This is a genomic window from Kocuria tytonis, assembly GCF_003226895.2.
In the GTDB taxonomy this organism is placed as follows: Bacteria; Actinomycetota; Actinomycetes; order Actinomycetales; family Micrococcaceae; genus Kocuria; species Kocuria tytonis.
Map to the genome: position 1 here is coordinate 568,880 of NZ_PNJG02000002.1, position 113,731 is coordinate 682,610.

At 69.4% G+C, this 113,731-nt stretch carries 107 protein-coding genes and 3 pseudogenes (1 of these 110 only partly in view); 72 read left to right on the plus strand and 38 right to left on the minus strand.

Annotated elements, in window-relative coordinates; all coding sequences use genetic code 11:
- The first annotated feature begins 1,326 nt into the window (after positions 1–1,326).
- Entirely contained in the window at positions 1,327–2,571 is a 1,245-nt protein-coding gene (locus C1C97_RS08480) for a type II toxin-antitoxin system RelB/DinJ family antitoxin (RefSeq protein ID WP_121031200.1), read from the plus strand.
- The gene (locus tag C1C97_RS08485; RefSeq protein WP_121031201.1) at positions 2,572–3,414 is read left to right on the plus strand and encodes a DNA adenine methylase; all 843 of its coding nucleotides are present in this window, start codon (positions 2,572–2,574) and stop codon (positions 3,412–3,414) included.
- Here C1C97_RS08485 and C1C97_RS08490 read toward each other — a convergent pair.
- The gene (locus C1C97_RS08490) at positions 3,397–4,710 is read right to left on the minus strand and encodes a phospholipase D family protein (protein ID WP_121031203.1); all 1,314 of its coding nucleotides are present in this window, start codon (positions 4,708–4,710) and stop codon (positions 3,397–3,399) included. The genes C1C97_RS08485 and C1C97_RS08490 overlap by 18 nt on opposite strands.
- Before the next feature lie 315 nt (positions 4,711–5,025).
- On the opposite strand from C1C97_RS08490, the pseudogene C1C97_RS08495 reads away from it, so the two are divergent.
- Positions 5,026–5,750 (plus strand): annotated as a pseudogene (locus C1C97_RS08495) (IS5/IS1182 family transposase).
- 75 nt (positions 5,751–5,825) lie between these two features.
- Here the strand turns inward: C1C97_RS08495 and C1C97_RS08500 are convergent.
- Positions 5,826–6,740 (minus strand): sulfite exporter TauE/SafE family protein, encoded by a 915-nt coding sequence (locus tag C1C97_RS08500; protein WP_121031205.1) that lies wholly within the window; start codon positions 6,738–6,740, stop codon positions 5,826–5,828.
- Positions 6,741–6,980: 240 nt separating this feature from the next.
- On the opposite strand from C1C97_RS08500, the gene C1C97_RS12430 reads away from it, so the two are divergent.
- Positions 6,981–7,148 (plus strand): hypothetical protein, encoded by a 168-nt coding sequence (locus tag C1C97_RS12430; protein WP_164497786.1) that lies wholly within the window; start codon positions 6,981–6,983, stop codon positions 7,146–7,148.
- Positions 7,149–7,216: 68 nt separating this feature from the next.
- Here the strand turns inward: C1C97_RS12430 and C1C97_RS08505 are convergent, their stop codons facing one another.
- From C1C97_RS08505 to C1C97_RS08515, 3 genes are all read right to left on the minus strand, one after another.
- Positions 7,217–7,495 (minus strand): CDGSH iron-sulfur domain-containing protein, encoded by a 279-nt coding sequence (locus C1C97_RS08505; RefSeq protein ID WP_110920724.1) that lies wholly within the window; start codon positions 7,493–7,495, stop codon positions 7,217–7,219.
- The gene (locus tag C1C97_RS08510) at positions 7,492–8,550 is read right to left on the minus strand and encodes an iron-containing redox enzyme family protein (RefSeq protein ID WP_121031207.1); all 1,059 of its coding nucleotides are present in this window, start codon (positions 8,548–8,550) and stop codon (positions 7,492–7,494) included. The genes C1C97_RS08505 and C1C97_RS08510 overlap by 4 nt, the downstream gene beginning before the upstream one ends.
- Positions 8,551–8,774: 224 nt before the next feature.
- Complete coding sequence (locus C1C97_RS08515; protein WP_121031209.1) at positions 8,775–10,994, minus strand: catalase; 2,220 nt, start codon at positions 10,992–10,994, stop codon at positions 8,775–8,777.
- 169 nt (positions 10,995–11,163) lie between these two features.
- Here C1C97_RS08515 and C1C97_RS08520 point away from each other — a divergent pair, with 169 nt between their 5' ends.
- Positions 11,164–11,751 carry a GNAT family N-acetyltransferase gene (locus tag C1C97_RS08520; RefSeq protein WP_121031211.1) on the plus strand — a complete coding sequence of 196 codons (588 nt, stop codon included), beginning with the start codon at positions 11,164–11,166 and terminating at the stop codon, positions 11,749–11,751.
- A gap of 128 nt (positions 11,752–11,879) precedes the next feature.
- Here C1C97_RS08520 and C1C97_RS08525 read toward each other — a convergent pair whose 3' ends face one another.
- Genes C1C97_RS08525 through C1C97_RS08535 form a run of 3 tightly spaced genes read right to left on the minus strand, consistent with a single transcriptional unit; the run spans position 11,880 to position 15,072 of the window.
- On the minus strand, positions 11,880–12,551 hold the full coding sequence (locus C1C97_RS08525; RefSeq protein ID WP_121031213.1) for a hypothetical protein: 672 nt from the start codon (positions 12,549–12,551) through the stop codon (positions 11,880–11,882).
- Positions 12,548–14,134 carry a PTS ascorbate transporter subunit IIC gene (locus C1C97_RS08530; RefSeq protein ID WP_012399325.1) on the minus strand — a complete coding sequence of 529 codons (1,587 nt, stop codon included), beginning with the start codon at positions 14,132–14,134 and terminating at the stop codon, positions 12,548–12,550. The genes C1C97_RS08525 and C1C97_RS08530 overlap by 4 nt, the downstream gene beginning before the upstream one ends.
- Before the next feature lie 50 nt (positions 14,135–14,184).
- Entirely contained in the window at positions 14,185–15,072 is an 888-nt protein-coding gene (locus tag C1C97_RS08535; protein WP_319016447.1) for a PTS sugar transporter subunit IIA, read from the minus strand.
- Positions 15,073–15,332: 260 nt separating this feature from the next.
- On the opposite strand from C1C97_RS08535, the gene C1C97_RS08540 reads away from it, so the two are divergent.
- From C1C97_RS08540 to C1C97_RS08550, 3 genes are all read left to right on the plus strand, one after another.
- Entirely contained in the window at positions 15,333–16,409 is a 1,077-nt protein-coding gene (locus tag C1C97_RS08540; RefSeq protein ID WP_121031216.1) for a 2,3-butanediol dehydrogenase, read from the plus strand.
- 371 nt (positions 16,410–16,780) lie between these two features.
- Positions 16,781–17,203, plus strand: a complete 423-nt coding sequence (locus C1C97_RS08545) for an organic hydroperoxide resistance protein (RefSeq protein ID WP_110920538.1) — start codon at positions 16,781–16,783, stop codon at positions 17,201–17,203.
- Positions 17,200–17,640, plus strand: coding sequence for a DoxX family protein (locus C1C97_RS08550; RefSeq protein ID WP_407657264.1), 441 nt, complete (start codon positions 17,200–17,202; stop codon positions 17,638–17,640). Before C1C97_RS08545 ends, C1C97_RS08550 begins: the two co-directional genes overlap by 4 nt.
- 90 nt (positions 17,641–17,730) lie before the next feature.
- Here the strand turns inward: C1C97_RS08550 and C1C97_RS08555 are convergent, their stop codons facing one another.
- The 3 genes from C1C97_RS08555 to C1C97_RS12580 all read right to left on the minus strand — a co-directional run bounded on the left by C1C97_RS08555 (position 17,731) and on the right by C1C97_RS12580 (position 19,699).
- Positions 17,731–18,237 (minus strand): methylated-DNA--[protein]-cysteine S-methyltransferase, encoded by a 507-nt coding sequence (locus C1C97_RS08555; protein ID WP_121031218.1) that lies wholly within the window; start codon positions 18,235–18,237, stop codon positions 17,731–17,733.
- Positions 18,234–19,166, minus strand: a complete 933-nt coding sequence (locus C1C97_RS12575; protein WP_121031474.1) for a DNA-3-methyladenine glycosylase family protein — start codon at positions 19,164–19,166, stop codon at positions 18,234–18,236. The genes C1C97_RS08555 and C1C97_RS12575 overlap by 4 nt, the downstream gene beginning before the upstream one ends.
- Before the next feature lie 83 nt (positions 19,167–19,249).
- On the minus strand, positions 19,250–19,699 hold the full coding sequence (locus C1C97_RS12580; protein WP_110920536.1) for a pyrimidine dimer DNA glycosylase/endonuclease V: 450 nt from the start codon (positions 19,697–19,699) through the stop codon (positions 19,250–19,252).
- A gap of 105 nt (positions 19,700–19,804) precedes the next feature.
- On the opposite strand from C1C97_RS12580, the gene C1C97_RS08570 reads away from it, so the two are divergent.
- From C1C97_RS08570 to C1C97_RS08585, 4 genes are read left to right on the plus strand one after another with little or no spacing between them, the layout of a single operon-like run.
- Positions 19,805–20,473, plus strand: a complete 669-nt coding sequence (locus C1C97_RS08570; RefSeq protein ID WP_110920535.1) for a DedA family protein — start codon at positions 19,805–19,807, stop codon at positions 20,471–20,473.
- A gap of 36 nt (positions 20,474–20,509) precedes the next feature.
- Positions 20,510–21,136 (plus strand): TetR/AcrR family transcriptional regulator, encoded by a 627-nt coding sequence (locus C1C97_RS08575; protein WP_121031220.1) that lies wholly within the window; start codon positions 20,510–20,512, stop codon positions 21,134–21,136.
- A gap of 52 nt (positions 21,137–21,188) precedes the next feature.
- Positions 21,189–22,397, plus strand: a complete 1,209-nt coding sequence (locus C1C97_RS08580; RefSeq protein WP_110920533.1) for an aminotransferase-like domain-containing protein — start codon at positions 21,189–21,191, stop codon at positions 22,395–22,397.
- 56 nt (positions 22,398–22,453) lie between these two features.
- Positions 22,454–24,205, plus strand: coding sequence for a choline/carnitine O-acyltransferase (locus C1C97_RS08585; RefSeq protein WP_121031222.1), 1,752 nt, complete (start codon positions 22,454–22,456; stop codon positions 24,203–24,205).
- Positions 24,206–24,479: 274 nt separating this feature from the next.
- On the opposite strand, the gene C1C97_RS12340 is transcribed toward C1C97_RS08585, so the two are convergent.
- Entirely contained in the window at positions 24,480–24,656 is a 177-nt protein-coding gene (locus tag C1C97_RS12340; RefSeq protein WP_158591142.1) for a hypothetical protein, read from the minus strand.
- 3 nt (positions 24,657–24,659) lie between these two features.
- Entirely contained in the window at positions 24,660–24,851 is a 192-nt protein-coding gene (locus tag C1C97_RS08590; RefSeq protein WP_110920981.1) for a hypothetical protein, read from the minus strand.
- Between the two features lie 235 nt (positions 24,852–25,086).
- On the opposite strand from C1C97_RS08590, the gene C1C97_RS08595 reads away from it, so the two are divergent.
- The 3 genes from C1C97_RS08595 (at position 25,087) to C1C97_RS08605 (ending at position 29,025) form a co-directional block, all read left to right on the plus strand.
- Positions 25,087–26,469: an MFS transporter gene (locus tag C1C97_RS08595; protein WP_110920995.1), complete on the plus strand. Its 1,383-nt coding sequence runs from the start codon at positions 25,087–25,089 to the stop codon at positions 26,467–26,469.
- A gap of 25 nt (positions 26,470–26,494) precedes the next feature.
- Positions 26,495–28,156: an amidohydrolase gene (locus tag C1C97_RS08600; protein WP_121031224.1), complete on the plus strand. Its 1,662-nt coding sequence runs from the start codon at positions 26,495–26,497 to the stop codon at positions 28,154–28,156.
- Between the two features lie 68 nt (positions 28,157–28,224).
- The gene (locus C1C97_RS08605; protein WP_121031226.1) at positions 28,225–29,025 is read left to right on the plus strand and encodes an SDR family NAD(P)-dependent oxidoreductase; all 801 of its coding nucleotides are present in this window, start codon (positions 28,225–28,227) and stop codon (positions 29,023–29,025) included.
- 73 nt (positions 29,026–29,098) lie between these two features.
- On the opposite strand, the gene C1C97_RS08610 is transcribed toward C1C97_RS08605, so the two are convergent.
- Entirely contained in the window at positions 29,099–29,539 is a 441-nt protein-coding gene (locus tag C1C97_RS08610; RefSeq protein ID WP_121031228.1) for a PaaI family thioesterase, read from the minus strand.
- 266 nt (positions 29,540–29,805) lie between these two features.
- Here C1C97_RS08610 and C1C97_RS08615 point away from each other — a divergent pair, with 266 nt between their 5' ends.
- The 3 genes from C1C97_RS08615 (at position 29,806) to C1C97_RS08625 (ending at position 32,962) form a co-directional block, all read left to right on the plus strand.
- Positions 29,806–31,212, plus strand: coding sequence for an aldehyde dehydrogenase family protein (locus tag C1C97_RS08615; protein ID WP_121031230.1), 1,407 nt, complete (start codon positions 29,806–29,808; stop codon positions 31,210–31,212).
- A gap of 222 nt (positions 31,213–31,434) precedes the next feature.
- The gene (locus C1C97_RS08620; protein WP_121031232.1) at positions 31,435–32,517 is read left to right on the plus strand and encodes an alkene reductase; all 1,083 of its coding nucleotides are present in this window, start codon (positions 31,435–31,437) and stop codon (positions 32,515–32,517) included.
- Positions 32,518–32,755: 238 nt separating this feature from the next.
- Entirely contained in the window at positions 32,756–32,962 is a 207-nt protein-coding gene (locus tag C1C97_RS08625) for a cold-shock protein (RefSeq protein ID WP_110920121.1), read from the plus strand.
- Positions 32,963–33,174: 212 nt separating this feature from the next.
- On the opposite strand, the gene C1C97_RS08630 is transcribed toward C1C97_RS08625, so the two are convergent.
- The gene (locus tag C1C97_RS08630; protein WP_121031234.1) at positions 33,175–34,443 is read right to left on the minus strand and encodes a GMC family oxidoreductase; all 1,269 of its coding nucleotides are present in this window, start codon (positions 34,441–34,443) and stop codon (positions 33,175–33,177) included.
- 392 nt (positions 34,444–34,835) lie between these two features.
- Here C1C97_RS08630 and C1C97_RS08635 point away from each other — a divergent pair, with 392 nt between their 5' ends.
- From C1C97_RS08635 to C1C97_RS08650, 4 genes are all read left to right on the plus strand, one after another.
- The gene (locus C1C97_RS08635; RefSeq protein ID WP_233542840.1) at positions 34,836–36,089 is read left to right on the plus strand and encodes an MFS transporter; all 1,254 of its coding nucleotides are present in this window, start codon (positions 34,836–34,838) and stop codon (positions 36,087–36,089) included.
- A 65-nt stretch (positions 36,090–36,154) separates the two neighbouring features.
- Complete coding sequence (locus tag C1C97_RS08640; protein ID WP_121031238.1) at positions 36,155–37,627, plus strand: D-serine ammonia-lyase; 1,473 nt, start codon at positions 36,155–36,157, stop codon at positions 37,625–37,627.
- Between the two features lie 71 nt (positions 37,628–37,698).
- The gene (locus C1C97_RS08645) at positions 37,699–38,373 is read left to right on the plus strand and encodes a TetR/AcrR family transcriptional regulator (RefSeq protein ID WP_233542841.1); all 675 of its coding nucleotides are present in this window, start codon (positions 37,699–37,701) and stop codon (positions 38,371–38,373) included.
- Positions 38,374–38,474: 101 nt separating this feature from the next.
- Positions 38,475–42,146, plus strand: coding sequence for an MMPL family transporter (locus tag C1C97_RS08650; RefSeq protein WP_121031240.1), 3,672 nt, complete (start codon positions 38,475–38,477; stop codon positions 42,144–42,146).
- A 68-nt stretch (positions 42,147–42,214) separates the two neighbouring features.
- Here C1C97_RS08650 and C1C97_RS08655 read toward each other — a convergent pair whose 3' ends face one another.
- A complete protein-coding gene (locus C1C97_RS08655) occupies positions 42,215–42,703 on the minus strand; it encodes an Hsp20/alpha crystallin family protein (protein WP_199712220.1) in 489 nt (162 codons plus the stop codon).
- 384 nt (positions 42,704–43,087) lie between these two features.
- Between C1C97_RS08655 and C1C97_RS08660 the strand changes: the two genes are divergently transcribed.
- Positions 43,088–43,507: a ChaB family protein gene (locus tag C1C97_RS08660; RefSeq protein ID WP_110920444.1), complete on the plus strand. Its 420-nt coding sequence runs from the start codon at positions 43,088–43,090 to the stop codon at positions 43,505–43,507.
- Between the two features lie 4 nt (positions 43,508–43,511).
- Here the strand turns inward: C1C97_RS08660 and C1C97_RS08665 are convergent, their stop codons facing one another.
- Positions 43,512–43,991, minus strand: coding sequence for a GNAT family N-acetyltransferase (locus C1C97_RS08665; RefSeq protein WP_110920443.1), 480 nt, complete (start codon positions 43,989–43,991; stop codon positions 43,512–43,514).
- 62 nt (positions 43,992–44,053) lie between these two features.
- Here C1C97_RS08665 and C1C97_RS08670 point away from each other — a divergent pair, with 62 nt between their 5' ends.
- From C1C97_RS08670 to C1C97_RS08685, 4 genes are all read left to right on the plus strand, one after another.
- Complete coding sequence (locus C1C97_RS08670; protein ID WP_121031242.1) at positions 44,054–45,016, plus strand: 1-phosphofructokinase family hexose kinase; 963 nt, start codon at positions 44,054–44,056, stop codon at positions 45,014–45,016.
- 54 nt (positions 45,017–45,070) lie between these two features.
- On the plus strand, positions 45,071–45,937 hold the full coding sequence (gene surE / locus C1C97_RS08675; protein WP_233542842.1) for a 5'/3'-nucleotidase SurE: 867 nt from the start codon (positions 45,071–45,073) through the stop codon (positions 45,935–45,937).
- Positions 45,938–46,056: 119 nt separating this feature from the next.
- The gene (locus C1C97_RS08680) at positions 46,057–46,416 is read left to right on the plus strand and encodes a hypothetical protein (protein WP_121031246.1); all 360 of its coding nucleotides are present in this window, start codon (positions 46,057–46,059) and stop codon (positions 46,414–46,416) included.
- A 194-nt stretch (positions 46,417–46,610) separates the two neighbouring features.
- Complete coding sequence (locus C1C97_RS08685) at positions 46,611–46,997, plus strand: hypothetical protein (RefSeq protein WP_199712221.1); 387 nt, start codon at positions 46,611–46,613, stop codon at positions 46,995–46,997.
- Here C1C97_RS08685 and C1C97_RS08690 read toward each other — a convergent pair.
- Positions 46,994–47,488, minus strand: coding sequence for an NUDIX hydrolase (locus tag C1C97_RS08690; protein ID WP_121031248.1), 495 nt, complete (start codon positions 47,486–47,488; stop codon positions 46,994–46,996). The genes C1C97_RS08685 and C1C97_RS08690 overlap by 4 nt on opposite strands.
- Positions 47,489–47,511: 23 nt before the next feature.
- Between C1C97_RS08690 and C1C97_RS08695 the strand changes: the two genes are divergently transcribed.
- The 3 genes from C1C97_RS08695 to C1C97_RS08705 all read left to right on the plus strand — a co-directional run bounded on the left by C1C97_RS08695 (position 47,512) and on the right by C1C97_RS08705 (position 49,289).
- Positions 47,512–48,525, plus strand: coding sequence for an NAD(P)H-dependent flavin oxidoreductase (locus C1C97_RS08695; protein ID WP_121031250.1), 1,014 nt, complete (start codon positions 47,512–47,514; stop codon positions 48,523–48,525).
- Positions 48,526–48,600: 75 nt separating this feature from the next.
- A complete protein-coding gene (locus C1C97_RS08700; protein ID WP_121031252.1) occupies positions 48,601–48,969 on the plus strand; it encodes a DMT family transporter in 369 nt (122 codons plus the stop codon).
- Entirely contained in the window at positions 48,966–49,289 is a 324-nt protein-coding gene (locus C1C97_RS08705; protein ID WP_110920838.1) for a DMT family transporter, read from the plus strand. Before C1C97_RS08700 ends, C1C97_RS08705 begins: the two co-directional genes overlap by 4 nt.
- A 121-nt stretch (positions 49,290–49,410) precedes the next feature.
- Here C1C97_RS08705 and C1C97_RS08710 read toward each other — a convergent pair whose 3' ends face one another.
- Complete coding sequence (locus tag C1C97_RS08710; protein ID WP_121031254.1) at positions 49,411–51,297, minus strand: FAD-binding monooxygenase; 1,887 nt, start codon at positions 51,295–51,297, stop codon at positions 49,411–49,413.
- Positions 51,298–51,618: 321 nt separating this feature from the next.
- Between C1C97_RS08710 and C1C97_RS08715 the strand changes: the two genes are divergently transcribed.
- The 8 genes from C1C97_RS08715 (at position 51,619) to C1C97_RS08750 (ending at position 59,758) form a co-directional block, all read left to right on the plus strand.
- Positions 51,619–53,145, plus strand: coding sequence for a fumarylacetoacetate hydrolase family protein (locus C1C97_RS08715; protein ID WP_121031256.1), 1,527 nt, complete (start codon positions 51,619–51,621; stop codon positions 53,143–53,145).
- Positions 53,146–53,199: 54 nt separating this feature from the next.
- Positions 53,200–53,889 carry a GntR family transcriptional regulator gene (locus tag C1C97_RS08720; protein ID WP_121031258.1) on the plus strand — a complete coding sequence of 230 codons (690 nt, stop codon included), beginning with the start codon at positions 53,200–53,202 and terminating at the stop codon, positions 53,887–53,889.
- Between the two features lie 38 nt (positions 53,890–53,927).
- A complete protein-coding gene (gene hpaE, locus C1C97_RS08725; RefSeq protein ID WP_121031260.1) occupies positions 53,928–55,463 on the plus strand; it encodes a 5-carboxymethyl-2-hydroxymuconate semialdehyde dehydrogenase in 1,536 nt (511 codons plus the stop codon).
- Positions 55,464–55,606: 143 nt separating this feature from the next.
- Complete coding sequence (hpaD, locus tag C1C97_RS08730) at positions 55,607–56,773, plus strand: 3,4-dihydroxyphenylacetate 2,3-dioxygenase (RefSeq protein WP_012399270.1); 1,167 nt, start codon at positions 55,607–55,609, stop codon at positions 56,771–56,773.
- A gap of 84 nt (positions 56,774–56,857) precedes the next feature.
- Positions 56,858–57,643, plus strand: a complete 786-nt coding sequence (gene hpaH / locus C1C97_RS08735; protein ID WP_121031262.1) for a 2-oxo-hept-4-ene-1,7-dioate hydratase — start codon at positions 56,858–56,860, stop codon at positions 57,641–57,643.
- Positions 57,644–57,693: 50 nt separating this feature from the next.
- Positions 57,694–58,464, plus strand: coding sequence for an HpcH/HpaI aldolase family protein (locus C1C97_RS08740; protein WP_121031477.1), 771 nt, complete (start codon positions 57,694–57,696; stop codon positions 58,462–58,464).
- Between the two features lie 16 nt (positions 58,465–58,480).
- On the plus strand, positions 58,481–59,056 hold the full coding sequence (locus C1C97_RS08745; protein ID WP_121031264.1) for a dienelactone hydrolase family protein: 576 nt from the start codon (positions 58,481–58,483) through the stop codon (positions 59,054–59,056).
- A 270-nt stretch (positions 59,057–59,326) separates the two neighbouring features.
- Positions 59,327–59,758 (plus strand): cytidine deaminase, encoded by a 432-nt coding sequence (locus C1C97_RS08750; RefSeq protein WP_121031266.1) that lies wholly within the window; start codon positions 59,327–59,329, stop codon positions 59,756–59,758.
- Between the two features lie 830 nt (positions 59,759–60,588).
- Here the strand turns inward: C1C97_RS08750 and C1C97_RS08755 are convergent.
- A pseudogene (locus C1C97_RS08755) lies at positions 60,589–61,755 on the minus strand (IS3 family transposase).
- Between the two features lie 38 nt (positions 61,756–61,793).
- Here C1C97_RS08755 and C1C97_RS12775 point away from each other — a divergent pair.
- The gene (locus C1C97_RS12775) at positions 61,794–61,991 is read left to right on the plus strand and encodes a transposase (RefSeq protein WP_121031268.1); all 198 of its coding nucleotides are present in this window, start codon (positions 61,794–61,796) and stop codon (positions 61,989–61,991) included.
- Between the two features lie 7 nt (positions 61,992–61,998).
- Here the strand turns inward: C1C97_RS12775 and C1C97_RS12190 are convergent, their stop codons facing one another.
- A complete protein-coding gene (locus C1C97_RS12190; protein WP_145011631.1) occupies positions 61,999–62,214 on the minus strand; it encodes a hypothetical protein in 216 nt (71 codons plus the stop codon).
- A 283-nt stretch (positions 62,215–62,497) separates the two neighbouring features.
- Positions 62,498–63,628, minus strand: coding sequence for a DUF262 domain-containing protein (locus tag C1C97_RS08765; protein WP_121031270.1), 1,131 nt, complete (start codon positions 63,626–63,628; stop codon positions 62,498–62,500).
- Positions 63,629–63,696: 68 nt separating this feature from the next.
- Here C1C97_RS08765 and C1C97_RS08770 point away from each other — a divergent pair.
- The 6 genes and pseudogenes from C1C97_RS08770 to C1C97_RS08790 all read left to right on the plus strand — a co-directional run bounded on the left by C1C97_RS08770 (position 63,697) and on the right by C1C97_RS08790 (position 68,910).
- Positions 63,697–64,984 (plus strand): IS3 family transposase gene (locus C1C97_RS08770; protein ID WP_121031272.1). Its coding sequence is split into 2 segments (ribosomal slippage): positions 63,697–63,983 and positions 63,982–64,984, totalling 1,290 coding nucleotides; the frame shifts between segments, so codons are not numbered across the junction.
- Between the two features lie 476 nt (positions 64,985–65,460).
- Positions 65,461–66,681, plus strand: a complete 1,221-nt coding sequence (locus tag C1C97_RS08775) for an IS30 family transposase (protein ID WP_407657267.1) — start codon at positions 65,461–65,463, stop codon at positions 66,679–66,681.
- A 51-nt stretch (positions 66,682–66,732) separates the two neighbouring features.
- Positions 66,733–67,188, plus strand: a pseudogene (locus C1C97_RS08780) (transposase); the annotation flags it as partial.
- A gap of 16 nt (positions 67,189–67,204) precedes the next feature.
- Positions 67,205–67,495, plus strand: a complete 291-nt coding sequence (locus C1C97_RS12195; protein ID WP_145011640.1) for a nucleoside/nucleotide kinase family protein — start codon at positions 67,205–67,207, stop codon at positions 67,493–67,495.
- Between the two features lie 59 nt (positions 67,496–67,554).
- Positions 67,555–68,043, plus strand: a complete 489-nt coding sequence (locus tag C1C97_RS08785; protein ID WP_121031276.1) for a tetratricopeptide repeat protein — start codon at positions 67,555–67,557, stop codon at positions 68,041–68,043.
- Positions 68,044–68,325: 282 nt separating this feature from the next.
- The gene (locus C1C97_RS08790; protein ID WP_121031278.1) at positions 68,326–68,910 is read left to right on the plus strand and encodes a maleylpyruvate isomerase N-terminal domain-containing protein; all 585 of its coding nucleotides are present in this window, start codon (positions 68,326–68,328) and stop codon (positions 68,908–68,910) included.
- Positions 68,911–69,076: 166 nt separating this feature from the next.
- Here C1C97_RS08790 and C1C97_RS08795 read toward each other — a convergent pair whose 3' ends face one another.
- On the minus strand, positions 69,077–69,754 hold the full coding sequence (locus C1C97_RS08795; protein WP_121031280.1) for an enoyl-CoA hydratase/isomerase family protein: 678 nt from the start codon (positions 69,752–69,754) through the stop codon (positions 69,077–69,079).
- Between the two features lie 125 nt (positions 69,755–69,879).
- Between C1C97_RS08795 and C1C97_RS08800 the strand changes: the two genes are divergently transcribed.
- A complete protein-coding gene (locus C1C97_RS08800) occupies positions 69,880–71,304 on the plus strand; it encodes a dihydrolipoyl dehydrogenase family protein (RefSeq protein ID WP_121031282.1) in 1,425 nt (474 codons plus the stop codon).
- Between the two features lie 209 nt (positions 71,305–71,513).
- On the opposite strand, the gene C1C97_RS08810 is transcribed toward C1C97_RS08800, so the two are convergent.
- The 3 genes from C1C97_RS08810 to C1C97_RS08820 all read right to left on the minus strand — a co-directional run bounded on the left by C1C97_RS08810 (position 71,514) and on the right by C1C97_RS08820 (position 74,286).
- Complete coding sequence (locus tag C1C97_RS08810) at positions 71,514–72,245, minus strand: hypothetical protein (RefSeq protein ID WP_233542843.1); 732 nt, start codon at positions 72,243–72,245, stop codon at positions 71,514–71,516.
- Between the two features lie 296 nt (positions 72,246–72,541).
- On the minus strand, positions 72,542–73,375 hold the full coding sequence (locus C1C97_RS08815; protein WP_121031284.1) for a hypothetical protein: 834 nt from the start codon (positions 73,373–73,375) through the stop codon (positions 72,542–72,544).
- 95 nt (positions 73,376–73,470) lie between these two features.
- Entirely contained in the window at positions 73,471–74,286 is an 816-nt protein-coding gene (locus C1C97_RS08820) for a sulfurtransferase (RefSeq protein WP_121031286.1), read from the minus strand.
- A gap of 123 nt (positions 74,287–74,409) precedes the next feature.
- Here C1C97_RS08820 and C1C97_RS08825 point away from each other — a divergent pair, with 123 nt between their 5' ends.
- From C1C97_RS08825 to C1C97_RS08865, 9 genes are all read left to right on the plus strand, one after another.
- Positions 74,410–74,802 (plus strand): DoxX family protein, encoded by a 393-nt coding sequence (locus C1C97_RS08825; RefSeq protein WP_233542844.1) that lies wholly within the window; start codon positions 74,410–74,412, stop codon positions 74,800–74,802.
- 142 nt (positions 74,803–74,944) lie between these two features.
- A complete protein-coding gene (locus C1C97_RS08830; protein WP_121031290.1) occupies positions 74,945–75,742 on the plus strand; it encodes a carbon-nitrogen hydrolase family protein in 798 nt (265 codons plus the stop codon).
- A 61-nt stretch (positions 75,743–75,803) separates the two neighbouring features.
- Positions 75,804–76,118: a hypothetical protein gene (locus C1C97_RS08835; protein ID WP_147406068.1), complete on the plus strand. Its 315-nt coding sequence runs from the start codon at positions 75,804–75,806 to the stop codon at positions 76,116–76,118.
- Positions 76,119–76,311: 193 nt separating this feature from the next.
- On the plus strand, positions 76,312–76,530 hold the full coding sequence (locus tag C1C97_RS08840; RefSeq protein WP_121031294.1) for a hypothetical protein: 219 nt from the start codon (positions 76,312–76,314) through the stop codon (positions 76,528–76,530).
- A 225-nt stretch (positions 76,531–76,755) separates the two neighbouring features.
- On the plus strand, positions 76,756–77,883 hold the full coding sequence (locus C1C97_RS08845; protein ID WP_121031296.1) for a Gfo/Idh/MocA family protein: 1,128 nt from the start codon (positions 76,756–76,758) through the stop codon (positions 77,881–77,883).
- Positions 77,884–77,952: 69 nt separating this feature from the next.
- Positions 77,953–79,365 (plus strand): TIGR01777 family oxidoreductase, encoded by a 1,413-nt coding sequence (locus C1C97_RS08850; RefSeq protein ID WP_121031298.1) that lies wholly within the window; start codon positions 77,953–77,955, stop codon positions 79,363–79,365.
- 207 nt (positions 79,366–79,572) lie between these two features.
- The gene (locus C1C97_RS08855; protein WP_110919405.1) at positions 79,573–81,117 is read left to right on the plus strand and encodes a hemolysin family protein; all 1,545 of its coding nucleotides are present in this window, start codon (positions 79,573–79,575) and stop codon (positions 81,115–81,117) included.
- Positions 81,114–82,193 carry a hemolysin family protein gene (locus tag C1C97_RS08860; RefSeq protein WP_121031299.1) on the plus strand — a complete coding sequence of 360 codons (1,080 nt, stop codon included), beginning with the start codon at positions 81,114–81,116 and terminating at the stop codon, positions 82,191–82,193. Before C1C97_RS08855 ends, C1C97_RS08860 begins: the two co-directional genes overlap by 4 nt.
- Positions 82,190–82,801, plus strand: a complete 612-nt coding sequence (locus C1C97_RS08865) for a DUF3817 domain-containing protein (protein ID WP_121031301.1) — start codon at positions 82,190–82,192, stop codon at positions 82,799–82,801. The genes C1C97_RS08860 and C1C97_RS08865 overlap by 4 nt, the downstream gene beginning before the upstream one ends.
- 102 nt (positions 82,802–82,903) lie before the next feature.
- Here C1C97_RS08865 and C1C97_RS08870 read toward each other — a convergent pair whose 3' ends face one another.
- Positions 82,904–83,518, minus strand: a complete 615-nt coding sequence (locus C1C97_RS08870) for a TetR/AcrR family transcriptional regulator (RefSeq protein ID WP_110919402.1) — start codon at positions 83,516–83,518, stop codon at positions 82,904–82,906.
- A gap of 166 nt (positions 83,519–83,684) precedes the next feature.
- On the opposite strand from C1C97_RS08870, the gene C1C97_RS08875 reads away from it, so the two are divergent.
- Positions 83,685–85,211 (plus strand): MFS transporter, encoded by a 1,527-nt coding sequence (locus tag C1C97_RS08875; protein WP_121031303.1) that lies wholly within the window; start codon positions 83,685–83,687, stop codon positions 85,209–85,211.
- Between the two features lie 23 nt (positions 85,212–85,234).
- Here C1C97_RS08875 and C1C97_RS12350 read toward each other — a convergent pair whose 3' ends face one another.
- Entirely contained in the window at positions 85,235–85,411 is a 177-nt protein-coding gene (locus C1C97_RS12350) for a hypothetical protein (RefSeq protein ID WP_158591145.1), read from the minus strand.
- 313 nt (positions 85,412–85,724) lie between these two features.
- Here C1C97_RS12350 and C1C97_RS08880 point away from each other — a divergent pair, with 313 nt between their 5' ends.
- The 9 genes from C1C97_RS08880 (at position 85,725) to C1C97_RS08920 (ending at position 93,614) form a co-directional block, all read left to right on the plus strand.
- Positions 85,725–86,027 (plus strand): urease subunit gamma, encoded by a 303-nt coding sequence (locus C1C97_RS08880; RefSeq protein WP_121031305.1) that lies wholly within the window; start codon positions 85,725–85,727, stop codon positions 86,025–86,027.
- A gap of 19 nt (positions 86,028–86,046) precedes the next feature.
- The gene (locus tag C1C97_RS08885; protein ID WP_121031307.1) at positions 86,047–86,478 is read left to right on the plus strand and encodes an urease subunit beta; all 432 of its coding nucleotides are present in this window, start codon (positions 86,047–86,049) and stop codon (positions 86,476–86,478) included.
- A gap of 69 nt (positions 86,479–86,547) precedes the next feature.
- Entirely contained in the window at positions 86,548–88,263 is a 1,716-nt protein-coding gene (gene ureC, locus C1C97_RS08890; protein ID WP_121031309.1) for an urease subunit alpha, read from the plus strand.
- A 147-nt stretch (positions 88,264–88,410) separates the two neighbouring features.
- Positions 88,411–88,971 (plus strand): urease accessory protein UreE, encoded by a 561-nt coding sequence (ureE, locus tag C1C97_RS08895; protein ID WP_121031311.1) that lies wholly within the window; start codon positions 88,411–88,413, stop codon positions 88,969–88,971.
- Positions 88,972–88,975: 4 nt separating this feature from the next.
- Positions 88,976–89,680: an urease accessory protein UreF gene (locus C1C97_RS08900; RefSeq protein WP_121031313.1), complete on the plus strand. Its 705-nt coding sequence runs from the start codon at positions 88,976–88,978 to the stop codon at positions 89,678–89,680.
- Between the two features lie 152 nt (positions 89,681–89,832).
- The gene (ureG, locus tag C1C97_RS08905) at positions 89,833–90,444 is read left to right on the plus strand and encodes an urease accessory protein UreG (protein ID WP_121031315.1); all 612 of its coding nucleotides are present in this window, start codon (positions 89,833–89,835) and stop codon (positions 90,442–90,444) included.
- On the plus strand, positions 90,437–91,456 hold the full coding sequence (locus tag C1C97_RS08910) for an urease accessory protein UreD (protein ID WP_121031317.1): 1,020 nt from the start codon (positions 90,437–90,439) through the stop codon (positions 91,454–91,456). Before ureG ends, C1C97_RS08910 begins: the two co-directional genes overlap by 8 nt.
- An 83-nt stretch (positions 91,457–91,539) precedes the next feature.
- Positions 91,540–92,682, plus strand: a complete 1,143-nt coding sequence (locus tag C1C97_RS08915; protein WP_121031319.1) for a HoxN/HupN/NixA family nickel/cobalt transporter — start codon at positions 91,540–91,542, stop codon at positions 92,680–92,682.
- Complete coding sequence (locus C1C97_RS08920) at positions 92,682–93,614, plus strand: urea transporter (RefSeq protein ID WP_121031321.1); 933 nt, start codon at positions 92,682–92,684, stop codon at positions 93,612–93,614. The genes C1C97_RS08915 and C1C97_RS08920 overlap by 1 nt, the downstream gene beginning before the upstream one ends.
- Here the strand turns inward: C1C97_RS08920 and C1C97_RS08925 are convergent.
- The gene (locus C1C97_RS08925; protein WP_121031323.1) at positions 93,550–94,083 is read right to left on the minus strand and encodes a hypothetical protein; all 534 of its coding nucleotides are present in this window, start codon (positions 94,081–94,083) and stop codon (positions 93,550–93,552) included. The two genes, C1C97_RS08920 and C1C97_RS08925, sit on opposite strands and share 65 nt — an antisense overlap.
- A 145-nt stretch (positions 94,084–94,228) precedes the next feature.
- Between C1C97_RS08925 and C1C97_RS08930 the strand changes: the two genes are divergently transcribed.
- Together C1C97_RS08930 and C1C97_RS08935 are read left to right on the plus strand one after the other, a co-directional pair.
- Positions 94,229–95,599 carry an NAD-dependent succinate-semialdehyde dehydrogenase gene (locus C1C97_RS08930; RefSeq protein WP_121031325.1) on the plus strand — a complete coding sequence of 457 codons (1,371 nt, stop codon included), beginning with the start codon at positions 94,229–94,231 and terminating at the stop codon, positions 95,597–95,599.
- 161 nt (positions 95,600–95,760) lie between these two features.
- Positions 95,761–96,237 (plus strand): ester cyclase, encoded by a 477-nt coding sequence (locus C1C97_RS08935; RefSeq protein ID WP_121031327.1) that lies wholly within the window; start codon positions 95,761–95,763, stop codon positions 96,235–96,237.
- On the opposite strand, the gene C1C97_RS08940 is transcribed toward C1C97_RS08935, so the two are convergent.
- Positions 96,225–97,169 carry a DMT family transporter gene (locus C1C97_RS08940; protein WP_121031328.1) on the minus strand — a complete coding sequence of 315 codons (945 nt, stop codon included), beginning with the start codon at positions 97,167–97,169 and terminating at the stop codon, positions 96,225–96,227. The two genes, C1C97_RS08935 and C1C97_RS08940, sit on opposite strands and share 13 nt — an antisense overlap.
- 102 nt (positions 97,170–97,271) lie before the next feature.
- On the opposite strand from C1C97_RS08940, the gene C1C97_RS08945 reads away from it, so the two are divergent.
- The 4 genes from C1C97_RS08945 (at position 97,272) to C1C97_RS08960 (ending at position 101,979) form a co-directional block, all read left to right on the plus strand.
- The gene (locus C1C97_RS08945) at positions 97,272–98,120 is read left to right on the plus strand and encodes a LysR family transcriptional regulator (protein ID WP_121031330.1); all 849 of its coding nucleotides are present in this window, start codon (positions 97,272–97,274) and stop codon (positions 98,118–98,120) included.
- Between the two features lie 81 nt (positions 98,121–98,201).
- Complete coding sequence (locus C1C97_RS08950; RefSeq protein WP_121031332.1) at positions 98,202–98,726, plus strand: mycothiol transferase; 525 nt, start codon at positions 98,202–98,204, stop codon at positions 98,724–98,726.
- A 127-nt stretch (positions 98,727–98,853) separates the two neighbouring features.
- Positions 98,854–100,698 (plus strand): M23 family metallopeptidase, encoded by a 1,845-nt coding sequence (locus tag C1C97_RS08955; protein WP_121031334.1) that lies wholly within the window; start codon positions 98,854–98,856, stop codon positions 100,696–100,698.
- Between the two features lie 99 nt (positions 100,699–100,797).
- Positions 100,798–101,979 (plus strand): NAD(P)/FAD-dependent oxidoreductase, encoded by a 1,182-nt coding sequence (locus C1C97_RS08960; protein WP_121031336.1) that lies wholly within the window; start codon positions 100,798–100,800, stop codon positions 101,977–101,979.
- A gap of 43 nt (positions 101,980–102,022) precedes the next feature.
- Here the strand turns inward: C1C97_RS08960 and C1C97_RS08965 are convergent, their stop codons facing one another.
- From C1C97_RS08965 to C1C97_RS08985, 5 genes are all read right to left on the minus strand, one after another.
- Positions 102,023–103,309, minus strand: coding sequence for a cytochrome P450 (locus C1C97_RS08965; protein WP_058954974.1), 1,287 nt, complete (start codon positions 103,307–103,309; stop codon positions 102,023–102,025).
- 34 nt (positions 103,310–103,343) lie between these two features.
- Positions 103,344–104,567 carry an MFS transporter gene (locus C1C97_RS08970; RefSeq protein ID WP_199712222.1) on the minus strand — a complete coding sequence of 408 codons (1,224 nt, stop codon included), beginning with the start codon at positions 104,565–104,567 and terminating at the stop codon, positions 103,344–103,346.
- 107 nt (positions 104,568–104,674) lie between these two features.
- Complete coding sequence (locus tag C1C97_RS08975; protein ID WP_121031338.1) at positions 104,675–105,817, minus strand: DUF4097 family beta strand repeat-containing protein; 1,143 nt, start codon at positions 105,815–105,817, stop codon at positions 104,675–104,677.
- A gap of 8 nt (positions 105,818–105,825) precedes the next feature.
- Positions 105,826–106,482 (minus strand): response regulator transcription factor, encoded by a 657-nt coding sequence (locus C1C97_RS08980; RefSeq protein WP_121031340.1) that lies wholly within the window; start codon positions 106,480–106,482, stop codon positions 105,826–105,828.
- A 1-nt stretch (position 106,483) separates the two neighbouring features.
- The gene (locus C1C97_RS08985) at positions 106,484–108,286 is read right to left on the minus strand and encodes a sensor histidine kinase (protein WP_233542845.1); all 1,803 of its coding nucleotides are present in this window, start codon (positions 108,284–108,286) and stop codon (positions 106,484–106,486) included.
- A 214-nt stretch (positions 108,287–108,500) separates the two neighbouring features.
- Between C1C97_RS08985 and C1C97_RS08990 the strand changes: the two genes are divergently transcribed.
- Positions 108,501–109,877, plus strand: coding sequence for an acyltransferase family protein (locus tag C1C97_RS08990; protein WP_121031342.1), 1,377 nt, complete (start codon positions 108,501–108,503; stop codon positions 109,875–109,877).
- A gap of 75 nt (positions 109,878–109,952) precedes the next feature.
- On the opposite strand, the gene lysX is transcribed toward C1C97_RS08990, so the two are convergent.
- From lysX to C1C97_RS12590, 3 genes are all read right to left on the minus strand, one after another.
- A complete protein-coding gene (gene lysX, locus C1C97_RS08995; RefSeq protein WP_233542846.1) occupies positions 109,953–112,853 on the minus strand; it encodes a bifunctional lysylphosphatidylglycerol synthetase/lysine--tRNA ligase LysX in 2,901 nt (966 codons plus the stop codon).
- On the minus strand, positions 112,775–113,215 hold the full coding sequence (locus C1C97_RS12585) for a hypothetical protein (protein WP_233542847.1): 441 nt from the start codon (positions 113,213–113,215) through the stop codon (positions 112,775–112,777). The genes lysX and C1C97_RS12585 overlap by 79 nt, the downstream gene beginning before the upstream one ends.
- 124 nt (positions 113,216–113,339) lie before the next feature.
- A protein-coding gene (locus tag C1C97_RS12590; protein WP_233542848.1) for an alpha/beta fold hydrolase crosses the window boundary here: on the minus strand, positions 113,340–113,731 show its 3' portion. It continues 82 nt past the right edge of the window; only the last 392 of its 474 coding nucleotides appear in the window; its start codon lies off the right edge, out of view — the gene reads right to left on this strand; it ends in the stop codon at positions 113,340–113,342.

The following is a 113,731-nucleotide window of genomic DNA, read 5'->3' on the forward strand; positions in this document are numbered from 1 at the left end:
GCCCGTTGGCGGGGCTATCGGCACGACCAGGCGGATGCGACACGAGTGACCCTGAGGGGCCTGGAGTGCGCTCAGCAGGTCCTGGACCTTGACGGCGCGATGACCAGCATTGCTGAGCTGGGAATGCCGGATTTCATGTGGTCCACCACCCGGCAGTTCGGCTGGGGCGCGCCGCTGTATCCGGATTGGGGCGTTCTCACCGTGGCTGCGGATGAATTTGTCCGGCACCTAGCCCCCCGGGGCTTCGAGACCTTCTCCGTCCCTCGTGATGCTGTCCTCCCGGACAACCTGGGGGACTAATTGCCGAAGCGTTGCTTGTAGTCCATAGGAAGTTTGGCAGGGGTGCCCGGACGAGAAAAGTCCTTCCCTGGCCTCTAGCCAGTGCCCCAGGATGGTCTATATGTGTCCTTTGCCCCTAGAACGCGCCCCGCAGATCCGTGGCGCCCGTCCCCAGGACGCCGCCGCCCTGGCCACACGCGGTAGCACCCCTCGGACTGCGCACGGGCTGCGCAGCGGTTGCCGGAGCATGCACCGGCGCTGCTCGTCACCGAAGTCACCTGTTCCGACGCCTCTTGGGTCATGGGATGGACCGGCGTCAGCCGACGCCTGTTGCAGGCGATGGTCCACGCGGTCGAGATTAGACGACGACGGGCACCTGTACAGCATGGTGAACTCCCGCAATGCGCTGTCGCTCGAGCTGCACCGGCCCTTCGGCTTAGAAATTGTCAAATCCAGGCGGTGCTACGCCAGTATCAAGTTCCACGGCGGGACGGGCGTCCTATTCGTACCACCCGGGTATCTCTAAAGGGAGGGGCTTAGTGATTTGCGGACGGCATTCCCAGTAAAATTCTCGTGCCGCTGAGAGTATGACCGACGTGGAGAGGGTTCGTAGATGCGCGCAGTCGAAAGCTGCATAGTTAGTCAGAGGCCGTCACTCGCCCATTAGCCCTCCACAGGTCAAGAACCATGTAGCGCAGAATCCTTTGGACCCAACCCTGTGCCCTCGTTGCACGGGTATTCAAACTGGAACTCGCGCTGCGGGAAGAGCCTGCTCACTGCGCGCAGGTGAACCGCATGGAGATGCGGGCATGGCGAGCCCGCCGAAGGCTTGCCTAACCTGGATCACACATGGCCGCACCCGCCGGGGTCGGGACAGCTACACCCCAGGAACGCGCATCGACACCCTGCACACGCTTCACTACAGGCATCGAGGCTCCCGCGTCGCTTCGGGTCGAAGCACTTCCTCCCAACAGCTACCGGAAACGCTTAAGCCCCATTTGGTCCATGACATACAATGTGCTATATTGTATGTCATGAGGGCGACACATGGCTGATAGCGTTACAACCACAATTCGAATTGACACAGAAATCAAGCAGCAGGCGACTGACCTGTTTGATGAGCTTGGGATCACCATGTCCGCAGCCATCACGAGTTTCTTGAAAGCCGCCATTCGAGAACAAGGGATGCCCTTCGAGTTGAAAATTGCAACAGATAAAACTTCGGGCGATACCGCAAACTCGGCCCTGAATAGCGCCTTCATCGCCCGCAAAGACGAATTCTACACGGACTATGGAGACATCGAAGCAGAGGTCAGCAACTACCCTGATGCATTCGAGGGCAAAGTAGTTTTGTGCAACTGTGACGACCCATTCGAGTCTGCGTTCTTTCGATTTTTCGCCCAAAACTTTAATAACCTAGGCCTCGCAAAGCTAATTTCGACATCCTATGCTGAGTCAGCCATGGCCGGTACCGAGTACCCTCTTACGACGCCGCACCGCGCCTACAAAGCAATCGTAACCGCCGTTCCGGAGGAGCCGTTATTGTTGCCCGACGGATCGCTTGACGTGGAAAACCTCTTCACCGATAACGGTAACAGTCTAAACCAATTATTGGGTGACGGTGACTTTCGCTCTACTGAATGCGTTGAACTGCTCGAGCAAGCCGACATTGTGGTCACTAATCCACCGTTCAGTCTATTTCGAGACTATATGCGATGCCTGGTTGCCAAGAACAAGCAGTTCCTCGTCCTGGGAAATATGAACGCGGCAACAACCCGCGACATATTCCCGTTGTTCCGTGACGGGAAGGCATGGTACGGACCATCGATCCGTTCTGGTGACCGCAAATTTTACGTCCCCGACTCCTATCCCCTTCACGCTGCGGGTTGCGGCGTGGACCAAAACGGCAGAAAATTTATTCGCGTCAAGGGTGTCCGTTGGTTCACAAACTTAGATCATGAGGCGCTTCACGCAGGCCTGGAACTCACGCACACCTACAGCTCAGAAACAAATCCCGTGTACGACAATTATGACGCTATAGAAGTTCCCCGAACGAAGCACATTCCGATGGACTACGGTGGAATCATGGGAGTCCCCATCACCTTTCTAGATAGTTACAGCCCTGACCAATTCGACATCCTTATGTTGGCTAACGGCAACGCCAGGACCAACACGAGTGAGAGAGTGCTGGGCGAGGCCCGCTACTCACGCCACCCAGATGACCGTGGCGGTGTCGCAATGCTGAATGGACGGCGCTCCTATGCGCGCATCCTCATTAGGAAGCGAAAGTAAATGAGTGCGAGTAAGCTGCGAGTAGCATGCGCGTATCAGGGTGGAAAGCAGCGAGTCGCTGAACAGATTGCTCGGTCACTGATCGCGGCAAGCCCAAGCCGGGACGCGACGTTCTACGACCTATGTTGTGGGTCGGGCGCTATCTCCATTGAGCTAGTCAACCAGGGCGTTAGACCATCACAGATCGTCATGCTGGACCTCAGCCCCTGGGCTGCGTTTTGGCAAGCCATCGGGAACAGCACCTTTAATATGGATGTGTTCGTGAGCATACTCGACGCGATTCCCGACGATAAGCGCGCCGTCAAAGCGCACATGGCGCGCATTGCTGCCGAACCAGTTGGCCAATATGAAGCGGAAACCTACCCGGTGCTCCAATCATGCTCTTTCGGCGGGAAGCAAATTTGGCAGCACAACGGGATGTGGGAGAACGCGTTCTTTCGAGACTACTGGGTTCCCACCGCCACTAGCGTGCGCCGCAGTCCCGCTAACCCAATGCAGCCTTCCGTACAAGAACTCCGCAGGCGCATTGAAGCCCTGGCCTCCGGGATGCAAGGACTCACTTGTTTGCGGGCCGACATTGTTACGGTTCTTCAAATCGCGATTCCGAAGAACGCGGTGATCTATATCGATCCGCCTTATGCTCAGACAACAGGGTACGGCTACACATTCGAGGTCAAATCTGTCATTGAAGGAATTCGCGCGCGAAATTCGGTCCCGATCTTTGTGTCTGAGGGCCGCAAACTCGGTGAAAATGCGCGTCTACTAACCTTCGGTGGGGCAAAAGGCGGAATTAGCGGCGCGAAGACGGGCAAACATGAGGAGTGGCTAAATTATTTCCCTTGAGTTTTCCCCGCCCGCCGCTCGAGATTCTGGGGTCCAGATCACACCAACCGGCTTCGGGGGACGCAGCTGTCCAGTGTCAGCGTTTTTGCCATTCCACCCCAGCAGGTGCGATCGGTGTTGAATATTTAGCAATTCATGTGCAGGGTAAACGTCAATCTGGTAGTAGTGACTGTCCAATTTTGTAAATGCCATAATCTTCTCCTTCAAGCCACCATTGTTCTTAATGGCTTCCGTCAATTTACTCCCAGTTTCATCTTTGCCGTTCAGCTGTAGCCGCCACGAACCGTTTGGGCGCTTACCCTTGTTGGTGGCGTCTGGGAAAACAATGTTGCTCCCGTAGTAGTCCACTCCCTCATAATTAAGAATGGGATGTCGTACGAGGGACCTGGCAGATGGGTCCACCCCGAAGTACTCTACGAAGCCGATCATGTAGCCTTTCGACGTGCCTTCAAACGGTGTCCCCGATGCATCCATATTATTTTCCAGACGGCACTTCATGGATAGATCCACCTGGTTTCCCGATCCGCTCGTGATTGACCGCAGATAAATCCAAAAGACCGAGCCAATCGGAACACCAGCCTCAACATCTTCCTCTGTGCGCACGTCCACACATTGATCGCCAGATTCTTTCTGAATTTTCAGAGGTTTTTCGTAAGGTGAGGCAAGGGTTGGAATGCCCTTGCCGAATAGTGGTGCTCCTCGTTTTCGAGCGCCCGAACCTCTGTGGTGAGATTTCTGCTCCTCCCGAAGCGCCGTTTCGCTTTTAATGTACCCAGCCACCAAGAGCTCTTGTATGTCCTCTTCGCTTTCGAGGGCGCGGTACGAATCGTCCGCAGACCGAAGAGACGCTACGTACGAGTCGATATCCAGAGATATTGGCGCGGGCTCCTCCGAGCTGTGGGTAACAATAAGTGAGCTTTCTATGTTTGTCCAAAGACCGCCAGCGGTCAGGTTACTTGACCCCACGATTAGACTTGTGTCGCGCTGGCCGAGGAAACAATACATTTTTGGGTGAAATGTTTGATTACCCTCTGCATGAAAAACACTGAGTGAATCGCACTGCCGATATAGCTCTTTCAGGCCCTCATAAGAGGTCCCATCCAAGTCAATTCCACAGGTCACTTCGACTTGACCACCTCTAGCGCGGAAACTGTCGAGATAGGGCGCAAGGCGCTTAATCCCTGCCTCGCGAGCGAATGCCACCACAAATTTTGCTCTGTCGAAACGCTGGGAGTTTAGGAACGAAATGACCCGCTCCCCAACATGTCCGCTAATTGGCTGATGAATAAGTTCCATGAACACCACCTTATGCGCAAAGGGCAGGCAATATACCTGCTATTTACTCCAGAATTGGAAGCGTCGAACGTGTCGTACGGTCTTCACCACCTGACAAGCCTACTCAGCAACCCACCCGACGATCAGTAGTCTAGGGCGTGTCTGGCGAAATTTGGTCGCGGGGCCTGAAGCGGTCAGGGCGTGTCACGATTTTAGGCGCTATTGCCTGATCAGCGGTCGCTGATCGAGGAGTTGCTGCCCCGCCCGACAGGCAACCCGCGCCGTGAGTTCTCCGAGGCGTGCAGGATGGCCGGAGGCATTATGTGCCAATACCGCATGGGCATTGCCTAGCGCGACCTACCCAAGGTGTACGGGCTGCGGCCGATGGTTTGGACCTGTGATCGGCGCCCCGCCGTTGACTGCATCTGGGACCGCATTCACACCGAGCTGACTGCGGCTGACGTGGCCGGGTTGATCGACTGGTCGCTGCCGGGGGGCGCCAATTTGTACGCGCGTCAGCACGCGACGAACACCAGGCGTCTCGAAGGCGGCTGGAGCGAATTCTAAGAATTCTTGCATCGAGCCTTCCGAGCGTGCTGTTGCTCGCTCATGTGGCGGGTTGTCGTCGAAGACCCATCAGCTTGTCGAGACTTACGGAAGATCGCTTGTCACTTTGCTGACGCCCGGGCAGGCAGGCGATTCGCCGATGTTGATCCCATAGAGGAACGGATTACGGGTGTCCCGGCCCACTGGCCGCTCGCGCGCGTCCGGATGCCAGCAGGAGCGAAAGAGCCTACCCATCAAAAGCGATCCACGCGCACCTACGATCATGTGAAGTTGGGTCCGTTATCGCCGAACCCGACAACCAGAAATACCACCGCCGCCATTGCGGCTCACCCGTTGGCCGCCCGGTGAACGTTGACACCAATGACTGTAAGTGCCGCAACGTCATCGAGCGCAGCTACTGCCGCCTCAAGCGACGGCGCGCCATCGCATCCCGCTATGACAAGCATGCCCTGACCTGCGGCGCCGCCGTGGCCCCGCACTCCGCTATCACCTGAGCCAAGGCTTTGTCGGACATGCCCTAGCCGCACAGCGGTTCAGCGGGCTGTCCCAGCACAAGGCCGACGCCGCCCTCACACCTTTTCCGGCACCCGCACCTCCGTGCGCGCGGGTGCCGTGCGGCGGTCCGCGATCTCCCGGCGGATCACCCACACCAGCGCGCCGGCCCACAGAACGGCGAGAGCCGCGAGGAGCAGGATGGGAGCGGCGTCGGGAAGAGCGGAGCGGACGGCGTCGACGTTCAGCAGCGTGCGCGCATTGGTGATGATGATGAGCCCGCCGGCGCCGATCGCCAGGATGCGCGGGGCGAGCAGGCGCACGAGCCACGCGGCGAGCGGTGCGGCCGCGACGCCGCCGATGAGCAGGGCGACCACCATCCCGTAGTTGATGTTCTGGCTGCCGAGCGCCAGCAGGAATCCCGCGGAAGCACCCAGGCTCACTACGAACTCGGACGTGTCGATCGAACCGATGACCTTGCGGGGCGCGATTCTGCCGGACGCCAGCAGCGTGGGCGTGCCCACGGGCCCCCAGCCACCGCCTCCGATCGCGTCCATGAACCCGGCCACCGCGGCCAAGGGCACCAGGAACCCGGCGGGCACCCGGCCGCGGAATGAGGGGCGCCGCCCGCCGATGCTCAAAAACCGCCACACCACGTAGCACCCGAGCAGCAGGAGGATGGTGGACATGGCGGGCGCGGCGGCGTCGCCGGAGACGGTGAGCAGGTTGGCACCGAAGAACGCCGCGATCCCGCCGGGCACGGCCATGAAGCCGACCACGCGCCAGTCGATGTTGCCGAAACGCCAGTGCGAGAACCCGGACGCGAGCGTGGTGCCCACCTCCGCGAGGTGCACGGTCGCGGACACGGACGCCGGTGTCAGCCCGGCGGCCAGCAGCAGGGTGGAGGAGGTCACGCCGTAGGCCATGCCCAGCGAGCCGTCCACGAGCTGCGCTCCGAAGCCCACGAGGGCCAGCACGATGAGTGTGCGCACGATGTCTCTCCCGGGTGGCTGGACGGTGTAACCGGTGAATCGCCCCAGCGTAGGGACGGGGAACGAGCGCACCCAAGGAATGTGTCGCCGTGCGTCCTCCCATGTCGGCGCGTGTCACGTGCTTGACACGAACCCCCGGGATGTGGCCGGTGTCACCCCTTGTCAGCCGGCAGCACACTGACGAAAATGGGGCGTGTCGGTGACTCCACCGATCAAGCAGTCCACAGAGAGGGCAGGACCGTGGCACAGAAGAATCCCGCCAACGCCGGCGAAGAGTCCATCAAGATGGATCCCCAGGACGAGAGCGCGGCCATGGCCCGCGACACCCAGGTGGACGCCGAGCCCGCCGACGAGGGCGTGGGCGCCATGACCGACAACAAGGGCGACGAGCCCGCGACCGAGAACTGACGCACCGCACGCAGACGAACGGCGGCCCGTGGCACGAGCCACGGGCCGCCGTCGTGCGCGGGGGAGGATCAGTCGGACTCGTCCGCGTCCTCCCGCGGGCTGCCGATGTTGTACCGCGGCGGCCTGGTGCGGAAGTTCGCGAGCTTGTGCGACCCGTCGCAGAACGGCGCGATCGAGGACATGTTGCACCGGCACAGGGCGACGACGCGGCGCGGCGGCTTCTGCGGCTCGGCCCCCGGTTCCGGGGCGATCATCACGTCCCCGCGCACCAGCAGCGGCCCGTTGGGGCACGGGGTGATCACCACGGGGTCCTCGGGGGTGGGATCCTCGGGGCGCTCCTCCCTCACAGGGCGGCCGCCGGCTCGACCTCGCGCAGCGAGGAGCGCTCGTTGCTCCAGCACTCCAGCATGTGATCGCCCATGAGCCCGTCCACGTACAGGCACGCGGCAGCGCCGAACAGTACGTCCTGCAGCAACTCGGGCTCCTCCTGGGCGAGCGCCCCGGCGAGGTCACGGGCGGCGATCTGCTCGTGGACGGCGTCGGCCTCCACGTGCTCGTCGTAGTACCAGGTGACGTCCTCGCCGTAGCCGAGCTTGCGGAACGCGCGGCCGTAGTACTTGTTGGGGATCGAGGAGGTCATCTCGAACGCCGCGAGGTGACCGGCGATCGCGCCGCGCAGCCGGCGGTGCAGCCCGAAGAGACTCATCACGTTCATGGACGCGAGTGTGGGTGCGGGCACGAGGTCCAGGTAGTGGTCCAGGGTGTCGTCCAGCCCGAAGCCACGCATGCTCTGGGCGAAGATCGTGGCGTGCACCCGGTCCGGGCGGCCCCCGCCGTACTCGTCCGACTGGATCTCCACCAGGGCGGCCTTCGCGCGCCCGCGCAACCGGGCGATGCCCCACGAGTGCGGGTCCGCCTCGCGCAGCGTGTAGATGGAGCGGTGGATGAGGAACTCCCGCAGGATCTCCTCGCTGGGGTGCCGGGCGAGCCACGTGGCCAGGGTGGGCTTCTCGGCCCCGCCGGTGATGGCGAACATCGTGTCCACCAGCTCGGTGCCGTCCTGCGGCATGGGGTCCGGCATGGGCACCCGCTCCCGCAGCTCGGACTCGAACCGGGCCTCGAGCACCGCACGGATACGCAGCAGCTCGGGGTCCCACTCGCGGTTGCCGGTCACGAACTCGGCGGGGCCGTAGTGCAGCAGGTACAGCAGGAACAGGGACAGCTGGAGGTCCTCGTCGGCGAGCACGTCCTGCGTGGTCTCCACCGCGTTCTCGACGGCGCTCGCCAGCTCCCGGTACGCGGCTTCCGGGGTGTCCTCCGGTCCGGTCAGGACGCTCAGGAGGGCGGTGCTCACCGGTCCCCGAGCGACCGGGGCGGCAGTGCGGACGGGGGTTGTGGTCATGATGGTGGTCTCCCGTGAAGAAGTCGTCGAGTGCTCCGTCCACGGGTCGGGTGGCCCGCTGGCGGACGTGTCGCCGGCGATGCGCACCGGGTGGGGTGGCGTCGTCGGCACGGCGTGCACGGTGTCCTACCGCGCACGCGCTGGGTGGGGGAGCAGGCGGTTGCCCGCGGACCGTGACCGGGTCACGATCCGCGGGCAACCACGTGAACTGCTGCGGTTGTTCCCTATGCCAACATACCGGTGGTCGGGAAGCGTTCCCAGACCCGGTGGCTGCCGAGCAGCTCGGTCACGGTGCTCAGTGCGTCCTCGGCGGAGTCCGCCGCGACCACGCCGGGCGTCTGCGCGATCTGCAGGGTCTGTAGCGCCGTGGCGCCGGGTCCGACCGCGACGATCGCCTTGGCGTGGCGCCACATCTCGTTGACCAGCAGGCTCACGCGCGGATCCACGTCACCCGGGCTGGGGGCACCCGCCTTCGCGTCCATGCCCGCGGCCACCTGGTGGGCCGGCGCGCCCGCGGTGGCGACCACCACGGCGTCGAACTCGATGGAACGCGCCGTGAGCAGCGTGCGGTGGGCGACGACGCCCGGGGCCACCTCGCCGCCCTGCGGTGCGATCACCAGCGGGACCATGTCCGCGGCGTCGATCCGGGAGACGAGCGTGGTGAGCTGCTCGGCGTCCGTGTCCGGACCCACGAGGATGCCCACCTGGCGGCCGTCCACGGGCCACGTGCCACCCACCTGGGACAGCGCCGGCGAGGGCTGCACGTCCTGGGCCGGGGCCACGGTGGGCTCCTGGTCCGGCAGACCCAGCCCCTGCGCCACCGCGTGTCCCAGGGCGGGGTCGATGGCGAAGAGGTGCCGCAGCTGGCGCGTGCGGATGGTCTCGTCCCAGCACTTGCCGAGCTCGAACGCGTAGGCCTGCGCGGTGTGCTCGCGCTCCACCTCGCTCAGGCTGAGCCAGAACATGCGCACCTGGGAGAAGTGGTCGTCGAAGGACTGCGGCCGGGCGCGTTCCTTCACGGACTCCGCCACGGGGGCCGGGTAGTCGATGAAGGCGTGCTCGCTCTCGGGCGTCTCGAACGGGTTGCCGCCGTCCAGCGAGTTGGGGCGGTAGGGGGCCACTCCCGAGTGCACGGCGCTCTGGTGGTAGCCGTCCCGCAGCATGTCGTTGACCGCGGCGTGCGGACGGTTGATGGGCAGCTGGTTCCAGTTCGGTCCGCCCAGGCGGGTGATCTGGGTGTCCAGGTAGGAGAAGAGCCGGCCCTGCAGCAGGGGGTCGTTGGTCACGTCGATGCCCGGGACCAGGTTGTTGGGGTTGAACGCCACCTGCTCCGTCTCCGCGAAGTAGTTGGAGGGGTTCCTGTCCAGGGTCATGAGACCCACGGGCTGCACGGGAACCAGTTCCTCCGGCACGATCTTCGTGGGATCGAGCAGGTCGATGCCCTGGAAGCTCTGCTCCTCGTTGTCCTCGAAGACCTGCACGCCCAGCTCCCACTGCGGGAACGCCCCGGCCTCGATGGCGTCCGCCAGGTCACGGCGGTGGAAGTCCGGATCCGCGCCGTTGACCAACTGGGCCTCCTCCCAGACCACGGAGTGCACGCCCAGGCGCGGCTTCCAGTGGAACTTCACGAGCGCGGTGGAGCCGTCCTGCGCCACGAGCCGGAAGGTGTGGACCCCGAAGCCCTCCATGGTGCGGAAGGAGCGCGGGATGCCGCGGTCGGACATGTTCCAGATGGTGTGGTGCTGTGCTTCGGTGTGCAGGGACACGAAGTCCCAGAACGTGTCGTGCGCGGACTGCGCCTGGGGGATCTCGCGGTCCGGGTGGGGTTTCCCGGCGTGGATGACGTCCGGGAACTTGATGGCGTCCTGGATGAAGAACACGGGGATGTTGTTGCCCACCAGGTCCCAGGTGCCCTCGTCCGTGTAGAACTTGGTGGCGAAGCCGCGCGTGTCACGGGCCAGATCGCCCGAGCCGCGGGAGCCCAGCACGGTGGAGAAGCGCACGAACACCGAGGTTTCCTTGTCCTTGGCGAACAGGCCCGCGCGGCTGAGCTTGGTGGCCGAGCCGTAGCCGCGGAACGTGCCGTGGGCACCCGCGCCGCGGGCGTGCACCACGCGTTCCGGGATGCGCTCGTGGTCGAAGTGGGAGATCTTCTCCCGGAAGTGGTGGTCCTGCAGCAGCACGGGACCGCGGGCCCCGGCCTTGAGGGACTGGTCGGAGTTCGTCAGGCGCGCGCCGTGCGCGGTGGTGAGGTACTCACCCTGCTGTGCCATGCTGGACATGGGTGCGTCGGTCGGCGCTCCGGTGGGGGACACCCGCTCGGGCGCACCCTGGTCCGGCTTGGGCGGCAGGGGCTCACGCGGCGTCGTGGGCTCCTCGAGGGTCGGCTCCCCGGTGCCGGGGACGCCCGGAACCTGCGGGGTCTGGTTCTCGTGTGTGGACATGAAGATCCTCCTACGAAGAGACGGCACACCCACGGATGGGACGTTGGGTGTCATGTCACCACAATGACAGCACACTGACGGTCGTGGCTACACCTTTAGGTGTGCTCTCAGCCGAAGCGCCGAACGGTTCGGCGGATCGCCCCGGGGCGGCCCGTGAGACAGTGGGCCCATGACGTGGACACCCGTGACACTGGAGGGGCGGCTCGTGCGCCTGGAGCCCCTGAATCGTGAGCATCTGCGGGGGCTGGTCGAGGCCACCGAGGACGGGCGCATGTGGGAGCGCTGGTACACCAGCATCCCCTCCCCGGACGGCATGGCCGCCGCGATCGAGCAGCGGCTCACGTGGCAGCAGGACGGCTTCATGCTGCCCTTCACCACGGTGCGGCGCTCGGACGGCGCCGTGCTGGGGATGACCACCTTCTACGACCCCCACTGGGCCGTCCCCCGCGTGAGCGTGGGGCACACCTGGACCAGGGCGTCCGCCCACGGCACGGGAACCAACGCGGAGTCCAAGCTGCTGCTCATGACCCACGCGTTCGAGGAGCTCGGCTGCCAGTGCGTGCGCTACGAGACCAGCTGGGCCAACCAGCAGTCCCGCACGGCCATCGAGCACCTCGGCGCCCGCCTGGACGGCGTGCTGCGCGGGGACCGCCGGGAGTCCAACGGTGCCCTGCGGGACACCGTGGTCTACTCGGTCCTCGCCCACGAGTGGCCGTCCGTGAAGGCGGGGCTCGAGGCGCGGGTGGCGCGGCGCTGAGGCGAGCGGGCGGCGTCGCCCGCCGTGGGCGGGTGGCCGCTGATCCGCAGGGTGTAGCCGGGGCTCGACTCCAGCAGGTCATGAACCGCGGGGGCATCGGCAGCGGTGAGGCGGCGCAGCTCGTACACCTACGCCCCTGGCGGGGTGACGGGCACGGGGGAGATGATCGGGGCGGCGTCGGGAATCCGGACCGTGCTGGTCAGGGCGGTGAGGCTCGGCCGGCGGGGGGTGGAGCTGAAGCCGAAGTCCGGGGGCGGGACCATGTCCGTGAGGGTGCCCAGATCGTGGCCGTCCCATGCGGCGCGGGAAAACGTGATGGCGTGCAGGTCGTAGGCGGAGTACCACTCGGTGCGGTGGTTGCCCGCGGTGCCCAGGGTGCGCACGCCGGGCATCACCCGGCGGGCCACCGGGTCCGTGAGGTGCGCGAACGGCAGGGAAGTGCCCAGAGGTCGCGGCACGGACTGCAGCAGCCAGCCCAGCGGTGAGCGTGGACCCACGCTGAACTGCCACGTGAGGGGTCCTGCGGTGACGGTCCAGCGCGAGGCGCGGGAGAAGCCGGTGCGGTGCACGTTCACGGGGACGCGGGTGACGGTGTCGAAGGTGTAGGTGTCCGAGACGAACCCGGCCACCCAGTCGTTGGGAGCCAGCAGCTCGCGGCGGCCGTCCGGATGGGCGACCATGACGTCCGCGAACGGACCCTGCGGGGTGCGGTCCCAGCAGCCGAGCACCAGGCGGGTGCCCCCGGAGGTGCCGACGCCGGCGATGTGGCCGGTGAAGCGGTGGGTGGTGGAGGAGGTCATGGGGCAAGCGTAGGCGGCGGGACCGGCGCGCCTTCGGGTGGCGTAATTTTTGGGTAGGTCTTCCCGCTCGTGGCTCCTTCTGCACCGGAGGTGAGGCTACCCGTGGAGTTGTCAGCCGCAACTGCGGTGGCAGTTCCGGCTGGTGACGCGACGCGGGCGGGGGAGGGATCCCAACCGCCACGGACCACTCGCTTCTGCACGACAATGGCTCCGATCAGCAGGGCCAGGCCGATGAGCGCGAGGATGATCGAGCCCAGGACCACGCCGGGCTTGGCGCCGTAGCCGATGAGGATGCCGAACCACCCGAAGTCGGTGTCTCCGAACGTGGTGTTCTCGGATCCGAAACTGCCCAGGACCTTGAGCAGCAGCGCGGGCAGGAAAGTTACCAGAAGACCGTTGACGAATGCGCCGGCCACTGCGCCGCGGCGACCTCCCGTCGCGTTTCCGTAGACACCTGCAGCGCCGCCAGTGAAGAAGTGGGGCACCAGCCCCGGAAGGATCAGTGCGAGGCCGAACATCGGTCCAAAGACCGTCCCCAGCAGTAGCAGGCCCACGAGGCCGCCCACGAAACTCGAAATGAAGCCGATGAGCACGGCGTTCTGAGCGAACGGGAAGACAATCGGAGCGTCCAGTGCGGGTACGGCACCGGGAACCACTTTCGCGGCGATTCCCTGGAAGGCCGGCACCAGCTCGCCGAGGATGGTTCGTACACCGAACAGGATGACCGCAACGGCGATGCCGAACTGCAGGCCCTGCGTGACGGCCTGCATGATGTAGTTCCCCGCGTTCGTTGCCCCGCCCTCGAACGCCTGGAACGCGGTCTCCGACCCAGCGCGAAACAGGTAGACCACGGCCACGATGACGTACATGACCACCATGGACAGTGCCGTGGCGACCATGGAATCGCGCAGGAACCGCAGACCTTCCGGGACCTTGATCTCCTCCGTGGAACGGCTCTTCCCTCTCGGATCCACCCAGCGGCCCACGGCCCCCGAGGCGATGTACCCGAGCGTTCCGAAGTGCCCGATGGCTATGGAGTCGTCACCCGTGACCTTGCGGGTCCACGGTTGTGCCAGAGCTGGCAGGGCCACCATCAGGATCCCCAGCAGGACCGCACCGAGAATCACCACGACCGGGGTGGGCATCCCGGCGGAGGCCATCACGACCGTGATCAGCGTCGCCATGAACAGCAAGTGGTGTCCTGTGAGGAACACGTAGCGCAAGGGTGTGAAACGCGCGAGAAGAACGGCCACTACGAACCCGAGGATCATCAGCCAGGAGACCTGCGCCCCGTACTGCTGCTGGGCGATGCCAGCGATTGCCTCGTTGGTCGGCACCACTCCCTGGGCCCCGAGGGCGCCTTGAATCATGGTGCCCAGGGGCGTGAGCGAGGCCGCCACCAGCGTGGCGCCTGCCCCGATGAGCAGGAACCCGAGGATTGCCTTGATGGCCCCGCCAGCAACCTGCCCCGCGCTCTTGCGCAGCGCGATCAGGCCGATGGCCGTGATGATGCCGATGAGGTAGGCGGGCACGCTGAGGATCTCGTTGACGAGGAACTGCGAGGTTGCGACCAGAACATTCATGGGTGGTTCTTCCAATGGAGAGGACGAGAGGGCTCGAAGGGGGCAGGGGGTCAGACGGCGTACCGATGTCGCATGGCGGCATCGATCTCCTCCTGGGAGGTGAAGTTCTCAATGATCTCGACCGGCACACCGACGTCCCCCAGCGTTTGTGCAATGGCCTGGGAGGTCAGGAGGAAGTCTGCTTCCTTGGCACGCCCTTTCGCGGAGATGGTGTCTGTGGCCTCAATGGTCAAATAGGGGCTCCACCCCCACCTGTCCAGAACCTGTTCGGCCGTGTTCTTCAGGAACAGGCTGGTCCCCAGACCGTTGCCGCACACGGTCAGCACGAGCCCCTTGGAGGGGACTTGGTCGGAACTCCCGGACTCGGACGTGGGGGCCGTTTCGTTGGCGGCGCCAGAAACCGCGGGTGCTGGAACCGCTCTCGGGTTCTTCTTGGCCCCGGACCCGGTTTCCAGCGCGGCGAGCACGCCTTCCGGCGACGTCGCATTGTCCAGGGCGAGCCGACGTTCCGGGGTGCCCAGCACCCGGGCGAGCGAGGCGAGAGCCTTCTGGTGCGCCTTCGAGTCCACGGACGCCAGGGCCATCACCAGCTGCACGGGGTCGTTGGCCTTGTTGCCGAACTCCACGGGCTCACTCAGCCTGACGAACGACAGGCCGGTGCGGGCCACGGACCCGTCCGGGCGTGCATGGGCCAGAGCGAAACCCGGGGCGATCACGATGTACGGCCCGTGCTCCTCCACGACCTCGATCATCGCTTCTGTGTACGAGGGCCCCGCAGTACCCGCCGCCGTCAACAGGTCACCAGAGAGCCGTATGGCATCCCGCCAGTCTGTCGCGGAGGCGTCGAGCCGGATGGCCGAGGTGGGGACGAGGCCGCTGAGGTCTGACACTGGGGTTCCTCCTGGATCGATGGTCACGCCGGGAATCCGGGGCAGCACCCTGAATGCGGTGGCGCTCGGGAAACCAGAATGCTTTCAAGAGTGTCCTGCACCCACGCCGGCGTTCGGTGCTGCCCAGGCTGATGCTACTGGCACCCTGCTCCCCAGTTCGGGAGTTCGTGCACGCACTGCGCAGCGTCTCCCCGGACGTCTGCCCTCCATGGGCAGTCCCCTCGCCGCACCCTCGAATCTGTGCGCACAAGGCTTAAAATTAGTGTCAGGGCGCGGGGCGTCCGCGCTCGTCAAGGTGAGGAGATTCCATGAGAGCGGCGCGCTACTACGGACGCAATGACATTCGAATCGACGAACTGCCCGAGCCCGAGGTCGGTCCCGGCATGGTGGGAATCGATGTCGCGTGGTGCGGCATCTGCGGCACCGACCTCCACGAGTACCTCGAGGGCCCGATCTTCTGTCCCACCCCGGACACCCCTCATCCGATTTCCGGCGAGACCGCGCCTGTGACCATGGGACATGAATTCTCCGGGGTGATCTACGAGCTCGGCGACGGAGTGGGCGATCTGCGGGTGGGCCAGCACGTGGTTGTGGAGCCCTACATCATCGGCGAGGACGTGGACACCGGGCCCGAGAGCAAGGACTACCACCTCTCCCGCGACATGAACTTCATCGGCCTGGCCGGAGGCGGGGGTGGTCTCGGCGAGAAGATCGCTGTGCAGCGTCGATGGGTGCACCCCGTGTCCGATGTTGTGCCACTGGACCAGGCCGCCCTGATCGAACCGCTCTCGGTGGGATACCACGCGGCGGAGCGCTCCGGGGCCAAGGCCGGGGACGTTGCCGTTGTGGGCGGCGCCGGGCCCATCGGCCTCCTGACCGCTGCGGTGCTGAAGGCCCTGAGCGTCACCGTGGTCGTGTCCGAGCTCAGCCCGCTGCGGCGGCAGAAGGCCTTGGATACGGGCGTGGCTGACTACGCCCTGGATCCCCGGGAGGTAGATGTCGCCCAGGAGGTCCGAAGGCTCACGAACGGCAAGGGTGCGGACGTGGCCTTCGAGTGCACCAGTGTGCAAGTGGTGCTGGACACCCTCATGGATGTACTACGGCCCACCGGCGTGCTCGTGGTCGTATCCATCTGGGGCAAGCGCGCGGACTTTGACATGCACAAGCTCGTGATGAAGGAGATCGACCTACGGGGCACCATCGCCTATGTGAACTCGCACCCGGCTACCATCGAACTGGTGGAATCCGGGAAGATCGACCTGGCGCCGTTCATCACCGGCAAGATCGGGGTGGACGGTCTGGTGGAGGAGGGTTTCGAAACCCTGATCCATCGCAATGAGACCGCGGTCAAGATCCTGGTCTCACCCTCCGGGAAGGGGCTCTGATCCATCGAGCCTGATCGGTCTCCTCCGTCTCGGGTGTCTTTCCGGGGCGGGGGAAGCCGCCGGGCACGTCCCTCGCCCTGCCCCGGAACGCATCGGGTCACCGGCAACGGCGGCGCCGACCGCGGACCATTGCCGATATATTGGTTGTGGACAACCAAAAAGCACGCAACTATACTCGACCTCGGTCGCGTTGCCCGGCGTCCGGTCCCCCCCCGCCATCACGCCGAGCACCTGACGCGACCACGTGTCATGAGCGGGCGCCGCGGACCGTCGGTCCGGGAGGTGCCCACCCACGCGCGGTACCACCATGGCGGGTCTCGGTTCTTGGGGGGTCGAGACCTGCCAGTCCCGCCAGCGAAGGAGAAATCATCATGGACGCTCTCTACACCGCAGAAGCACTTGCCCAGGGTGCGGGCCGCAACGGCAGCGTGGCCCTCAAGGACGGCTCCCTGCAGTTCGACCTCGCCATTCCGAAGGAGATGGGTGGTTCCGGCAACGGCGCCAACCCCGAGCAGCTCTTCGCCGCCGGGTACGCCGCGTGCTTCCACTCGGCGCTGCAGATGGTCGCCCGCCAGCAGAAGGTCTCGCTCGGCGATTCCGCGGTGGGTGCCCGCGTGCAGATCGGCAACAACGGGGAGGGTGGCTTCGGTCTGGCCGTGCAGCTCGAGGTGGTCGTTCCCGAGCTCGAGCACGACAAGGCCCAGGAACTCGCCGACGCCGCCCACCAGGTCTGCCCCTACTCCAACGCCACGCGCGGCAACATCGAGGTCACCGTGACCGTGGTGGACGAGTGACCCCGTCCTCGGCTCCCGCGCGTCGAGGGCGCACCAGGCTCTCCCCGGCCCGCCACATCGTCCGCACGGCCCTGGGCGGCTTCCTCACGTTCGCGGGTGTCAGCCACCTGACCTTCGCCCGCGACGAGTTCCAGGCCCAGGTCCCGGACTTCGTCCCGCTGGACATGGACACCACGGTGGTCGCGTCCGGTGTGGTGGAGATCCTCCTGGGGCTGTCCCTGGTCTCCATCCGCTCGAAGCGCCGGGCCGTGGGTCTCGTCGCGGCCGGGTTCTTCGTCGCGGTGTTCCCGGGCAACCTGGTGCAGTGGATCCACCACCGTGACGGCTTCGGTCTGGACACGGACACCAAGCGCATCGTGCGCCTGTTCTTCCAGCCCGTCCTCGTCGCCGCGGCGCTGTGGTCCACCGGCGCGCTGAAGGGCCGCCGTTCCAAGTAGGGCGCCGCGCGCGGAAGCCGGGGACGACCACGTTGCACGGCGTGCGGTCCTTCCGTGGCACCGGCCCGGTGCGGCATGCGGGGGAGGGTGTCACGGGTGGGCGCTCGCGCCGGACTCCCGGTCCAGCAGGCTGCGCTTCACGTGCTCGCCCCACGCGAACCCACCCAGCGATCCGTCCGCGCGCAGCACCCGGTGGCACGGCACGAACAGGGCCACGGGATTGCGCGCGCACACCGACGCCGCCGCGCGCACCGCCCGCGGACTGCCCAGCTCGCGGGCGAACTCCGTGTAGCTCAGCGGCTCCCCCGCGGGGATGTGCCGCAGCCGCACCCATCCGGTGAGCTGTCCGTCCGTCCCGTGCAGCTCCACGGGCACACCCATGGCCGGGGCGAAATCCCCCGCGTAGAACGCGTGGACCGCGTCCATCGTTGCCAGGGTCCCCGAATGCACGTCACGCGGTCGCGCCGCCGCCCGCACCCGGGCGAGCACCTCGGTCACGGACGCGGTCCATCCCGAGGCGATCACCGCGCCGTCCTCCGCGGCCACGGCGGTGAAGGGCCCGTCCGGGGTGTCCACGGTCTGTGCGGTGTGGGTCATGGCTGCTCGCTCTCCGACGCGCTGAAGGTGGCCGGCGGGGTCAGCGGACCCCACAGGTGGGTGGTGGCGTAGCTGCGCCACGGGGAGGCGTCCTGCGCCCAGGCCGTGAGGGCCTTCTTGTCCTCTGGCAGGCCGATCCGCCGGGCGCCGGCGCGCATGGCGCCGTCGTCCACCAGGAACACGTCCGGGTCCCCGAGGACCCGCATGCGCACGGTGTCCGCGGTCCACGGCCCCACCCCGGGCAGGGCGAGGAGCGCGGAACGCTGCCGGGCGGCGTCGTCGTCCGGGGAGAGCCGCAACTCTCCCGCGGCGAGGGCGCGCACGGCGCCCAGCACCGCGCGGATCCGGGCCCGTGGGCCGCGCAGGAACCGCTCGCCGTCCTCCGCGACGGCCCGTGCTGTGGGGAACATGTGCGTGAGCCCGGTGGCGAACGCGGGGGCCGGCTCGCCCATCTCGCGCGTGCGGGCGCCGAGCATGGTGCGGGCCGCGGCCAGGGAGATCTGCTGCCCGATCAGGGTGCGGATCAGCGTCTCCTCCGGATCCAGGGCGCCGACCACGCGCAGCCCGGGCCGCGCCGCGACCAGCGGGCGCAGCTCCGGCACACGGGACAGCGCGCGGTCCACGGCCAGGGGATCGGCGTCCAGGTCGAAGAGCCGTCGGACGCGGGTGGTGAGCACCGGCAGGTCCGCCGGATCGGTGACCCGCGAGCGCAGCCGCAGCCCGCCGTGGTGCTCGTACACGCGCAGCCACGCGGGCCCGCCGGGCAGGGTGATCGTCCGGGAGTAGGAGGTGGGGGTGGCGAGCTCCACGCCCTCGACCGCGTGGACGGCGAACCACACGAACAGCTCGCGCACGTCCAGCGGCTCGCGGTGGTCCAGGGCCGCGTCCTCCTCGTGGAAGGGCGCTTCGGAGCTGCTGGGGGTGGACATGGCCACCAGACTTCCACGGGGCACGACGGCGCGCCAGCGGGATGCGGGCAGCGCACCGTTCGGCGGTGCTCACCGCGCTCCGATCAGCCCTTCACGTGCTCCCACCCGGCCACGTCCCCGGGGATCCGGACGAACAGGGGGTGGGGAGCGACGTCGTCGGGATCCGTGCCGACAAGGGTGGTGCGGGCCCACTCGGGGTCCCGCTCGAGGACCTTCTCCCGCAGGAACTCGAACTCGTAGCGCAGCTGGCCCGTGGTCACCGTGATGGACAGCGGCCCGGCACCCGGCTCGCGGGCCAGCCGGGTGCGGTCGAAGGAGTAGCCGCGGCGGTCGGCCTCGTCCGCGATGCCGTGCAGATAGGTGGCCGCGAACAGCACGGGATCGCTCGTGGCGCGGAACCGCCGCAGCTGGGGGTGCTTCGTGTACCCCTTGGTCTGACCCAGCAGCACCTTCTGGGCGAGCAGACCCTCCCGCCAGCACGCCACCAGGGCGCGGCGGTCCAGCAGGCACGGATGGACTGACCACAAACGCATGGGCCCATTCAACCGCGTCCGCCCGGCCCACCTCCAAGCGAGCCCCCAGTTCACCCCCGTAGCATGTGCCGCACCCTTTGACGACCACGTGCGGAGAACTCCCTCATGTCCCTGCCTGTCCTGGCCGCCGCCTCCGATTCCAGCACCCAGCTCTCCGGCATCGCGGGCTGGGTGGTGGACGTCATGGAAGCCATCGGCGCCCCCGGCGCGGGGCTGCTCGTGGCACTGGAGAACCTCTTCCCCCCGCTGCCGTCCGAGGTGATCCTCCCGCTGGCCGGTTTCACGGCGAGCCAGGGTGGGTTCGGGCTCTGGAGCGCCATCTTCTGGACCACCCTCGGCTCGGTGGTGGGCGCCGTGGCGCTCTACTGGATCGGTGCCGCTCTGGGGCGTCGCCGCCTGCGTGTGGTCGTGGACCGGATGCCACTGGTGGACCTGCACGATCTGGACCGCACCGAGGCGTGGTTCGAGCGGCACGGCCGGGCCGCGGTGTTCTTCGGGCGGATGATTCCCGTCTTCCGGTCGCTGATCTCCGTGCCCGCGGGCATCGAGCGGATGCCCCTGGGGATGTTCGTGCTGTTGAGCGCCGCCGGGTCCCTGATCTGGAACACCGTCTTCGTGCTCGCCGGCTACGTCCTGGGGGAGAACTGGCACGTCGCCGAGCGTTACGCGGGGGTGTTCTCCCGCATGGTGGTGGTCCTGGTCGTCGTGCTGGCGGTGTGGTGGATCGTGAAGCGGATCCGGCGCAACCGCCGCGGTGTCCCGTCTGTCATGTGACGTCCCGACCCGCCTCTGACCAGTAGCATTGCGGGTGTGGCGCGCCCCCGGAAATTCGACGAAACCACTCGCCAGGCACTGATCACCGACGCCGCCGAGCAGATTCTCACAGGCGGTGTGGAGTCGGTCTCGCTGCGGCCGCTCGCCGCCAAGCACGGGTGCTCCACCACGGCCATCTACACGATGTTCGGCAGCCGTGACGCGCTCATCGCCGCGGTGCGGGACGAGGCGATCGTGAGCTACCTGCGCGCGCAGGAGATCTCCATGACCACGGGGGAGGTCCTCACGGACCTCAGGGCGCTGGGCCGCGCCAGCAGGCGCTGGGTCCTGGCGTACCCGGAGCTGTACCGGGTGATCCTCGGGCGCGGTCGGCCGTGGCAGGGGACCGGGACCTCACCGGTGGGGGACACCGAACGCGCCGAGTTCGCGGAGGCGGCCATGCGTCCCACGTACCGGCTCGTCCGTGCGGGCATCGAGGAGGGAGTCTTCCACGACGTCCCCGTCGCCCACATCGGGGCCTCGCTGTGGGCGGGGGTCCACGGGTGGATCGCCATCGAGATGAACCTGCCGGTGGTTCCCGGGGTGGATTCCGACGCCGCCTACGACCGGCACCTGCGCGCCCTCCTGCGGGCATGGTGCGCCCACACCCCGCTGGACCCGTGAGCGTCCGGCCGGGCGGCACGGTGCGCGCCGCACCCGGTGGGAGAATGAGGCCATGAGCACTTCCGATACCTTTTCGTTCCGCATTGCCGACCGCCTGCGCGGGGTGGACTCCTCCCCCGTGCGCGACCTCCTGGACGTGGTGTCCAAGGAGGGCGTGATCTCCTTCGCCGGCGGTGTCCCGGACCCCGCCTACTTCGAGGTCGAGGACATCAGGGCCGCGTACGACTGGGTCTTCGAGCACCAGCCGCAGCGCGCCCTGCAGTACGCCTCCAGCGAGGGCGAGCCCGAGCTGCGCGAGCAGGCCGCCCGCCGCATCAGTCGGCACCTGCCCACCACGGCGGACCAGATCCAGGTGACCACCGGCTCCCAGGAGGGGCTGTTCGTGGTGGCCCAGGCACTCGTGAACCGCGGGGACACCGTCCTGGTGGAGCGCCCCACCTACCTGGCCGCGGTGCAGGCCTTCGACCTCAACGGCGCCCACATGGTGGGCGTGCCCACGGACGAGCACGGTGTGCTCCCGGACGAGCTCGAGCGCCTCATCGCGGAGCACGACCCGAAGTTCGTCTACCTCATCCCGTCCTTCCAGAACCCCTCGGGCATCTGCATGTCCATGGAGCGCAGGCAGGCCGTGGCGGACGTGCTGCTGCGCACCGGCACCGCGCTGGTGGAGGACGACCCCTACGGCGAGCTCTGCTACACGGGTGAGCCCATGCCGCCCATCGCCTCCCTGCCGGGGATGTCCGCCCAGACCATCCTGCTGAACTCCGTCTCCAAGATCATCGCGCCGGGCGTGCGCGTGGGGTGGATGCGCTCGGAGGGGCCGGTCCAGTTCACGCTCACGGTGGCCAAGCAGGCCATCGGGCTGCAGTCCCCGGTGCCGGACCAGCTGGCGGTCGCGCGCTACCTGGAGACCGCCGACGTCGAGGCGCACCTGCAGCGCGTCCGTCCCGTCTACGCGGAGCGCGCCCGCGCGATGTACGCGGAACTGGAACGGGTGCTCCCCGCGGGCGCGCAGATCACCCGGCCGGACGGCGGCATGTTCCTGTGGGTGCGCCTGGGCCACGGGATCGACACCACCCGGCTGCTGGAGATCGCCGTGGCGGAGGGCGTGGCGTTCGTGCCGGGCACCTCGTTCTACGCCCACGACCCGGACGAGTCCACCATGCGGCTGTCCTTCGTGACCCACGCCCCGGACGTGATCCGCGAGGGTGTGGACCGGCTGCAGCGCGCCATCGGGACGTACCGGGCCGAGCGCGGCTGAGCCCTGCACCTGCGCACGTCCGCTCCGAGTCGTCCACCCCGTCGAGAGGACCCGTCATGACCGTGAAGCCGCTGCCCGTCCCGCCGCTGGAGGACACGCTGTCCCGATTCCTCACCGCGGCCGAACCCCTGGTGGACCCGGAGACCCTGGAGCGCACCCGCGAACAGACGGAACGCTTCGCCTCCGAGGAGGGCCCGCGGCTGCAGGCAGCCCTGGAGGAGTTCGCCCGCGCGGAGGACGCCGAGGGCCGCAGCTGGCTGTCCCGGGAGTGGCTGAACGGCTACCTCACGGTGCGCACACCGCTGCCGCTCACCACGAGCGTGGGCTTCCAGATCACGGGGGACTACGGCGCACCGGGGCTCGGGCGGGCCGCGGAACTCGTGTACCGCGCGGCCTCGGTGCACCTGCGGCAGGTGCGGGGCGAGACCCCGCAGGAGGTGGATCCGCGCGGCAATCCCGTGAGCATGACCCAGTGGGAGTGCCTCACCGGGGGAGTGCGCCACCCCCGCCCGGAGCGGGACGAAATCCGCAGACCGGGGTGGGCAGCGTCGTCGTCCGGGGCGGGCACGGGCGGCGCCCCCGCGGCGGACGCGGCGGAGATCGGCGTGATCCACCGCGGGCGGCTGTACGCGCTGCCCGTCAGCACCGGAGACCGGCGGCCCGTGCCGCTGCGGACCGTGGCCGAGGGGCTGCGCGCGGTGCTCGAGCGGGACGAGCCGCGGGAGACCGAGCTTCCGTTCGGGGCGCTGTCCTACCTGGGCAGCGAGGCGGCAGCGCCGCTGCTGGACCGGCTGACCGGGAACCCCCACAACGCCGAGGTCTACGAGCGCCTCACGCGGATGCTGTTCGTGGTCCACCTGGTGGAGGCGCGCGCGGAGCTCGAGGAGCACCTGGAGCGCGCCGCGTTCGAGGTGGGGCACGCCTGGGCGTACAAGCCCATCACGTACGAGGTGTGCCTCGAGGACGACTGGCTCGCAATGCACGTGGAGCACAGCACCGTGGACGGCGCCACGATCCTCGCCGTGGCCGGTGCGCTGCAGGAGGTCGCCGTGCCGGAGGAGGCGCCCCTGCCGGACGCGCCCGCGCCGTCCGCTCTCACGTGGGACCTGACCTCCGGCCTGCGCGCGGACCTCGTGACGGCGGTTGCCGCCTATCGCGCGGAGGCCGCCATGCTGGGTGTGCACCGCGTGGTGGTGCCCCGCCCGCACCGTGCGGAGCTCCCCTTCCGGATCAGTGACGACGCCGCCCAGCAGCTCGTCATGCTCCTCGCCCAGCTCGCCACGTACGGGAGGGTGCGCGGGGTGTACGAGGCCGTGGACATGCGTGAGTACCGGGCCGGGCGCACCGAGTGCCTGCGGCCCGTGACCCCTCAGGCGGTGGCGTTCGTGCGAGCACTGCACGAGCACACGGCCACCGAGGGGCTGTTCACCGCCGCACTGGACGCGCACCGCGACTGGGTGAAGGCCTGCAAGAGCGCGCGCGGCGTGGACCGGCACCTGCTGGGGCTCGCCCTGATGGCCCGGGAACTTGGCGAGCCCTCCGAGTTTCTCGCCTCACCCGCGCTCGCGGCGGTGCGCCACGACTTCCTGTCCACCACGTCCATCGGGGGTCCGGACGCGATCGTGCGCTATGCGTTCGCGCCCACCACCCCGGAGGGATTCGGGGTCACCTACACCGCGGGCACGGACGGGTACGAGTTCTGCGTGAACCATCGCCGGGACACGAGCGAGGACCTGGAGGGCTTTGCACACAACCTCGCGGCGGCCGCGGACACCCTGTGGGAGTTCGTGGGCACGCTGCACCCGTGATCCCGCGGGGCGGCCCGTGGCCGGTCGTTGCGGGGGCCCGCAGTTCCGGTGCCGCGCGGCGGATCGGCTCGCCGCGCGGGTGGCCCCTGCGTGCGCCGGTCACAACGGGGCCGATGACGACGGGGCGGGCCACGCCTGCATCCATGAGGACTGCGCCGGACATGACGAAACGCCCGGCCGTGTGGCCGGGCGTTTCCTCATATCGGTGGGACACGGGCGGTCGTGTCCCGGGGTGGAGGGACGAACACGGTCCACGACCACCGAGGTTGCGGGGCTAGTTGCCGGTGTCCGGCTCCCTGCCCTGCATGTCGGTCATGGCACCGATGCCGCCGTCAGCGGGCTGCGGCTGGGTGCGGTCGTCCTGCAGGTACTGCCGCTCCTGCTCCGGGGTCATGCCCACCGTGCGTTCCGTGGCGGTCTGACCCTCACCCGTGGGGCGCGTGCCCGGCACGGCTCAGCCCTCGCGCTGGGCGATGATGTCGTCCAGGGTCTCGCGCACGGCCTGGCGGGCGGCCACACGGGAGCTCGCGGCGCGCTGCTGCTCGTGGTTGTCGGCGTCCTCCACGCGCTGCTTCTCCTCGTCCTCGCGCTCCTTGGCCTTGTCGCGGGCGGTTTGCAGGGCATCCCAAATGCTGTTTTCACTCATGGACCTATTCGACCACTCGCGGCGCGGCGCGGCAACCGTCTGCCCCTCACGGGTTTGTCCGCGCAGCCCGGCGCACAGGAGCACGCAGTCCATGCGTGGCGCAGGAGAAAGGTCGTGCGCATCTCACATTTGACGCGGTGAGATGCGCACCACATAGTGGCGGGACAGAGACCACCCGACCCGGCCGCCCGCTCCCAAGGGGCGGCGGCCCACCCTCCCTGATCCCGAGGTCCCCATGTCCCAGCCCGCCGGTGGTCCCACGGACCACATCCAGGACCGCCCGGCGGTCCGCGAGCACGATCCCCGCAGGGCCCGTCGCGCCCTGGTCGGCGCCTACGTGGGCACCTCCCTGGAGTGGTACGACTTCTTCCTCTTCGGCACCACCTCCTCCATCGTGTTCGCGCCGCTGTTCTTCGGTGGGGACGATCCCGCGCTCAGGGTCATCCAGTCCTTCCTGCTCTTCGGCGTCGGATTCATCGCCCGGCCCATCGGCGCTCTGCTCGCGGGCCACTTCGGGGACCGGATCGGACGCCGGAGCATCCTCATGATCACGATCGTGGCCATGGGCGTGTCCTCCGCGCTGATCGGCGTGCTCCCCACCTTCACGACCGCGGGGATCGTGGCCCCGGTTCTGCTGGCCCTCATGCGTTTCGTGCAGGGCATGGCGGCCGGCGGCGAATGGGGTGGGGCCACCCTGCTGGCCGTGGAGAACGCCCCGGAGAACAAGCGCGGCTTCTACGGTGCGGTGGTCCAGATGGGCTCTCCCACCGGCACCATCCTCTCCTCCCTGATCGTGGCCGCCGTGGTGGCCGTTTCCGGGGAGTCGTTCCTGGAGGGCGCGTGGCGCATCCCCTACCTCATCTCCATCCTGCTGGTGGTCGTGGGGGTGTGGATCCGGCTGCGCGTGGACGAGACGGACGACTACGTGGCGGCCCAGGCCGCCCGTGCGGCCGCGCCGGAGGTGCACGAGGAGCCGCCCGTCATCGAGATCCTGCGCACGGTTCCCGGCCGGCTGCTGCTGGGGGTGGGCACCTACCTCTTCGGCAATGCCGGGTTCTTCGTGCTCACCACGTTCATGATCAGCTACGTGACCCAGCAGCTGGGCCTGCCCTCCACCGTGATCCTCACGGCCATCACGTGGGGCGCGGTGGCGGAGATCGTCACCATGGCGGTGGCCGGGAAGGTGGCGGACAGGACGTCCCCGTCCATCGTGGTGGTGGTCGGGTACGCGGTGGCCGCTGTTCTGGCCGTTCCCATCTTCCTCCTGGTGGACACCCGCGACGCCGCACTGATCACGGTGGCCATGGTCCTGGGCATCGGCTTCGCCTCCATCCCGTACGCGCCCGTGGGGACCATGCTCACCCAGCTGTTCCCGGTGAAGGTCCGGTACTCGGCCATTGCCCTGTGCGCCAACATCGCGGGTGTGGTGGCCGGGTTCATGCCCGCGCTGGCCGCGTGGATCCTGGACAGGACGGGCGGCACGTCCACCGGGCCCATGATGCTCCTGCTGGCGCTCGCCCTGATCTCGCTGGTGTCCTCCGTCCTGGCCCGGCGCGTGATCCGCAGGGACGAGGAGCAGGACGTGGACCAGATCTCGGGAGACCTGCTGAACCGGTGATCCCGGTGGAAACGAGGAATCGCACATGACAGAGCAGACCCCCCGCAGCGTCACCGTCGTGGACGCCGTGGTGCACCGCCCCACCGGCCGGTACCGCCCCGAGCCGCAGGGGGTGGTGGTCGAGGACGGCGTCATCGCCTTCGTGGGGGACTCGCACGAGGCGCAACGGCGCACGGCACCGGATGCACCCGTGGTGGACGCCCGCGGGCGGTACCTGATGCCCGGTCTCATCGAGACCCACGGCCACCCGGGGCTCTACGCCCGCCTGGCGCTGAACGCGGACTGCCGGCCGTCGGTCACGCCCCGTGCGAGCGACGTCGTCGAGGTGATCCGGGGGGCCGCGCGGGAGACCGGGGCGGGGGAGTGGGTGATCGGCTGGGGCTACGACGAGCACCGCATGGACGGGGGCGGCCCCACCCGGGCTGACCTGGACGAGGCCGCGCCCGACCACCCGGTGTACCTCAAGCGCACGTGCGCGCACATGGCGCTGGTGAACACCGCGGCACTGAGGCGCATGGGCATCACCGGGGAGACCCCGGATCCCCCGGGCGGGTGCATCGTGCGGGACGAGGGTGGCGAGCCCACCGGACTGCTGCAGGAGACGGCGATGTCCCTCGCGGACCTTCCCGTGAGCGGCCCCCGGGAGCTGCTGGACGGGATGCGCGTGGCACAGGAGGACTTCTCCGCGTGGGGTCTCACCACGGTGCACGACATGAGCACCGGGCCGCTGGAGATGGGCGCCTACCTGCGCCTGCAGGAGGCCGGGCAGCTGCACACCCGGTTCCGCCCGTGGTACTTCGCACTCAAGCTCGGGGACTTCCACGGCAGCTACGACGAGGTCATCGGCACCGGGATCCGCAGCGGGCTCGGAGACGACATGGTGCGGATCCAGGGCATGAAGTTCATCCTGGACGGCTCCGTGGGCGGCAGGACCGCCGCTGTGGCGGAGCCCTTCGAGGGATCCGACTCCCGCGGGATCCTCTACTACGACACCCCGCGGATCCTGCCGATGGCGGCCCAGGCCCTGCGCAACGGGCTGCGACTGGCCATCCACGGGATCGGGGAGCGCGCGGTGGAACAGGCCCTGGACCTCGTCGAGGGCGCGGGGCGCGAGGTGGCGTCCGAGAGCGAGGACCCGCAGGCGGCGTTCCGGGAACTGGTGAGCACGCGCCGGCACCGGGTGGAGCACTGCGCGCTGCCCACGGATGAGGACCTGCGCCGTCTTGTGGACAGCGGAGTCATCGCGGCGTCCTCCACCGCGTTCGTCCACGAGCTCGGGGACTCCTACCTCAAGAACCTCGGACAGGAGCGGATGAACCGGGCGTACCCCATGCGCACCTTCCTGGACCGGGGGATCGTGGCTCCGAGCAACTCGGACTTCCCCGTGACCACCGCGAACCCGTGGTTCGGGATCTCCGCGTGCGTCACCCGGACCTCGGTGTCCGGGCAGGTCACGGACACCGCGCAGAACATCACGGTGGCCGAGGCCCTGGATGCGTACACCGTGGAGGCCGCGAAGGCCTCGTTCGACGAGGACCGCCTGGGGCGCATCGCCGAGGGGTTCCTCGGGGACCTGGTGCTGCTGGACCGTCATCCCTTCGAGGTGGACGCCCGGGAGCTGAAGGACGTCAGCGCGGAGCTGACCGTGTGCGACGGGCGCATCGTGCACCGCACGGACGCCGCCTGAGCCACGACACCCGTGGCCCAACACGCTGTTCGTCGAGGATCCGAAATCTGAGATCGAAGGAGATCATCATGTCCGAGAATCCTGCTGTTCCCCCGATGCTGAACGCCGCATGGGTGGAGAAGGCCACCCCCGAGCGCTTCGCCGGGCAGACCGTGGTGGTGACCGGTGCGGCGTCGGGCATCGGCCGTGCCGTGGCCGTGCGCGTGGTCCAGGAGGGCGGCCGCGTGATCGCGGTGGACCTCGCGGCGGAGGGCCTGAAGAGCCTCGCCGAGGAGCTCGGCGAGAACCTGGTGCCCGTCACCGCGGACCTCACCGAGGAGGACGCCGCGCAGAAGGTCGTGGCCGCCGCCGACGGCCGGATCGACGCCCTCGTGAACAACGCCGGGATCATGGACAACTTCGCGCCCGTGCACGAGGTCACGGATGCCACGTGGCAGCGCGTGTTCGCGGTGAACGTGGAGGCCATGATGCGCCTGAGCCGCGCGGTGGTGCCGCTCATGCTCGAGGCCGGGCGCGGCAGCGTGGTGAACCTGTCCTCCGAGGCGGGGCTGCGCGGCTCCGCCGCGGGCATCGCCTACACGGCGTCCAAGCACGCGGTGATCGGCATGACCCGCAACTGCGCGTTCATGTACGCCACTTCCGGCCTCCGGTTCAACGTGGTGGCCCCCGGGGGCGTGGCCACGGGCATCCAGATCCCGAGCGACGCATCCCAGTTCGGCGGGGCCCGCCTGGCCACCGTGCAGGCGAACATGCCCGGCGTGGCGAGCGCGGCCCACCTGGCGTCCTCCATCTGCTTCCTCGCGAGCGACGACGGTGTGAACGTCAACGGCGCCGTCCTGCCCTCGGACGGCGGCTGGTCCGCGGTCTGATCCTCGCAGACGACGATCCCCGCGTCACCCTGTCCGGGTGGCGCGGGGATCGTCGTGGTTCAGGGGTGCGACGTCAGGCCTGCACCTGGGTCTTGGGCTGCGGCGGGGTGGTGCCCTGGCCGGTGAAGTAGGCGACCACGCGCCCGTCGGCCTCCAGCACGACGTCGCAGATCTGGTTCCTGCCGAAGCTCACCCGGCGCGTGGCCGTGGCGGTCACGGTCTGGCCCGTGTGCGCGGGGGCCGTGAAGGTGATCTCCGCGTTGCGGGTGACGATCGGGGCCCCGGCGGTGGCGCAGCAGTACGCGAGCGTGGTGTCCGCCAGGGTGAAGAGGTACCCGCCGTGGCAGATGCCGTGGCCGTTGGCCATGAAGTCCGAGACGGTCATGGACATGCTCACCCTGCCCTGCTCGATCTCCCCCAGGTCCATGCCCAGGTGCAGCGGGGCGGGGTCGTTGCGCAGGATCTCGTGGAGGAGCTCGCGGATGGCGTTCATGTCGGTGGGATCGGCGTACATGGGAACCCTTCGGTTGCGGTCGCGGCCGGGGCGGCGGTGCCCGGGAAGCCGCTCCCGGAGGTGGGCGGCGGCGCAGTGCTGAGAACACTGTAGGGGCAGATGCGGGCGGGAATGGCGCGGTGACAACTGCCAGGGGTGCCCCCCCTGGCGGCTGCGCGGCTCCGGGGTTCAGCCACTCAGGGAACACTCGAACGTGATCCACGGCACAATGGGAGTGGTCGCCCGAGCGCGCCCGCGCCGGTCCGTCACAGCCACGAGGAGCCACCGTGAACACCTGCCAAGACCTGCTGTCCGCCATCACCGACCCGTCCGGCCGCGAGATCCTGGACCCCGCCACCGGTGAGGTGGTCGGCCGCGCCCACGAGTCCACCACCGCGGAACTCGACGCAGCCGTGGCCTCCGCCCGCGCGGCCCAGCCGGAGTGGGCGGGGCTGGGGCACGCCAAACGCTCCGAGTACCTGCACAGGGCTGCCGACGCCGTCGAGGCGCACGCGGAGGCGCTCGCCGAGCTGCTGTCCCGCGAGCAGGGCAAGCCCGTCAAGAACGGTCCGAACGCGGTGTTCGAGGTGGGTGGCTGCGTGGGGTGGCTGCGCGCGAGCGCGGACTTCCCGCTGGAGCCCGAGGTGATCGTGGACGACGAGTCCGGCTACGCCGAGATGCACTACGTCCCCCTGGGCGTGGTGGGCGCCATCGGCCCGTGGAACTGGCCCATGATGATCACCGTGTGGCAGGTGGCGTCCTCCCTGCGCATGGGAAACACCGTGGTGGTCAAGCCCTCCGAGTACACCCCGCTGTCCGTGCTGGGTCTCGTGCACGTGCTGAACCAGGCGCTGCCCGCGGACGTGCTGCACGTGGTTCCCGGCGGCGGGGAGGTGGGCAAGGCGCTGTCCTCCCACGAGGGCGTCGACAAGATCATGTTCACCGGCTCCACCAGGACCGGCCAGGCCATCATGCGCTCCGCCGCGGACGGTCTGGCACGCCTCACCCTGGAGCTCGGCGGCAATGACGCCGGCGTGGTCCTCCCGGACGCGGACCCACAGGCTGTGGCCGGGGACCTCTTCTGGGGCGCGTTCGTCAACACCGGTCAGACGTGCGCGGCGCTCAAGCGGCTGTACGTCCACGAGGACGTCTACGACGAGGTGTGCGACGCCCTGGTGGCCGTGGCCCGGCAGATGCCCATGGGCAACGGGCGCGAGGAGCAGAACGTGCTGGGGCCGCTGCAGAACAAGCAGCAGTACGACATCGTGGCCGGGCTGGTGGAGGACGCCAAGAACGGCGGCGGGCGTGTGCTCATGGGCGGAGACCCGGAGACCGAGCAGCCCGGGTACTTCTACCCCACCACCATCATCGCGGACCTCCCGAACGACAACCCCCTGGTCACCCAGGAGCAGTTCGGTCCGGTGCTGCCCATCGTCAAGTACTCGGACGTGGAGGATGCCATCCGCATGGCCAACGGGCTGGACGTGGGACTCGGGGCGTCCGTGTGGAGTGCGGACACCGAGAGCGCCATGGCTGTGGCCCAGCGGCTCGAGGCCGGCACCGTGTGGATCAACAAGCACGGCGGCGTGGATCCCCGCATCCCCTTCGGCGGCATCAAGAAGTCCGGCTTCGGGCTGGAGTTCGGCGTGGAGGGCCTCAAGTCGGTGGCGGCCAGCAAGGTGATCTCCCGCTGACCGGTCGGGCGGGCACAGCACCTGCCCCATGTCCGCCGCGTGGCGGGCGCGGGGCCCGGTCAGGGCCCCGGGGTGTCGCGGAGTGGGGCCCGTGGTGCGCACGCACCGCGGGTCTCGAGGCGGCGTCGAGCCCCCGAAAAGCTTTCCGCGGGAATGATCCGCGCGGGCACTGTGTTCCGTTCATGACTCAGCAGTAACACGCTCACCGACGGAGGGAACCGCATGCCCACCCTGTTCGACCCCATCACCGTAGGAGCCTTCGAGCTCAAGAACCGCGTGGCCATGGCGCCGCTCACCCGGATGCGCTCGGACGAGGACGGCGTGCCCAAGGACATGAACGTGGAGTACTACGCGCAGCGCGCCTCCGCGGGTCTGGTGGTCACCGAGGGGACGTTCCCCGCTCTGACGAGCCGCGGCTTCTGGGGCCAGGCCGGTATCGAGACCACCGAGCAGGCCCTCGGATGGTCCCGCGTGGCCGAGGCCGTCCACGAGAAGGGCGGCACGGTGTTCATGCAGGTGATGAACGCCGGTCGCGTGTCCCACCCCGAGCTCACCGGCGGATCCCTGCCCGAGGCGCCGAGCGCGGTGGGTATCGACCAGTCCATCCACGTGCCCAGCGGCAAGCAGCCCGTCCCCACGCCCCGCGCGCTGGAGACCGACGAGCTGCCCCGGATCAGGCAGGAGTTCGTCGCCGCGGCCCGCCGCGCGGTGGACGCGGGGATCGACGGCGTGGAGATCCACGGCGCCAACGGCTACATCCTCCACGAGTTCCTCGCACCGTCCTCCAACCAGCGCACGGACGAGTACGGCGGTTCCCCGGAGAACCGGGCGCGCTTCGTGGTCGAGGTGGTGCGCGCCGTCGCCCAGGAGATCGGCGGCGACCGCGTGGGTCTGCGGATCTCGCCCGAGCACAACGTCCAGGGCGCGCTGGAACCCGACCACGACGACGTCCGCGCCACCTACACCGCGCTGCTCTCCGGTCTGCGCGGGCTTGGCCTGGCGTACCTGTCCGTGCTCCATAAGGACATCGACGGCGAGTTCGTCCAGGAGCTGCGCGGGCAGTTCGAGGGAGTGTTCTACCTCAACAGCGGGTTCAGCGAGTACACCGAGCTCGAGGAGTCCGAGCACATCATGGCCGCCGACCGCGCGGACGGTGTGATGGTGGGCCGCGAGCTCATCGCCAACCCGGACCTCGTGGAGCGCTGGCGCGACGGCCTGGAGCTGAACACCCCGGACCCCAAGACCTTCTACCTGGGCGGGCCCAAGGGGTACGTGGACTACCCGTTCGCCGGCGCGCGGGTCTGAGGTCCTGCAGCGCCTGTGGTGTCGCCAGCAGGGCGGGTCGGAGTCCGCTCGTTTGACTCCGGCCCGCCGGGGGCACTATGTTGAACAACAGTTGTTGAAGTTTCGTTTTGTATTTTAAGCATCACCCACCATCCAGGTGCGGCAGTTTTTCTGAAGAAACGTTCATGGCAAGCATCACAACGCCGAGCCCCTGAAATTCGGGATGCGCTCACTTTCTTGCAGAAAAGGCAGGTCTGACATGACTACTGGCACCGTCAAATGGTTCAACGCTGACAAGGGCTTCGGCTTCATCGCCCCCGAGGACGGCTCTGATGACGTCTTCGCCCACTTCTCCGGCATCAACTCCAACGGTTTCCGTTCGCTCGACGAGGGCGACAAGGTGGAGTTCGAGGTGCAGCAGGGTGATCGCGGTCTGCAGGCCACGAACATCACCGTGATCTCCTGATCATTTCTTGATCACGGGGTTCTGACCGGCAAGCAGTTGCCGGGGAGTCCGAAAATACGCCCTGCCACTGGTGGCAGGGCGTATTTTCATGTCCGGATGCTCTGGCCCCGCCCCGGGCGCCGGGGGGACAGATGCGCCGCACCGCCCTGCCCAGCGGAGCGCAGCCGCTCCGTTGCGGGATCGGCCGGCCCGGCACCGGCCGGATCACGGCCTCACTCACCCAGCAGGAACCGCGCCCCCTTCTCGCCAATCATCGCGGAGGGGGCATTCGTGTTGCCGTTGGTGATGAACGGCATCACGGAGGCGTCCACCACACGCACCCCCTCCAGGCCGCGCACCGCGAGGGTGGCGGGGTCCACCACGGCCAACTCGTCGGTGCCCATGCGGCACGTCCCCACCTGGTGGTGGTAGGTGGTGACGGTGCGGTCGATGTAGGCATCCTCCTCCGCCTCCGTGCTGACGGACGGGCCGGGGTGGACCTCGCGTGCGCCCCAGCCCTCGGCCAGCGGTGCGGCCGCCACCACCTCCCGCCCCTGTCGCAGGGACACCCGCAGGGCCTCGCGGTCCCGGGGGTCGGAGAAGATGGCGGGGTCGTACTCGGCGGGTCCGATGCCCGAGCGCATGAGGATCTTGGGGCTGTCCAGGGCTCCGGCGCACAGCACCACCTCGTCCGCCTCGATGACCTCCCCGTCCGAGCCGAGCCGAGCGGTGGGCTCGTCGGCGGAGACGCCCTCCACCTCCGCGTTGCCCCCCGCGTGCAGCTGGACGCCCGTCACCCGGCCGTCGGCCACGACGAGGCGCTCCACCACCGCGCCGGTGCGCACCTCGATGGCGCCCCGGTCCACCCACGGCTTCGCGTACGCCATGTAGGTGGTCACGCGCTTGCCGTCCCGCACGGTGAGCTGCTCCTGGGAGATGCCCTCCTGCGAGCCGGAGTTGTAGTCGGTGTTGAACGGGACGCCCACGGCGTCGGCGGCCGCGATGATCGCGTCGAAGATCGGGCTGCGCCGGTAGCCGCCCACCACGGGGACGAGCCCGTCGGCGCCGCGGGGTGCGGCGGCGTCGTCGTCCTGCGCGGGGCCGTCGTAGGCCTCGAGCGCCTCGAAGACCGGGGCGACGCCGCTCCACGCCCAGCCGTCGCAGCCCGCCGCGGCCCAGTCGTCGTAGTCCAGCGGGTTGCCGTGCACCCAGATGGCGGCGTTGAGGGCGTGAGAGCCGCCGAGGACGCGACCGCGCGGCCAGTGGATCACCCGGCCGGAGGCGTGCTGCTGCGGCACGGTGAAGTAGTCCCAGTCCTCGGGGCTGTGCCAGAGCTCACCCAGGCGGGAGAGGTGCGGGATGGCCGGGTTGGTGTCCTGGCCACCGGCCTCGATGAGCGTGACGCGGTGGCCGGCCTCGGCCATGCGGCCGGCCATGATGGACCCGGCCGTTCCCGCGCCCACGACGATGATGTGGCGGGTGTCCTGCTGCATGGATGTCATGGGTCCATTGTGTGACGAGCAACACTCTCGTGGTGGTCTCCCCGCGCAGACGTGTTGGAGATGCGTGCGGGTACGACGCCCGAGCAGGCCGGACACCGCTGTGCGGGCCGGGCGGGCGCGGGAATCACCCGCAACCGGCACTGTCCCCCCGGTCGGTGGGCAGCCGGTGCTGCGGAGCGTCCCGGTCCTTCGCCCCCGGGTACCATCAATCGTGTTGCCAGGGGATTCTCCGCGCGTGTGGTCGGGTGCGCGGGTGTTCGCCGTACCCAGGAGTACATGCCGTGAGTCCACAGTCCCCGCACCCGCCCGAGCCCCCGCGCGATTCCTGCGGGCACCCGGGGTCGACGCCGCCGGCGGCCCGACGCGCGCCCGGCCCGACGGGTGCGCCCCGCGTGTCCACGGAGCGCGACCCCGCTGCCGATGTGAGCGCGGGAGCGCCTCGCGCCGCGCTGTCCCTCCCCGCCGTGGGCGGCTGGGCCTTCCTCGTCACCGCACTGGTGGGGCGGCTGCCCGCGGCCACCGTGCAGCTGGGTCTGCTGCTCTACGTGAGCGGCGCCGGGCTGGGCATCGGGCTGGCCGGGCTGACCGTGGCGGCCGCGGGATTCGGCTCCGCGATCGGAGCGCCCTTCGTGGGGCGGCTGGTGGACCGCTTCGGGCCGCTGCCCGTGGTGCTCGGTGCCACTGCGGTGCAGCTCACCGGCATGGGGGCACTGCTGGCCGTCGTCCGCCACCACGGCCCGGCCGCCCTGATCCTCGTGTGCGCCGCCGTGATCGGCTCAGCGAATCCGCAGGTGGGGGCCATCGCGAGGGCGCGCTGGTCCGCGATCGCGCGGCGTCGTCGGCTGCCGGGGCTGGTGAGCCGGGCGCTCGGCTACGAGACCGCGTGCGACGAGGTGGGGTTCATCCTGGGGCCCGTGATCGCGGGTGCGCTGGTGGGGCTGCTCGGTCCGAATCCCGCGCTCGTGGTGCTCATGGTCTGGGTGGTGGCGGGGCAGGGTTGCTTCATCGCGTACCTGGTGAGCCGGCGCGGACTGACCGTGGAGACCCACGGCATGGACGTCACGAATGGCACCGCCGCCCGGATCCGGTGGGTGTCCGTGCTGCCGCCCATGGTGGCGTGCCTGTGCGTGGGCACGGTGTTCGGCTCCACGCAGACGGCGCTGACCGCCATCAACGCGGCGCGCGGGACCGAGGCGTACACGGGCGTCATCTACGGGTGCATGGGGGTGGGCAGCGCCCTGGCCAGCGTGCTGGTGTCCAGACTCCCGCAGCGGCTGCCGCTCTCGGTGCGTGTGGCATTCGGGGGGCTGCTGGTGTCGGTCGTGGCGCTCGTGCTCCTGGGTCTTCCCGGGCCCGTGGCGCTGGGAGTGCTGTTCGCGGTCACCGGCCTGGGGGTGGGAGCCATCCTGGTCAGTGCCTACACGCGCGGAGAGCACGCAGCACCGTCCCACCGGATCGCCAGTGTGATGACCATGCTGACCACGTGCCTGGTGCTGGGCGTCTCCTTCGGGTCCGCGCTGGGCGGCGTGCTGTCCGAGGTGCCGCAGCGGGGCTTCGTGCTCACCCTGGGCGCCGGAATGGTGGCGGTGCTGGCCGCGCTGGCCTTGCACGTCACCCGCCCCGGGGAGACCCGGCGGGTGGTGTGACGCCCCCGCGCGCCGACCCCCCCCGCGTGTGGTGGGCGTCCGCGCCGGCACGTCATGATGTCCCCATGAGTGCTGAGCGTCCCGACCCGCCCGTCCCCGCCATCCCGCCCGCTGCGGGGGAGTCCGCCCCGGCGGGCACCGCCCTCGGCTCGCTCACGGCCTCGCTCGCGGGCCGGCTCGCCCGCGAGGAACCCCTCACCTGGTGGAACCCGGGAGCCACGGACAGCGCCCGCGGGCTCGCGGACTCCGGTGTGGATCCCGCCCTCGTGGCCGACGCCGCCGCGCGCCTCGAGCGCTTCCGCCCCTGGATCTCGGCCGCGTTCCCGGACACAGCCGCCGCGGGCGGGCTCATCGAGTCGCCGGTGCAGCGTGCCGAGGAGTGGCGGGAGGTCGCCGGGATCCGCAACGGCCGGGTGCTGCTCAAGCGGGACGACATCCTGCCGGTCAGTGGTTCCGTCAAGGCCCGCGGGGGAGTCCACGAGGTGCTGCAGTACGCGGAATCCCTCGTGGTGCAGCACGGGCTGCTCCCGGATGCCCGGAGACACATGTGCCCCGGGGAATCCACGGCATCCCCGGCGGCCGCAGCCGGTGAGTCCTCCGCGCACGAAACCCCGGACTGCACGGCCTTCAGCAGCGAGCCGTTCCGTCGGCTCATGGGTGAGCACCGCGTGGTGGTGGGCTCCACCGGCAACCTGGGGCTGTCCATCGGCATCGTCTCCGCGGCCCTGGGACTGCATGCCACGGTGCACATGTCCACGCACGCGCAGCAGTGGAAGAAGGACCTGCTGCGCTCACGGGGTGTGGAGGTCGTGGAGCATGCCACGGACTACACGCGGGCCGTGGCCGCGGGCCGGGAAGCCGCGGAAGGAGACGATTCCGTGCACTTCGTGGACGACGAGCACTCCCTGAGCCTGTTCGCCGGGTACGCGGTGGCGGGCGCCCGGGTGGCCCGGCAGCTGCGTGAGCAGGACATCACGGTGGATGCTGCACATCCGCTGTACGTGTACCTGCCGTGCGGGATCGGCGGGGCTCCGGGTGGGGTGGCCTACGGGTTGAAGCGGGAGTTCGGGGACGCGGTGCACTGCGTGTTCGTGGAACCCACGCAGGCGCCGTGCATGCTCCTGGGGCTGTCCACGGGCCGGCACGACGGGATCTCGGTGGCCGAGATCGGTCTGAGCACCCGGACCGTTGCGGACGGTCTGGCCGTGGGGCGGCCCTCCGGGTTCGTGGGCCGCGCCGTGCAGGGGCTCATCGCGGGGTGCGTCACCGCCACGGACGAACAGATGCTGGCGCAGCTGAGACGGCTGTATGCCACGGAGGGCATCATCGTTGAACCCTCGGCGGCCGCGGCGCTGGAAGCCCTGAGACGGGTCGCGGGCTCCTCGGGGCGGGGAGCCCCCCGGCCGGCGGATGCCGGTGCGGGACCCGCCACCGGTACCGGGGGACGGGGCGGGGTCCCTGCCGGTGCCACCCACCTGGCATGGCTGACGGGTGGCGGCATGCTTCCCGCCCGGGTGCGGTCGGGCTACGTGCGGTGACCGAGCGGCGTCGACGGGCCGGTGAGATCATGCCCACAAGAAGGTGCACACAGTGCAATGAGTGCCGTACGATGATCCACGTGACACCTCAGTTGCTGCCCGGCTGCCGCCACCGGCCACCGGATGAACCCAAGGACAAGCGCGAGGCCATCAGGCTGCGCAACCGCAGGGCGATCATCACGGCCGCGGGGGAGCTCGCCACCGAGCGGGGCATGGACCGGGTGAGCGTCAACGATCTGGCGGCGCGGGCGGGGGTCTCGCGCCGGACCATCTTCAACCACTTCCCCTCGGCCCAGGACGCCGTCTTCGAGTACCTCTCGGAGCTGGTCGCCGGACTGATCGACCGGGTGCTGCACGAACTCCCGCAGCCCGCGGCACCTCCGGACGCCTCCCTGGGGGACGTCTACCGGCAGCTGATCGATGCCCTGCGGTCCCGCAGCCTGATCGACGAACTGCAACCGATGTTCTCCGTGGACGTCCAGGACACACCGGCGGCTTCCCTGTGGGGCTTCAGGGTGACCCGCACCGCGGTGCAGCGGCTGCACGAGGTGCTGCGGGAGCGGTTGCCGCAGTACACGCCGTTCCAGACCCACCTGGTGGCCACGACCGTCATCAACTCGCTCGCCGAGTGCCTGGACGAGTGGCTCGCCCGCACGGGTGGCGTCCTGGACGAGCAGGGGCGGCAGACGTGGGACGAGCTGCTGTCCACGGCACTGGACGTCCTGGGGTGCGGCTTCGACTCGTGACCCCGCGGCGTCGTCCTGCTCGCCGGACGCCGCCACCGGCAACCGCACCGGCCACCGCGCGGTGCACGCAACAGAACCTTCCGATTCAGTAGGAGAACTTCGTGGCACGACTTCTGTACAGGCTGGGCAAGAGCGCAGCCGCTCACGCGTGGGCGGTGATCCTGGTGTGGGTCGCCGTCCTGGCGCTGGCCGTGGGCGGGGTGGCCCTCTCGGGGGTGAACCTCAGCAACGCCATCACGATCCCGGGGACCGAGACCCAGAACCTCGCGGACCGGTTGAAGGCCGAGATGCCGGAGGCCAACCAGGGCACGGGCCGCGTGGTCTTCTACACACAGGACGGCTCCGAGTTCACGCAGGCCCAGAAGGACGGCGTCGCGGACGCCATCAAGGCCACCGAGGACGTCTCCGGTGTGGACTCCACCGTGGATCCGTTCGAACGGCAGCAGCAGCTCGACGACGGCCACCAGAAGCTCAAGGACGGGCGCGCCCAGCTCGACAAGGGTGAGCAGCAGATCGCCCAGCTCAAGAAGAGCCTCCCGCCGGGAGTCAGCGCCGATCAGGTGCTCAAGCAGCGCGGGATGGATCCTGCCCGGCTGGAGCAGCAGAAGGCGCAGCTCGAGGAGGGCGAGAAGACCTACGACCGCATGGGCGACTACCGCGTGGTCTCCAAGGACGACAACTCCGCGATCAGCGTGGTCAACTTCACCGACGAGCAGAACGCCGTGGAGGCCGAGACCAAGAACGCGGTGATGGACGCCGTGCGGAGCCACCCCGTGGACGGTGTGAGCGCCGAGTTCTCCCAGGAGATCGCGCAGGACGTGTCCTCGCTCGTGGGCCCCGCGGAGATCGTGGGCGTCATCACGGCGGCGCTGGTGCTGCTCATCATGCTGCGCGCGCTGGTCCCGGCCTTCCTGCCGGTGCTGACCGCACTGCTGGGGGTGGCGATCGCGGCATGCACCACCCTGGCCTTCTCCGGTGTCATCGACATGATGTCGGTGACCCCCATGCTCGGCGTCATGCTGGGCCTGGCCGTGGGCATCGACTACTCCCTGTTCGTGCTCAACCGCCACCGGCAGCAGCTGCGCCAGGGCATGTCCGTGCGGGAATCCATCGGGATGGCCGCGGGAACCTCGGGAACCGCGGTGTTCTTCGCGGCCCTCACGGTGATCGTGGCCCTGGTGGCCCTCAACGTCAGCGGGGTGCCGTTCCTGGGCCTGATGGGAACGGCCGGCGGTCTGGCCGTGGCCGTGGCGCTGCTCATGACCCTGACCCTGACGCCCGCGCTGCTCTCGCTGGCCGGCAAGCGCGTCCTGCCCAAGAAGGTGCGCAACGCCGCACCCCGGGAGGACCACATCGATCCCCACGACGTCCCGCTGCACCTGCGTCACCCGTGGATCACGGCCCTGGCATCCGTGGCCGTGCTGGTCGTGCTGGCGCTGCCGGCCCAGAGCATGCGCCTGGGTCTGCCGGACTCCTCCACGGAAGCGCGGGACAGCACCCAGTACAAGGCATACCAGCGCATCGCCCACGACTTCGGTGCGGGCGAGAACGGCCCCATCGCCGTGGTGGTGGACCTGCCGGAGGGTCTGGACAAGGCGCAGGCCAAGGACACGATGGACGAGGTGGCGGACCGCCTCGCGGACCAGGAGGACGTGGCCAACGTCCTGCAGGGCAACACCACCGACGACCGCACCACGGGCGTCATCCAGGTGATCCCGAAGTCCGGTCCCGCGGAGGCTGCCACCGAGCAGCTCGTGGGCGACATCCGGGGCCTGAACGAGGATCTCAAGACGGACGAGGACGTCCACGTGGGCGTGGCCGGCACCACCGCCGCGAACATCGACGTCTCCCAGCTGCTCGGGGAGAAGCTGCCCCTGTACCTGGGCGTCGTGCTGATCATCTCGCTGCTGCTGCTGCTCATGGTCTTCCGCTCCATCCTGGTCCCGGTGATCGCCACGGTGGGCTTCCTGCTCTCCGTCCTGGCGTCCTTCGGTGCCGTGGTGGCGGTGTACCAGTGGGGTTGGGGTGGTGCACTGTTCGGCGTGCACGATCCCGGGCCCATCCTGAGCTTCCTGCCCACGCTCATGGTCGGGATCCTGTTCGGCCTCGCCATGGACTACCAGCTGTTCCTGGTGTCCGGGATGCGCGAGGCGTACGTGCACGGGCACCCCGCACGGCAGGCCGTGGTGTACGGCTTCAAGGCGGGCCGGTCCGTGGTCACGGCCGCGGCGATCATCATGATCTCCGTGTTCGCCGGGTTCATCTTCGCGGACCTCGCAATGATCCGACCCATCGGCTTCGCGCTCGCCGGCGGTGTGCTCCTGGACGCCTTCGTGGTCCGCATGCTCCTGATCCCCGCGGTCATGCGGCTGCTGGGTGAGAAGGCCTGGTGGATCCCCCGCTGGCTGGACAGGATCCTGCCGCACGTGGACGTCGAGGGCGAGTCCCTGGCCCGCGAGCGCGCCGGATCCGCCGGTGCCGTCGCGGACTCCCCGGAGGACGACGACGCCGCTCGCCGGGCCCGCCGCGCCGGTCGCCACCGCGCGGACTCCGGCCGCCGCAGGTCCGTGTCGGGCCGCCATTCCGGCACGGCGGCGCTCGCGGCCGCGGGTGCAACTGCGGCGGGTGCCACGGCTGCTGCCCGTCCGGAGGGTGGGACCGGGACCCGCGAGACCCCCGAGTCCGAGGACCGTCACGGGGACCGGGTCGCCGCGGACCACCCGGCGCACGCGGAGCACCGCGCGGCGTCGGAGCACCGGCGGGAGACCGGGGACGCCGAGCACGCGGAACGCGTGGCGCGGCGCCACGGACGGCATGCCGCGGACACCGAGGCCCGCGTGCGGCGCCACCGGGAGGCCGAGGTCACCGCGGAGGTGGTCGTCGAGACCGCGGACCGCCGCCTGCGGCTGACGAACGAGGCGCTGCGGGCCATGCCCAACGTGATGGAGTCGGAGTCCAAGCTGCTCTCGTCCCTGGCCGCCGGCCGGGAGGAGGCAGCCCCCCACAAGTCCATGCACGAACGCGTGTTCTTCGAGAAGGTCATGGTGGCGGGACGCCCGGTCGTCATCGCCCGTCCCAAGAGGGCGCTGGAGCGGATGGACGCCCCTGTGGTCATCCACTGGCACGGCGGGGCGTACGTGCATCCCATGACCGTGGTGCACTGGCGCTGGATCGACGCGCTGATCCAGCGCACCGGGGCCACCGTGGTGGTGCCGGGATACGGGCTCGCCCCCGACCACACGGTGGACGAGGCCCTGCAGCTCGCCGACGGCGTGTGGGACCTGGTGCGGGGCATGGCCTCGCGGATCTTCCTCTCGGGGGACTCCGCGGGTGGCGGTCTGGCCCTGGCCCAGGCAATGCGGCTGCGGGACGCGGACGCGTCCGACGTGGCCGGGTTGATCCTCATCTCCCCGTGGGTGGATGCCACCGTGAGCAACCCGCAGATCGAGGCGTACCGGGATGTGGACCACATGCTGGACACGGAAGGTCCGCGTGCCGCGGGCCGCTGGTGGGCCGGCGCCCGCGCCGTGACCGACCCCGTGGTGAGCCCCGCGTTCGGGGACGTGCGCGGACTCCCCCGCACGTTCGTGCTGCAGGGTGACCGGGACATGCTCTACCCGGACACCATGGAGTTCGTGGCAGAACTGATGCGCGCCCACGTGGACGTGACCACCGTGGTGTGCGAGGGCGGCCCGCACGTGTACGCGCTCATGGTGTGGTCCGCTCGCGTCACCGAGGACCTGGACCGTGTGGTGCGCTGGATGGATCGCTGACCCGCACCTCGGAGAAGACGAGTGGGCCCGCAGGAGATCTCCTGCGGGCCCACTCGTGTGTCAGGGGGTCAGTTCTCGGAGGCCTCGGTGGTCGCCCCCTCCTCCTGGCCGGACCGCTCGTCCTTCTGGCCGTGCTCCAGCACCACGTTGTCCTGGTTCTGGCCCGTGGCCACCTGGATCTTGCGCGGCTGGGACTTGGGGGACACGGGGATGGTCACGGTCAGCACGCCGTTGTCGTACGCGGCGGTGATCTTCTCGGTGTCGATGCCCTGGCCCAGGTTCAGCTGGCGCACGAAGGAGTGGTTGCGGCGTTCGCGCACGATCCACTTGGTGTCCTTCTCCGCGGAGGGCAGGCGGCGCTGCGCCCGGATGGTCAGCAGCTGGCCGTCCACGTCCACGTCCACGCTGGTGGGGTCGATGCCCGGCAGGTCCGCCGCGAGGTAGTAGTTGGAGCCCCGGCGGAACAGGTCCATGGGCATCTGCTCCAGGCCGTTGCGGGTGGAGAGAACCTGGTTGGCGAAGTTCTGGACCTCGGAGAACGGATCGAAAGTAGCCATGACAGTCATTCCTTCCATGTGCGTGACCTCCGTGGTGCGCCCGGCCGCTCATGTCCTGACCGCGGACGCGGCGTCATCACGTTTCTTGAGTCACTCTGACTCAACTGCTTGAAATATAGCACCAGTCCCCGTCAAGTGCCAGAGGTGGAAGCACTTAAATTGAGCGGGTTCCGCTCAAGGCGCACGCTGGGGCCGGGCAGATCCGGGCGGCGGTGCAGATCGGGCCCGCGCGAGGGGAACGGACCCCCAACGAAGCTCGGCGCGGCGCCGGCTGATGAGGCCGGGCCCGCATGAGGGGAACGGGCCTGAGAGGGTGGGCGGGCGGCGTCGTCGTTCGTAGGATGGGGTCGTCGGAGCCATTCCGGAACGTGTGAGGAGAACCCCGTGCCCAAGGCGAAGAAGAACGGAGACGCGCGGCAGGACGAGATCCCGGCCACGCTGCAGCGCTCGGACGAGAAGGCGCAGGACACGTTCGCGCAGACCTGGGACTCCGCGCAGGACGAGTACCACGACGACGCCCGCGCGGCCCGCACCGCCTGGGCCGCCGTGAAGCACACCCACGAGAAGGTGGGGGACCACTGGGAGCCCAAGGCGGAGAACGGCCCCTCGGACGCCAGCGCGGAGAAGGGTGGGCTGAACGCCGAGGACACCGCCGGCGGGGTGGATGCGAACGCCTCCAAGGAGCACCTGTACGAGCTCGCCCAGAAACTGGGGATCGAAGGGCGCTCGAACATGACCAAGGACGAACTGGTGGAGGCCGTGGACAGGGCCAACCGCAGGAAGACCCGCGAGGCGCGGGACTGACCGCTCAGAGCTCCCGCGCCAGGAACACCGACGCCGTGGTGGTCTCGTGGAAGGGGTCCACGGGTTCGTAGCCGCGGTTGCGGAACATCGCGATGCCCTCGGTCATCTCCGGGTTGAGGGACACCACCGCGGTGGTGGCACCGAACGCGCGCACCTTGTTCTCCAGCGCCCGCACGAGGGTTCGGGCGTGGCCCCTGCCGCGGTGCTCGGGGGTGACCCAGATCCGGCGCAGCTCCACGCGCTCGTCGTCCAGCCTGCGCACCGCTCCGCACGCGATCACTGCCCCGGTGACGAGGTCCGTCATGAGGAGGAAGTCCCCCTGCGGCGGGGTGACGTCCTCCGGGCCGGAGACCTCGGTGAGTTCGGGGTCGAAGCCGCCGTCGATCCGGTGGTCGAGCTCGCCGAAGTATGCGCTCAGCGCCTGCAGCGTATGCTCGCTGGCGGCCTGACCCTCCACGATGCGAACCGGTGCGGTGGAATTCATCCCACCATGGTGGCACCTCGGGGTGGTGTCCACCAGAGTCCCGTGTGCTGTAGCTTTCGTGGATGACCGAGACACGATCCCCCGCGAAGCCGCGGATCTCCGTGCTGGTGCCCACGCCGCTGCTGGTCACGGAGATCACGGAGCCGGCGGCGAACCGCAACCGCAGCCCCCACGAGTCGGACGTGCACATGCACCCCGGTGGCCAGGGACTGTGGGTGGCGCGCATGGCCGGTTCCCTGGGGGCGGACGTGTCGGTGAACGGGCCCTTCGGTGGTGAGCTGGGCGCCCTGATCCGTTCCATGCTGGACGGGCTCGGGATGCAGGTCAACGCGGTGCGCTACGGCTACGGCAACGGCGGCTACGTCTACGACCTGCGCGGTGCGGACCGGGAGACCGTGGCCCACATGCCGCCGCCGGAGCTCTCCCGCCACGAGCTCGACGACCTCTACGGCACCGCGTTCGTGGACGCCCTGGCCTCGGACGTCCTCACGGTCACGGGCGCGGAGCCCGGGGACGTGCTGCCGGCGTCGTTCTTCGGGCGCCTCATCCGGGACACCCGGGACGCCGGGACCACCGTGGTCGCGGACCTCAGCGGCGCGCCCGCACTGGCCGCGGTGGACGCGCGGGTGGACGTGCTGAAGATCAGTCACGAGGAGGTGCGGGACCTGGACCTCGGCTCGGACGGCACCCCCGAGTCCCTGGTGGACGCGGGCCGCGCGCTCGTGGAACGGGGTGCGGGCGCCGTCGTGCTGTCCCGCGCGAAGGACCCGGCGCTGCTCGTGGAGAGGGGCGCCGTGCGGGAGGTCTCGGCGCCGTCCATCACCCCGCTGGACCACCGCGGGGCGGGGGACTCCATGACCGCGGGGATCTCCGTGGGCCTGGCGCGCGGGCTGGACCTGGTGGACGCCGTAGCCCTGGGCGCCTCCGCCGGTGCGCTGAACGTGGCCCGCCGCGGGCTGGGAACCGGCAACCGCACGACCATCGAGAAGTTCGCCCGCCAGATCACGGTGCGCACCCTCTCCTGACGGGACCCGCAGCGCACGATTCCACCCTGGTTCGCGTGCGGGCAGCGTGCCACCATGGACCCCATGCACATCCTGGTCACCAATGACGACGGCATCTCGTCCCCGGGACTGGCGGTTCTCGCGCGCGCCGCACTGGACCGCGGGCACAGTGTCATGGTGGCCGCACCGGCCGAGGAGTACTCGGGTGCCAGCTCGTCCCTCTCCGGCGAGGAGATCGACGGGCGGGTCGCCCTGGTCCCCGCCACCCCGCCGCGGATGCCCGAGGGTGTGGAGTGCGTGGGTGTGAAGGCCGCGCCCGCGCTCATCGCGTTCCTCGCCTCCTACGGCGCGTTCGGGCAGCGCCCCGACATGGTGCTCTCGGGCGTGAACCTGGGGGCGAACACGGGCAAGGCCACCCTGCACTCCGGCACCGTGGGCGCGGTGCTCACGGGTGCGTCCCACGGCATCCCGGGGATCGCGGTGTCCATCACGTCCGGCGCGCCCCAGCACTGGGAGACGGCGCTGCTGGTCACGCGCTACGCGCTCGCTCGCTGGGAGGACCGGGCCTTCGACGAGTGGATCCTGAACCTCAACGTCCCGGACGTGGCCCCCGAACGCCTGCGCGGTCTCAAGCCCGCGCGGCTGGCCGGGTTCGGCGCGGTCCAGGCGCAGATCGGGCGCGGGGACGAGAAGCACATCGCCGTGACCTACAGCGCGGAGACCGGCCCCGAGGAACCGGACAGCGACCACTTCCTCCTCACCCACGGCTGGGCCACCGCCACCCTGCTGCGCGCCCCCGTGGACGACCCCCACCAGGACCTGCGCACCATCACCCCGGACGCACTGGGCATCACGGACCCGTCAGCGAAGGACGACGCCACCCCGGCCGCCCCCGCGGGGGAGGTCACCGTGGACGCCGCCACGGTCATGCGCCGCACGTGAACCGGGCACCCGGGCCCCGAAGAGTGGTCGCTGGACCATTGTGAGGCCGCCCGAGGGGTTGAGACCGTGGTTTCCCGGGAGAGTCCCGGTGCGACGACCGCTGGACACGAGGTGCTGACATGTTCACCCCCGATTTCTCGGAACCCGACACCGCCACCACGACCGCCCTCCGTTCGGAGACCTGGAACCGTCACCGGAACACCCCACCGGCGGGCGACCGGGATGCCGAGGTCCAGAAGGCGGATTCCTGGTATCCGCACACCGTGGAGCGCGCCATTGTTCTGTGGGGTGCCTACGTTCTTCTCTCGGTGGGTGTCGTGGCTCTTGCTGCGCTGTTCGTCATGGGCCGGGGCCTGGACTGGGACGACTTCTTCATTCCTGCCGGGGTGGTCACCTCGTCCCTGGTGTGCCAGTACCTGTGCCGCGGCGTGAGGGTCCAGGTCCTGGAGAACCAGCAACGGATCCCCAGCGGGTCCTGACGGCGCGTCACCGGCTGGGTGGCGCCGGTGGCGGGGTTGCCGTGGCCTCAAGGACGCGTCCTGTCCTGGACCGACGTCCGGCCGGCACTCCCGAGGAATCTGGGCGTTCGGTCATTGCCCTGGCGCGGTCCGCGCTGCCACGGTGGAAGACCGGGAGATTCCCGGTGCAGCTCTGACGGATGCGAGGTATGGACATGTCCTCTTCACAGGCGTACCGATCCACGAGTGATCCGGACGGCGTGGGCCATCCGGCGACCGGTAACAGGAACGGGCAGTCGGAGCGTGCGGCAGAACGGCGGCGGGAAATCCTCCGCGCTGATCCGTACTACCCCCACACCGTGTGGCGGGCGGTTGTGGCGTGGCTGGGTTACTTCTTCATCTTCCTGGGGTTCGCAGCTTTCATCATCCTTCTCGTTCCGGACCGCGAGTTCGGGTGGTACTACGTGGTGTACACCGCCGTGTTCGCCACGGGCGGCACGGGCATGCTGTTCCTGAACCGCAGGGCCCGCGTACGAATGCTGGAGAACACGGGCCAGATACCGCGCGAGGGTGATGCCCCGGGGGAGAGCTTCCGGGGCTAGGGCCCCATCCCCCGCACCGCCGGCAGCGCGTACCACCGGGCCAGCGGCGCCAGATCCTCCACGTTCTCCACGCCGTCCAGCGGTTGCCAGCGCAGCTCCTCGATCTCCGCGGCCGGTACTGGAGTCTGCGTCAGCGGAACCGTGCTCACGAACACGTGACTGTGCAGCCCGTGCCCGGGCTCGTTGGCGGCCTCCGTGTGCCACTCGCCCACGGGCACCAGGTCGTCCGGGGACAGCTCGATCCCCAGTTCCTCGCGCACCTCACGGATGCCGGTCTCCAGTTCCGACTCTCCCGCTTCGGGCTTGCCTCCCGGGAACATGAACATGCCCGTTCCCCGCTTGCGCACCGTCAGCACGTGGCCGTCCGCGGCGCGGCGCAGCACCACGCCGGTGACCTTGATGACGGGGCGGGCGGCGGCGTCGTCCGGTGCCGAGCGGGAGGGTGAGGGAGACGGAACGGGGGCGGGGCGAGCATCATGGGATTCGGACACGCCTGCCAGTGTAAGGAGAACCCATGACCAACCCCCTGACCACCCTGCCCGTGCCGGTGGTGCAGGCGCCCATGGCGGGCGGACCGTCCACCCCGGCGCTCGCCGTGGCCGTGGCGCGCGCCGGCGGGCTGGGCATGCTCGCCGCGGGGTACAAGACCGCGCGGGCCATGGCGGACGAGATCCGAGAGGTCGCAGGGCACACGGACCGTTTCGGCGTGAATCTGTTCGTTCCCGAGAGGGACCCGTCGGACCCCGCGGCGCTCGCCGCCTACGCCCGCGCCCTGGCACCGGCGGCCGCCGAGCTGGGCGTGCCCGCCCCGGAGCCGGGGGAGTACGTGGACGACGAGTACCCGGCAAAACTCGACCACCTCACGGCCCACCCCGTGCCACTCGTCTCGTTCACGTTCGGGCTGCCCACCGCCGCCGACGTCGCCCGGCTGCGGGAGGCGGGCAGCGCCGTCGTGCTCAATGCGACCGACGAGCGTGAGGTGGAGGCGGCTGCTCGGCTGCACCCGGACGCGATCGTGGTGCAGGGCTCCGAGGCCGGCGGGCACCGCGCAACCCACGGTCAGGCCGCCGAACCGCAGGACGTCACCACGGCGGACCTGCTGAGCGCGGCCCGCGAGCTCACGGACATCCCTCTCGTCGCGGCGGGAGGCGTGGCGGGGCGCGGCGCCGCCGCGGACCTCCGCGCGCGCGGCGCCGCGGCCGTGCAGGTGGGAACGCTGTTCCTCGCCGCGGCGGAGGCCGGAACCAAACCGGCACACCGGGGGGCGCTGCTGAGCGGCGAGCACGAGGGGACCGTGGTCACGCGGGCGTTCTCGGGGCGCCCGGCCCGCGCCCTGCGCAACCGGTTCACGGAGCGGATGGCGGGCGAGCAGGTGGCCGGCTACCCGCAGGTGCACTACATGACCGCGCCGCTGCGGGCGGCCTCCGTGGACGACGCCGCCGGGCTCAACCTGTGGGCCGGCACCGGTTTCGCGGCGTGCCGGGACACGACCGCCGCGGATGTGGTGGAGTTGTTCCGCGGGCTGTGACCTGGGTGCCATGCCCATCCCTTGCACCCCACGCGGGAGACCGCGCCACGTCGTGATGAGGAGAACCCCCACCCCATGCAGAAATGGCTGTTCCTGATGGCCGCCATCACCTCGGAGGTGACCGGTTCCCTCGCGTTGAAGGCAGCCGTGGCGATCCCCGTGTTCTACGCACTGGTGGTGGCCGGCTACGCCGGATCGTTCCTGGGGCTGTTCGCGTCCCTGCGCCACGGCATGACCCTGGGTGTGGGGTATGGAATCTGGGGCGCCACAGGGGTGGCCGCCACCGCCGTGATGTCCTTCCTCATCTTCGGGGAGCCCATCACACCGGTCATGGGGGCGGGGCTGGTGCTGGTCATGGCCGGTGTGCTGCTCGTGGAACTCGGCTCCCAGGCGGCGCAGAAGCGCTCCCGGGCCGCGGCGGAGAGCGCGGGGGCGGCACGGTGACCGCCGTCAGCTACGTCCTGCTCGCCGTCGCCATCGTCTGCGAGGTGGGCGGAACGGTGGCCCTGCGCATGGTGAGCGCGGGCAGCAGGCTCTGGTGGTTCGGCGTGGCCGCGGGCTACCTGGTGGCGTTCACCCTGCTCGGGGTGGTGCTCGCGCAGGGCATGGCCCTCGGTGTGGCCTACGGGATCTGGGCCGCCACGGGCGTGGCGCTGACCGCCCTGATCAGCCGGGTGTTCTTCAAGGAGCCCCTCACCTGGGTCATGGCCCTGGGTCTCGCGCTGATCGTGGGCGGCGTGCTGCTCATCGAAACGGGCGCCTGAGCCACTCCCGCGGAAGCGGGCGACGCCGCCGCACCGCTGCTCCCTGACACGCCCCCTGACATGAAGAACCCGCCGCGCACTCCCCCAAGAGGTGCGCGGCGGGCCGTCCTGTGACTCCGGGTCAGTTCTTGCGGAGGAACTTCCCGAAGAAGCCGGAGAGCTCTGCGGTGGCGTCCAGCGGCAGGACCGCGGCCACGTAGTGGTCCGGGCGGACCACCACCACGGCGCCGTTACGGCTGATCTTCCGGAGGTCGAAGATGTCCTCGTCCGGAACGGCGGCGTACACGCGCTCCCAGTAGTTCACCCCGAACGTGCCCACCTGCGGCTTGAAGGCGCGCGGCACCCTGTTGATGTCCACCTCCGTGTAGGGCTGCTGGTAGGTGACGTCCACGTCGAAGAGGGTGGCCTCGCCGTCGCCCTCGCGGCGGTAGGCCTGCAGCGGGGACGTGGGATCGTTCTGCAGCCACTCGGCGAACGCGGTGGTGGGGGAGTCCGCACCGGCCTCGGCGGCGTCCGCGTAGACGTGGATGCGCCAGCGCCCGTCCGCGGTGGCCTCGTGGCCCTGGTGCACCACCACGGAGTCGCACACCCGCTGGACCCGCGCGGACTTGAAGCGCTTGCCCACGGGGTAGCCCTGCGCGAGGTCCTGGTGCTCGGTGCCCGCCACGATCAGCGAGGGCTGGTACTCGGTCATGAAACCGGCCGGGAACTCGGCGGTCTTGACGTAGAACTCCTCCAGGTACTTGGGGTCCGGGAGCTTGTCCTGCGGGGTGGCCATCAGCGTGGACCACTCGCGGTCGAAGTCGATCAGGTTCTTGGCGATGACCTGGCGCTCCTCGGAGTAGGTGTCCAGGAGGGAGGCGTCCGCCCGGCCCGAGAGCACCGCGCCGAGCTTCCAGCCCAGGTTCCAGCCGTCCTGCATGGACACGTTCATGCCCTGGCCGGCCTTCGCGGAGTGGGTGTGGCACGCGTCCCCGGCAATGAACACGCGGGGCACACGGGTGCCGCGGTCCTCGGTGTCCACGTCGTCGAAGTGGTCCGTGAGGCGGTGACCCACCTCGTACACGGAGGACCACGCCACGGACTTCACTTCCACGCTGTAGGGGTGGATGATCTGGTTCGCCCGGCGGATGACCTCCTCCACGGGCGTCTTGCGGATCTCGTGGTTGTCGTCCTCGGGCACCTCGCCCAGGTCCACGTACATGCGGAACAGCAGCCCGCCCTCGCGCGGGATCAGCAGGATGGAGCCGTTCACGGAGTTGATCGCGCACTTGGTGCGGATGTCCGGGAAGTCGGTGTTGGCCAGCACGTCCATCACGCCCCACGCGTGGTTGGCGCCCTGGCCCTCGAGCTTGCGGCCGATGGACTTGCGCACGCGGGACGCGGCGCCGTCGCACCCGAAGACGTGCTTGGCGCGCACGGTGCGCTCCTCGCCCGCGCGCTCACCGGTGACGTAGCGGATGGTGACGGCTACGGGGTACTCGTGGTCCTGGTTGATCTTCAGGCCCCCGAACTCGATGCCGTAGTCCGGGACGATCTTGCCGGGACCACGGTGGGCGGAGCGCAGGAAGTAGTCCATCACGCGGGCCTGGTTCACGATCATGTGCGGGAACTCGGAGACCCCGTGGGGGTCGTCCGCGGGGCGGCCCGTGCGCACGATGTTCTGCGGGTTGGCGGGGTCCGGGTTCCAGAAGCACATCTCGCGGAGCATGAACGCCTCCTGGATGATCTCCTGGGCGAAGCCGAAGGACTGGAACGTCTCCACACTGCGCGCCTGGATGCCGTCCGCCTGACCGATCTCCAGCCGGCCGGGGCGGCGCTCGATGAGCCGGGTGCTGACCTCCGGGTACTGGGAGAGCTGGGCGGCGGCGATCACACCGGCCGGGCCCGATCCCACGATGAGCACGTCCATGGTGTCCGGAAGGTCCTCGGGGCGGTCGATGCCGTGACCGCGGGGCTCCTCGATCCGGGGATCCTCGGAGACGTATCCGTTCTGATGAAAGAGCATGCCTTCTCCTGCGTTCTGGGATGGTGTGGGCCGAGGGCCCTGCCCGGGAGGAGCCACGTTGCTCGTTCCGCGGGGAGCCGGTGGGAGGTCGAGGGTGTAATGCGGATCATATACGATGTGTGAGCTGAGTGACAGACTGCCGCCGGAAGTCGCGCCCGTGTGCCGCACCCCGGCCATCGGTTGCAGGCCCGGATCGAGGGGGATCGGGAGACATTCCGCGCCACCCCGGCGACAATGGTGTGAGCCGGACCACTTGCTCAGCCTACCCGGATAATATACGATTTCAAATAACATTCTGACGATCACGAGGAGGCGGTCCCGGTGGCCGAGAACCCCCAGAACGCTCGGAGCACCTCGGAGGGAGCCGTGCGTCCCGTGCCCGTCCACCCCGGCAAGATCATCGCCGTGCACGTGGCCTACGAGTCCCGTGCCGCCCAGCGCGGTCGCAAGCCGGCCGTGCCCTCCTACTTCATCAAGCCCGCGAGCTCGCTGGCCGGTTCCGGTGCCGCGGTGGAGCGTCCCGCCGGCACGGAGCTGCTGGCGTTCGAGGGCGAGATCGCCCTGGTGATCGGTGAGCCCGCCAGGAACGTGTCCCTCGAGGACGCCTGGGACCACGTGGCCGCGGTCACGGCCTCCAACGACTGGGGCCTCTACGACCTGCGGGCCTCGGACAAGGGATCCAACCTGCGCAACAAGGGCCGGGACGGCTACACCTCCCTGGGTCCCGCGCTGATCGACGCCCGTGAGGTCTCCCCGGAGCAGCTGCGCGTGCGCACGTGGCGCAACGGCCAGGTGGTCCAGGAGGACACCACGGCGCCGGAGAACATGATCTTCCCGCTCGCCCAGTTCGTGGCGGACCTCTCTCAGCACGTGACCCTGGAGGAGGGGGACGTGATCCTCACGGGCACGCCCGCCGGGTCCTCGGTGGCACAGCCCGGGGACGTCGTGGAGGTGGAGGTGGACGCGCCGAGCGCGGCCGGGGCGCCGTCGTCGGGCCGCCTGGTCAGCCGCGTGACCGAGGGCACCGAGGGCTTCGACGAGGGCCTGGGCGCGATGCCCGCCGTGAACGACACCCAGCGCGAGGAGGCCTGGGGTTCCCGCGAGGCCGCGGGGCTGCCCGAGCAGGGCACGGAGAACGCACTCAGCCCTGCCCTGCGCGCGATGCTCGACAAGGCCCCCACCGCGGGTCTCTCCGCCCAGCTGCGCAAGCGCGGGCTCAACAATGTGGTGGTCGCGGACGTCTTCCCGCAGACCCCCGGCACTAAGCTCGTGGGCACCGCCAAGACCCTGCGTTTCGTGCCCAACCGCGAAGACCTCTTCACGAGCCACGGCGGCGGCTACAACGCCCAGAAGCGCGCGTTCGACGCCGTGGGCGAGGGCGAGGTGATCGTGATCGAGGCGCGCGGCGAGACCGGTTCCGCAACCCTCGGGGACGTCCTCGCGCTGCGGGCGCGCCACAACGGTGCGGCCGGGGTGGTCACGGACGGCGGCGTGCGCGACTACGCGGCGGTGCAGGAGATCGGGCTGCCCGTGTTCTGCAAGGGCCCCAACCCGGCCGTGCTCGGCCGGCGGCACGTGCCGTGGGAGGCGGACGTGGCCGTGGCCTGCGGCAACGTGACCGTGCTGCCGGGTGACGTCATCGTGGGGGACGACGACGGCGTCGTCGTGATCCCGCGCGAGCTCGCCGAGGAGGTGGCCAAGGACGCCCTGGCCAAGGAGCACGAGGACGCCTGGGTGGCCGAGCGCGTGGCCGAGGGGCACCCGGTGGACGGGCTGTTCCCGCCCACGGGGGAGTGGAAGCAGAAGTTCCAGCAGTGGCTGGCCGAGAACCCGCTGCCCTCCGAGTGACCTGTCCCTGAGCACCCGCCCCCACTGAGCCCCCCGAGCCGAACCGAGGACCGCATGCCCCTGACCGCGAACGCCGCACCCTCCAAGGCGCAGCGCGCGTACGACTGGATCAAGGCCCAGATCATGTCCCAGGCGTTCTCCCCGGGCTACCGTCTGGTGCTCGCGAGCATCGCCGAGACGCTGGGCATGTCCGTGGTGCCGGTGCGCGAGGCCATCCGGCGGCTCGAGGCCGAGGGCCTGGTGACGTTCGAGCGCAACGTGGGCGCGCGGGTGTCCATGGTCGACGGCGAGCAGTACACGTACAGCATGGAGGTCCTCGCGGTCCTGGAGGGCGCGGCCACCGCGCTGTCCGCGGCGCACATCACCGCCGAGGACCTCGCCCACGCGCGGGAGCTCAACGCCTCCATGGAGGCGTCCCTGAAGAATTTCGACCCGCAGACGTTCACGGAGACCAACCACGAGTTCCACCGGGTGCTCGCGTGCCGGTGCCCCAACGAGCGGCTCAACGACCTGGTCACGGTGGAGTGGGAACGCCTCAACCACCTGCGGACCTCCACGTTCTCGTTCGTCCCGGAGCGCGCCCGCGCCTCGGTGAACGAGCACCACCACATCCTCCACCTCATCGAGACCCACGCCCCGGCGGACGCCGTGGAGCGTGCCGTCCGCCAGCACCGCGCCGCGACCCTCGCCAGCTACCTCAGCAGCCGCGAGGACCGTGGTGCGGCGCAGCGGCGCACCGCGTGAGACAACCCACCGAATCCACTGATACGAGGAGTCATCCCATGGCCGCTCTGCAGGACACCAAGCCCGAGAACCTTCCCGAGTCCATCCGCCACTACATCGGCGGCGAGTGGGTGGACTCGATCGACGGGGACACGTTCGACGTGCTCAACCCCGTGACCAACGAGCCCTACATCAAGGCCGCCTCCGGCAAGAAGGCGGACATCGAGGCCGCCGTGGCCGCCGCCAAGAAGGCGTTCGAGGAGGGCCCGTGGCCCAAGATGCTCCCGCGTGAGCGCTCCCGGATCCTGCACAAGATCGCGGACATCGTGGAGTCCCGCGGGGACCAGCTGGCCGCCATGGAGTCCTACGACTCCGGCCTGCCCATCACCCAGGCGCTGGGTCAGGCCCGCCGCGCGGCGGAGAACTTCCGCTTCTTCGCGGACCTGGTGGTCGCCCAGATCGACGACGCCTACAAGGTCCCCGGGCGCCAGGTGAACTACGTGAACCGCAAGCCCATTGGCGTGGCCGGTCTGATCACCCCGTGGAACACCCCGTTCATGCTCGAGTCCTGGAAGCTGGGCCCCGCCCTGGCCACCGGCAACTGCGTGGTGCTCAAGCCCGCAGAGTTCACCCCGCTCTCCGCCTCCCTGTGGCCGGGGATCTTCGAGGAGGCCGGCGTGCCCGCCGGTGTGTTCAACCTGGTCAACGGCTTCGGCGAGGAGGGCTACGCCGGTGACTCCCTGGTCAAGCACCCGGACGTGCCCCTGATCTCCTTCACGGGCGAGTCCCGCACGGGCCAGATCATCTTCGGCAACGCCGCCCCGTACCTCAAGGGCCTGTCCATGGAGCTGGGCGGCAAGTCCCCGGCCGTGGTCTTCGAGGACGCGGACCTCGAGGCCGCGATCAACGCCACGGTCTTCGGGGTGTTCTCCCTCAACGGCGAACGCTGCACCGCGGGCTCGCGCATCCTGGTGCAGCGCGGGATCTACGACGAGTTCGTGGAGCGCTACGCCGCGCAGGCCAAGCGGGTGAAGGTGGGTCTGCCCTCGGACCCCAGCACCGAGGTGGGTGCCCTGGTGCACCCGGAGCACTACGAGAAGGTCATGTCCTACGTGGAGATCGGCAAGCAGGAGGCCCGCCTGGTGGCCGGTGGCGGCCGCCCCGAGGGCTTCGAGACCGGCAACTACGTGGCGCCCACGGTGTTCGTGGACGTCAAGCCGGACGCCCGGATCTTCCAGGAGGAGATCTTCGGTCCGGTGGTGGCCATCACCCCGTTCGACACGGACGAGGAGGCCCTGGAGCTCGCGAACAACACCAAGTACGGCCTGGCGGCCTACATCTGGACCAGCGACCTCAAGCGCGCCCACAACTTCGCGCAGAACGTGGAGGCGGGCATGGTGTGGCTGAACTCCAACAACGTGCGCGACCTGCGCACCCCGTTCGGCGGTGTGAAGGCCTCCGGGCTGGGCCACGAGGGCGGCTACCGCTCGATCGACTTCTACACGGACCAGCAGGCCGTGCACATCAACCTGGGCGAGGTGCACAACCCGGTGTTCGGCAAGCAGGAGGACGCCGCCGCCAAGACGGACGGCTGAGCCCCGCCCACGCAGCACTCCCACGCCGGTCCCACGCCGCTCCGCCCCGCCGCGGGCCGCACGGTCCGCGGCGGCGGGCGGCGCCAGAACCCCACGACCCTTTCACTGTCATCACGAGGCACTCTCACCACGAAGGACACACCATGACGAATCCCGCTGACCGGACGATGACGTCCTCGGGCTTCTATGTTTCGCAGGAAGCCCCGATCACCACCGACAACCCCATCAAGACCCCCTCCGTGCCCGCGCCGGACATCCTGCGCTGCGCGTACATGGAGCTCGTGGTCACGGACCTCGCGGCCTCCCGCGAGTTCTACGTGGACGTGCTGGGGCTCACGGTCACGGAGGAGGACGAGAACACCGTCTACCTGCGCTCGATCGAGGAGTTCATCCACCACAACCTGGTGCTGCGCCAGGGCCCCGTGGCCGCCGTGGCCGCGTTCTCCTACCGCGTGCGCACCCCCGAGGACCTCGACAAGGCCGTGGCCTTCTACGAGGAGCTCGGCTGCCGCGTGGAGCGCCGTGCGGAGGGCTTCACCAAGGGCATCGGCGAGTCGGTGCGCGTGGAGGACCCGCTGGGCTTCCCGTACGAGTTCTTCTACGACGTGGAGCACGTGGAGCGCCTCGCGTGGCGCTACGACCTCTACACCCCGGGCGCCCTGGTGCGCCTGGACCACTTCAACCAGGTCACCCCGGACGTGCCCCGCGCCACCAAGTTCATGCAGGACCTGGGCTTCCGCGTGACCGAGGACATCCAGGACGAGCAGGGCACGGTGTACGCCGCGTGGATGCGCCGCAAGCCCACCGTGCACGACACCGCCATGACCGGCGGCGACGGGCCCCGCATGCACCACGTGGCCTTCGCGACCCACGAGAAGCACAACATCCTGGCCATCTGCGACAAGCTCGGTGCGCTGCGCCAGTCGGACAGGATCGAGCGCGGCCCCGGCCGCCACGGCGTGTCCAACGCGTTCTACCTCTACCTGCGGGACCCGGACGGGCACCGCGTGGAGATCTACACGCAGGACTACTACACCGGTGACCCGGACAACCCCGTGGTCACGTGGGACGTCCACGACAACCAGCGCCGCGACTGGTGGGGCACCCCCGTGGTCCCCTCCTGGTACACGGAGGCGTCCCTGGTGCTGGACCTGGACGGCAACCCGCAGGAGGTCGTGTCCCGCACGGACGACTCCGAGCTCGCCGTGACCATCGGCGCGGACGGCTTCTCCTACACGCGCCCCTCCGAGGGTGAGGAGTCCATGCCGGACTGGAAGAAGGGCGAGTACAAGATGGGTCACCAGCTCTGACCCGCGACGACGACGCCGCCCGCGCCCTCGGTGGGCGAGCGGCGTCGTCGTCCACCGCGCACGCACGAACCGAAAGGCAAGGACATGCTGGACCACGAACGCGTGGTGGCCATCGCGGACGAACTGGCCGCCGCGGAGGCGAACCGCACGATGATCGAGCGCCTCACCAAGCGCTACCCGGAGATGACCGTGGAGGACTCCTACGCGGTGCAGAACGAGTGGCGCAAGCGGGCGCAGGAGTCCGGGCGGCGGCTGGTGGGCCGGAAGATCGGGCTCACCTCCAAGGTCATGCAGGAGGCCACGGGGATCACGGAACCGGACTACGGGGCGATCTTCGCGGACCAGGTCCACGAGAACGGCTCGGTGATCGAGCACGGGCAGTACTCGAACGTGCGGATCGAGGTGGAGCTCGCGTTCGTGCTCAAGGACGAGCTGCGCGGGCCGCACACGAGCATCTTCGACGTGCTGCGGGCCACCGAGTACGTGGTGCCGGCGCTGGAGATCCTCAGCTCGCGGATCCAGATGGAGGGCCGCACGATCGTTGACACCATCTCGGACAACGCGGCCCTGGGCGGGATGGTGTACGGCGGCAACCCCGTGGCGCCTGACGCCGTGGACCTGCGGTGGGTGTCTGCGCTGCTGTACCGCAACGAGACCCTGGAGGACACGGGTGTTGCCGCGGCCGTGCTCAACCACCCCGCGAACGGTGTGGCGTGGCTCGCGAACAAGCTCGCGGCACACGGGGACGCGCTGGAGGCCGGGAGCATCGTGCTGGCCGGGTCCTTCACCAAGCCCATGTGGGTGCACCCCGGGGACACCGTGCACGCGGACTACGGAGAATTGGGAGCCATCACGTGTCGCTTCGAGTGAACGAGCTGATCCACACCTTCCGCGCTCCGGACGCCGCGAACCTGCCCGGCGTGCTGCCGAGCCTCAAGGACCTCTTCGCGCTGCCGCGCACCCCTGAGGACCCGGTCACGGGCATCTTCCTGTCCTCGGGCGATCCCACGGCGGCGGAGATCTGCGCGAGCGCGGGCTTCGACTACCTCCTGGTGGACGGCGAGCACTCGCCCCTGTCCCTGGAGTCCATCCAGGCGCAGCTGCGCGCGATCGCCGGGTACCCCGTGCTCTCCGTGGTGCGGGTGCCCGCCAACGACGAGGTCATCATCAAGCAGTACCTGGACCTCGGGGTGCAGTCGCTGATCGTGCCCATGGTGGACTCGGTGGCCGAGGCGGAGGCCGCGGCTCGGTCCGTGGCGTACCCGTCCGCGGGCGTGCGCGGGGTGGGTGCGGCGCTGGCCCGTTCCGGGCGCTGGGGCGGGATCCCCGGCTACCTGCCGCGCGCCCGGGAGACCATCACCCTGGTGGTGCAGGCGGAGTCCGCGGCAGCCGTGGCGGGCATCGAGCAGATCGCCGCGGTGGACGGGGTGGACGGCGTGTTCGTGGGCCCCTCGGACCTCGCCGCCTCCATGGGGCTGATCGGGGAGCAGACCCACCCGGACGTCGTCGCCGCCGTGAAGCACGTGATCACCGCGGTGCAGGGCGCGGGCAAGTTCGTGGGCGTGAACGCGTTCGCGCAGGACCAGGCGCGGGACTACCTCGCCGCGGGCGCGGACTTCGTGAACGTGGGCGCCGACGTCGCCCTGCTGGCTTCCGGGGCTCGGAACCTGGCGGGGGCGTTCCGGGGCTGAGCCCTCCGGGGCATGAATGAACCCCGGCCGCATTGCCGGGTGGGGCTACGAGGTCGTCGTCCCGGACCTGTACTCGGACGGTGGGGCGCGGCGGTGCCTGGTTGCCACGATGCGTTCCATGAGCACGGGTAAGGGCAAGGCGCTGGTGGACATCGAGACCAGTGGGCAGTGGCTGCTCGCTCAGCCGGAGACCACCGAGGCCGTGGGCATCGTCGGCTTCTGCATGGGCGGGGGCTTCGCGCTGCTGACGTGCGACCGGGACCGCTACGCCGTGGCGAGCGTGAACTACGGAACCGTCCCCGAGGACGTGGGCCACGCCTGCCCGGTGGTGGGTTCCTACGGTGCGGGGGACCTGCAGAACCGGGGTGCGGCGCAGAAGCTGGAGGCAAAGCTCGACGCAGCCTCGGTGGGGTACGACATCCAGGAGTACCCGAGCGCGGGGCACGCCCTTTTCAACGACTCGATGCCGGGACCTGCCGCCCTGGCTCCGCTGTGGCACGTGGCGGGTTTCGGGGGCACCCGAGAGGACCGCGAGCACGCGTGGCGGAGGATCGAGGACTACTTCGCGGCGCCCCTGGGTGCTTCTGCGTAGGTGTCTGACGACATGACCGGGCAGAGGGCGTGGTGTGCAGTGCGTCGTCGCCCATGGGTGTATGCACGTGGAACCGGAAGCGGACGGACCAGACCGCACGCAAGTGGGTGCCTCGCATAAGCGCGGAGGCCCCGGTAGGGCCTCCGGCAGACAACGCCCCGGTGACCGGTTCATCGTGATGACCACGATATTGGCGGGGATTCCGGGTGTCCAGGAACGCGCTCACGCGGGTACCGCAAAGGTGTCCTGGCGCCAGCCTAGAGTTCCAGTATGAAGCGGGAGCAACTGGATGAAACCGTCAACGCCTGTCTGAATCTGATTGAAGTTCGCTTTCCTCAGGGCGACCAGCGCGGGGCTGCTGCGATGCTACTCGCGGATGGGACCGTTCTCACCGGCACCGCTCCGGATGCGGTGAACCCGGCGGTGGAGGTGTGCCACGAGATCGAGCCCTACGCGGCGGCGTTCCGGCTCGACCAGGAGATCGTGGCCTCTGTGTGCTTGCACCGGGATGAAGCGGGAAGGTTCCTGGTCCTCAGCCCGTGCGGCGTGTGCCGGGAGAGGCTGGCCGTTCACGGACCCGACGTGCTGGTGGGTGTCGCGGCGCCGGACGATCCCACGCAGCTTGTGTGGAAGCCGTTGCGCGAGGTGCTGCCGGACTACTGGATGACTGTGTTCCCGGGTGAGGCTACCGGCGGCTGGTGACGGAGCAGTGTCCACGGGGCGCAGGCATCGAGACCTGCGCTGAGAAGACCGTAGATTGCCAAATGGATTGCCGGGGATGAAGATTTCCAGTGTTTTTGCCGCGTTGGTGACCGTACTTGTCCTGGCGTGTGGCTTCGTCGTCGTCCTGCCGCGGTCCCCGGGCGGGTACGTGGGGCTGGTGACCGCCGGGACCTTTGGGGCGGGCGTGTTCTACGGGCGTCCCACCCAGCGGCTGCTCGCCCACCAGTGGCGACGAACAGCTCTGGGGTCCTCGATGATTCGCTGGACCAGGCCACGTTCGCTGGCCCGAGTGCTGGACCGGGCGCGGTGGAACCGGCAGGTACGTCGCCCCATCAGGTCCTTCGCCGACCTTAATCCGTTCAGGTCTGATGCCGCCGGGTCACTGGTCAGTCACGCTGTGTCGCTTGCGATCCATCTGCTGGCCGCAGCTGCTCTCACGGTCTCCGCCCATCCCTGGTGGGCCATGGGTTGCTTGGGTTTGGGGCTGGTGGTCCACGGGTGGCCGTGCCTACTTCAGATTGAGGTGCTGGTACGACTGGATGAACTCCGCGCCAAAGCACGAAGACGCGGCCGGGGAGGATTCCTCTACTAGCTGTTGCGGGTCATGACGTTGTGGTCTCTGGGGTGGAACTTCACGCATGTGAATATCGCAAACGAAAATTATCCAGACCGGGTAGCAGCTCTTCCGTGCACGACGGTCGGTCATCCCGGACACGGCTGGGAGACTCCGGGTATGAGTCGTCATGAAACCCTCACGTGCCTGGCCGAACACCTGGGGGCTGCCGCACGAACAGGTGACAGTTGGGGTGTCAGGCCGCGAGGCTCACGGCCGGGTTCATGATGGTCTCGTATTCGATGGGGGTCAATCGACCGAGGCGGGCCTGTCGGCGACGGCGGTGGTAGGTCCGCTCGATCCAGGTGATGATCGCGATTCGGAGCTCTTCTCGGGTCCGCCAGCTCTTGCGATCCAGGACGTTCTTCTGCAGCAGCGAGAAGAAGGACTCCATCGCGGCGTTGTCGCCGGCAGCGCCGACTTTCCCCATCGAGCCCACGAGGTGATGACGGTTCAGAGCGTGCACGAACTTCCGCGACTTGAACTGGGACCCGCGGTCCGAGTGGGCGATGCAGCCAGCGGCGTCGCGATGTCGGGATATCGCGTTGTCCAGGGCGTTCACCGCGAGGTGGGCCTTCATCCTGTCGCTGATCGAGCAGCCGACGATCCGGCCGGAGAACACGTCCTTGATGGCGCAGAGGTAGGGCTTGTTATCTTCTGTCCAGTGCTCGGTGATATCAGTCAGCCAGAGTTCGTTGGTGTCGTCAGCGCAGAAGTCACGCTTCACGAGGTCATCGTGGACCGGCGGCGCGGGGCGCTTCCCGTTCTTGCCGCGCTTCTTGCCGAACACGGACCACCACTGATTGTCCCGGCAGATCCGCCACGCGGTCCGCTCGCACATGCGCTGGCCAGCGGCCTCCGCTTCGCCGACCAGGAACCGATACCCGAACTCGGGATCATCGCGGTGGGCGTCGAACAACGCGTTCGCCCGGTAGGCCTCGACCAGCTCAGACTCCGTGACCTGTTGTTTCCGCCATCGGTAGTAGGGCTGGCGGGAGAGCTTTGAGGACCCGCAGGGACACCGCGACGGGGATACCGTCGGCAGCGAGCTCGTTCACGAGCGGGTAGAGGATTTTCCCGGCAGGTTCGCCTGCGAGAGATACGCAGCGGCGCGGCGCAAGACCTCGTCCTCCTGCTCCAGCAGCCGGATCCGCTTACGCGCATCACGCAGCTCGGAGGACTCCTCGCGCGACTTGCCGGGACGGTTGCCGTCGTCGATGTCGGCTTGGCGGATCCATTTATGCAGCGTCATCTCGTGGACGCCGAAGTCCTTCGCGATCTGCGCGATCGTGACGCCATCCTCACGGGACCGGGCCACACGCACGACATCGTCGCGGAACTCCTGAGGGCAGGGAGCAGGCATAGTGCGCATCCTTCCAGGCCGCCCTACGGGCAAGCCAGATCAGATGTCACCTATCCGTACAGCAGCCCCCTTCTCGCACCAACAAGCGAGCAAGGATCACCAACGCTCAACGCGAGGCGATGCTCCGTGATCTACGCGCTGGCCATAGCGTCTCCGAGGTCGCTCGCACACATGGCGTGAGCAGGCCCGTGGTTTCTAAAATCAATACCGCACGTAAGGCCACTGGCGATCAGTAAGGTTTTCTCAGTTCGGATCAAAACGATCGACAAGCCATTTGGCAACCTCTAAAGCGGTTTGAGACCACTGAAGAGCATTACGTGAGGTTACTTGGTCGCCGTCACCGTGCGCGATCTTTTTCCTCGAATTTACAAGCGCTCCTAAATCATCGGATCGTCTGCTATCATCTTCACTCAAGAATTGTTCGAGCTCGCTGCGCCAATCCAGGTCGAAGGTAGCCAAGTATTCGACCAACTGCCTTGGCCTCACACCTTGACCGGATCGCAGGCCGGATGATACCCGTCGGTAAAGACGGGGGGATCCTACTCGTTGGCAATGTAGGTCGGTTGCGTCATCTCTTACCGCTTCTACTAGCCCTGCGGATCGGACAACCAAGTACCTTGTTAAAGCCCTCTCAACCGCATCGGGCATTTCTGCATCCAATGTTCGAACCATATCTTCCAGCTCTTGATGATTGTTTATGCGTTGGCGAATTGACGCTGGAGGCCACCCAGGAGTGCCGGATTTACCCATGGTCGATCAGATATTCCTTGGCCTTGGCAAGGCGCTGCTGAACAGCGTCATTGTCCGCCGTAGACTTCGTAGTGGAGGCGATAAATTCTTGATCAGACTGCAAGGCAGTAATCTTTCCTAAGAGGTCCGAAGGGACTAGTCCCTTAGACGCAGCTTCCATTACCGCGACCATGACTGCCTCAGCCTGAGCGGCGTTCACCTGCGCGCCGCCCTTGCGACGAAACGCACCGCTTCCTACCTGGGTTTCAATTTGCAGGGCGGCATCTATGAAGTAGTGGCCCGCCCTTAAGGTATCCACATTTTGCTTACGATGGGATTTCGCATATCCGTTAAGAAACTGCTTTAGCGGCCTTTTATATTTTGCGCTCTCCTCGTACAGGGCCAGAATCCGCATTACCAGCTCGTGATCTCGGATTCGCTTTGACTTTCTGCCGTACAGAGAGCGCCAATTATCATCTTCGTTTAAACGTTCAATTGCAGACATTAAATTACCCGCGTAAAGCGCTACTCTAATTTCATGGGGCGTGAGCTGGGTCCCCCCAGAGTTGAGCCGCTCAAAAATTTGATATATAGCATCATCGACCTCATCTGAACCATCGGCCGAAACAATTGTTGCCTGCATGTATGAATCATCGAGCTTGATTTTGAAACTCTCATCTAAACTATTGTATGTCAGTCCCTCAAATTGCTCACCCACATTGGAGAGGGAAAAAACACGACCCTCATGCACCCCGGCATAGAAGCGCCTTAGTGTTTCAAGCCGTTGCTGGCCATCGAGAATGAGTAGCCTATTATCTTCATGCTGCTTAATGAGGAAAATTCCAGGTATGGGGTATCCGAGCAGCAGAGATTCAATAAACTTGTCCATCTGGCCTTTAGACCATACAAACCCGCGCTGAAAGCCGGCAGTCTTGACGCGATCATCGTTTCCCCGAAACTGGGGAATCAACATGGAGCCTTTCTCAAGTCGCTTTACAAGACCATCAATGGGGTAATCCTGCGTGGCAAACGTCACGGATATTGGGGATTCGTTCTTTTGCTCGAGGTCTTCACGCTCTTCACGGGATAGCGACCTAGTGAGCAGCTCGTCTTCGTCGGAAGACTCAATTTGTTCTGTTGTCATGGCGTCATGCTATCTGAATCGGCCCGGGCTTGATGCCGCTGCTGTTTGAGTCCTGAAGGATGGACAGCATGCCCAAGAAGATCGATCCCCAGCTGCGCGCGAGGTGCGTGCGGCTCGTCAGGGAGCACGCCCAGGAGTACCCCACCCTCACTGCCGCAGTTACCGCGGTCGCCCGGCGGGAGGGCGTTTCGCGGGAGTCCGTTCGGCGCTGGCTGGCCCAGGCCGAGGTCGATGATGGGACCCGTCCCGGCGTCACCAGCGAGGAGTCTGCCGAGGTCAAACGGTTGAAGACCGAGAACAAGCGGCTGCGGGAGGACAATGAGATCCTGCGCCGGGCCTCGATTTTCTTCGCGGGGAGCTCGACCCCCGAAACCGCTGATCTGCGCGTTCATCGACGAGATGCGCGCCGAGGGCTATGCAGTCGAGTCGATCCTCCGCGTCCTGTCTCAGCAGGGCCTGAGCATCGCTGCACGCACCTACCGGTCCTGGAAGCACCCGGCCCGCGTCACCGATCGGACCGTCACAGACGCTCTGGTCGAGGACAAGATCCGTGAGCTGGCCTGGACGTTCAACGCCACCACCCAGCGGTGGCAAATGACCCCTGAAGGGCTCTACGGGCGGCGGAAGTGGGTCGCGTTGCTCCGCCGTCAGGAAGGCCTGGCCGGCACCTCCTGTGGGGCGGTGGACCGGGCGATGCGCACCCTCGGCCTCGAAGGTATCCGGCGGGCGAAGAAGCTGCGCACCACCATCCCGAACCCTGATGGGAAACGGGCGGGTGACCTGCTCAATCGCGACTTCACGGCCCCGGCTCCGAACCTGGTCTGGGTCACCGATTTCACTTGCGTCCGCACCTGGGCCGGGTTCGTGTACGTCGCGTTCGTCGTCGACGTGTTCGCTCAGCGGATCGTGGGCTGGCACGCGTCCTCGAGCATGCGCACCGATCTCGTCATGACGCCACTGCGGATCGTGCTGTGGCAGTGGGAATGCGAAGGAAACCAGGTCTCACCAGGCTCTTTGGTGGCGCACAGCGATGCCGGATCGCAGTACACGTCGATCCGGTACACCGAGCACCTCGACCTCGCGGGCATCGCTCCCTCGATCGGGACCGTCGGCGATGCGTTCGATAACGCGCTCATGGAGACGGTCAATGGGCTGTTCAAGACCAAGTGCATCCGCACCACCGTCTTCCACCACGGCCCGTTCCGGACGCTCTCAGACGTCGAGTTCGCGACTGCCGGCTGGGTCGACTGGTACAACAACTGGCGCCTCCACGGCTCCCTGGGGATGCTGACCCCGGTAGAGTCCGAGACGCTCCACTACGAGCCCCTCACCCGAGAGCCCGCACCCACAAAGTAGCGGCAGAGAACCCGGGCCGATTCAGGTGAACGAGGTGTGGTTGACCGAGATCGCTGAACACCGCACCCCTTGAGTTCCAGCCATCGTCGCAACACTCTGATCGAGAGGTGCGTGCGATGGTTATTCGGCCGAGGGGTAGGGAGAATGTGCAGTACAAGGCGAAGGAGCGGGACGAGTTCTTCCGTCGGCTTGATCGTGGCGGCACGATCCGTGCTGTCGCGGCTGAGCTGGGGCTGAGCGTTGAGTCGTGTTACCGGTGGCGAAATGAGGCTGGCGTATCGACTTCCCGTGCGAAGAGCCGGGTTTATACGGCTGAGGACAAGGCCGAGTTCTTCCGCCTGCTGGCGTCGACGGGGAACGTGTCGAAGGTCGCGAAAGAGCTCGGGTTCGTGCGGGTCACTTGCTACAAGTGGGCGCATCAGGCGGGGATCTTCACGGGGAAGGACACCCGCGCTCAACGAGCACGGTTTGAGCGGTTGCGTGCCGACGGTGTCAGTCGGGCGGATGCTGCGAGACGGGTCGGCGTGGACAAGCGCTCTGCGCAAGATTGGGACAAGGGCATCAAGCAGATAACGGGCGGACGCGTTCACCCCGACGGTCGTGTAGTTCGCTACCGTCAGGTGGCGATACTGGCGAATGTGAAGAGCCCGCGTGATGCCTATACGAGAGGCGCCCCGGTTGATCTGGCGCGTCTTGAGACTGTTATCGATTCTCGCTACCTGAGTTTGATCGAACGAGAGCGTATTCACGATCTACGCAGCCGCGGGGACTCGATAAGGTCGATCGGGCGGGCGCTGGGGCGGAGCGCGTCGACGATCAGCCGGGAGATCGCCCGCAACACGGCCACGACAGTCGGCTATCTTCCTTACGCGGCGCACCGGATCGCGGCGGCGCGCCGACCGAGGCGACGTGCATGCAAACTCGAATCTGCTGGCGATTTGCGCGCCTATGTGGCAGCGAAGTTGCGTAAACGATGGTCACCAGAGCAGATCAGTCACCGGCTCGTGAAAGACTTCCCGGACGATCAAGGGATGCGGGTGAGCACCGAAACGATCTACCAGGCGATTTACGTCCAAGGACGCGGCGCTCTGAAACGCGAGATCGCCGCGTCGATGAGGCGCGGGCGGACAACACGAAAACCACGGCGCGATCCAGCGAAGAGAACCAGTCGCTTCGTGGACCCTATGGTCTCCATCGCTGAGCGGCCCGCGGAAGCTGAGGATCGTGCAATCCCTGGGCATTGGGAAGGGGACCTCATCGTCGGCACGATGGGACGATCAGCAATCGGAACACTCGTCGAGCGATCAAGCCGCTTCGTTACCCTCGTGCACCTTGAACATGACCACACGGCCGAGACCGTGCGCGATGGCCTCATCACCACCGTCGCTGATTTGCCAGCAGCGCTACGCCGCTCGCTGACCTGGGACCAGGGCACCGAGATGTCGGGGCATGTGGGGTTCCAGACCGCCACCGATATGGCGGTGTACTTCTGTGATCCGGGCAGCCCCTGGCAGCGCGGCAGCAACGAGAACACGAACGGTCTCCTACGCCAGTACTTCCCGAAGGGCACCGATCTCTCCCGCCACACGCCCGCAGAATTGCGACGCGTGGCAGAGGACCTCAACGAACGTCCACGCAAGACGCTCGACTGGGACACTCCAGCCGAACGACTCCATGCTTTACTGAATGCGAGTTGAACCAGTGTTGCGACGATGGCTGGAACTCAAGCCCGGGAAGGCAAGGTGTAGTTGTGCGCCGTGAAAGACGTCTACTCGGGCAGGATCGCCGGGTACGCGATCAGCGACCGTATGAAAGCTCGATTGGCGGTCGCGGCCCTGAATTCTGCCCTCACGCGGCGTCGAGGTGACGGCCATGACGTGAGCGAGTGCATCGTGCATTCGGATCGAGGATCGCAGTTTCGGAGCCGAACGTTCGTGTCCGCGCTCAAGCGCCACGGGTTGCGCGGATCCATGGGGCGCGTGGCGGCCTGTGGTGACAACGCGGCGATGGAAAGCTTCTTCGCGCTGCTGCAGAAGAACGTCCTTGACCGCCAGTCGTGGGCGAACCGCGACACGCTCAGGGTCGAGATCGTGTCCTGGATCGAGCGGACGTATCACCGCCGCCGGCGTCAGGACCGACTCAGGCGATTGACTCCGATCGGGTTCGAAACCATCATGACCACAGCAGTCGATTTGGCTGCCTAACACCTGTCACCTATCCGTGCAGCAGTCCCTGGTGCTGGTAGACGGGATTTTTCTGCATCGCCCTGATCTGCGCGATGAGTGGGATGGTTCCGTGTGGGTTGATGTTCCGTTCAGCGTCTCGGTGCCGAGAGGAAACGCGCGTTTTCCCGGCGAACACGACCCAGATCCGGAGGCCGAAGAACATTATCGCTACGTGAGTGGCCAGCGGGTCTATTTGGCGGAGGTTTCTCCCCGGGAGGTTGCGACGTGGGTTCTCGACAATGCGAGCCTTGACCGCCCCAGACTTTCCTGGGGAACCATGGGCTGATGTTGATGCCCTGCTGAAAATTGGAGTGCTGGAGAGGTTCTGGGTGCAATAATTCGCCCATGAACCTTGACGCTCAACTCGATCGGATCGTTGCGGCGCGCGACCGCAGCAACATGCAACCCACCATCGACGCGCTGGAGCCCCTCTACCAAGCGCATCCGGAGAACCCGCGTGTGCTGTACGAGATCGGGGGTGCCTACGACACGGACGGCCAGGAAGAAAAGGCGGCCAACTTCTACGAGCGGGCTCTCGCCCACGGACTCAGTGGTGACCTCTTACGCCGTTGCTACCTGCAGTACGGTTCGACCTTGCGAAACATCGGCCGCGTGGAGGAGTCACTGGCCGTGTTCAGAACGGCCCGGCAGACCTTCCCTGATTCGCCCTCGCTGGCGACCTTCCAAGCCGTGACGATGCATGCGGCAGGCCGCCCCGACGATGCCATCGCGACCCTTCTCCAAGTGATCGCCGAGCACGTCACCACGGCGGACATTGACAGGTACAAACCAGCGATTCTCGGGAACGCAGCCTATATACGCGATCTCCAGTAGAAGCTCACGCTTCGGCACTTGCGCACCTTTGGCTGGCAGTGACTGCGACCGTGATAGCACTGCACGCGACACAGTTCCTATGAGCGCCAACTGTCGTTGCAGAAGCTCGCGGTCCCCTGAGACAGTAGTAACCGAGGGATGCCAGAAGACGGAGCTCGTGATGAGCCCAACCTATCTACCTACCCCCCCCGATGGGGGCGGTGGCTTGTCCACGCCCTCTCGTACCCCGCTATGGGAAGAACTCCAGAGCGCTTCAGGACGGCGCGGCACTAATATCGACGCATGGACTCGATGACGAATGTGCTCAGCGATTCGGTTATGCAGATGCGGTCGCTTCTGGGCGCCGTTGCAGACATATCATGGGCGGCACCCGCCGGCGACGTGGAGTGGTCCTGCCGTGACACGGCGGCGCACGTGGCAGACGATCTGTTCTCCTACGCGTCCCAGATGATCGCCGAACCCCAGGACAACTATCTGCCCATTGACGCCGTGATCGATCCGAACGCAACTAACCGCCAGATTCTTGACGCAATCGCCATGTGCGGCCGAATGCTTGAGCTGGCCGTCGAGAACGCCCGGCCCGAGGCCACGGGCTGGCACCCCTATGGAGTGTCGGACGGCTCCGGGTTCGCTGCAATGGGTGCCGTCGAGGTCCTTGTCCACACCTATGACATGGCCTGTGGCCTGCGTCTGGAATGGAAGCCACCCGCGACCTTGTGCACGCCACTACTGGATCGGCTCTTCCCCAACTCACCCACCGGTGATCCCACTGCCGTGCTTCTTTACAGCTGCGGTCGAGCACCCCTGGGCGAATGCCCTCGGTTAGACGCGTGGTCGTGGGACGCCACTGTCCCTATCACGCACTGACTTCTTGCGTTCGTTGGGTGCTGTGGCTTCTTTCAGTTGTCACCGGCCGTGGAACACGGGCGGGCGTGAGCCCACCGCGCCAGTCCCACCCGTCCCGCGACATGCTGGCGCGAAGACAGTGTGACTCGGGTGGTGCGCCGCGTACGCACAGCATCAAGAGGTTGGCTCAGGCGTCCGACTCCACGGTGAGCTGCTCCGGGCGGTGCAGCGCGTCCACCACGTCCGCGTACCGCCGCCGCTTATTCGCGGCCAGGACGGAGCCGCGGAGCGGGCTCAGCTCACCGGCCCGGCGCACGGCGTGGGCCAGCAGATCCGCGCCGGGAACGGCGTCGTCGACAATTCCTGCCGCGGCGGCCGCGGGGGCGTCGTAGCGCTGGGACAGGATCATCGCACGGTGGACCTCGCGCGGCGCGAGGCGTGCGGAGACCAGGGCGGTTAGCCCGGAGGTGAACGGGACCCCGATGGAGGTCTCCGGGAGGCACAGGAACCCGCGCTCCGACCGGGCGCAGCGCTCGTCGCACGCCAGGGCCAGCAGCAGCCCACCGCCGTAGCAGTGGCCGTTGGCCGCGCAGACGGTGGGGACCTCCAGGACCAGGAGACGGGCGAGGAGCCCCTGGAACGCCTTGCCGTATCCGGGCTCGACGAACAGATCCGGCACGAGACCGTTCGAGAAGAACTTGCCCTGCGCCGTGATCACCAGCGCGAGATCCCCCGGTGTGGACTCCACCTGCGTGAGCGCGGCGTCGATGGCCTGGATCCGCTCGTGGGTGAAGCGGTGGTCGCCCTCGGGCGAGTCACTGATGTCGAGGACGAAGACATTTTCCTGGCGGGTCAGCTGAGTCATCTCGTCAGCATCGCACACGCCCGCGCATGGACGCGGCTGGACAACCAGCGCCGGGGCCGCACCGGGAACAGCGGTGCGCACCATCCATCTAGACTCGCCCCACACCCACGACGAACGGAGCCCTCATGACCACCGCGAACCAAAGCACCCCGGAAACCGGCACGAGCGCGGAGGACGTCGCGGACGTCGTCGTGATCGGCGGCGGGCCCACGGGGGAGAACGTGGCGCAGTACGCCCACGAGGGCGGGCTCTCCGCCGTCATCGTGGAGGAGGCCCTCATGGGTGGGGACTGCTCCTACTACGCGTGCATGCCCAGCAAGGCCCTGCTGCGCCCCGTGGAGGTGGCGCGCACCGCCGCGCACCTGGACGGCGTGGACTCCCCGGCCGTCCGGGTGCGGGAGCTGCTCGCGCGCCGGGACGCGTGGGTCTCCCACTACGACGACGCCGGGCAGGTCCGCTGGGCACAGGACGCCGGTCTGCGCGTGGTGCGCGGGCACGGTGAGATCACGGGGCCGCGCACCGTCCGGGTCACCGGGCCGGACGGCGAACGGACGCTCACGGCCCGGCGCGCGGTGGTCGTGGCCACCGGCTCCACCGGGGTGGTCCCGCCCGCCCTGGAGGGTCTGCACGCGTGGAGCTCCAAGGACGCCACCGGGGTCGTGGAGGTCCCGCCGCGCCTGGCGATCGTGGGCGGCGGCGTGGTGGCCGTGGAGGCCGCCACCTGGCTGGCCGCGCTCGGCTCCTCCGTCACGCTGCTCGTGCGCGGCGACGCGCTGCTCGCGAAGAACGAACCGTTCGTGGGGGAGCTCGTCCGCGCGGGCCTGGAGGACGCCGGGGTGGACGTGCGGCTGAACACGACTGTGGAGACCGCTCACCGCGAGGACGCACGGGACACCGGTCTCGGCCGGATCCACGGCGGCACGGTCCGGCTGCGCACCACGGGCGATCCGCTGGAGGTGGACGAGGTGCTCGTGGCCACCGGCCGCACACCGCGCCTCACCGACCTGGGGCTGGAGTCCGTGGGGGTCACCCCGGAGGACGCCCGCGCCGGGCGGCTGCCGGACTGGCTGCACCTGATCGGGGACGCCGCCGGCACCGCCCTGCTCACCCACTGGGGCAAGTACGAGGCCCGAGTGCTCGGCTCCCGGCTCGCCGGACGGCACGAGACCGCCCCGGACGGTCCCGTTCCCGTGCCGCAGGCCGTGTTCACCGATCCCCCGGTCGGTGCCGTGGGCATGACCGGGGCCGAAGCGCGGGAGGCGGGGCACGGCGTCGTCGTCGCGGAGGCCCCGATCACCGGTGCCGCGGGTGCCGCCCTGCTGCGGGACGACGCCGCCGGGCGCGCCACACTGGTGGTGGACGAGGACTCGGGGTGCCTCCTGGGTGCCACGTTCGTGGGACCGGAGGCCACCGAACTGGTGCATGGGGCGACGATCGCGATCGTGGGGCGGGTGCCCGTGAAGCTGCTGCGCCACGCCGTGCCCAGCTATCCCACGGTCTCCGAGATCTGGCTGCGGCTGCTCGAGAGCCTCCCCGCCGCCCTGCGCTGATCCCCCGGCACTGCATCGCCTCGTGCACACGGCACGCGCGGCAGCGGCGCCGTGATCCTGCGCCACTGTCTGCTGTCCTACGTGTTCAGCACGGTCATCCTGGCGGCCACGGTGAACGTGGTGCTCGGTGTGCTGCCAGGATGACCGTGCCTGCTCCTCTCCCCGCGCGGAGCGCCCCGCCACGACGGACGACGGGTGGTGTGGGGGCCCTATGAGCCGGAGCGGACGGATTTCAGGATCGCGTCCACGGTTCCGGCATCGTCCGTCTGATTGATCTCGTTGACCAGCTCGACACCCTTGGCCTGGGACAGGGGGCGGTTCCCCTCGTTGACGGGTCCGTAGTAGAACTCCGCCCACAGGTCCGCGCGTCCCTTGCCGCTCTTGAGGTGCACGATGCCCTTGTCGTCGGACTCCGTGAGTCCCCACAGCACGGCGTCCTCGCGGTCCTTGCGCTGCGGGGCCGCCACATAGGTGGAGTACGTGAACACCTTGGTGTTCAGCTGTTTCCCCAGCTCCGTCTCGTGCCCGATCAGGGGGTGCGTGGGGCGGGTGAACCAGCCGCCCTTGGGCGGGCGGGCCTTGGTGGAGGCCACCGTGCCCGTGACCTTCCCGTCCGGGCTGGTGAGTTCCAGGTAGCCCCGGTTCTGCTGAGCCGTCCAGTTCTCGGGGTACTTCACCGTGAACAGCTTGTCCGGGTCCGTGTAGGTCTTCGTGAGCTCATAGACGTCCGCGGTGTTCGCCTCGGCGGGTGTGACACCGTCGGCCAGTTCCGCGGGATCGGACGACGTCGCACCGGTCGCCGGGGCGCTTCCCTGCGCAGCGCCGTCGGCGCTCGCGGCCGCGCCACCCCTGTCGGGACCGGAGGAGGGACCGCCGGCGCATCCGCTGATCGCGACCGTGCCGATCAGTGCGGCCGCGGCCAGCCGGATCCGAGGTGTCATTTGCTTCGCCATAGCAAACAGGTTCGCAAGATCACCGACGGCGTGCAAGACCTCGCCCGCCCTGTGACCGAGTCGTGATTTTGAAAACGCATACACAGCCCGTCAACACGGTGGAAGTTCGCCTCTGACCTGCGGTGATGACATCGGGTGGACATGAGTGATCTTTGGGGGACAGGTGCTCGGCCCGGGGCGCGGCGGCGCACGCGACGGGCCACCGGGGCGGGGTGTCCTCGAACCCCGGACACGCAGACGCCCGGCCGGAGGGGCATCCGGCCGGGCGTGCGTCGTGGGTGCGCTCAGGCCCCGGGAACGTCCTTGGGGGTGAGGTAGCGTTCGCCGTCCTCCGTGGTCCCGAGGTCGAAGTCCCGCTCCTGCTCCTGGACGCGTTCCTCCACCATGCGCGAGTGGCGCACGGGTTCCACGGCGGGAATGCTCTCCGGGTTCTCGTACTGGACCGTGCTGTTGCCGTCATCGGTGTCCCGGTCCTGGCGGGTGGTGTCCCGGTCGGAGGCCTGCGCATCGGCGGTGGTGCGGTCCACCGTCTCCCGGCGGGTCACGTGGCGGTCATCGGTGTCCCGATCCAGGTCCGAGAGGTTCCGGTTCACCATGTCCCGGTCCGACGTATGCTCGCGCACGTCACCCCCGCCCGCGACACCCTCGTGCGCGGAACGGTTCTCGTGGTCCGGGAAGTTCTCCGGATTGTCCGACACGTTCGGGTTCGCGTCCCCGGGACGGGGCTGGAACTTGCGGGTTCCGGCCAGCGCCTCCGAGTCCACCTCGCGCGCGCTCGCGGCATCCACGGCGTCGTCGTCCACCACGGGGACACCGGTTTCCCGGATGGCCTTGGGCGGCTTGCCGCCGGTCTCGCCGCGGTCGTCACGGACTGCACCCCGGGTCGCGGAGGCGGCGGTGGCGCCGTCGGCGTCGCGAACGGTTCCCGCCCGGGGAGCGGATGCGGCGCGGCGGGATGTGCCCGGTTGGTCGGGGTCCCCGTCCGTGGCGCCCTCGTCCGGCTGGGTGTCACGGCCGGCGCGGGAGTCGTCCTGGCCCTTCATGGTGGTGGGCTGGTCCGGGTCGTCGATCTGACCGGCGGACGCGATGGGATCCGTGTTCTCGGGCTGCTGGGTCATGTCGTGCCTCCTGATGTCGTCGTGGCGCGGGCCACGTGGCGTGTGCTCCATCTTGGCACTGCGGCGGGCGGGGTGTCAGTACCCCCACGGGCGGTTCAGCTACCGGGTGACGTCTCCACCGGGCGGTCCGTGTGGGAGTACTGGGACCAGCTGCCGGGGAACAGCCGCCCCACGCCCAGCCCGGCGTGCTCGGCCACCAGCAGGTTGTGGCACGCGGTCACCCCGGAACCGCAGTACGAGATCATGCGGCTCGCGTCCGTGACCCCGGCGGCCTCGAAACGCGCCCGCAGCTCCTCGACGGGCTGCAGCGTCCGGTCCTCCGCGAGGTGCTCCCGGCACGGGACGTTCACGGCGCCGGGGATGTGCCCCGAGCGCGGATCCACGGGATCCGGGGTGGTGCCGGCGTACCGGGCCCGGTCCCTCGCGTCCACGACCACGGGCCCGTGGGCGGCCTCGTCCATGGTGGCGAGCGCTTCCCGCGGCCACGGAACGGGGGTGAAGCGGACTTCCGGGAGCACGGTGCGCCGGCGTTCCAGATCCGCGGCGGGGACGGACCCGGGGCCGCCGTCCAGCAGTGCGGCGCGGTGGCCCGTGGTGCGCAGCATCCACACGAGACGCGCGGCCATCACGCCCCCGGCGTCGTCGTACGCGACCACCGTGGTCTCGTCCCCGATGCCCGCGCGGGACATCGCGGCGGCGAAGTCCTCCGGTTCCGGCAGCGGGTGGCGCCCACCCTCGGGGGCGGCGGGTGCGGCCAGGGCGGTCTCCGTGTCCACGAACACCGCGCCCGGCAGGTGTCCCTGCAGGTACTCGGCCTCCGCGTTGCGCCCGTCCAGGTACATGCGGGCGTCCGCGAGCACCACCTCGTCGCGGTGCTCGGCCAGCCACTCGGGAGAGACGAAGGGGTCCACGGGGCATCTCCTCGGTTCGACGACGCTGCTCGTTGCGTTCCAGGGTAGGTCCCCCGGGGCAGTGGGGGCCACGCCGTCGTCGTGCGTCCTGCGCCGACGCCTACCCACCGGTACCGTGAAGCCATGACGACAAAACCGATGACCGCCCGCCGCAAGGCCAACCGTTCCGCCGTGTTCTCCGGACTGGCCCTGACCGGCATGGGGGTGCTGCACCTGGTCCGCCCCGCGGGGTTCGACAAGCTGGTTCCGGAGCAGCTGCCCGGGACCGCCCGGCAGTGGTCCGTGTACTCCGGGTACGTGGAACTGGCCACCGCCGCCCTGCTGCTGGTTCCGGCCACTCGCCGCGTCGGCGGTGCCGTGTCCGCCGCGCTGTTCGTGGGCGTGTGGCCCGGGAACTGGAAGATGGCGTGGGACTGGCGGCACGAGCCCGCGTCCAAGCAGGTCATCTCCCTGGGGCGGTTGCCGCTGCAGATCCCGATGATCGTCAGCGCGGTGAAGATCGCCCGCAACGCCTGAGAGCGGCGGGGCACCACGCGCTCGTCGGGCTGCATCCCTCCCGCGGCCGGGCGCGTGCCGCCCGTACCGGGGCCGCGAGTGCGTTCCCGTCGCCGCGACGCGGTCTCACGACCCGGCGGTGTCGGCGTCTAGGGTGGCACCCATGCGCATCGCACTCGGTCAGCTGCTCAGCACCTACGACCCCGGGGAGAACCTGCGGGAGGTGGCGGACCTCGCACGCCGCGCGGGGGAGGACGGCGCGCAGCTGCTGGTGCTGCCCGAGGCCACGATGGTTGCGTTCGGGCGCAGCCTCAAGGGCGTGGCCGAGCCGCTGGACGGCCCGTGGGCCTCGGCCGTCTCCGAGCTCGCCCAGCAGCACTCGCTCGCGATCGTCGCGGGCATGTTCACACCGGGTGACGGCGACCGTGTGCGCAACACCGTGCTGATCGCCCTCCCGGACGGGACCGTGCGCGGCTACGACAAGATCCACCTCTACGACGCGTTCGGCTTCACGGAGTCCGACACCGTGGATCCGGGCGAGGAGCCCGTCACCTTCACCGTGGGGGACACCACCGTGGGCGTCGCCACCTGCTACGACATCCGCTTCCCCCGACTGTTCACCCGCCTGGCGCACGACGGCGCCACGGTCACCGTGGTCTGTGCGTCCTGGGGGGACGGACCGGGCAAGGCGGAGCAGTGGGAGCTGCTCGCCCGCGCCCGGGCACTGGACACCACCTCCTGGGTGGTGGCCGTGGGGCAGGCGAACCCCCTGGCCGCGGGGGAGGAGAACCCGGAGAAGGCGCCCCGCGGCGTCGGCCACAGCATCGTGGCGGCCCCGGACGGATCCGTGGTGACGTCCCTCGGGGACGCCCCGGACTACGCCGTGGTGGGCCTGGACATGGAACTCGTGGAGCGCACCCGCACGGCCATCCCGGTGCTGCGCAACGCGCGTGAGCTGTAGGCCGCGGAAGGTCGTGGACGACGTGGGCCCCGATGGCGGCGCGCATGCGGAAAAGTCAGCCATGAGTGATTTCGAGGCAAACCTCAGACGCGAAGTTGCGGAGCGCGGTGAGATGGACTGGGTCAGCATGGCCGAGCTGTGCGACATCGCCCGGTCCCTTGGTGCCGAAAACCCTCGACAGGCGGCCGTCGACTTCGCCGTGGCCGGAACGGACGAGGGCATTCTGGCCGTCGGGGAATACATCAACGGGAGATCGTTCGTGAGGTGGCCCGAACGCGGCGAATCCTTGCGTCACAAGATCCTGGCCGGACTGGCGAGCAGCCCCGCTGAGGACCCGCTGTGTGCGGAAATGTCCATCATGGTGGACCCGCTCTGAGCATCACTTGCTGATGGGGCTGCAGGTTCAGGAGAGAGAGGAAGACCCGAAGTCTGGCCGGATGGCCATGGGCACCACCGAGATCCGTCTCTAGGCTTGGGTGACTCGGGACGGGGTTGTCCGGACGACTGGAAGACCCTCGTGCCGCGGCGAGCCACTCTCGCCGGCAACCTACGAACGAGGTGAATCCATCGTGCAGATGATTCAGATCTTCTCATCCGACAGTCCGCTTCATCCCACGCTCAGGGAGGCCGTCCTCTCGTACGGTCCCACCGTGTTCGCGCTCGTGGTGGTCCTCGCGCTCCTGGGCTACGGCGCCCAAGCGGTGTGGAACAGGTTCGTGACGAAGAAGCTCGAATCCCGCGCAGCGAACCTGCGCGCCCACGGCCGCGGAGCGGGGCCCGCCCGGTGAGTGCGGTGCGCCCCGACTGCCGCGGCGGCGTCGTGCGGACCGCCCGCGCGGAGTCGGGTGCACCAGGGTGCCGCGCCGGGAGGGGCGCCGGGCGGGTGTGTGCGCGGTGGGTGAACGGGCACTGACACCGCTCGGGGCGCATGCCTACAGTGGTGGCAGAGCACGCCATGAGCCACTGACTCGTGAGCGTGACCCGTCATTCCCGACATGCCGGAGGTCAGAACCATGGTTGCCACCGTTTCTCACGACCGTCCCGTCCGTTTCGCGGTGGTGGGCGTCGGACAGATTTCCCAGCAGGCGTTCATCCCCGGTCTCAGCAGGATCGAGGACGCCGAACTCGCCGCCCTGGTGACCTCCAGCCCGGAGAAGGCGGAGGAGCTGGGCCAGGAGTTCGGCGTGGCCATCCACTCGTACGAGGAGTACCCCGCGCTGCTCGCGTCCGGCGACATCGACGCCGTGTACGTGGCCACCCCGGTGTTCCGGCACCGCGAGTTCGCGGAACCGGCGCTGAAGGCCGGGATCCACGTGCTGCTCGAGAAGCCCATGGAGACCTCCGTGGAGGACTGCCAGGCCATCATCGACGCCGCCGAGCAGAGCGGCGCCACCCTCATGGTGGCCTACCGGCTGCACCAGGAACCGGGCACCGTGGAGATGATCGAGAAGGTCCGGGACCAGAAGGTCATCGGCGACCCCCGGTACTTCTCCTCCGTGTTCTCCCAGGACATCACCGAGGAGAACCACCGCGGCCACTCCGGGTACTGGGGCGGGCCCATCCCGGACATGGGAACCTACCCGCAGAACATGGTGCGCAACCTCTTCCACGACGAGCCCGTGGAGGTCTACGCCAAGGGCGTGCGCACCCCGGGCCGCGGTTTCGACTTCGACGACACGGTGGCCGTGACCCTCACGTTCCCCGGAGAGCGGGTGGCCCAGTTCACCATCTCGTACGCCTCCGAGTCCGTGGAGCGCTTCACCGTGGCCGGCACGGAGGGAGAGATCTCCGCGGAGCCGTGCTTCGGGTTCGGCCCGGACACCGGCATCGAGTACACCCTCACCACGAGCGGGTCCTCCGAGAGCTTCGCCCACGATCCCGTGGAGCAGTTCGGCGGTCAGACCCAGTACTTCGTGGACTGCCTGCGCAGCGGGAAGGCCCCCGAGCCCACCGGTGAGGAGGGTCTGCTGGACGTGCGCGTGAACGAGGCGGTGCTGAAGTCCCTGGAGACGGGGGCGCCGGTGCAGCTGGAGCCGCGGCGTCGGGAGCGGATGGTGACCTCCGAGCAGGTGCGCCGCGTGACCCCGGCGGACGAGCCCGAGGACGAGCAGCTGGTGGACCAGGTCCCCCAGAACGGCTGACCCGCCCCTTCCCACCGGCCCGCGGGAACGCACCCACCACGCCCTGACGAACGAACGGACGGCAACGCCATGACGCACGAGTACATCCACGAGACCCGCCTGAGCCAACCGCGGGAGCAGGTGTTCGCGTGGCACGAGCGTCCCGGCGCGCTGCCCCGGCTGACCCCGCCGTTCGGTGGGGGCCCGGACCAGGTGCGCCAGGCGCCGTCGGACGGGATCGAGCCCGGCTCGGAGGCGGAGCTGGGGGTGTCCGTGCCGGGCACGTTCGGCATGGTGCACCTGCCGTGGACCGCCGAGCACGGGGAGTGGGACCCGCCGCACTACTTCACCGACCGCATGGCCAAGGGCCCGCTGGGGGAGTGGGAGCACCGGCACGTCTTCGAGGAGACGGAGTCCGGCGGCACCCTGATCCGCGACCGGGTGACCGTGCGTCCGCTGCCGCAGTGGGCGGGCAGGCTCAACGACCTGGGCGAGCGGGTCATGACTCCCCAGCTGAACCGGATCTTCGCGTACCGGGAGCGCCAGCTGAAGGCGGACCTCGCGTTCCACGACCAGCATGACGGCCCCCGGCTCACCCTGGCGGTGTCCGGGTCCTCCGGGCTGATCGGCTCGCAGGTGTGCGCGCTGCTCGAGACCGGGGGCCACACGGTCGTCCGGCTCGAGCGCGGCGGCTCCACCGGTGAGGGTGTCATCGGCTGGGACCCGGACAGGGGCCTGCTGAACCCGCGTGACCTGGAGGGGATCGACGTCGTGATCCACCTGGGCGGGGAGAGCATCGCCACGCGCTTCACGCCCGAGAAGAAGCGGGAGATCATGGACTCGCGCGTGGGCAGCACCAACCTGCTGGTGCGCGCACTGGGTCAGGTCCCCGCCGAGAAGCGTCCGCGTGCCCTCGTGGTGGCTTCCGCGATCGGCTACTACGGCACGGGCCGCGGGGACGAGGTGCTCACGGAGAACTCGTCCTCCGGGGACGGTTTCCTCGCCGAGGTGTGCCGCGAGTGGGAGCGCGCCGCCCACGGAGCCACCGCGTACGGGATGCGCGTGGTCAACGTCCGCACCGGTCTGGTGCTGTCCCCCACGGGCGGGCTGCTGAAGCCCCAGCTGCCGCTGATGCAGGCGGGCCTGTCCGGGCCCATGGGCGGCGGCGAGCAGTGGCAGAGCTGGATCGGGCTGGACGACATGGCCGGTGCGGTGGCGCACCTGGCCCTCACCGAGGATGCCGAGGGCCCCTTCAACGTGGCGGCGCCCCAGCCCGAACGGCAGAAGAACTTCGCCAGAACCGTGGCCGGTGTGCTGCACCGCCCCGCCGTGGTTCCCACGCCCCTGGCAGGCCCCAGGGCCGTCCTGGGGGCCCAGGCCACCGAGGAGCTCGTGGCGGCCAGCCACCGCGTGGACGTGGGCAAGCTGCTGGCCAGCGGCTACCGGTTCCGCAACGAGGACCTGCGCGGGTGCGCCCAGCACATCCTGGGGCGGGTGAGCTGACACGGGCCACGGTAGGACGGCGCGCATTCGGTATTCTGGGTACGTGACATCTCAACACAACCGGCCCGCGGCGTGCTTCGGTGCGCTCGCCTCGGCCGATGACAAGGAGTCGGACAGTCCGGGGCAGCGCAGCTGTTCCCCTGACTCCCGTTCGACCGGTTCCCCGTTCCCCCTCCGCGCGTCCGCGCCCCGCCACGGGGTGAGCTGGTGCTGACAGCCTGGCTCCTCCTTCTCGCCTTCGTCTTCCTGGTGCTGGCCAACGCACTGTTCGTCGCGGTGGAGTTCGCGTTCCTCACCGTGGACCGCCAGGCCGTGCAGCGCGCGGAACAGGCCGGTGACAAGCGTGCCGCGACCATCGAGGAGAGTCTGAAGAAGACCTCCACCAACCTGTCCGGCGCCCAGCTGGGCATCACCGTGACCAGCCTCATGACGGGTTTCCTCACCGGTCCCAGCCTGGGCACCCTCTTCACGGAGGGTCTCGGCTGGGCGGGTGTTCCCGACGCCGCCGCGGTGGGTATCGCGACCACCGTGGCTTTCATCGTGGCCACCTTCACCCAGATGGTCTTCAGTGAGCTCGTGCCCAAGAACTGGGCCATTGCGGATCCCATGCGGGTCACCCGCGCGGTGGTGCTGCCCCAGAAGTTCTTCATGGTGGTCTTCGGGTGGCTGGTGACCATGCTCAACAGCTCCGCGAACGTGGTGCTGCGCGGTCTGGGCTTCACCCCCACCGAGGACGTGGCCAACGCCCGCACCGCCGAGGAGCTCGCCTCCGTGGTGAGCCGCTCCGGACGCGAGGGCACCCTGGACGCGGGCACCGCCGAACTGGTGGCCCGCTCCATCGAGTTCGGTGACCGCACCGCCGCGGACGTCATGCGTCCCCGGCCCCGCGTGACCTTCCTGGACGCGGACGACACCGTGGAGCACATGCTGCTCACCGCGAGCGAGACCGGCCACTCCCGGTTCCCCGTCACGGGGGAGTCCGTGGACGACATCGTGGGCGTGGTGCACTACACCCACGCGCTCGCGGTCCCCTTCGACGAGCGCGCCGTGATGCGGGTCTCCGACGTGTGCGTGCCCGCGGACGTGGTCTCCGAGTCCATGACCCTGGACCCCCTCATGCGCCAGCTGCGCGTGAAGGGCCTGCAGCTGGCCGTGGTGGTGGACGAGTACGGCGGCACCGCCGGCATCGTCACCCTGGAGGACCTCATCGAGGAGATCGTGGGCGAGATCGACGACGAGCAGGACACCCGGGTGCAGCGCTTCCGCCGCACCCGTGACGGCGGCCTGGTGGTCTCCGGTCTGCTGCGCCCGGACGAACTGGGTGACGTGCTGCGCGTGGACATGCCCGAGGGCGAGGAGTCCGACACCCTGGGCGGTCTCATGGCCGAGGAGCTGGACCGCCTGCCGCGCGTGGGGGACACCCTCACGGTGGAGGCGGTGGACCACTACCACCGGGACGAGGACGACCTTCCCACCAAGGCGGAGATCCGCATGGACGTGATGCGCATGGACCAGCACAGGGTGGACCGCATCCTGGTGCACCGCGTGGGCGGCAATCCGGACGAGCGTGGCGGCTCGACGTCGTCCGTCTCCTGGCAGCCACCCGGGCGCCCGGATCCGCTGGGAGGCGAGAACCGCGAACCCGAGACCGCGGAGGAGTTCCGCCTGGCCCAGGGCGAGAACCGGGGAGCACCCGGGTTCCACCGTGACGAGGACGTGTCCGAGGAAGATCCCAGCGAGGAGCAGCGATGACCACGAGCACCGCCATCATCATCCTGGTCCTGCTGCTGATCGGGAACGCGTTCTTCGTGGCCAGCGAGTTCGCGGTGGTCTCCGCCCGCCGGGACCAGCTGGAACCCCTGGCCGCCGAGGGCTCCAGCTCCGCGAAGTACGCGCTCAAGGGCATCGAGAACGTGTCCACGTCCCTGGCCGCCACGCAGCTGGGCATCACGGCGTGCTCGCTGCTGATCGGTGCCGCGGGTGAGCCCGCGATCGCGCACCTGATCGAGGTGCCCATGCACTGGCTGGGCGTGCCCGAGGCGCTGATGCACCCGATCGCCCTGGCGATCGCCCTGCTGATCGTGACGTTCCTGCACATGATCCTGGGCGAGATGGTGCCCAAGAACATCGCGATCGCCGTGCCCAGCCGTGTGGCCCAGGTGCTGGGTCCCGTGCTGCACGGGTTCGTGGTGGTGTTCCGCCCGTTCATCTGGGTCATGAACGCCACGGCCAATCACCTGGTGCGCTGGCTGTTCAAGGTGGAGCCCAAGGACGAGGTGGCCTCCGCGTTCACCTCCGACGACGTCCGGGGGTTCGTGGCCGAGTCCGGGCGGGAGGGGCTGCTGGACAACGACGAGATCCGGTTGCTCACCGGCGCCCTGAACTTCGAGAACAAGACCGCCGCGGACGTGGCCCTGCCGCTGGCCGGGATGCGCACCGTGCCCTCGGACATCACCGTCTCGGGCGTGGAGCTGCTGTGCGCGGAGACCGGGTACTCGCGCTTCCCCGTGCGGGACAGCAACGAACGCCTCATGGGCTACGTCCACGCCAAGGACGTCCTGGGCCTGCCGGAGAGCGCCCGGGAACGCCCCATCCCCCCGGCCATCGTGCGCCACTTCGCGCGCGTGTCCCCGGAGGACAAGCTGCGCAAGGTCACCCGCACCATGCAGGCCAAGGGCGCGCACTTCGCGCTCCTGGGCGAGGTGGCCCGCGACTCCCGGACCTCGGACGAATCCGTGTTCATCGTGGCCCTGGAGGACGTCCTGGAAGAACTCGTGGGCGAGGTCCGCGACGCCACCAGCAAACCCGATCAGGAGAACGCCGCATGAGTCCCCGAAAGCTCTACCGCACCGCCGCCACCGCCGAGGCCGTCACCTGGGCGCTGCTGATCCTGGGCATGATCGCCAAGTACGGCCTCCACGCCGGGGACCTCCCGGTGCGGATCGGCGGCGGCATCCACGGCTTCGTGTTCCTGAGCTACTGCGTGTCCACCGTGGTGGTGTGGACGGACCGCCGCTGGCCCGCGGCCACCGGTCTGGTGGGGCTGCTGCTCTCGATCGTCCCGTTCGCCACGGTGCCCTTCGAGCGGCACGTGGAGCGCCGCGGCCTGCTCGCGGACACCTGGCGCGTGGCACCGGCGGGACGTGCGGCAGGCACGGGCGACGACGCCGCACGCCCGGCTGCGTCCGCCATGTCACCGCGCAGCGGTGCGACCTCCGCAGATTCGGAGCGGACCGTGAGGACGGCGGGCACGGCGGCGTCGGCCCCGGCCGGCGCTGCCGTGCCCGGGCGCGAACCGGCACGCACCCCCGCGGAGAAGCTGCTGGCCGTGATCCTGCGCTGGCCCGTGCTCTCCGGTCTGACCCTCCTGGTGTTCGTGGTGCTGCTGTTCGCCGTGCTGCTCACGGTGGGCCCGCCCACCCAGTGGTTCGACTGATCGCAGGGGCGGCGTCGCTCGATCCAAGCATGCAACCTCCGGGGAAGGGCGACGCCGTGGTGCTCGGCTGAGGGCACGCCTTTGTTCTCGGCGGACTTCCGGTCAGGACGCGGTCGCGGGGGTGAACCCGTGGCCGCGTTCGCACGTGCGGGAGGCCGGAGCGGCGTCGTCGGGAGCGGTGCGGTGCAGCCGGTCCACTGCGTCAAGGAGTCGCGCGAGAACCTCCTGCTTCTCCGACTCACCGTCGGGCAGCAGACCCATGGAGGCCTGCTGGTAGAGGCCGTCCCCCATGGCCTGGACGGCGGTGGCGATCACCGGATCCTGCACGTCCTCGAGCACGGCGCGGTACCAGCCGTCCGCCACACGCTCGCAGGTCGCGCGCGCGCCGGGCTCGCGGGCCTGCACCAGGCGGAACGCGACACCCAGGCTGCGGTCCAGGGGGCTGTCCTCGTAGAGGGAGGTGGCCAGGAACTCGCGGGCGGCACCATGGGGTGACGCCGTCAGGCGCGCCAGGTCCGCAGCGGCCAGCTCCTCGCAACGGGCGAGAGCGGCGTCGACGAGGGCCTGCCGGTGGGGGAAGTGGTAGAGCAGCCCGCCCTTGGAGACCCCCGCCCTGGCGGCCACGGCGTCCAGTGTTGCGGAGCGCAGGCCCTCCGCGAGCACGAGGTGCTCGAAGGCGGTGAGGAGCTTCTCGCGGGCTACGGGTTTGCGGGACATGACAAGAGCGGACCTCACGGGTGACGGGAATCATTGCGGATCGTGCGGAGTCAACTGTACCGTCTGGACGGTAAACACTCACGAGGCGCTCCGCACGCGGGGCTCGGTACGACGGTGTACGGCTCGTGTCGCCGCCCATCCGCAGCTCTCATCCCAGGAGGTCCCCGTGTCCGTGGTGCTCGACCACAAGCGCAAGGCAGGTGCTCGCCAGTGGATTGCGCTCGGTGTGCTCATGCTCCCCGTGCTGCTGGTCACCGTGAACAACACCGCCCTGAGCTTCGCCCTGCCCGCCATCTCCCAGGGGCTGCAGCCCACCGCGGCGCAGCTGCTCTGGATCGTGGACGTGTACCCCCTGATGCTCGCTGCGCTGCTGATTCCCATGGGCAGCCTGGGGGACCGGGCGGGGCGCCGGAAGATGCTCATGATCGGCTCCTCCGGGTTCGGTCTGGTCTCGCTGTTCGCGGCCTTCGCGCCCACCGCCGAGTGGCTGCTCGCGGCCCGTGTGGGGATCGCCGTGTTCGGCTCCATGCTGCTGCCCACCACCCTCTCGCTGCTGCGCACCGTGTTCCGCGACGACCGGCAGCGCAGCCTGGCCATCGCCATCTGGACCGCGGGTTTCAGCGCCGGGGCGGCGCTGGGGCCCATTGCGGGCGGGTTCCTGCTCAACCACTTCTGGTGGGGTTCCGTGTTCCTGCTGGCCGTGCCGGTGCTGCTCGCGTTCCTGATCGCCGCACCCCTGGTGCTGCCCGAGTCCAAGGACCCCAACCCGGGTTCCGTGGATCCCCTGTCCATCGTGCTGGCCGTGCTGACCATGGCGCCCGTGGTCTACGGGATCAAGACGCTGGCCACCAGCGGCTCCCCCCTGGAAAGCGCACTGCTCATCGTGGTGGGTGCGGTGTGCGGGGTGCTGTTCGCCCGGCGGCAGGTGGCCAAGGGCTACCCCATGCTGGACCTGCGGTTCTTCCGCAGCCCCCGCTTCTCGGGCGGTCTGGCCGTGAACACGGTGTCCAACGTGGCGCTGTTCGGCTTCCTGTTCTTCTTCACGCAGTACCTGCAGCTGGTCAACGGGCGGGACCCCATGAGCTCGGGTCTGCTGATGGTCCCCGGCCTGGTGCTGTCCATCCTGGCCGGTCTCGGGGCGGAGCGGATCGCGCGGTTCGCCGGGCTGCGCACCGCGGTGGTCTTCGGGCTCGTCCTGGTGGCCGTCGGCTTCTTCGTCGTGGCGTTCACGGACCAGCAGGTCTCGGAGGTGCCCGTGCTCGTGGGCTTCACGCTGATGGGTGCGGGTACCGGCCTGGCCACCACGCTGTCCACGGACCTGGTGGTCTCCTCGGTGCCCGAGGCGAAGGCCGGGGCGGCGTCGGCGGTGTCCGAGACCGGGTACGAGGTGGGCGCCGTGCTCGGCACCGCGGTGCTGGGCGGACTGACCACCGCGTTCTACCAGGCTCACCTGGACCTGCCCGCCGGTGTCCCGGCGGACGGTGCCCAGGCCGCCCGGGAGACCCTGGGCGGTGCCTTCGACGTCGCCGCGGGATCGCCCCTGGGCGCAGCCATCGCCGACGCCGCCACGGCCGCCTTCTGCTCCGGCATGCAGCTGACGTCGCTGATCGGTGGCGTGCTGGTCACCGCGGTGGCAGTGATCCTGGTCCGGGTGCTGCGCGGGGACCGGCGGGTGCGGCGCGCGGAGGGCTGACCGCGCCGGTAGGGCAGTCGGCATCACTCCTGCTGAATTCTCCTGCGCGCCCAGAACAGCGTGATGCAGAACGCGGAGAGCACGGCGAACGCCAGGAGAACGCCGATTCCCCTGGCCACGAAGACGGTCAGGAGAAGAGCGATGACCACGGCCAGCCAGGAGCCAGCGATGGCGAGAACTGCGGTTCGGTGCTGGGTCATCCGGGATGCACTCCTTGGGGTTCCGGCGGCGGGCAGTGCGCCGTGGCTGGGTCGTACTGCCCGCGGCCCGGCCTGGTTCACTCCGCTCGGTCCGCCGGGTGGTTCCGGCGATCGCGAGTACCCGGGCCACGCTAGCAAGGTGAGGCGGGGATCGGGCTGCGGGTGGGTGGGGAACGACTTCCGCAGCGGTTGTCTTCCATTGCAGCAGGTCAGAGGGTATACACAGGTTAACTAACTACTGTCCGGAGTCGTGGAGTGCCCAGCCACCCCACGTCGGCACACGGAACGAGCGGATCAAGCGGAGGGACCAGGCATGCATCTGCAGCCCAAGGATCAGGAGAAGCTTCTGGTGGTGGTCGCCGCCGATCTCGCGCGCCGACGCCAGGCGCGGGGGCTCAAGCTGAACTACCCCGAGGCGATCGCCATCATCACGTACGAGCTCCTGGAGGGCGCGCGTGACGGCCGCACCGTGGCGGACCTGATGAGCTGGGGGAGCACCATCCTCACCCGGGACGACGTCATGGAGGGTGTCCCGGAGATGATCCCGGACGTCCAGGTGGAAGCCACGTTCCCGGACGGCACCAAGCTCGTGACCGTTCACGACCCCATCCGCTGACACCCCGCGAGGAGCACCCATGACACCCGGAGAGTACGTTCTGGCGGACGCCCCCGTCGTCTGCAACGAGGGCCGCGAGGCCATCACCCTGGAGGTCCTCAACCGCGGGGACCGCCCCGTGCAGGTGGGCTCGCACTTCCACTTCGCGGAGGCCAACCGCGCCCTGCGGTTCGACCGCGACAAAGCCGTGGGGCACCGCCTGGACATTCCCGCCGGCACAGCGGTGCGGCTGGAGCCAGGGGACTCCACCACGGTGCGTCTGATCCCCCTGGGCGGGGACCGCATCGTCCACGGGTTCCGCGACCTCATGGACGGTCCCCTGGACGCCCACGAGCCGGCCTCCCTGGACGACGACGCCGCGACCGTCACCCCCGCACGTCACCGTTCCGCCGCGGGGGACGCCCCGGAGCCGCTGCGCGAGCGCGAGGGCTTCTCCAACGAGACCCGCTGAGCCCGCCCGGCCCACGGGACGGCACGACGTCGACCACCACGCTGAACACGCCAGACAAGAAGGTCAACCATGAGCTTTGAGATGAGCAGGGACCAGTACGCGAGCCTGTACGGGCCCACCACCGGGGACGCCGTGCGCCTGGCGGACACCGAACTCTTCGCACGCGTCGAGAAGGACCTCACGACTCCCGGTGAGGAGGCCGTGTTCGGTGGCGGCAAGGTGGTCCGGGACGGCATGGGTCAGAACGGCCAGCTGGTGCGGGACGTGGGGATCCCGGACCTGGTGATCACCAACGTGGTGATCATCGACTGGACGGGGATCTACAAGGCGGACGTGGCCGTGCGCGACGGTCACATCCTGAAGATCGGCAAGGCCGGCAACCCCCACATCATGAACGGCGTGGACATCGTGATCGGCGTGGCCACGGACGTGGTCGCCGGTGAGGGCAAGATCCTCACGGCGGGCGGGATCGACTCCCACATCCACTTCATCAGCCCGGACCAGATCGAGACCGCGCTGGTCTCCGGCATCACCACCATGATCGGCGGCGGCACGGGGCCCAGTGAGTCCTCGAAGGCCACCACCATCACCCCCGGTGAGTGGAACATCCACAACATGCTGCGCTCCTTCGAGGAGTTCCCCATGAACTTCGGGCTGCTCGGCAAGGGCCACGGCTCGTCCATCTCGCCCATGGCGGAGCAGATCCGGGCCGGGGCGATCGGGCTGAAGATTCATGAGGACTGGGGCGCCACGCCGTCGTCCATCAACACGTCCCTGCAGGTGGCGGACGAGTACGACGTCCAGGTGGCCATTCACACGGACACCCTGAACGAGGCGGGCTTCGTGGAGGACACCCGCGCGGCGATCGCCGGGCGCGTGATCCACACGTTCCACACCGAGGGCGCGGGCGGCGGTCACGCCCCGGACATCATCGAGCTGGCGCAGGACCCCAACATCCTCCCGGCGTCCACCAACCCCACGCTGCCGTACACGCGCAACACCATCGAGGAGCACCTGGACATGCTCATGGTGTGCCACCACCTCAACCCGGACATCCCGGAGGACGTGGCGTTCGCGGACTCGCGCATCCGCAAGGAGACCATTGCCGCGGAGGACGTGCTGCAGGACATGGGCATCTTCTCCATGACCTCCTCGGACTCGCAGGCCATGGGCCGCGTGGGCGAGGTGGTGCTGCGCACGTGGCAGGTGGCGGACTCCATGAAGCGCCAGCGCGGCGCCCTGCCCGAGGACGAGGGCACGGGCGGCGACAACCACCGCATCAAGCGCTTCATCTCCAAGTACACGATCAACCCCGCGATCGCCCACGGCGTCTCCCACGCGGTGGGTTCCGTGGAGGAGGGCAAGTTCGCGGACCTCGTGCTGTGGGAGCCCAAGTTCTTCGGGGTGAAGCCGGACCTGATCATCAAGGGCGGCCAGATGGTCCACGGCGTGATGGGCGATCCGAACGCATCCATCCCTACACCGCAGCCCCGCTGGTACCGCAAGGCGTTCGGCGCCTACGGCAAGGCGGCCGCCCGCTCCTCCATCACGTTCATGTCCCAGGCCTCCATCCGGGCCGGGGTGCCCCGCTCGCTCGGTCTGGAGAAGGTGGTCCGCGAGTGCAGGAACATCCGCTCCCTGACCAAGGCGGACATGAAGTTCAACGGCGAGACCCCGCAGCTGCGCGTGGACCCGGAGACGTACGAGGTGCGCGTGGACGGCACGCCCGTCAGCTGCGAGCCCCGCACCGAGCTGCCCATGGCGCAGCGCTACTTCATGTTCTGACGTCGCCCCCGGCTCCGTGCCCGGGCCCCGGTCACGACGACGCCGCACGGCCCGGTCCGCGCGCCCGTTCCGTTCGCATCCGTCGGGGCCCGGCTGCGGAGCCCCGCACCACGTCCCCCAACACCTGACAGCAAAGGGAGAGCACCCGTGATCGTCACCGAGATCCTGGGCAACATCCACGAGGAGAGCGGCCGCGAGCTGGTGGCCGGGCGCCACGTGGAGAGGGTGGTGCTGCCCAGCACCGAGCTCGTGAAGCGCATCCAGCGCCTCACCACGGACCACGACCGTGAGATCGGTCTCCGCCTGCCCGCCGGGGCGCCGGACCTGAAGGACGGGGACGTCGTCGCCGTCGAGGACGCGGCTCAGGACGGGACCGGGGAGAGCCACGGCCACGGGGCCGCGAACCACGACCACGCGGAGCACCCCGGCGGGGGGCGGGGCAACGCCGTGGTGGTGCAGGTGCTCCCCACGGACGTGCTGGTGATCGGCGCCCGCTCCATCGTGGAGATGGCGTTCGTGGCGCACAGCCTGGGCAACCGGCACCTGCAGGCGCAGTTCTTCGGGGCGGACAGCGAGTACGGGGCCGAGGTGATGGTGGTGCAGTACGACCACACGGTGCAGGACTTCCTGGACCACCACGGGGTGCCGTACTCCCGCCAGGAACGGATCATGCCCGTGCCGTTCCGCCACGCCGAGCACACGCACTGATCCGGTGACGGACCCGAGCCTGAGCGGGATCCTGGGGCTGATGCAGCTCACGGACTCCGCCCTGCCCACCGGCGCTTTCAGCCACTCCATGGGCTTCGAGACGTACATGGCCGCGGAGCAGCTGGAGGATGAGGCGAGCTTCGCCGCGTGGCTGGAGATGTTCGTGGACCAGCAGCTCACGTACACGGACACCCTGGCCATCCGGCTGGTGTACGCCGCCACGGACTTCGAGCGGATCGAGGACCTGGACGAGCTCGTCACCGCGCAGGCCCTGCCCCGCCAGATCCGCGAGAGCGGGATGACCATGGGCCGGCGGCTGCTGAGCATCGGGGCCCGCAGCTACCCCGGCGAGTGGGTGCGGCGCTACCAGCAGGGCGTCGCGGAGGAGCGCATGCACGGCCACCAGGCCACCGTGTGGGGCGTGCTCGCCCGTGGCCTGGACGTCCCCGAGGACACTGCCGTGGCCTCCCACGTGTACGCCACGGTGATCTCCCTGACGCAGAACGCGGTGCGCGGCATCCCGCTGGGCCAGAACACGGGCCAGGCGGTGATCCGGGAGGCGCAGGACTGGGTGGACCGCGCCGTCGTGACCTCGCGGGAACTGGTGGCGCAGGGGATCGCCGAGGAGGTCCTCGGCGCCGTGGCCCCCGGCCTGGAGATCGCCCAGATGAACCACGAACGGCAGCGGGCCAGGCTCTTCATGAGCTGAGGCCCACGACGCCGCCGCGCGGCCAGACCGGGCGCACCGGGCCCGGTCACCCGGGAGCCGCAGGAACGCACGAACCGCGCGGCCGCAGGGGCCGGTGGAACGCACAAGACATCACGAGAACGAGAACCACCACGAGCAGCAGGAGGAACAGCATGGACCCCGTCATCATCGGTGTGGGAGGCCCCGTGGGAGCGGGCAAGACGCAGCTGGTGGAGCGCCTGACGCGCGCCATGAGCCACGAGATCTCCATGGCCGCGATCACCAACGACATCTACACGATCGAGGACGCCAAGATCCTGGCGCGCAATTCGGTGCTGCCGGAGGAGCGGATCATCGGCCTGGAGACCGGCGGCTGCCCGCACACCGCCATCCGCGAGGACACCTCCATGAACGAGGCCGCGATCGAGCAGCTCAAGAAGCGCTTCCCGGACCTGCAGGTGATCTTCGTGGAGTCCGGCGGGGACAACCTCTCCGCCACGTTCAGCCCCGAGCTGGTGGACTTCTCCATCTACGTGATCGACGTGGCCCAGGGCGAGAAGATCCCCCGCAAGGCCGGGCAGGGCATGATCAAGTCGGACCTGTTCATCATCAACAAGACGGACCTGGCTCCCCACGTGGGCGCGGACCTGGGCGTGATGGCGGAGGACTCCAAGGTGTTCCGCAAGGACAAGCCCTTCGCGTTCACCAACCTCAAGACGGACGAGGGGCTCGAGCGCGTCCAGGAGTGGCTCCGCAACGACGTCCTGATGCTCGACCTTGCCTGAGACGCCCGCCACCGCCGGCACCACGACGCCGCCCGCCGGCACTGCGGCGTCGTCGTCCTCCCCGTCGTGGGCGGGGCAGCTGCGGCTGACCGTGGCCGAGCGAACGGGGCGGTCCTACGCTGCGCGGCAGTACCACGAGGGTGCCCTGCGCGTGCTGCGACCGCACTACCTGGACCGCTCCGGGCAGGTCACGTACACGGTGATCAACCCCGGGGGCGCGTACTTCGGCGCGGACGCCTACCTGCTGGACGTGGCCGTGGACCGGGACGCGTCCCTCGCGCTGACCACGCAGTCCGCGACCAAGGTGTACCGCACCCCGCAGGGCCCGGCGTCCCAGGAGATGACCGTGCGGCTGGGACCCGGCAGCGTGCTCGAGTACGTGCCGGACCAGCTGATCGTGTACCGGGGAGGGTCCTACATCCAGCGCACGCGCGTGGACATGGATCCCACGGCGTCCCTGGTGCTGGCGGAGATCGTCACGCCCGGGTGGTCCCCGTCCGGGGAGTCCTTCGCGTACGACGAGCTGCGGATGCGCACCGAGGTGCGGGTGACGCCACCGCGTCCGGAACCGCCGGAGGCAGAGGCGTCGGCGGGTGCTGCGGAGCCGACCGACGGACCGCGCGAGGGCGACACCCCGACGTCGTCAGACCATGACCCCGCCGCCCGCCCGCGGCGCCTCGTGGTGGACCAGCTGCGGATCCGTCCCGGTGCCCACGGGGACATGACCGGGGTGGGGTTCATGGAGGGCTTCAGCCACACGGGCCAGCTGGTGATCGCTGACGCGCGCCTCACGGACGAGGTCTACGAGGGCCTGACCGAGCTCGTGGATACCTCCACCACCCACTCGGGCATCACCCGCGCCGGGGTGGGTGAACCGTACGGCGTGCGGTGCGTGTGCGTGCGCTCCCTGGCGCACTCCACCGAGGACATCGCCGCCCTGCACCGCGCCGTGGTGAACCTGCTGCGGCAGCGGTGGCGCGCGCAGCCGCCGCTGCGGCTGCGCAAGTACTGACGGCGTCGCCCGGCCGCCCGTCCCCGTGTGACCCGTGGGCCCCTGAAGACCACCGAACCGAACCGACCGCCCCGAGGAGAACCGTGTCCGCTTCCCATCCCACGCTCTACCGCCGCTACGTGGCGGAGCGGGCCCACCTGCCGCTGCGCGTCCGGGTGGGTCTCACCCTCTCCGCGGTGGCCGCCCTGCACCTGCTCGCCGCGGGTCTGCTGGCGACGGCGCTCGCCCCCGGCGCCGAGCCACTCGCCCTGGGCGTGGTGCTCACCGCGTACGCCGCTGGCATGAAGCACAGCTACGACTGGGACCACATCTCCGCGATCGACAACTCCACGCGCAAGTTCGTGTCCGAGGGCATGAACCCGGCGAGCGTGGGCTTCGCGTTCAGCCTGGGCCACTCCCTGGTGGTGACCATTGCCGGGGTCATGGTGGTGGCCGGTGCGCAGTTCGTGCACGGCGCGTTCGAGGAGGGCAGCTCCGCGAACCACGTGCTCGGGCTGATCGGTGCGGGGGTCTCCGGGGTGTACCTGCTGGTGCTCGGGCTCTACAACGCGAGCATCTCGGTGGGTCTGGTGCGCCGGGCATCCCGGGGTGCGTCCGCCGGCCAGGGCCACCAGCACGGTCTGGACGGCAACTGGGGGCTCGTCTCCCGGCTGCTGCGCAAGCCCCTCCAGCGGGTGCGGCAGCCCCGGGACATCTTCGTGCTCGGCTTCCTGTTCGGCCTGGGCTTCGACACCGCCACCACCATCGGGCTGCTGCTGCTCACGGTCACCGCGTCCCTCGCGGGGGTGCCGGCGCTCGCGCTGATCGGGCTGCCCGTGGCGTTCACCGCCGCCATGACCCTGTGCGACACCCTCAACGGGCTCGGGATGATGAAGCTCTACTCCACGGCGCTGACCGAGACCGGCACCCGGATGCGGTTCAACGCCACCGTCACCATGATCTCCGCGGTCTCCGCGCTGTTCATCGCCAGCATCACCCTCGGCGGTTTCCTGCACGACCTCCTGGGCCTGGAGGATCCGCTCACTGCAGCGCTCGCGGAGATCGACCTGGGTCAGGCCGGGCTGCTGCTGATCGCGGTCTTCGCGCTGGTGTGGCTGTGGTTCTGGCGCGCGGCGCGCCCGGGTGCGGGGGCGACGTCGCCCGCGGGCTCCGCGACGCCGGGGAACGGCCCGGGGGAGTCCCGTTCGGGGAGCGCGCCCGTGAACAGGCCGGGGGCGGAGTCCTGATGGAGGTTCTCCGGGCGGTCGGAACCGTGCTGCGGGGCGTCTCGCAGATCTTCTTCATCGACAATGTGTGGTCGGGTGCGCTCATCGTGCTGGCCGTGGGGTGGGTGCATCCGTGGATCGCCGTGGCCGTGGTGCTCGGGGCCCTCGCGCAGACCCTGGGGGCGTGGGCGCTGCTGGGGCGGGAGAGCGTGCGCACCGGGATGATGGGCTACAACGGCGCCCTGGTGGGCGCCGCGGCGGCCGCCGCGCTGAACCATCCCGTCCCCGCTCTGCTCATGGCCGTGGTGGGCGCGCTCGCGTGCGTTCCCGTGCACGGGATGCTGCAGCGGCTGTTCGGCTCCCGCACCGTGGGGTGGGCGGCACTGCCGGTGGCCACGGCTCCGTTCTGCCTGGTGGCAGGGGTGCTGTTCGACCTGGTGCTTCCCCTGGTCGGCTCGGGAACCCCGACCACGGGTTCCGGGGTTCCGGGCGTGGCGCTGGGTGCCCTCAACAGCTTCTCGGAGGTCGTGCTCGCGGACGGGGCGGTGCCCGGAGCGCTGATCGTGATCGCGCTGTTCGTGGGCGGGATCCGGATCGGCCTGTTCGGGCTGCTGGGCAGCCTGGTGGCGCTGGCGGGTGCGCTGCTGGCCGGCGACGGCGTGGTGCAGGCCTCCTCGGGTCTGCTCGGCTACTCGGCCGTGCTGGTCTCGATCGCCCTGGGCGCCGTGGTGTGGAACGACCGGCCGCTGTGGGCCCGGATCACCGGTGCCGTGGTGGGCGTGGCGCTGACCATGGTGCTGCAGCCCCTGCTCGCGGTGCTGCCCGTGCCGGTGTACACGTGGCCGTTCCTGCTGAGCATGTGGCTGCTGATGCTGGTGGTCGCCGCGGTCACCCGGACACGGCGTGCAGCCGGAGGTACGCCCAGGCGGACGGCAGTCGCGCCAATCCCATGACGGTGAACACGAGGAGACCGCCGATGGGAGGGATCCAGCTCAGGTCCGGTCGCACGAGCGCGCCGCACGCGATGCCCGCCACGAGGAACGGGAACGTCATGGCCATCAGGATTCTGTCGTAGGACATGCGCGCGGCCGTCACCCGGACGGCGGGGTCCGAGGGCAGCGACCGGTGTGTCCTCGCGGAGACGATGGCGTTCTGCCACCGCGTCTGGTCCACGTGGGGGTCCGTCCTGGGCAGACCCCGGGACGCAAGTGTGACGGCCCCGAACATCACGAGCAGCGCACCGACGATGATTCCCAGGGCCCACCAGTCGCGTCCGGTCTCCCGGGGCACGAACCATGCGAGGAGCGGGACTCCCACGAGTTCGAGGACGCAGGCCGGGAGAGCGCGAAGGACGGCTCCGCGCGGACCGGGGATCGCGGCGTCGTGGCCGGCGGCGTCGTGGACTGTCCCCGAGGTGGTCATGGGCTCAATCTAGAGGAACGCATACCCGGGGCGGGACACGGCCCGAAGCCCGAGGTCCGGGAATCTTCCCCCGCGGGCCTTCGTTAACCCGGGTGAGGACATGCTCGATCGTCCGAGAAGAGAATCCGAGACAGAAGGAGACCTCATGGCCTACCGCACAGAGAATCCAGCCACCGGAGTCGTCGAGCAGGAGTTCACCTCCGCAACGGACGCGGACGTCGCCAGCGCCGTCGAGCGCGCGGACGCCGCCTTCACCTCGTGGCGGAACACCCCCGCCGAGCAGCGCGCCGCCGCGGTGGCCGCCGTGGCGGACGCGTTCCAGGAGCGCGGGGACGAGCTCGCCCGTGTGATCAGCACCGAGATGGGCAAGCCGTTCAAGCAGGCGCAGGGCGAGGTGGCCCTGTCCTCCGCGATCTACCGCTGGTACGCGGACAACGGCCCCGCGCTGCTGAAGGAGGAGACCCTGGACGTGGGCGATGACGCCAAGTCCGTGGTGGTCACCGAGCCCGTGGGCGTCCTGATGGGCGTCATGCCCTGGAACTTCCCGCAGTACCAGGTGGCCCGTTTCGCGGCACCGAACCTCGTGCTGGGCAACACCGTGCTGCTCAAGCACGCCTCCATCTGCGCCCGCACGGGTGAGCTGATCGAGGAGATCATGCACGCCGCGGGCATCCCCGAGGACGCGTACATCAACCTGTTCGCGAGCACGGACCAGATCACGGACATCGTCGCGGACCCGCGCGTGCGCGGCGTCTCCCTGACCGGCAGCGAGGGCGCGGGCAAGGCCGTGGCCCTCACGGCCGCCGAGAACCTGAAGAAGAGCGTGCTCGAGCTGGGCGGTTCCGACCCGCTGATCGTGCTGGACGACGTCGATGTGGCCAAGACCGCCAAGACGGTCGCCATCACCCGCATGCGCAACGCGGGCCAGGCCTGCAACTCGCCCAAGCGCATCCTGGTGCCCTCCGGGATGTTCGACGAGTTCGTGCAGACGGTCGTGCAGACCGTCGAGGGCATGACGGTGGGGGATCCCCTGGCCGAGGACACCAAGATCGGCCCGCTGTCCTCCACGGAGGGCCGCGACGACGCCGTGGCCCAGGTGGAGCGCGCCGTGGCGCAGGGCGCCACCCTGCACACCGGCGGCAAGGCCTTGGACAAGGACGGTGCCTGGATGGCCCCGGCGGTCCTCACCGGTGTCACCAGCGAGATGGACGCCTACAAGGAGGAGATCTTCGGCCCCGTGGCCGTGGTCTACTCCTACGACTCGGTGGACGAGGCCGTGGAGATCGCCAACGACTCCCCGTTCGGTCTGTCCGGCTCCGTGTGGGGCCAGGACACCGCGAAGGCGGAGGAGGTCGCGCGCCGGCTCCAGGTGGGCATGACCTACGTCAACGAGCACGGCACCACCATGCCGGGCCTGCCCTTCGGCGGCGTGCGCCGCTCCGGCTACGGCCGTGAGCTGGGCCGCTGGGGCTTCGACGAGTTCTCCAACACCAAGCTGGTGCGCGTGGCCGGCTGACGCCGCACGCTCCACCACACGGGTGCCCGGGGATGCCGTCATGACGGCGCCCCGGGCACCCCTGCCTCCGGGCACGTTCGTCCCCGGACGACGTCGCCCCGTCGGCGCGCACCACACCACCAGTTCTCGCGGGGCCCGGCCCCGCTCGGAAAGGAGTCACCATGACGGATCCCCAGAACCTCACCGACCAGGAACGGGCCAACCTGGACCTGGCCAAGGAATACATGCGCATCGCCTACACCCCGGGGGAGGCCAGTGGCGACGCCGTGACCCACCTGTGCGCGCCGGACAACCGCTTCGTGGGACCCACCACGTTCCCCGGCACCGAGACGCTGGAGCAGTACGCGGACGTCCATGGCGAGCTGATGACCAAGCTGGACGACCTGCACTTCGTGAGCTTCGACGTGGAGTTCGTCAAGGACGACCGCGTGGCCCTGCGCTACACCGCCCAGGGAACCCACAAGGGCGCCCCGCACGGTGACATCCAGCCCACCGGCAGGCAGGCCACCTGGACGGCGTGCGCGCTGTTCCGGGTGGAGAACGGCGAGCTCGTGGAGTTCGTCAAGGAGTGGAACAAGCTGCCCATGTGGGAGCAGCTCGGGTGGCCCGTGGAGGAGTGCCTGACCTACAGCGACTGATGGCTCGTGGGCGCCCCGTGCGTCCGCGGAGCTGCGGCGGGGCCGCGGTCGGTGCCTGGCGCGCCGGCCGCGGCCCCGCGGCGTCGTCGGCTCCGCTCGAAGACGAACAGCGCGCAGATCACCACGGCCATGCCCACGAGCGTGACGGTGTGGAGGGACTGGCCCCGCACCATGCGGTCCAGCACTGCGGTCACGGCGGGGACCAGGAACTGCACGCCGGTCACGGTGACCACGTCCACGCGGCGCACCAGCCAGTACAGCAGCCCGGTGGCCAGGACGCCGATCATCGCGCCCAGCCACAGCACGGGGAGCGCGGTGCCCAGGCTGAGGGCAGGAAGTTGCGGGCGCAGGACGAGCGTGGCGAGCAAGAACGCCGGAATGCCCATGCTGCACTGCACGGCGATGTTCGCCACCACGCCCACCCTGTGGATCCGGGACTGGGAGATGGTCGCGGCGGGCAGCGTCACGAGCGCCCCGGCCGCGGCGGCCACACCCCACGGCGTGGAGTCCGTGCCCGTGAACTCGGGGGAGCACGCCAGGGCCAGACCGCCGAGGCCCAGCAGGATGCCCGCCCAGGCCAGGACGCCGCGCTGGCCGATGACGACCGCCGTCAGCAGCGGCTGGCACGCCACCACCAGCGACAGCAGTCCGGGGGCGATCCCCGCCGCGATCGAGCCGAAGAAGAACGCCTGGTACAGCACGTGCATCAGCAGTCCCGTGCCGAGGACGGCCGTCCACTCGCGCGGCGAGCGCGGCAGCGGGGAGCGCACGAGCCGGCACAGCGCCCACGCGATCCCCGCGGTGACCAGTGCGCGGAGCAGCAGGAACAGTTCCGCGTCCATGTGGCTCAGCCCGATGGCCGTGGCCACCGCGCCGCTGGACCACACCAGCAGGAAGGCTCCCAGGGCTGCCGCGTTGCGGGTGCTGGTCATGGTGGTGTCCTCCGGGCAGGGTCGCTGGTGCTCACCCCAGCCTCACGCGCACGGGCGGGCCACGGGAAGACCCACCCGTGCACACCGCTACACGCTGAGCGCATGACCCTGGAACTGCGGCACGTGCGGATGTTCGCGGTGCTGGCCGCGGCGTCGTCGTTGTGGAACGCCGCACGGGAGCTTGGGGTCACCCAGCCCACGGCCTCCCGCATGCTGCGGGAGATCGAGACGGCGGTGGGCGTGTGGCTCGTGACGCGCGGGCCGCACGGTGCGGTGCTGACGGCCCGCGGCGAGGCCTTCGCGCAACGGTGCGAGGACGTGCTGCGCGGTTTCGACGCCCTGGTGGACCCCGGGCGCTGGGAGCCGTGGTCCGTCACGGTGGCCTACGAGTGGGCGGGGTCGGACGCCGCGGTCTCGGGGGCCGTGCGCGCGTGGAGCACCGCCCATCCCGACGGCGCGTGCCGCCTCACGCAGCTCGCCGCGCCCGACGTCGCCGTGGCCCGGGGCACCGCGGACGTCGCCGTCGTGCGCGGCCCGGTGTCGGCCCCGGGCGTGCGGAACCGGGTCCTGCACCGCGAGGAGCGGGCGGTGGTGTTCTCGCGGGACAGCGTGCTGAGCGACGTGCCCCGGGTGGCGCCGGGGGATCTCGCGGGACTGCACGCGGTGGTGAACCCGCACGGTGGAACCACCACGGCCGAGTGGCTCGCCCACATCGGGCCCGTGGAGGTCGTCCCGGTGCGCGGGGTGGACGAGTGGATCGTCGCGATCGCCGCAGACCCGCGCCGGTTCGGGATCACCCCGGCATCCACCATGCGGTACTACAACCACCCTGCACTGGTGGTGCGTCCGAGCGCCGGGTTGGAGCCGGTGCCGGTGCACCTGGTCTGGCGGGACGGCGAGTGTTCCCCGGCGGTCACGGAGTTCGTACGGCTGGTGCAGGAGAACGCGTGATGTCACACCCTTCCCGGTGCTCGTCCCCGGTCGTACTGTGGGGGTGAGACCTGCCGGGACAACAGCGCGGAACGGGGAGAGATGAGTGCTCAGGATCTGATGGCGGACGCGGTGAAGCGACCGGTGGAGGCGGCCGAGGGCGCGCTCGAGGGCGTCTCGGCGGACACGCTGAACCACATGCCCCAGGGCACCCGCAACTCGATGGCGTGGCTCGTGTGGCATGCCGCGCGGCAGCAGGACGCCCAGATCGCCCAGCTGTGCGGGGCGGAGCAGGTGTGGACCGCGGAGGGCTGGTGCAACACCTTCGACCTGGACCGCTCGTGCGACGACTTCGGGTTCGGGGACGGCCCCGAGGACGTGGCGCGGGTGCGGGTCTCGGATCCGGGCATGCTGCTCGGGTACCTCCGCGCCGTCGCGTGCGCCACAGGAGAGTACCTGCGCGTTCTGGACGACGCCGCGCTCGACGAGGTCATCGACGACTCCTGGGACCCGCCCGTCACGCGCGGGATGCGCATCGTGTCCACCATCGACGACGCCGCCCAGCACGTCGGGCAGGCCGCGTACGTGCGGGGACTGGTCGAGGACGGCTGGACCGGCCGGTACTGAAACTCGGCCCGGTGTCGCATTCATGAAACAACATGAACACCGGGAATTCACCTAGACTGGGTGTACTGACTGTCGGCCCGCGGGCTCACGGCGCCGAAGTCCACCCCCGGAAGACACGGTCGTACCCATGACACGTTCACGCGCACGCTCCTCCACCGCCAGGAAACCGTCCATGGCCCTGGTGGCCTTCGCGTCCTTCTCCGTGCTCATGGCGGGGAGCGTGGGCCTGAGCAACGGCACCGAGACCGCGCCCTGGCAGCCCGCCATGGCGCATGATCCTCAGGGGCCGCAGCGCCCGGCGCCGTCCGGTCACGGCACCGCCGCGGACGACGCCGCACGGCCGGCTCGACCGTCCCTCTTCGCCTCGACACCCGATCACGCAGCCATCGAATCGGCCAAGGACGCTTCCCTCGTCACCCTGGGCAGGACCGCCTCGAGGGCGGACGGGGACCCCGGCGGACACGGAGCCGCCGGGCACGGAGTGAGCGGTCACGGAACCGGCGGGCCCGGAACGAGCGGATCGACGGTTTCTCCGGTGACCACGGCGGAGCACGCCCCGCCCATCTTCAAGGGTGAGCTGCCGGTCAACACCCTGATCGCTCCCGCGCAGCCCGTGATCGTGCTGAAGGGCGGGGAGTTCGGCTGGCGGACGGCCCCGGACACCGGGCAGCACGAACTCCACAACGGCACGGACATCTCCGCGCCGGAGGGCTCGCCCGTGGTGGCCGCACTGGACGGCACCGTGACCGCCATCTTCTGGGACGTGTGGGGCGGCAACCGCGTGGAGGTCTCCCATGCCAACGGCATGAAGACCACCTACAACCACATGAGCAAGGTCATGGTGAAGGTGGGGGACTCCCTCAAGGCCTCCGAGCAGCTCGGCGCCGTGGGTCACACGGGCATGCGCGTGACCGGTCCGCACCTGCACTTCGAGACGTGGGTGAAAGGCCAGGTGGTGGACGCCCAGTCCTTCGACTGGAAGTCCGGCGAGGACGTCATCCCCGCTTCCCGCCCGGCCTATTCCGTGGAGGACAAGGCCGGCACCCAGCAGCCCCCGTTGGCGCCGGGTGCGAAACCGGGCACGGACCTCGGGCCCGCGCCTGCCAAGGCCCCGGAGAGGGCCCGCGACGAGATCGTGGCGCTGAGCCGGCAGACGGCGCCCGCCAAGGACACGTCGAAAGCGGGCAAGGCGTCCACCGGCAAGACCGCGGAGCGCAAGGGCCAGGCCTCGGCATCCGGGAAAGACGCGAAGGGCTCACCGTCCCCGAGCGCTGGCACGAAGCGTCCCGGGGGGTCTGCGGGCAAGCCGGTGGCCGGCACACCCGGGAAGTCGACGGACAAGAAGCGGAACACCGGGTCCGGAAACGCCGGGGGTGGCAAGGGGACGCCGGGCACAGGTTCCGGAACGCCCGGGGGACCCAAGGGCAAGCCTGTGACCACGCCGACCACGCCCCCCGTCAAGGTGCCCGTCACGCAGCCGAATCCCACGCCGTCGAAGCCCGCGCCCGGCATGCCTGGCCCGGACAAGCCTGTCCCCACGAAGCCCGCGCCCACAAAGCCTGCCCCCACGAAGCCCACGCCCCCTGTGATCGATCCGGTGACAGCGCCCATCACCGACCTGACGACCATGACTCAGCTCCAGCAGCGCACCCGGGCCACCGTGGGTGCGCACCTGAGCCTGAAGCCCGAGGTCCAGGGGAAGGCGTACGTCAAGGGCTCACCGCTGAACATGGAGCTGCAGGCCCTGGTGACGCGGTCCGCGGCCCTCAAGCTGTCCCCGACTGACCCTTTCATCGCTCAGCTGACGAAGGCCCAGCAAGCGGTGGGGGCGGCGTCGGCCAAATCTGGGGACGCGAAGCTCGCGGCCAACGCCAACGCCACCGCCCAGTTGCAGGAGCTGCAGCGGTTGGTTCTTGCCGCGCCGGCCGTTCCGGGGCCCGCGGTTCCGGGACCGGCGGTGCCGGGAAAATAACCGCGCTCCCGGAATTCCGCCCCGGTGGCCGGATCCTGCGGTGCTAGCCTGCCCGAGAGGGACGTCAGCGCGGCATCGGCACCAGGGAAGAGGTCATACGTGCGCAGTATCGTCATCATCGGGGGCGGCAACGCCGGGTTGAGCTGTGCCGCCCGGGTGCTGCGGCAGCAGCCGCGGGGGTCCGTGCGGGTCACCGTCGTGGAACCGAGCCCCACGCACACCTACAGCCCCATGCTGTCGTACGTGGGTTCCGGCATGGCCGGGTTGGCGCAGGTGTGCCGGGCGCAGCGGCGCTACGTGCCCGCCGGCGCCGAGTGGCTGCGCCGCAGCGTGACGCTCGTCCGCCCCGAGGCGCACACCGTGGTCCTGGACGACGGTTCGGAGCTGGACTACGACGATCTCGTGGTGGCTCCGGGCATCATGCCGGACCACGAGCAGATCCCCGGTCTGGCGCAGGCCCTGGACACCCCCTGGGCAGCCACGAACTACGACACCCAGCTCGCCCCCAAGACCTGGGACCTGATGTCCGGGTTGCGCAGCGGAACGGCCGTTTTCACGGTGCGGTTCCACGACGTCGCGTGCGGCGGTGTGGGGTACAAACCCCTGTTCACGGCGTGCGATTACTGGCGCCGCACCGGGGTGCTGCAGGACCTGCGGGTGTACGCGATCGTGGAAGCCCCGGAGTTCTTCCCCGAACCGAAGGTGGCCGGGCACATCGCCCGCGCCATGCGGCGGTACGGCATCACGGCGATCACGGGTGCCCGGGTCGAGTCCGTGGACCCCGCGGTGCGTGGCATCACGTTCTCCCGCGGTGGCGCGCCGGAGTCCCTGGCCTACGACGCCCTGCACGTGCTGCCCCCGCACCGGGCACCGGAGTGGATCGCCCGCAGCGGACTGGCCGGCGCGGACCCCATGGGCCGCGTGGACGTTGACCCCGAGACGCTGCAGCACCGCCGCCACCCCACCGTGTGGTCCCTCGGCGACGCCGCCACCCTGGACACCATGTCCTCGGGCGGGGCCATCCGCAGCCAGAGCCCCGTGCTGGTGCACAACATCTTCGAACCCGACCCCGCCCGGTTCCAGCGCTACGACGGGTACACCGTGGCGCCCATCACCCTGTCACGACGCTCCCTGGTCCTGGCGGAGGTGGACCGGCGGCACTGCCCCGAGCCGTCCTTCGGGATCCGGGACCTCGCGAACCCGCGCCCGTGGACCTTCGCCTTCGACCGTTTCCTCCAGCCTGTGCTGTACTGGCAAGGCATCCTGCGCGGTCTGATCTGAGTGCGGCGGGCGCCGGGCCCGCGGTGACCCGGCGCCCTCGTGCTCAGCGGGTGGAACGCACCCGCACCCCGGTGGCCGGGCGGGTGAGCATGTGGGTCCAGGAGAACGTGAGGTCGTCCTGGTCACTGGGCAGCTGCACCTCCGGGCGGCACAGGGCCACCACGGCCGCGGACAGTGACGTCACCGCGATCTTCTCCCCGGGGCAGCGGTGCCCGGTGCGCACGTCCGCCCCGCCCTGGGGGATGAACGTGGTGATGGCCTCGGCGTCCGCCACGCCCATGAAGCGCTCGGGGTCGAACGTCGCCGCGCGGTCCCAGGACGCGGGGTCGGTGTTGGTGCCCAGGATGTCCAGGAGGATGCGCTGGCCCTTGTGCACGGGGCAGCCCTGGACCTCGGTGTCCACGGTGGCCTCCGCGGGCAGCACGGGCACGAACGGGTACACACGGCGGACCTCCTGCGCGAAGGCCACGGCCTCGGGCACGTCCAGCAGGGTGCCGCCCTGCGCCCGGGACGCGGCACGGATGCGCTCGATCCACTCGGGGTGCTCCACCAGTGCGGTGGCCGCGAACGCCGCAAAACGCGCCACGGCCACGTTCGGGCGCGTGAGGTTCTGCAGCTCGATCCCCGCCGTCTTCTCGTCCACCAGGGCGCCGTGCTCGTCCACGAGCTCCGCCATGTGGGCCAGCACGGAGTCCTCGGGTGCTGCGACCGCACCGGAGCGCACGTCGCGGATGAGCTTGGCGAACCGGCGGTCCAGGGCGATGCGGTCCGCCCACGCGACGGCCTGGGTGGCGGGCCGTCCGAAGGTGTCCAGCAGCCGGCTCATGCGGTGGGCCCAGCGGTCCATCTCCTGCGTGTCCCAGGGGATCCCGGCCCACCGGAAGGACGCACGGCCGAACGCGATGGCGGTGGAGTCGTAGACGTTGTCCCCGCCCTGCCAGCGCTGCGCCAGAGCCGCCAGCTCCTCGGCGACCAGGGGCTTGTACTCGGCCACGCGCTCGTCCTCGTACGCCATGTCCGCGAGCTGGTTCTTACGGACCCTGTGGGCCTCACCATCCAGGCCGTGGACCGCGCCGGATCCGAAAAGGGGACCCTTCACGACCTCGGGCATGGCGCCGTCGCGCTGCACGCGGGAGGTGTCGTAGAACAGCTTGACGCCCTCCTCACCGCGCACCAGGACGGTCTGCTTGCCCAGCAGCGGCATGCGGACCGGGCACCCCGAGTCCGCGGAGACGCCCGCGCGGCGTCGCACGCGGGAGGCGAAGAGATAGCCGGAGCGGAGCAGGGAGAGTGCCTGCTCGGAACGTGTCTGGGCAACCTTGGAAGTCATGCCCTCCAGTATGCGCCGGGCGACGCCGCGTGCGTCACGGACGGGTGCGCACCCGCAGCGCCCCCGCGAAGAGGAACGCGAGCAGACCCATGAGCGGGAAGACGAGCAGTGCGGTGCGCAACCCCGCGGCATCGGCGAACAGGCCCACCAGCGGGGGCGAGATCACGAACACGATCCGCATGCACCAGCTCACGAGCGTCAGGCCGGTGCCGGGCTTGAGCCCGGGCGCACGGTCCGCGGCGGCGTACGCGGTGGGGACCATGGTGGCGCACCCGAACCCGGCGAGCGCGAAGCCGGTCAGTGCGAGCCACGGGGCGGGCGCCACCGCCACCGCACCGAGACCCACGAAGATCAGAACCCCGCCCAGCCGGGTGACGAGCACCGCCCCCAGGGCGTCGATGAGGCGGTCCCCCAGGATCCGGCCCACGAACTGCGCACCCACTAGGCTCACGTAGCCCAGCCCCACCAGGCTCACGGGTGCGGAGAGGACGTCCCGGAGGTAGACGGCGGACCAGTTGGAGCCCACGTCCTCCACGAGCACCCCGGACACCGCGACCACGGCGATGGGCAGCAGCGCCAGCAGGGCAGGACCCGTTCCGCGAGGCAGCCGGGGCATGCCAGTGGTGTCCAGGGGGACGTTCTCGGCCTGGGCGGCGGCGTGGGCCTCGTGGTCGTCGGGCACGGCCCAGCGCATGGCCACCACGGCCACGAGCGAGAAGATCACGGCACTCGTGAGGAAGTGCCACACCAGGGGAATGTGCAGGGCGGCCGCGCCCGTGCCCATCAGGCCGCCGATCACGGCACCCACGCTCCACAGTGCGTGCATGGAGTTGATCATGGAGGCCCCGGCCAGGCGCTGCACCCGCAGCCCCTGCGCGTTCTGGGCGGTGTCCACCACGGCGTCCAGCATCCCGGCGATGAAGAGCCCCGTACCGAAGACCGCGAGCACGGGGACGGACCCGGCCACGAACACGGCGCTCGCGAGCAGCACGGAGCCCACGGCCGCGGTCCGCGCGGTTCCGAAGCGCCGCAGGACGGGAGCGGGGAGCGGTCCGGCCACCACGCCACCGATGGGGAACGCGATCAGCGCGAGCCCGTACAGCGCGTTGGACAGCTCGAACATGTCCTTGATCTCGGGCAGCCGGGGCAGCAGGTTCGAGAAGATCGCCCCGTTGGTCAGGAACAGCAGCGACACGGCGATCCGGGCGCGGGTGACGCGCGCAGGGGCCAGCGCAGCGAGGTCCGGGGAGTGGGTCACCCGCCCAGGCTACGGGGCGAGCCGATGGACGGGAAAAGCCCCGCGGCCGCCTGGTCAGCGGTGCCGCGGGGCGCCCGTCCGGGGCCCGTACGCCCCGGACGGGTGGTCTAGTGCTCCCGCGCCGCGCTCCGGGTGGCCTGCGGGGCCGGGGTGGTCGCGGCCCGGGTGTCCGAGTCCTGGTCCCACTGCGCGTTCCACTCGTCCATGTACCCGGAGGTCCGCACGTCCACGGGTGTGCCCTCGAGGAACAGGCACGGCCGATTCTTCGGCGCGGAGGCGCACACGGTGTCCGCGTCGAGAGCCGCCCCGGCCGTTTCCCCGTGCGGGAAGGACCCGGCGGTCGGAGAGGTCCACGGTTCCGCGCTGCTCCGGGGCTCATCGCTGGCGGTGGCCGTGCGGGGCCGGCGCGGGTCGGCGACGTCGTGCCGGCTGGTCTTCGGGTACCAGTAGTCCGCCTCGGGCATGTCGACCCCGTAGGCGCCGGTTGACGCGGTCACCGATGCCCGCTCGGGGGCGGTGCCCTGTGCCTCCACGAGGGCCATGCCGAGGGTCGCGTGGGCGTCCAGCCGGTTGCTCACCCGCACCCCGTTCAGCAGCACCTGACCGGTGGTGGCGCGGGCGTCCAGCACGGAGGCCTCCACGTCCGTGGCCATGACGGAGCCGATCTCGGTCCTCGCGGACACGTCCTTGAACGTGCCCTTGAGGTTCACCGCACCCGTGGTGCTGGTGAGGTTCAGGGAGGCGGCGGGAGCATCCTGGGGGACGATCACGGAGATCTGCCGGGAAGTGCTGCCCCATTTCTGCCGTTCCGGTGAGGACCGGACAGTCAGGGCCCCGCCCGTTACCTCCGGCGCGAGCGGCTGCTCGGTGAACGCCCACCCGGTTTCGTGCCACTGCACCTGGACGCGGTCCACCGTGGGACTCGTGGAGACGTCCACCACGGAGGTGGGTGCATCGATGCGGATGCTCGAGATGGCCGAGTCCGCGCGCCACGAACCGTCGCGCTCCTGGGTCAGCGCCAGCGCCGTTGCCGTTCCGGCGCCGCCCAGCAGCAGGGCCAGCGCACCCACGCCGCCCACCACGGCGGTGGCGGTGTTCCAGGCGCGGCGCTCGCCGCGCCCCACGGGGCGGTCGTGCGGGCGGTCCCGGTGCGGGCCCTGCGGGTGGCGGGCGTCGCCGGGGAAGCCTGCGGGCGGCGTCGTCGGCTGCGGGGAGGAAGGGGACTGGTCGTGCGGGAATCGTGTGCTCATGGCGTGTCCTAAAGGGAGTGGTCCGAGTATCCGAGGTACTTGAGAACGGCCAGAACCCTGCGGTTGCCGGTCTCCGAGATGACGCCCAACTTGGCGAAGATCGAGCCGATGTGCTTCTCCACGGCCGATTCGGTGAGGTACAGGTTCGCGGCGATGGACGCGTTCGAGAGGCCCTGCGCCATGAGCCCCAGCACCTCGCGCTCGCGCGGTGTCAGCAGCTCCATGTCCTCCCGGCGCCGCGAGCGCACCAGAATCTGCGTGAGCACCTCCGGGTCCAGCACGGTGCCGCCGGAGCCCACGGTCTGCACGGACTCCAGGAACTGGTCCACGTCCGCCACGCGGTCCTTGAGCAGGTAGCCCAGGCCCTCGCGGCGGGACGCGATCAGCTCGGACGCGTAGCGCTCCTCCACGTACTGGGAGAGCACCAGCACGGCCACCTCGGGGTGGGCGGAGCGGATGAGCACGGCGGCGCGGATGCCCTCGTCGCTGAACGTGGGCGGCAACCGCACGTCCACCAGGGCGAAGTCCGGGCAGTGCTCCGCCACGGCCTTCACGAGCCCCTCGGCGGTGTCCGTCTCGGCCACCACCTCGTGCCCGGCGTCCGTGAGCAGGCGCACGAGCCCGGCGCGCAGCAGCACGGCGTCCTCGGCAATCACGATGCGCATCTCAGTTCTCCTCTCCTGCTGCGGGCCGCGACTGTCCAGCCGCGGGGTACGACGACGCCGCACCGCCCGTTCCCTGCCCCGGCCCACCGGGCGCGGTCCCGGCCCCGTGGTCCGTTCCGTGGCCGCGCGGGGCGTCGTCCGCGGGGGCCGAGCTGCGCGCGTGCACGGTGCCGGGGGCGGAGTAGGCGCCGTGCGCCGTCGTGGTCCCGCCGGTGAGCGGCAGCTCCACGACGACCTCGGTGGGCCCGCCCACGGGCGAGGTCACGAAGAACCGGCCACCGGCGGAGCGGATGCGGTCCTGGATCCCGGAGAGCCCGCCGCCGGGAACCACGCGGGCGCCCCCGCGCCCGAAGTCCCGCACCCCGGCGACCACCACGGTCGTGCCGGGGGCCGGCCCGTCCTGCAGGGACACGGCCACGTCCGCCGAGCGGGTGCCCGAGTACTTGATCGCATTGGTGAGGCTCTCGGAGACCGCGAAGTAGACGGCGGCCTCCGTGCGGGGCTCCAGGCGGGGCACGGTCACGGAGACGTCCACCGGGAAGGGTGCCTGTGCGGCCACGGCGGACAGGGCGGCGTCGAGCCCCCGGTCCTCCAGCACGGCGGGGTGGAAACCACGGGCCAGCCGGCGCAGCTCGGTGATCGCCGCCTTGGTGGTGCCGTGGGCCTCGGCCACCAGCTCCCTGGCCGCGGCGGGGTCCGTGTCGATCCGGGACTTCGCCATCGACAGGTTCATGGCCACCGAGACCAGCTGGGGCTGGACACCGTCGTGCAGGTCCCGTTCGATGCGCGAGCGCTCGGTCTCCGCACCGCGAACCGCGGACTCCTTGGCAGCGGACTCGTATTCGGCGCGCCGCTGCGACTCGAGCGCCTCCCGCCGCAACCGCACGGCCTCGCTCTGGCGCAGCAGACCCGCGGACAGTCCACGGTGCGCCAGGGTGAGCAGGATGCCCAGCAGCACGCTCAGCAGCAGCGCGGCCAGCCCCAGGGGCACCAGGGCCCATTCCGGGACCTGCCGGAGCGAGTCCAGTGCGTGGCGCACCACGGACTCCGCGGGCATGTAGGCGGGGGCGAGGGCCGTGGCGATCGCCGCGCCCGTCACCACGAACGGCACGAGCGCCAGCCAGCCCAGCGCGCACGTGAGCACCAGGTGCAGCAGCCCCAGCCACAGGGGGCCGTCGGTCGCGTCCAGCCACCACTGGTGGGGAATCCGCACCCAGTCCGTGCGCGGGGTGCGCCGCCGCTGCGGGTCCCGGATGTCCAGCCCGAAGGACGACGCCGCACGGCGCCGTTCCAGCCACACCGCCGCCGTCATCACGTAGACGGTCGCGGCGAGGACCAGCACGCCCAGGCCCAGGGCCGGGACCGTGACGGCCCCGGCCACCAGGAACGCGAAGACCACGGACAGCAGCGCGGTGTTGAGCACCGAGTCCACCACGAGGTCCAGGCCGCCGAAGAACAGGGTCTTGGGGGAAAACATGCGCCACTCGCGGGGAGCGTCCGAGGGGCCCGCGGTTCCGGGGGTTCCGGGCCCGGGCACACCGGGGGTCCCCGGTGCCCCGGGGGTCGTCCCGGGACCGGTGGGCCCGGAGTCCCCGGCCGTGCCGCGGTGGGCGCTCTGCCGCCCGCCCGGACGGGAGGCGTGACTCCGGGAGGGGTGCTCCGAACCGGTGGGCGGAGCGGCGTCGGCGTCCGCGGGTGTGCCGGGGCGGTTCACGGGCGGCAGGGGACGGGTGTGCTCCGTGTCGGTGGGGAGGGACTCCGTGGTGTCCCACGGCGGGGTGGGGTTCGAGGCTGCTGTGCTCATGGCCACAACGCTACGGACCCCCGGGGCTCCGCGCGCCAGGGCTGTCCACCGGGTCGGGGTGGGGTTTTCCGCACCCCGGGCTCCTCGGTGGGGCCGGAGACGACCGCGGACTGTCCACCGTGCGGGGCGGCGCGGTCGGACACACGGAGGTGGCGGCACTGCACAGTCGCGACACCGGGGCCGCCGGGCGTCGCGGCGCCCTACAGTGTGACCCATGCCCCAGTACGCCCCGGACACCTCCGGCCCGCGCTCCGGCGCTCCGCACGCGCCCGGACCCAGTTCCGTCAGCACCCGCCCCATCCGCCCAGTCACCGCGGCCACGCCACCTCCCGAGCGCGACCCCGCCGTGGATGCCGCCCGCGTGGGGTGCGTGATCGCCGTGGTGTGCATCCACATCCTCATGGTCACCATCACGCGGGATCCCGTCTCGGGGGAGATCCGCTCGGTGCTGGTGCCCACGCTGCAGCCCTGGTACTGGTGGGGCACGTGGATCCTGCAGGTCATGCCCCTGTTCTTCGTGGTGGGTGGGACGGCCACGGCGGGGGCGTGGCGGCGACGTCGCGAGCGGGGCACGGCCGCGGGGGAGTACGTGCGGGAGCGCACCCTGCGGCTCGTGCAGCCGGCCGCGCTGCTGTGGTGCGCGCTCGCACTGCTGGCCGTGGTGGCGCTCGCGGCGGGGGCGCCGTACGAGCTGGTGACGTTCGCACTGTCCGGGATGGGCATGGCCCTGTGGTTCCTGGCCGCCTACCTGATCTGCCAGGCAGTGGCACCCATCTACATGCAGATGCATGAGTCGATGGGCTGGGTGTGGTGCTGGTTCCTGCTCTCGGGCACCGTGGCCGTGGACCTGCTGCGCATGGGCACCGGGCAGCAGTGGTGGGGCCTGCTCAACATGGTGTTCGTGTGGCCGCTGGTGCAGCAGTTCGGGTTCCTCCGCGCGGACGGCTGGTTCGCAGCCCGGTCCCGGACGACCCTCGTGGCGCTCGCCGCCGGATGCTGTGCGGTGCTTGGGCTGTGCGTGGCCTCCGGGTCCTACGCCCCGGACATGCTCACCAACCTCAACCCGCCCACGGTGTGCATGGTGCTGCTCGGGTTCGCGCAGGCGTGCCTGCTGGAGGTGCTCAGCCCGGCCCTGCGGCGGCTCATGGCGTGGCGCTCGGTGCGGGCAGTGGCGCATCTGGTGGGCTCCCGGGCGCTGACCATCTACCTGTGGCACCTGCCGCTGGTGGTGGCCGTGATGGCCGCGTGGTTCCTGGCCGGTGGGTACGATCCCGCCCCCGGTTCCGCCGCCTGGTGGTGGCTGCGGATCCCCCTGGCCCTGCTGTGCTGGGCCGTGGTGCTCGCGGTGGCCACCGTGCTGCGCCGGGCCGAGCGCGCCTCCGTGGCCCCGTGGGGCGCACGCCCGGTGCGGCTCTCGGGCGCCGCACTGGTCCTGGCGCTGGCGTGTGCGGTGGTGCCGCCGCTGTGGGAGATCGTCACCCTGCTCACCGTGCCGCTCACGATCGCCGGTGCCGTGGGGTCCCTGGTGGCGGTGGTGCTGCTGCGCAGCGGACGGGTTGCCGCAACCGACCCCGTCCCGTCCCCACGCTGAGCGCCCGGAGAGCACCGGCCGCCGCGCACGAGGAGATCCCGGGGGCGGCGGCCGCGTCCGCGGAGCCCGGGGGCTTCAGCGCTGCTCGTTCGGGCGGGTGAACGGGAACGCCAGGGTGGCGCGGATGTTCGTGCCCGTGAGCATCATGATCATCCGGTCCACGCCGATGCCCAGACCACCCGTGGGCGGCATGGCATACTCCAGGGCGGTGAGGAAGTTCTCGTCCACCTCCATGGCCTCCGGGTCACCCGCGGCGGCCTTGTAGGACTGCTCCGTCAGGCGGTTGCGCTGGTCCACGGGGTCCACGAGCTCCGAGTACGCGGTGCCGATCTCCGCGCCGAACGCCACGAGGTCCCAGCGCTCCGAGAGCTTCGGGTCCGTGCGGTGCGTGCGGGTCAGCGGGGAGGTCTCCAGCGGGAAGTCCGTGTAGAACACCGGCAGGGTGGTCTGCCCCTCCACGAGCTCGTCGTAGAGCTCCAGCACCACTTCACCGGCGGTCATGTTCTCGTTCCAGTGCACGTGGTGCGCATCGGCCACGGCGCGCACCTCCTCCACCGGTGTGCCGGAGGTCAGCAGCGTGCCGGTGGCCTCCGAGACCGCCCGGTGCACCGGGATCACTTTCCACTCGTGGTCCAGCCGGATCCGGGTCTGCCCGCCGTGGCCGTCCGGGCGCACGGCCACGGGCTCGCCGTGGATGGCGGTGGCCACCTCGATGATCAGCTCGCGGGTGAGCTCCCGCATGGTGTTGTAGTCACCGTGCGCCGCGTACGCCTCCACGGAGGTGAACTCCGGGTTGTGGGTGGCGTCCGCGCCCTCGTTGCGGAAGTTGCGGTTGAGCTCGAAGATCCGGTCCATCCCGCCCACGCACAGGTGCTTGAGGAACAGTTCCGGCGCGATGCGCAGGTACAGGTCCGCGTTGTAGGCGTTGATGTGGGTGCGGAACGGCCGGGCGCTCGCACCGCCGTGCACCGCCTGCAGCATGGGGGTCTCCACCTCCATGTAGCCGCGCTCCATGAAGGACTGCCGCATGGCGGCGATCCCGCGCGAGCGGGCCCGCAGCAGCTGGGAGGACTCCTTGTTCACGATCAGGTCCAGGTAGCGCTGGCGCACCCGGGCCTCGGGGTTCGTGAAGCCGGTGTGGTCGTTGGGCACCGGACGCAGGGACTTCGAGGCCATGGCCCAGGACGTCGCCAGCAGGGACGGCTCGCCCCGGCGGCTGCGGCCGAGCGTGCCGGTCACGGAGATCTGGTCGCCCACGTCCAGAGCACGGCGCCACAGCCGCATCAGGGCCGGGTCCACCGCGCTCTCCTCCAGGAGCACCTGCAGGCGGACGTCCCGCTCCTCGATCGTGGCGAAGGCGACGCCGCCGAAGTCGCGCAGCGCACGCACGCGCCCACCGAGCGAGACCTGCTGGGTCATGGCGGCGGCGTCGTCCTGGGAGATGATCTCCAGGGCCCGCGTGAGCGGCATGGTGTAGGGGACCTGGACCGGGTAGGGCCCCATACCGGCCTCGCGCAGCACGTCCAGCTTGGCGTGGCGCACCCGCTGCTGCTCGTTGAGGTGGCGCACCGGGCGGGGCGGGGTGAGCAGCTCCTTGTCCTGGGCCAGGGCGAGGTCCGCGAGGGGCACCGTGGTGCCGTCGGCAGCGGCGACGAGCGTCTCGCCGTCGTGGCCCGGGCGCGGTGCGCGGCCGGGAAGGAAGCCCTCGGCGCGGCCCGCGGCGATGCCCACGAGCGGCAGGTCCGCGGTGCTCGCGTAGCACAGGAAGCGCTCGTCCCAGCGGGGCAGGTACTTGGCGTTGGCCTCGTAGAGGGACTCGAGCTGCCAGAAGCGGTTGCCCCAGGACAGCACGCGGTCAGCGATACGCACGCCGAGGCCCGCGCCCACCTTGTCCGCACCCGTGAACACGGAGCGGAACATGGCGAAGTTCAGCGAGATCTCGCGCACGCCGAGGTCCCCGCCCTCCTCCGCGAGCGCGGCCACCATGGCCTCGTTGACGCCGTTGGGGGCGTCCGGGGAACGCCGCATCAGGTCCAGGGACAGCCCGCGGGTGCCCCACGGCACGTAGGACTGCAGGGCCACGATCTCGCCCGCGGCGTCACGGACCAGGACGGCGACGCTGCGGGCGTCCGCGCGGTCCGCGAGCCGGTTCAGTGCCATGGAGAAGCCGCGGTCGGCCTCGTCCCCGCGCCACTTCTCGGACAGGTCGATGATCTGCTGCATCGTGGCGGCGTCGAGCTGGCCGTGCCGTTCGACGACGACGCTGCACCCGGCGTCGCGCACGCGAGCCACCGCCCGCTTGACCGGACGCATGGTGCGGCCCTCGAGCGGGAAGGTGTCGGTCTCCAGGACGGCCTCGTCGCCGAGAGCGCCCGTCTCGGACGCGGAGAGCACGGCCATGCGCCACGCGTGGACGCGGCCCTCGCGCTTCCACGCGGCAATTGCCTCGGGCCACGCGTCCTGGGCACCGAGGGGATCGCCGGACGCCAGGCAGACGGTGCCGATGACGCGGTAGGAGACGGCCGCGCGGCCGTCCGGGGAGAAGATCACGGACTTGTCCCGGCGCGTGGCGAAGTACCCGAGCGAGTCCTGGTTGCCGTGCTGGGCGAGCAGCCTGCGGATGTGCAGCTCGTCCGTGGGGCTGATGACCTCGGAGCGCTGCGCCGACTGGGTGAACTGCCACACCGAGTAGAACAGGGCGGCGCCACCGAGGATGCCGGCCATGACGGTGAGCCAGTGCGGGCCGGCGGATCCGTCGGAGATGCCACTGGGCAGGGACAGCCCCGTGACGCTGCGGACCGGGAACCACAGGTGCTCCGCGCCGTGCAGGTGGCTCGGCACCACCCACGAGATCGCGAAGACGAGGAGGATGGACAGCAGCAGGCCTGCCGCCAGGGTCAGCAGCCCTTGCGCATGGCCCCGCGACGCATTCGGGCGGGGAAGTCCCGGCGGTACAGGACGAAGAGGGCGATCCACACCGTGGTGACCGTGGTGCCCACGGCGAGGAAGACGCCGTCGAGCAGCTCGATGTCCCCCTCCAGGGCGTCCGTGATCACCAGGATGCTCGACAGGGCGTAGACCAGCAGCTCGAGGACCAGGACACTGAGGGAGACCACCCAGGCGATGCGCAGCCCACGGCGCAGCGCCGCGCCCACGATCAGCAGACTCAGGGCGAGGAAGAGGTTGGGGCCGGCGGGAATGCCCAGCGCGCCGAAGACGTCGTCCACCACGGACAGGGAGCCGTCCCGGGCGAAGGGGATCGACGGGAAGGACCACAGTGCCGCCAGGTACACCAGGGTGCCGGCGAGGCGCGGCAGTCGGTCGTGGGATGTCTTCATACGGGTGGTTCTCTCCGTCCGGTGGTTCGGCTTCGGGGGCGGCCGGGCGCTCGTCGGGGCACCGTGTCCTTGCTATCACGGGTGACCGTGGAACGAAGCACAACGGTGTGCGCGCACCGCGCCATCATGTCAGGTGCTGCACGACCATGGGCAGCAGCGGGACCACCCGGGGATGGACCTGGTGCCCCATGCCGGGGACGCTGACGAAGCGCGCTCCGGGAATGGCCGCCGCGGTGGCGGGCCCACCGTCCGGACGGACGATCTTGTCGTGGTCCCCGTGGAGCACGAGCGTGGGCGCGGTGATCCCCGTGAGGACCTCCGTACGGTTGCCGGAGGCGCGGATGGCCCCGATCTGACGGCGCATCGCGGCGGCCTCGTGGCGCGGGTCCAGGCTGCGCTGCCAGTGCACCTCCGCGAGCCGGCGTTCGTGGGCCAGGTCCACGGGGAACCCCGGGCCGGCCAGGTGTCGGGACATCACCAGGCGGGAGCGGATGTACATCCGCCGGGTCCTGGCGC

Coding starts and splice junctions, on each gene's coding strand:
- C1C97_RS08480 (WP_121031200.1), top strand. CDS start 1,327: ATGGCTGATAGCGTTACAACCACAATTCGAATTGACACAGAAATCAAG.
- C1C97_RS08485 (WP_121031201.1), top strand. CDS start 2,572: ATGAGTGCGAGTAAGCTGCGAGTAGCATGCGCGTATCAGGGTGGAAAG.
- C1C97_RS08490 (WP_121031203.1), bottom strand. CDS start 4,710: ATGGAACTTATTCATCAGCCAATTAGCGGACATGTTGGGGAGCGGGTC.
- C1C97_RS08510 (WP_121031207.1), bottom strand. CDS start 8,550: ATGACCACAACCCCCGTCCGCACTGCCGCCCCGGTCGCTCGGGGACCG.
- C1C97_RS08515 (WP_121031209.1), bottom strand. CDS start 10,994: ATGTCCACACACGAGAACCAGACCCCGCAGGTTCCGGGCGTCCCCGGC.
- C1C97_RS08520 (WP_121031211.1), top strand. CDS start 11,164: ATGACGTGGACACCCGTGACACTGGAGGGGCGGCTCGTGCGCCTGGAG.
- C1C97_RS08525 (WP_121031213.1), bottom strand. CDS start 12,551: ATGACCTCCTCCACCACCCACCGCTTCACCGGCCACATCGCCGGCGTC.
- C1C97_RS08530 (WP_012399325.1), bottom strand. CDS start 14,134: ATGAATGTTCTGGTCGCAACCTCGCAGTTCCTCGTCAACGAGATCCTC.
- C1C97_RS08540 (WP_121031216.1), top strand. CDS start 15,333: ATGAGAGCGGCGCGCTACTACGGACGCAATGACATTCGAATCGACGAA.
- C1C97_RS08545 (WP_110920538.1), top strand. CDS start 16,781: ATGGACGCTCTCTACACCGCAGAAGCACTTGCCCAGGGTGCGGGCCGC.
- C1C97_RS08555 (WP_121031218.1), bottom strand. CDS start 18,237: ATGACCCACACCGCACAGACCGTGGACACCCCGGACGGGCCCTTCACC.
- C1C97_RS12575 (WP_121031474.1), bottom strand. CDS start 19,166: ATGTCCACCCCCAGCAGCTCCGAAGCGCCCTTCCACGAGGAGGACGCG.
- C1C97_RS12580 (WP_110920536.1), bottom strand. CDS start 19,699: ATGCGTTTGTGGTCAGTCCATCCGTGCCTGCTGGACCGCCGCGCCCTG.
- C1C97_RS08570 (WP_110920535.1), top strand. CDS start 19,805: ATGTCCCTGCCTGTCCTGGCCGCCGCCTCCGATTCCAGCACCCAGCTC.
- C1C97_RS08580 (WP_110920533.1), top strand. CDS start 21,189: ATGAGCACTTCCGATACCTTTTCGTTCCGCATTGCCGACCGCCTGCGC.
- C1C97_RS08585 (WP_121031222.1), top strand. CDS start 22,454: ATGACCGTGAAGCCGCTGCCCGTCCCGCCGCTGGAGGACACGCTGTCC.
- C1C97_RS08590 (WP_110920981.1), bottom strand. CDS start 24,851: ATGAGTGAAAACAGCATTTGGGATGCCCTGCAAACCGCCCGCGACAAG.
- C1C97_RS08595 (WP_110920995.1), top strand. CDS start 25,087: ATGTCCCAGCCCGCCGGTGGTCCCACGGACCACATCCAGGACCGCCCG.
- C1C97_RS08600 (WP_121031224.1), top strand. CDS start 26,495: ATGACAGAGCAGACCCCCCGCAGCGTCACCGTCGTGGACGCCGTGGTG.
- C1C97_RS08605 (WP_121031226.1), top strand. CDS start 28,225: ATGTCCGAGAATCCTGCTGTTCCCCCGATGCTGAACGCCGCATGGGTG.
- C1C97_RS08610 (WP_121031228.1), bottom strand. CDS start 29,539: ATGTACGCCGATCCCACCGACATGAACGCCATCCGCGAGCTCCTCCAC.
- C1C97_RS08620 (WP_121031232.1), top strand. CDS start 31,435: ATGCCCACCCTGTTCGACCCCATCACCGTAGGAGCCTTCGAGCTCAAG.
- C1C97_RS08625 (WP_110920121.1), top strand. CDS start 32,756: ATGACTACTGGCACCGTCAAATGGTTCAACGCTGACAAGGGCTTCGGC.
- C1C97_RS08630 (WP_121031234.1), bottom strand. CDS start 34,443: ATGACATCCATGCAGCAGGACACCCGCCACATCATCGTCGTGGGCGCG.
- C1C97_RS08640 (WP_121031238.1), top strand. CDS start 36,155: ATGAGTGCTGAGCGTCCCGACCCGCCCGTCCCCGCCATCCCGCCCGCT.
- C1C97_RS08645 (WP_233542841.1), top strand. CDS start 37,699: ATGATCCACGTGACACCTCAGTTGCTGCCCGGCTGCCGCCACCGGCCA.
- C1C97_RS08655 (WP_199712220.1), bottom strand. CDS start 42,703: ATGGCTACTTTCGATCCGTTCTCCGAGGTCCAGAACTTCGCCAACCAG.
- C1C97_RS08665 (WP_110920443.1), bottom strand. CDS start 43,991: ATGAATTCCACCGCACCGGTTCGCATCGTGGAGGGTCAGGCCGCCAGC.
- C1C97_RS08670 (WP_121031242.1), top strand. CDS start 44,054: ATGACCGAGACACGATCCCCCGCGAAGCCGCGGATCTCCGTGCTGGTG.
- surE (WP_233542842.1), top strand. CDS start 45,071: ATGGACCCCATGCACATCCTGGTCACCAATGACGACGGCATCTCGTCC.
- C1C97_RS08680 (WP_121031246.1), top strand. CDS start 46,057: ATGTTCACCCCCGATTTCTCGGAACCCGACACCGCCACCACGACCGCC.
- C1C97_RS08685 (WP_199712221.1), top strand. CDS start 46,611: ATGTCCTCTTCACAGGCGTACCGATCCACGAGTGATCCGGACGGCGTG.
- C1C97_RS08695 (WP_121031250.1), top strand. CDS start 47,512: ATGACCAACCCCCTGACCACCCTGCCCGTGCCGGTGGTGCAGGCGCCC.
- C1C97_RS08700 (WP_121031252.1), top strand. CDS start 48,601: ATGCAGAAATGGCTGTTCCTGATGGCCGCCATCACCTCGGAGGTGACC.
- C1C97_RS08710 (WP_121031254.1), bottom strand. CDS start 51,297: ATGCTCTTTCATCAGAACGGATACGTCTCCGAGGATCCCCGGATCGAG.
- C1C97_RS08720 (WP_121031258.1), top strand. CDS start 53,200: ATGCCCCTGACCGCGAACGCCGCACCCTCCAAGGCGCAGCGCGCGTAC.
- hpaE (WP_121031260.1), top strand. CDS start 53,928: ATGGCCGCTCTGCAGGACACCAAGCCCGAGAACCTTCCCGAGTCCATC.
- hpaD (WP_012399270.1), top strand. CDS start 55,607: ATGACGAATCCCGCTGACCGGACGATGACGTCCTCGGGCTTCTATGTT.
- hpaH (WP_121031262.1), top strand. CDS start 56,858: ATGCTGGACCACGAACGCGTGGTGGCCATCGCGGACGAACTGGCCGCC.
- C1C97_RS08745 (WP_121031264.1), top strand. CDS start 58,481: ATGAACCCCGGCCGCATTGCCGGGTGGGGCTACGAGGTCGTCGTCCCG.
- C1C97_RS08750 (WP_121031266.1), top strand. CDS start 59,327: ATGAAGCGGGAGCAACTGGATGAAACCGTCAACGCCTGTCTGAATCTG.
- C1C97_RS08765 (WP_121031270.1), bottom strand. CDS start 63,628: ATGACAACAGAACAAATTGAGTCTTCCGACGAAGACGAGCTGCTCACT.
- C1C97_RS08785 (WP_121031276.1), top strand. CDS start 67,555: ATGAACCTTGACGCTCAACTCGATCGGATCGTTGCGGCGCGCGACCGC.
- C1C97_RS08790 (WP_121031278.1), top strand. CDS start 68,326: ATGGACTCGATGACGAATGTGCTCAGCGATTCGGTTATGCAGATGCGG.
- C1C97_RS08795 (WP_121031280.1), bottom strand. CDS start 69,754: ATGACTCAGCTGACCCGCCAGGAAAATGTCTTCGTCCTCGACATCAGT.
- C1C97_RS08800 (WP_121031282.1), top strand. CDS start 69,880: ATGACCACCGCGAACCAAAGCACCCCGGAAACCGGCACGAGCGCGGAG.
- C1C97_RS08810 (WP_233542843.1), bottom strand. CDS start 72,245: ATGACACCTCGGATCCGGCTGGCCGCGGCCGCACTGATCGGCACGGTC.
- C1C97_RS08815 (WP_121031284.1), bottom strand. CDS start 73,375: ATGACCCAGCAGCCCGAGAACACGGATCCCATCGCGTCCGCCGGTCAG.
- C1C97_RS08825 (WP_233542844.1), top strand. CDS start 74,410: ATGACGACAAAACCGATGACCGCCCGCCGCAAGGCCAACCGTTCCGCC.
- C1C97_RS08830 (WP_121031290.1), top strand. CDS start 74,945: ATGCGCATCGCACTCGGTCAGCTGCTCAGCACCTACGACCCCGGGGAG.
- C1C97_RS08835 (WP_147406068.1), top strand. CDS start 75,804: ATGAGTGATTTCGAGGCAAACCTCAGACGCGAAGTTGCGGAGCGCGGT.
- C1C97_RS08845 (WP_121031296.1), top strand. CDS start 76,756: ATGGTTGCCACCGTTTCTCACGACCGTCCCGTCCGTTTCGCGGTGGTG.
- C1C97_RS08850 (WP_121031298.1), top strand. CDS start 77,953: ATGACGCACGAGTACATCCACGAGACCCGCCTGAGCCAACCGCGGGAG.
- C1C97_RS08860 (WP_121031299.1), top strand. CDS start 81,114: ATGACCACGAGCACCGCCATCATCATCCTGGTCCTGCTGCTGATCGGG.
- C1C97_RS08865 (WP_121031301.1), top strand. CDS start 82,190: ATGAGTCCCCGAAAGCTCTACCGCACCGCCGCCACCGCCGAGGCCGTC.
- C1C97_RS08870 (WP_110919402.1), bottom strand. CDS start 83,518: ATGTCCCGCAAACCCGTAGCCCGCGAGAAGCTCCTCACCGCCTTCGAG.
- C1C97_RS12350 (WP_158591145.1), bottom strand. CDS start 85,411: ATGACCCAGCACCGAACCGCAGTTCTCGCCATCGCTGGCTCCTGGCTG.
- C1C97_RS08880 (WP_121031305.1), top strand. CDS start 85,725: ATGCATCTGCAGCCCAAGGATCAGGAGAAGCTTCTGGTGGTGGTCGCC.
- C1C97_RS08885 (WP_121031307.1), top strand. CDS start 86,047: ATGACACCCGGAGAGTACGTTCTGGCGGACGCCCCCGTCGTCTGCAAC.
- ureC (WP_121031309.1), top strand. CDS start 86,548: ATGAGCTTTGAGATGAGCAGGGACCAGTACGCGAGCCTGTACGGGCCC.
- ureG (WP_121031315.1), top strand. CDS start 89,833: ATGGACCCCGTCATCATCGGTGTGGGAGGCCCCGTGGGAGCGGGCAAG.
- C1C97_RS08920 (WP_121031321.1), top strand. CDS start 92,682: ATGGAGGTTCTCCGGGCGGTCGGAACCGTGCTGCGGGGCGTCTCGCAG.
- C1C97_RS08925 (WP_121031323.1), bottom strand. CDS start 94,083: ATGACCACCTCGGGGACAGTCCACGACGCCGCCGGCCACGACGCCGCG.
- C1C97_RS08930 (WP_121031325.1), top strand. CDS start 94,229: ATGGCCTACCGCACAGAGAATCCAGCCACCGGAGTCGTCGAGCAGGAG.
- C1C97_RS08935 (WP_121031327.1), top strand. CDS start 95,761: ATGACGGATCCCCAGAACCTCACCGACCAGGAACGGGCCAACCTGGAC.
- C1C97_RS08940 (WP_121031328.1), bottom strand. CDS start 97,169: ATGACCAGCACCCGCAACGCGGCAGCCCTGGGAGCCTTCCTGCTGGTG.
- C1C97_RS08945 (WP_121031330.1), top strand. CDS start 97,272: ATGACCCTGGAACTGCGGCACGTGCGGATGTTCGCGGTGCTGGCCGCG.
- C1C97_RS08950 (WP_121031332.1), top strand. CDS start 98,202: ATGAGTGCTCAGGATCTGATGGCGGACGCGGTGAAGCGACCGGTGGAG.
- C1C97_RS08955 (WP_121031334.1), top strand. CDS start 98,854: ATGACACGTTCACGCGCACGCTCCTCCACCGCCAGGAAACCGTCCATG.
- C1C97_RS08965 (WP_058954974.1), bottom strand. CDS start 103,309: ATGACTTCCAAGGTTGCCCAGACACGTTCCGAGCAGGCACTCTCCCTG.
- C1C97_RS08975 (WP_121031338.1), bottom strand. CDS start 105,817: ATGAGCACACGATTCCCGCACGACCAGTCCCCTTCCTCCCCGCAGCCG.
- C1C97_RS08980 (WP_121031340.1), bottom strand. CDS start 106,482: ATGCGCATCGTGATTGCCGAGGACGCCGTGCTGCTGCGCGCCGGGCTC.
- C1C97_RS08985 (WP_233542845.1), bottom strand. CDS start 108,286: ATGAGCACAGCAGCCTCGAACCCCACCCCGCCGTGGGACACCACGGAG.
- C1C97_RS08990 (WP_121031342.1), top strand. CDS start 108,501: ATGCCCCAGTACGCCCCGGACACCTCCGGCCCGCGCTCCGGCGCTCCG.
- C1C97_RS12585 (WP_233542847.1), bottom strand. CDS start 113,215: ATGAAGACATCCCACGACCGACTGCCGCGCCTCGCCGGCACCCTGGTG.